Origin of the sequence: Cuniculiplasma thermophilum (assembly GCF_052315355.1) — an archaeon.
In the GTDB taxonomy this organism is placed as follows: domain Archaea; phylum Thermoplasmatota; class Thermoplasmata; order Thermoplasmatales; family Thermoplasmataceae; genus Cuniculiplasma.
In genome coordinates this window covers 1-83094 of record NZ_JBLSDF010000001.1, presented here as the reverse complement: position 1 = coordinate 83094, position 83094 = coordinate 1, and the positions used below count along the sequence as shown (strand labels likewise).

Annotated in this window: 88 protein-coding genes, 1 tRNA gene and 1 pseudogene; 53 read left to right on the top strand and 37 right to left on the bottom strand. The window is 36.7% G+C overall.

All coding sequences use genetic code 11. The features are described 5' to 3' along the window. Window positions 1-127: pseudogene (locus ACNF42_RS00450) on the top strand (IS256-like element ISFac8 family transposase); the annotation flags it as partial. Window positions 128-252: 125 nt separating this feature from the next. Here ACNF42_RS00450 and ACNF42_RS00445 read toward each other — a convergent pair. From ACNF42_RS00445 to ACNF42_RS00435, 3 genes are read right to left on the bottom strand one after another with little or no spacing between them, the layout of a single operon-like run. After that, on the bottom strand, window positions 253-1290 hold the full coding sequence (locus ACNF42_RS00445; RefSeq protein ID WP_443337680.1) for a methionine synthase: 1038 nt from the start codon (window positions 1288-1290) through the stop codon (window positions 253-255). A gap of 2 nt (window positions 1291-1292) precedes the next feature. Beyond that, the gene (locus ACNF42_RS00440; protein ID WP_443337678.1) at window positions 1293-2189 is read right to left on the bottom strand and encodes a uroporphyrinogen decarboxylase/cobalamine-independent methonine synthase family protein; all 897 of its coding nucleotides are present in this window, start codon (window positions 2187-2189) and stop codon (window positions 1293-1295) included. Further along, window positions 2190-3005, bottom strand: a complete 816-nt coding sequence (locus tag ACNF42_RS00435; protein WP_443337676.1) for a methylenetetrahydrofolate reductase — start codon at window positions 3003-3005, stop codon at window positions 2190-2192. A 249-nt stretch (window positions 3006-3254) separates the two neighbouring features. On the opposite strand from ACNF42_RS00435, the gene ACNF42_RS00430 reads away from it, so the two are divergent. The 4 genes from ACNF42_RS00430 to ACNF42_RS00415 all read left to right on the top strand — a co-directional run bounded on the left by ACNF42_RS00430 (window position 3255) and on the right by ACNF42_RS00415 (window position 7862). Next, window positions 3255-4403: an acyl-CoA dehydrogenase family protein gene (locus ACNF42_RS00430; protein WP_443337674.1), complete on the top strand. Its 1149-nt coding sequence runs from the start codon at window positions 3255-3257 to the stop codon at window positions 4401-4403. Between the two features lie 3 nt (window positions 4404-4406). Further along, window positions 4407-5420, top strand: a complete 1014-nt coding sequence (locus tag ACNF42_RS00425; RefSeq protein ID WP_443337672.1) for an NMD3-related protein — start codon at window positions 4407-4409, stop codon at window positions 5418-5420. After that, on the top strand, window positions 5421-6674 hold the full coding sequence (locus ACNF42_RS00420; RefSeq protein ID WP_443337669.1) for an arginine deiminase family protein: 1254 nt from the start codon (window positions 5421-5423) through the stop codon (window positions 6672-6674). It begins immediately after the preceding gene. 252 nt (window positions 6675-6926) lie between these two features. Then, window positions 6927-7862, top strand: coding sequence for a bifunctional phosphoglucose/phosphomannose isomerase (locus ACNF42_RS00415; RefSeq protein ID WP_443337666.1), 936 nt, complete (start codon window positions 6927-6929; stop codon window positions 7860-7862). Here ACNF42_RS00415 and rqcH read toward each other — a convergent pair. Continuing rightward, entirely contained in the window at window positions 7852-9669 is a 1818-nt protein-coding gene (gene rqcH / locus ACNF42_RS00410) for a ribosome rescue protein RqcH (RefSeq protein WP_443337664.1), read from the bottom strand. The genes ACNF42_RS00415 and rqcH overlap by 11 nt on opposite strands. 147 nt (window positions 9670-9816) lie before the next feature. Here rqcH and ACNF42_RS00405 point away from each other — a divergent pair, with 147 nt between their 5' ends. The 5 genes from ACNF42_RS00405 to ACNF42_RS00385 are packed head-to-tail and all read left to right on the top strand — an operon-like array spanning window position 9817 to window position 11709. Continuing rightward, window positions 9817-10572, top strand: a complete 756-nt coding sequence (locus ACNF42_RS00405) for a DNA-directed RNA polymerase (RefSeq protein ID WP_443337662.1) — start codon at window positions 9817-9819, stop codon at window positions 10570-10572. After that, window positions 10569-10778, top strand: coding sequence for a transcription elongation factor subunit Spt4 (gene spt4 / locus ACNF42_RS00400; protein ID WP_443337660.1), 210 nt, complete (start codon window positions 10569-10571; stop codon window positions 10776-10778). Before ACNF42_RS00405 ends, spt4 begins: the two co-directional genes overlap by 4 nt. Continuing rightward, the gene (locus ACNF42_RS00395; protein WP_443337658.1) at window positions 10756-11265 is read left to right on the top strand and encodes a GTP-dependent dephospho-CoA kinase family protein; all 510 of its coding nucleotides are present in this window, start codon (window positions 10756-10758) and stop codon (window positions 11263-11265) included. Before spt4 ends, ACNF42_RS00395 begins: the two co-directional genes overlap by 23 nt. Further along, complete coding sequence (locus ACNF42_RS00390; RefSeq protein ID WP_443337655.1) at window positions 11255-11554, top strand: 30S ribosomal protein S24e; 300 nt, start codon at window positions 11255-11257, stop codon at window positions 11552-11554. The genes ACNF42_RS00395 and ACNF42_RS00390 overlap by 11 nt, the downstream gene beginning before the upstream one ends. Further along, the gene (locus ACNF42_RS00385) at window positions 11554-11709 is read left to right on the top strand and encodes a 30S ribosomal protein S27ae (protein ID WP_443337653.1); all 156 of its coding nucleotides are present in this window, start codon (window positions 11554-11556) and stop codon (window positions 11707-11709) included. The genes ACNF42_RS00390 and ACNF42_RS00385 overlap by 1 nt, the downstream gene beginning before the upstream one ends. Before the next feature lie 186 nt (window positions 11710-11895). On the opposite strand, the gene ACNF42_RS00380 is transcribed toward ACNF42_RS00385, so the two are convergent. After that, on the bottom strand, window positions 11896-12198 hold the full coding sequence (locus ACNF42_RS00380) for a DUF2175 family protein (RefSeq protein WP_443337650.1): 303 nt from the start codon (window positions 12196-12198) through the stop codon (window positions 11896-11898). A gap of 92 nt (window positions 12199-12290) precedes the next feature. Between ACNF42_RS00380 and ACNF42_RS00375 the strand changes: the two genes are divergently transcribed. From ACNF42_RS00375 to ACNF42_RS00360, 4 genes are all read left to right on the top strand, one after another. Further along, window positions 12291-13382: a DUF763 domain-containing protein gene (locus ACNF42_RS00375; protein WP_443337647.1), complete on the top strand. Its 1092-nt coding sequence runs from the start codon at window positions 12291-12293 to the stop codon at window positions 13380-13382. A gap of 91 nt (window positions 13383-13473) precedes the next feature. Beyond that, window positions 13474-18576, top strand: a complete 5103-nt coding sequence (locus ACNF42_RS00370; RefSeq protein WP_443337645.1) for an ATP-dependent helicase — start codon at window positions 13474-13476, stop codon at window positions 18574-18576. A 30-nt stretch (window positions 18577-18606) separates the two neighbouring features. Beyond that, window positions 18607-18873 (top strand): hypothetical protein, encoded by a 267-nt coding sequence (locus ACNF42_RS00365; protein ID WP_443337643.1) that lies wholly within the window; start codon window positions 18607-18609, stop codon window positions 18871-18873. A 2-nt stretch (window positions 18874-18875) separates the two neighbouring features. Then, a complete protein-coding gene (locus tag ACNF42_RS00360; protein ID WP_443337641.1) occupies window positions 18876-19376 on the top strand; it encodes a winged helix-turn-helix transcriptional regulator in 501 nt (166 codons plus the stop codon). Here ACNF42_RS00360 and ACNF42_RS00355 read toward each other — a convergent pair. From ACNF42_RS00355 to ACNF42_RS00345, 3 genes are all read right to left on the bottom strand, one after another. Beyond that, window positions 19373-20305, bottom strand: coding sequence for a hypothetical protein (locus ACNF42_RS00355; protein WP_443337639.1), 933 nt, complete (start codon window positions 20303-20305; stop codon window positions 19373-19375). The two genes, ACNF42_RS00360 and ACNF42_RS00355, sit on opposite strands and share 4 nt — an antisense overlap. Before the next feature lie 47 nt (window positions 20306-20352). Continuing rightward, entirely contained in the window at window positions 20353-20529 is a 177-nt protein-coding gene (locus tag ACNF42_RS00350) for a hypothetical protein (RefSeq protein WP_443337637.1), read from the bottom strand. Between the two features lie 86 nt (window positions 20530-20615). Beyond that, a complete protein-coding gene (locus ACNF42_RS00345; protein ID WP_443337635.1) occupies window positions 20616-21629 on the bottom strand; it encodes a zinc-binding dehydrogenase in 1014 nt (337 codons plus the stop codon). Window positions 21630-21674: 45 nt separating this feature from the next. On the opposite strand from ACNF42_RS00345, the gene ACNF42_RS00340 reads away from it, so the two are divergent. Together ACNF42_RS00340 and ACNF42_RS00335 are read left to right on the top strand one after the other, a co-directional pair. After that, on the top strand, window positions 21675-22391 hold the full coding sequence (locus ACNF42_RS00340; protein ID WP_443337633.1) for a HesA/MoeB/ThiF family protein: 717 nt from the start codon (window positions 21675-21677) through the stop codon (window positions 22389-22391). Further along, window positions 22388-23002 carry an HAD family hydrolase gene (locus ACNF42_RS00335; protein WP_443337631.1) on the top strand — a complete coding sequence of 205 codons (615 nt, stop codon included), beginning with the start codon at window positions 22388-22390 and terminating at the stop codon, window positions 23000-23002. The genes ACNF42_RS00340 and ACNF42_RS00335 overlap by 4 nt, the downstream gene beginning before the upstream one ends. Here ACNF42_RS00335 and ACNF42_RS00330 read toward each other — a convergent pair. Next, a complete protein-coding gene (locus tag ACNF42_RS00330) occupies window positions 22994-23674 on the bottom strand; it encodes a hypothetical protein (RefSeq protein ID WP_443337628.1) in 681 nt (226 codons plus the stop codon). The two genes, ACNF42_RS00335 and ACNF42_RS00330, sit on opposite strands and share 9 nt — an antisense overlap. Window positions 23675-23986: 312 nt before the next feature. On the opposite strand from ACNF42_RS00330, the gene ACNF42_RS00325 reads away from it, so the two are divergent. From ACNF42_RS00325 to ACNF42_RS00300, 6 genes are all read left to right on the top strand, one after another. Beyond that, window positions 23987-24985 carry a hypothetical protein gene (locus ACNF42_RS00325; protein WP_443337626.1) on the top strand — a complete coding sequence of 333 codons (999 nt, stop codon included), beginning with the start codon at window positions 23987-23989 and terminating at the stop codon, window positions 24983-24985. Window positions 24986-25116: 131 nt separating this feature from the next. Continuing rightward, window positions 25117-25416 (top strand): hypothetical protein, encoded by a 300-nt coding sequence (locus ACNF42_RS00320; protein WP_443337625.1) that lies wholly within the window; start codon window positions 25117-25119, stop codon window positions 25414-25416. After that, complete coding sequence (locus ACNF42_RS00315; protein ID WP_443337623.1) at window positions 25417-26136, top strand: hypothetical protein; 720 nt, start codon at window positions 25417-25419, stop codon at window positions 26134-26136. It abuts the gene before it with no gap. 269 nt (window positions 26137-26405) lie between these two features. Continuing rightward, entirely contained in the window at window positions 26406-26801 is a 396-nt protein-coding gene (locus ACNF42_RS00310) for a PadR family transcriptional regulator (RefSeq protein WP_443337621.1), read from the top strand. After that, complete coding sequence (locus ACNF42_RS00305) at window positions 26794-27792, top strand: ATP-binding cassette domain-containing protein (protein WP_443337619.1); 999 nt, start codon at window positions 26794-26796, stop codon at window positions 27790-27792. Before ACNF42_RS00310 ends, ACNF42_RS00305 begins: the two co-directional genes overlap by 8 nt. Beyond that, on the top strand, window positions 27789-28607 hold the full coding sequence (locus tag ACNF42_RS00300) for an ABC transporter permease (RefSeq protein WP_443337617.1): 819 nt from the start codon (window positions 27789-27791) through the stop codon (window positions 28605-28607). The genes ACNF42_RS00305 and ACNF42_RS00300 overlap by 4 nt, the downstream gene beginning before the upstream one ends. A 17-nt stretch (window positions 28608-28624) precedes the next feature. Here the strand turns inward: ACNF42_RS00300 and ACNF42_RS00295 are convergent, their stop codons facing one another. The 9 genes from ACNF42_RS00295 to ACNF42_RS00255 all read right to left on the bottom strand — a co-directional run bounded on the left by ACNF42_RS00295 (window position 28625) and on the right by ACNF42_RS00255 (window position 36576). Continuing rightward, the gene (locus ACNF42_RS00295) at window positions 28625-29290 is read right to left on the bottom strand and encodes a hypothetical protein (protein WP_443337615.1); all 666 of its coding nucleotides are present in this window, start codon (window positions 29288-29290) and stop codon (window positions 28625-28627) included. 64 nt (window positions 29291-29354) lie between these two features. Beyond that, on the bottom strand, window positions 29355-29903 hold the full coding sequence (locus ACNF42_RS00290) for a histidine phosphatase family protein (RefSeq protein ID WP_443337613.1): 549 nt from the start codon (window positions 29901-29903) through the stop codon (window positions 29355-29357). 39 nt (window positions 29904-29942) lie between these two features. Beyond that, a complete protein-coding gene (locus ACNF42_RS00285; RefSeq protein WP_443337611.1) occupies window positions 29943-30638 on the bottom strand; it encodes an iron-containing redox enzyme family protein in 696 nt (231 codons plus the stop codon). Window positions 30639-30754: 116 nt separating this feature from the next. After that, the gene (locus tag ACNF42_RS00280) at window positions 30755-32626 is read right to left on the bottom strand and encodes an ATP-binding protein (RefSeq protein WP_443337609.1); all 1872 of its coding nucleotides are present in this window, start codon (window positions 32624-32626) and stop codon (window positions 30755-30757) included. 3 nt (window positions 32627-32629) lie between these two features. After that, complete coding sequence (locus ACNF42_RS00275) at window positions 32630-33502, bottom strand: hypothetical protein (RefSeq protein WP_443337606.1); 873 nt, start codon at window positions 33500-33502, stop codon at window positions 32630-32632. Next, window positions 33495-34319 (bottom strand): fumarylacetoacetate hydrolase family protein, encoded by an 825-nt coding sequence (locus ACNF42_RS00270; protein WP_443337603.1) that lies wholly within the window; start codon window positions 34317-34319, stop codon window positions 33495-33497. Before ACNF42_RS00270 ends, ACNF42_RS00275 begins: the two co-directional genes overlap by 8 nt. Before the next feature lie 12 nt (window positions 34320-34331). Further along, entirely contained in the window at window positions 34332-35777 is a 1446-nt protein-coding gene (locus ACNF42_RS00265; RefSeq protein ID WP_443337601.1) for a hypothetical protein, read from the bottom strand. After that, the gene (locus ACNF42_RS00260) at window positions 35774-36295 is read right to left on the bottom strand and encodes a hypothetical protein (protein ID WP_443337598.1); all 522 of its coding nucleotides are present in this window, start codon (window positions 36293-36295) and stop codon (window positions 35774-35776) included. Before ACNF42_RS00260 ends, ACNF42_RS00265 begins: the two co-directional genes overlap by 4 nt. After that, window positions 36292-36576 carry a DUF211 domain-containing protein gene (locus ACNF42_RS00255; RefSeq protein WP_443337596.1) on the bottom strand — a complete coding sequence of 95 codons (285 nt, stop codon included), beginning with the start codon at window positions 36574-36576 and terminating at the stop codon, window positions 36292-36294. Before ACNF42_RS00255 ends, ACNF42_RS00260 begins: the two co-directional genes overlap by 4 nt. Window positions 36577-36917: 341 nt before the next feature. On the opposite strand from ACNF42_RS00255, the gene ACNF42_RS00250 reads away from it, so the two are divergent. Both ACNF42_RS00250 and ACNF42_RS00245 read left to right on the top strand, forming a co-directional pair. Further along, a complete protein-coding gene (locus ACNF42_RS00250; RefSeq protein ID WP_443337594.1) occupies window positions 36918-37694 on the top strand; it encodes a molybdopterin-binding protein in 777 nt (258 codons plus the stop codon). 117 nt (window positions 37695-37811) lie between these two features. Next, window positions 37812-37982, top strand: a complete 171-nt coding sequence (locus ACNF42_RS00245; protein WP_443337592.1) for a hypothetical protein — start codon at window positions 37812-37814, stop codon at window positions 37980-37982. Here the strand turns inward: ACNF42_RS00245 and ACNF42_RS00240 are convergent. Further along, complete coding sequence (locus ACNF42_RS00240; RefSeq protein ID WP_443337590.1) at window positions 37976-39004, bottom strand: SIS domain-containing protein; 1029 nt, start codon at window positions 39002-39004, stop codon at window positions 37976-37978. The two genes, ACNF42_RS00245 and ACNF42_RS00240, sit on opposite strands and share 7 nt — an antisense overlap. Before the next feature lie 225 nt (window positions 39005-39229). Here ACNF42_RS00240 and ACNF42_RS00235 point away from each other — a divergent pair, with 225 nt between their 5' ends. The 8 genes from ACNF42_RS00235 (at window position 39230) to ACNF42_RS00200 (ending at window position 46059) form a co-directional block, all read left to right on the top strand. Beyond that, window positions 39230-40990 carry an AAA family ATPase gene (locus ACNF42_RS00235; RefSeq protein ID WP_443337587.1) on the top strand — a complete coding sequence of 587 codons (1761 nt, stop codon included), beginning with the start codon at window positions 39230-39232 and terminating at the stop codon, window positions 40988-40990. Between the two features lie 14 nt (window positions 40991-41004). Next, window positions 41005-41517, top strand: coding sequence for a hypothetical protein (locus tag ACNF42_RS00230; RefSeq protein ID WP_443337584.1), 513 nt, complete (start codon window positions 41005-41007; stop codon window positions 41515-41517). A 206-nt stretch (window positions 41518-41723) separates the two neighbouring features. Then, window positions 41724-42071: a hypothetical protein gene (locus ACNF42_RS00225; protein WP_443337582.1), complete on the top strand. Its 348-nt coding sequence runs from the start codon at window positions 41724-41726 to the stop codon at window positions 42069-42071. Window positions 42072-42148: 77 nt separating this feature from the next. Further along, complete coding sequence (locus tag ACNF42_RS00220) at window positions 42149-42712, top strand: hypothetical protein (protein ID WP_443337580.1); 564 nt, start codon at window positions 42149-42151, stop codon at window positions 42710-42712. Then, window positions 42696-43784, top strand: a complete 1089-nt coding sequence (locus tag ACNF42_RS00215) for a glycosyltransferase family 2 protein (protein WP_443337579.1) — start codon at window positions 42696-42698, stop codon at window positions 43782-43784. The genes ACNF42_RS00220 and ACNF42_RS00215 overlap by 17 nt, the downstream gene beginning before the upstream one ends. A gap of 134 nt (window positions 43785-43918) precedes the next feature. Further along, window positions 43919-44245, top strand: coding sequence for a hypothetical protein (locus ACNF42_RS00210; protein WP_443337578.1), 327 nt, complete (start codon window positions 43919-43921; stop codon window positions 44243-44245). Between the two features lie 273 nt (window positions 44246-44518). Continuing rightward, on the top strand, window positions 44519-45340 hold the full coding sequence (locus ACNF42_RS00205) for a vWA domain-containing protein (RefSeq protein ID WP_443337576.1): 822 nt from the start codon (window positions 44519-44521) through the stop codon (window positions 45338-45340). Further along, a complete protein-coding gene (locus ACNF42_RS00200) occupies window positions 45340-46059 on the top strand; it encodes a hypothetical protein (protein ID WP_443337574.1) in 720 nt (239 codons plus the stop codon). Before ACNF42_RS00205 ends, ACNF42_RS00200 begins: the two co-directional genes overlap by 1 nt. On the opposite strand, the gene ACNF42_RS00195 is transcribed toward ACNF42_RS00200, so the two are convergent. Next, window positions 46043-47392 (bottom strand): protein kinase domain-containing protein, encoded by a 1350-nt coding sequence (locus ACNF42_RS00195; RefSeq protein ID WP_443337572.1) that lies wholly within the window; start codon window positions 47390-47392, stop codon window positions 46043-46045. The two genes, ACNF42_RS00200 and ACNF42_RS00195, sit on opposite strands and share 17 nt — an antisense overlap. Window positions 47393-47499: 107 nt before the next feature. On the opposite strand from ACNF42_RS00195, the gene ACNF42_RS00190 reads away from it, so the two are divergent. Both ACNF42_RS00190 and ACNF42_RS00185 read left to right on the top strand, forming a co-directional pair. Beyond that, window positions 47500-50220, top strand: a complete 2721-nt coding sequence (locus ACNF42_RS00190; RefSeq protein WP_443337570.1) for a UvrD-helicase domain-containing protein — start codon at window positions 47500-47502, stop codon at window positions 50218-50220. Next, window positions 50217-50912 carry a lycopene cyclase domain-containing protein gene (locus ACNF42_RS00185; RefSeq protein WP_443337569.1) on the top strand — a complete coding sequence of 232 codons (696 nt, stop codon included), beginning with the start codon at window positions 50217-50219 and terminating at the stop codon, window positions 50910-50912. Before ACNF42_RS00190 ends, ACNF42_RS00185 begins: the two co-directional genes overlap by 4 nt. Window positions 50913-50915: 3 nt before the next feature. Here ACNF42_RS00185 and ACNF42_RS00180 read toward each other — a convergent pair whose 3' ends face one another. The 8 genes from ACNF42_RS00180 to ACNF42_RS00145 all read right to left on the bottom strand — a co-directional run bounded on the left by ACNF42_RS00180 (window position 50916) and on the right by ACNF42_RS00145 (window position 59058). Then, a complete protein-coding gene (locus ACNF42_RS00180; protein ID WP_443337568.1) occupies window positions 50916-51836 on the bottom strand; it encodes a phytoene/squalene synthase family protein in 921 nt (306 codons plus the stop codon). Then, a complete protein-coding gene (locus ACNF42_RS00175; RefSeq protein WP_443337567.1) occupies window positions 51811-53352 on the bottom strand; it encodes a phytoene desaturase family protein in 1542 nt (513 codons plus the stop codon). Before ACNF42_RS00175 ends, ACNF42_RS00180 begins: the two co-directional genes overlap by 26 nt. Then, the gene (locus ACNF42_RS00170; protein WP_443337566.1) at window positions 53352-53882 is read right to left on the bottom strand and encodes a sterol desaturase family protein; all 531 of its coding nucleotides are present in this window, start codon (window positions 53880-53882) and stop codon (window positions 53352-53354) included. Before ACNF42_RS00170 ends, ACNF42_RS00175 begins: the two co-directional genes overlap by 1 nt. Before the next feature lie 70 nt (window positions 53883-53952). After that, window positions 53953-54564, bottom strand: coding sequence for a hypothetical protein (locus ACNF42_RS00165; RefSeq protein WP_443337564.1), 612 nt, complete (start codon window positions 54562-54564; stop codon window positions 53953-53955). After that, entirely contained in the window at window positions 54554-55843 is a 1290-nt protein-coding gene (locus tag ACNF42_RS00160) for a DUF58 domain-containing protein (protein WP_443337563.1), read from the bottom strand. The genes ACNF42_RS00165 and ACNF42_RS00160 overlap by 11 nt, the downstream gene beginning before the upstream one ends. Before the next feature lie 6 nt (window positions 55844-55849). Further along, complete coding sequence (locus ACNF42_RS00155) at window positions 55850-56809, bottom strand: AAA family ATPase (RefSeq protein WP_443337562.1); 960 nt, start codon at window positions 56807-56809, stop codon at window positions 55850-55852. Further along, entirely contained in the window at window positions 56799-57899 is a 1101-nt protein-coding gene (locus ACNF42_RS00150) for a hypothetical protein (protein WP_443337560.1), read from the bottom strand. The genes ACNF42_RS00155 and ACNF42_RS00150 overlap by 11 nt, the downstream gene beginning before the upstream one ends. Continuing rightward, window positions 57889-59058 carry a hypothetical protein gene (locus ACNF42_RS00145; protein WP_443337559.1) on the bottom strand — a complete coding sequence of 390 codons (1170 nt, stop codon included), beginning with the start codon at window positions 59056-59058 and terminating at the stop codon, window positions 57889-57891. Before ACNF42_RS00145 ends, ACNF42_RS00150 begins: the two co-directional genes overlap by 11 nt. Window positions 59059-59132: 74 nt before the next feature. Between ACNF42_RS00145 and ACNF42_RS00140 the strand changes: the two genes are divergently transcribed. The 14 genes from ACNF42_RS00140 to ACNF42_RS00075 all read left to right on the top strand — a co-directional run bounded on the left by ACNF42_RS00140 (window position 59133) and on the right by ACNF42_RS00075 (window position 69804). After that, the gene (locus tag ACNF42_RS00140) at window positions 59133-59765 is read left to right on the top strand and encodes a zinc ribbon domain-containing protein (RefSeq protein WP_443337558.1); all 633 of its coding nucleotides are present in this window, start codon (window positions 59133-59135) and stop codon (window positions 59763-59765) included. A 60-nt stretch (window positions 59766-59825) separates the two neighbouring features. After that, a complete protein-coding gene (gene lonB, locus ACNF42_RS00135; RefSeq protein WP_443337557.1) occupies window positions 59826-61781 on the top strand; it encodes an ATP-dependent protease LonB in 1956 nt (651 codons plus the stop codon). Window positions 61782-61851: 70 nt separating this feature from the next. Continuing rightward, on the top strand, window positions 61852-62187 hold the full coding sequence (locus ACNF42_RS00130) for a hypothetical protein (protein ID WP_443337556.1): 336 nt from the start codon (window positions 61852-61854) through the stop codon (window positions 62185-62187). Next, window positions 62180-63094: a PfkB family carbohydrate kinase gene (locus ACNF42_RS00125; protein ID WP_443337685.1), complete on the top strand. Its 915-nt coding sequence runs from the start codon at window positions 62180-62182 to the stop codon at window positions 63092-63094. The genes ACNF42_RS00130 and ACNF42_RS00125 overlap by 8 nt, the downstream gene beginning before the upstream one ends. Continuing rightward, entirely contained in the window at window positions 63081-63605 is a 525-nt protein-coding gene (locus ACNF42_RS00120) for a gamma carbonic anhydrase family protein (protein WP_443337555.1), read from the top strand. The genes ACNF42_RS00125 and ACNF42_RS00120 overlap by 14 nt, the downstream gene beginning before the upstream one ends. Before the next feature lie 23 nt (window positions 63606-63628). Further along, complete coding sequence (gene eno, locus ACNF42_RS00115) at window positions 63629-64843, top strand: phosphopyruvate hydratase (RefSeq protein ID WP_443337554.1); 1215 nt, start codon at window positions 63629-63631, stop codon at window positions 64841-64843. Continuing rightward, window positions 64840-65619: a diphthine synthase gene (dph5, locus tag ACNF42_RS00110; protein WP_443337553.1), complete on the top strand. Its 780-nt coding sequence runs from the start codon at window positions 64840-64842 to the stop codon at window positions 65617-65619. Before eno ends, dph5 begins: the two co-directional genes overlap by 4 nt. A gap of 27 nt (window positions 65620-65646) precedes the next feature. Beyond that, the gene (locus ACNF42_RS00105) at window positions 65647-66855 is read left to right on the top strand and encodes an MFS transporter (RefSeq protein ID WP_443337552.1); all 1209 of its coding nucleotides are present in this window, start codon (window positions 65647-65649) and stop codon (window positions 66853-66855) included. Window positions 66856-66886: 31 nt separating this feature from the next. Continuing rightward, window positions 66887-67351 (top strand): YbhB/YbcL family Raf kinase inhibitor-like protein, encoded by a 465-nt coding sequence (locus ACNF42_RS00100; protein ID WP_443337551.1) that lies wholly within the window; start codon window positions 66887-66889, stop codon window positions 67349-67351. Then, window positions 67338-67889 (top strand): NTP transferase domain-containing protein, encoded by a 552-nt coding sequence (locus tag ACNF42_RS00095; RefSeq protein ID WP_443337550.1) that lies wholly within the window; start codon window positions 67338-67340, stop codon window positions 67887-67889. The genes ACNF42_RS00100 and ACNF42_RS00095 overlap by 14 nt, the downstream gene beginning before the upstream one ends. A 4-nt stretch (window positions 67890-67893) precedes the next feature. Next, complete coding sequence (locus ACNF42_RS00090) at window positions 67894-68295, top strand: DUF6114 domain-containing protein (RefSeq protein WP_443337549.1); 402 nt, start codon at window positions 67894-67896, stop codon at window positions 68293-68295. A gap of 177 nt (window positions 68296-68472) precedes the next feature. After that, window positions 68473-68784: an NfeD family protein gene (locus ACNF42_RS00085; RefSeq protein ID WP_443337548.1), complete on the top strand. Its 312-nt coding sequence runs from the start codon at window positions 68473-68475 to the stop codon at window positions 68782-68784. Beyond that, complete coding sequence (locus ACNF42_RS00080; protein WP_443337546.1) at window positions 68774-68971, top strand: hypothetical protein; 198 nt, start codon at window positions 68774-68776, stop codon at window positions 68969-68971. The genes ACNF42_RS00085 and ACNF42_RS00080 overlap by 11 nt, the downstream gene beginning before the upstream one ends. Next, window positions 68968-69804, top strand: coding sequence for an aldose 1-epimerase (locus ACNF42_RS00075; RefSeq protein ID WP_443337544.1), 837 nt, complete (start codon window positions 68968-68970; stop codon window positions 69802-69804). The genes ACNF42_RS00080 and ACNF42_RS00075 overlap by 4 nt, the downstream gene beginning before the upstream one ends. Here the strand turns inward: ACNF42_RS00075 and ACNF42_RS00070 are convergent. Continuing rightward, window positions 69782-70279, bottom strand: a complete 498-nt coding sequence (locus ACNF42_RS00070) for a hypothetical protein (protein WP_443337543.1) — start codon at window positions 70277-70279, stop codon at window positions 69782-69784. The two genes, ACNF42_RS00075 and ACNF42_RS00070, sit on opposite strands and share 23 nt — an antisense overlap. A gap of 145 nt (window positions 70280-70424) precedes the next feature. Here ACNF42_RS00070 and ACNF42_RS00065 point away from each other — a divergent pair, with 145 nt between their 5' ends. The 3 genes from ACNF42_RS00065 to ACNF42_RS00055 are packed head-to-tail and all read left to right on the top strand — an operon-like array spanning window position 70425 to window position 73067. After that, entirely contained in the window at window positions 70425-70943 is a 519-nt protein-coding gene (locus ACNF42_RS00065) for an archaellin/type IV pilin N-terminal domain-containing protein (RefSeq protein ID WP_443337542.1), read from the top strand. 55 nt (window positions 70944-70998) lie between these two features. Then, window positions 70999-71634, top strand: coding sequence for a chlorite dismutase family protein (locus tag ACNF42_RS00060; RefSeq protein ID WP_443337541.1), 636 nt, complete (start codon window positions 70999-71001; stop codon window positions 71632-71634). 2 nt (window positions 71635-71636) lie between these two features. Next, window positions 71637-73067, top strand: a complete 1431-nt coding sequence (locus ACNF42_RS00055) for a tRNA sulfurtransferase (RefSeq protein ID WP_443337540.1) — start codon at window positions 71637-71639, stop codon at window positions 73065-73067. On the opposite strand, the gene ACNF42_RS00050 is transcribed toward ACNF42_RS00055, so the two are convergent. Further along, window positions 73048-73569 carry a TIGR00725 family protein gene (locus tag ACNF42_RS00050; RefSeq protein ID WP_443337539.1) on the bottom strand — a complete coding sequence of 174 codons (522 nt, stop codon included), beginning with the start codon at window positions 73567-73569 and terminating at the stop codon, window positions 73048-73050. The genes ACNF42_RS00055 and ACNF42_RS00050 overlap by 20 nt on opposite strands. A 103-nt stretch (window positions 73570-73672) precedes the next feature. Continuing rightward, complete coding sequence (locus ACNF42_RS00045; RefSeq protein WP_443337537.1) at window positions 73673-75487, bottom strand: DUF2079 domain-containing protein; 1815 nt, start codon at window positions 75485-75487, stop codon at window positions 73673-73675. A 549-nt stretch (window positions 75488-76036) separates the two neighbouring features. Here ACNF42_RS00045 and ACNF42_RS00040 point away from each other — a divergent pair. Continuing rightward, a tRNA-Asp gene (locus ACNF42_RS00040) sits at window positions 76037-76109 on the top strand. A gap of 625 nt (window positions 76110-76734) precedes the next feature. On the opposite strand, the gene ACNF42_RS00035 is transcribed toward ACNF42_RS00040, so the two are convergent. Beyond that, window positions 76735-76887, bottom strand: a complete 153-nt coding sequence (locus ACNF42_RS00035) for a hypothetical protein (RefSeq protein WP_443337536.1) — start codon at window positions 76885-76887, stop codon at window positions 76735-76737. Window positions 76888-77006: 119 nt separating this feature from the next. Here ACNF42_RS00035 and ACNF42_RS00030 point away from each other — a divergent pair, with 119 nt between their 5' ends. Next, a complete protein-coding gene (locus ACNF42_RS00030) occupies window positions 77007-77348 on the top strand; it encodes a transposase (protein ID WP_443337683.1) in 342 nt (113 codons plus the stop codon). An 83-nt stretch (window positions 77349-77431) separates the two neighbouring features. On the opposite strand, the gene ACNF42_RS00025 is transcribed toward ACNF42_RS00030, so the two are convergent. The 5 genes from ACNF42_RS00025 to ACNF42_RS00005 form a co-directional block, all read right to left on the bottom strand. Then, window positions 77432-78685: an MFS transporter gene (locus ACNF42_RS00025; protein WP_443337535.1), complete on the bottom strand. Its 1254-nt coding sequence runs from the start codon at window positions 78683-78685 to the stop codon at window positions 77432-77434. Between the two features lie 103 nt (window positions 78686-78788). After that, window positions 78789-79430, bottom strand: a complete 642-nt coding sequence (locus ACNF42_RS00020) for an early set domain-containing protein (protein WP_443337534.1) — start codon at window positions 79428-79430, stop codon at window positions 78789-78791. 62 nt (window positions 79431-79492) lie between these two features. Beyond that, the gene (locus tag ACNF42_RS00015; RefSeq protein WP_443337532.1) at window positions 79493-81373 is read right to left on the bottom strand and encodes a TIM-barrel domain-containing protein; all 1881 of its coding nucleotides are present in this window, start codon (window positions 81371-81373) and stop codon (window positions 79493-79495) included. A gap of 193 nt (window positions 81374-81566) precedes the next feature. Continuing rightward, window positions 81567-82574, bottom strand: a complete 1008-nt coding sequence (locus ACNF42_RS00010; RefSeq protein ID WP_443337531.1) for a TrmB family transcriptional regulator — start codon at window positions 82572-82574, stop codon at window positions 81567-81569. Between the two features lie 75 nt (window positions 82575-82649). Further along, window positions 82650-82859 (bottom strand): ACR/YggU family protein, encoded by a 210-nt coding sequence (locus ACNF42_RS00005; protein ID WP_443337530.1) that lies wholly within the window; start codon window positions 82857-82859, stop codon window positions 82650-82652. Between the last annotated feature and the right edge of the window lie 235 nt (window positions 82860-83094).

Genomic DNA, 83094 nt, shown 5'->3' with positions numbered 1-83094 from the left:
TGCAATGAAGATCATTTATCTGAGGGCAGCAGAGATAAATGACAAATGGTCTATGAGATCATTGAGAGGATATTATAAATGCATTGATGAGATTAAGGAAATGTTCCAAAGGAGGTATCCTTTATAAATACACAACATTTTGGACACTATGTATAAAATGACTTATTATTTAATTATTTTTTTTCACGGTTACAAAGTTTATATTAATAATTCTACCTAGAACTCTAAAAAAATAGAAAGTTAAATGCGTTTTCATTGCGGTTTTATTTGACCAACTGCCAAATTCATATTGTGCAGTTTTTCATAACCGATCTGAATACTTCTTGTTCTTAAGCCACAGTCAGGATTTATTCTCAGCTGGCGGTCGTCATCCATAATTTCCCTTGCTGTGTTAATTCTGTCTGATATTAATTCAACACTCTCAACTGTGTCTATATGTACATCAGTTACTCCTAACCCAAGGAACTTTCTATTTGATCCAGTTTCACAGTATTCTTTGAACCTTTTTACATCTACATATCCTGGTCGTTTATCTAATCCCACTCCCAAATTAAGTGTATCTCTATTTGCAAACTCAAGATTATAGCCATCTATATTCAAGTCTGGCATTATCTTAAAAAGGTCTCCGTAATCCTTACTGTAACATACATGTATGGAGGTTTCAATGCCTTGAATTCCTTCAACAGCTCTATTGACAGAATCCAATACTATATTCATTTCAGATGGATGAGTTGTTGCCGCTGGTTCATCAATTTGTATCTCCATTTTTTCCTCATTCCTATATTTTTTCCATATGGATCTCAATTCATTTATCTCTTCATTAATGATCTCTCCAAAGGATATTGCAAGATCATAACGACTTGCATAATATTCGTTAAATGACCAATCCATCATAGTGTATGGGCCTGTTATTGGTATTTTGAGTTTTTCTTTTGTATTGTTTAATAAAAACTCAAGTTCATTTCCGTGCAGACTTTCCCTTCTTCTTATTGGGCCGGTTACGCTACCTTTTTTATAGTATCTATTATCAAATGATCTAACCATTCCGTAGAACTCTAGATTCTGTACTCTTGTAGCGAAATGCTCATACATTTCCCACCTGAACATTTCACCAGCAACACCCACATTTTCCAAACCTGAATTTTCGAATATTTTTAATGTTTCCAGAGTTGCCCTGGATGCTCTTTCAAAAAATTCCGAAGATTCACCTAATTTATGGAAATTTTTGCTTAAATAATCAGGTTTTCTAAAACTTCCAATTTCCTGTGTAATTAAATTAAGTTCACCCATTATCATTCACCGATCCTTCTTAATATTTGCACCTTCTTTTCAGCAATCTTATTTGGAAGGAAATCCAAATAATCATTTGTTCCAACTATTATACGATCTAAATTCAGTTCCTCAATAGATTTTTTTATCTTTTCTTCGTTCTCCAGTCTGGTATTATGAGCATCGATAAGTTTGACACCAGGTATATGGGAATACTTACTGGAAATCTCAACTTGTTTTCTGTCCATATCTGTAATGATCGATTTGAATTTTTCATTCTCAATTGAGAAGTTTGTTTCCTTTATTTGTCCTGAAGTAAAGAGGTATATTCTTCTTAGGTCGATGAACCTTCTTATTAAGCTTGAATAACCTTCTGTCAAGGGGACCCTCTCCATTAAAAAAATATCCGTACTTCTGTCATAAAATCCAAATAAGGATGAGTAGAACTTCGTTATATTTTCCAGGAAAACTTCATCATTTGTGGAATTTTGTATTTTTGAGAATCTTAACAATGTTAGAGGTCCAGGGGCAAAGAGCAAGGATTTTTTCGAACCCTTATAAACAGGCAATGGTAAACTATCCCTTATTTCGTGAAAACTTAAAGGAGATATCCCAATTTCATATTGGCCATCGAATTCGGGAATTCTGTAAAATGTATTAGTCTCTTCAAATCTAGTTAATGGGCCTAAATTGACTCCTTTCATAAGTGAAACTATGGGTCTGAATATATCATACCAGTTGTACAATGGTTCAGTATGCTTTATTCCTTCTGCCAGGAGATCAAACTCCTCCGTCTTCCTAACTATATTATTTTCAAGTTCTGTGGAATTTATGAGTCCCCTTTCCCATCTACCTATAAGCACTCTCAATTCTTCTGGTTTGGGAAATATCCCTCCAATTAAACCTTCAATCTTTGTCAATTAAACACTCTCCAGGATTTCCTTTGCAATTTTATAATCTCCCATCGGCATCACATGAATACCCATTACACTTCCCTTAATCTCGTCATACGTATTCAAGAACATACGTCTCGATGTACTTGCTATATCGTCTGATTCCCTTAGTTTTTCAATTTCTGCTTTACTCATATTTACACCTATTTTTTTTAGAAAAGTAATTGTGCCCTTTCTTGTAATCGGTATGAAACCAGGAATAATTTTTAATTTATTCCTTGCAATAATCTCTGGGTTAAGATGTTCAGTTGAATATATGGGCTGTGTTATAAAAAAATCTGCCCCTGCATCAGCTTTTTTCAAGGATATGGAAACTTCTTGATCTCTATACGGGTTATAAGCTGAACCAATGTTTATTGAAATCTTCTCAGCATACTGTTCATTTTGAATTCTCCTGATCTCTCTCATTATTCCAAGGGCATCAATCTCCCTGACCTCAAGTTTGCTGAATTTTGGATCTACTGGATCACCACCGATTACGAAGAAATTCCTTATTTCGTTTTTTATTGCACTGACTATTTGAGAAATAATATATACCCTGTTTTTGTCTCTTGAGGTTATATGTGGAACAGCTATTGCCCCAATTTTCATGGATACTATCTTTGTTGTAAGAAAAGGATCAACTCCAGGCCTTCCACCAGGATTTTCAGGCGCTGTAATTACATTTGCAGCTCCATCGAGATTCCTGGCTGCAATATCTAGATCCTGATTGTTAAGGTTTTTTTCAGGCAGAATCTCAACAGATTTTACTATCTTCAGTTCAGTTATCACTTTTTCTCCCATTACTCTGTTTGGATGGGGATTATCATTAAATAATTTCTTTTATAAAATATTACTAAAGGTAATTATAGGTGTTATTCGCAATCCCAATGATCTAAATCTTTTAAGGCAAGTAAGGAAAGAAGTTGTTTACAATGTAAATCTTCTGAAAGCCAAAAATTAGGTTGGACGGTTTCTTATAATTTTACTAAAACTTAATCATGGGTTTATTAATACCGTGAAAATTATTTAATAAGTTTCATGTAAGGGGTTATGAACTTTAACGAAGAAATTCTTAACGAACTAAGAAAAAATGTTAGGGAATTTGTAACCAGAGAGATTGAACCCATATCTCTGAAAATTGATCAGGATGATTACTTCCCACTTGACGTTTTCAAAAAAATGGGAAAAATGGGCTATCTTGGAATTACAGTTCCAGAAGAATATGGTGGTTCCGCCTTTGGGTATGTTGGACAGGCCATCATAGAAGAGGAAATAGGGTATTCTTCCCCATCATTGGCTCTTTCCTATGGAGCACACAGCAATCTTACCTTGGATAATCTCTTCAGAAACGCAAACTCAGCCCAGAGAGAGAAGTATATACCCGACCTTTGCACAGGTCAAAAAATAGGTTCACTGGGATTAACTGAGCCATCATCAGGTTCAGATGCACTGGCTATGAAAACAAGGGCCACCCGATCTGGAGACCATTATATTCTGAACGGATCAAAAACTTACATCACTAATGCTCCGTACTCCGATATATTTCTTGTTTATGCTAGGACGGGAAATGATTTTACTGCATTTATCGTGGAGAGTAGTGACGAAGGCTTTACCAGGGGTAAAAAGTTCAATAAGATGGGCATGAGAGGTTCTCCCACTGGGGAGATATTTTTTGATAATATTAAATTAAAAAAGGATAGAATTTTAGGAGGAGAAAATTCAGGCAAAGATATAATTCTTAGTGGACTAAACTCTGAGCGGGCAATTCTTTCATTCATATTTGTTGGCCTGGCAAGAAGAGCTCTGGAAGAGGCGACACGATATTCAATTGAAAGGAAGCAGTTTGGTAAATCTCTATACGAGTTTGAGATGATACAGGACAAACTGGCAATGATGTATACGGAATATCGAGCGTCCAAATTGCTTGCATATGATGCACTCTCTTCCGTTGAAAATAACAACATGGATCTAAAAAGTGCGGCATCATCAATTCTCTATTCAGCAATAGTCGCAGAAAGGATCAGTCGAGAAGCCATACAGATAATGGGAGGAAATGGATATATGAAGGACACAGGTGTTGAAAGACTACTTAGAGATGCTATACTGGGGCAGATAGGAGCTGGAACAACAGAAATAAGGAAAAAACTTATTGCCAACTCACTGATAAAGGATTTCCAAAAGGGTAGAGGAATAGAATAAGGGATGAAATGTATTAAGTGTGGGAAGCACGAAGCGGTGGAAAAGGGATTATGTGAATCCTGTCTTTGGGATTCTTTAAATATAGAAGCACCCGGTTCAATAATTGAAAAGACCTGTCCGAAGTGTGGAGCTTACTTCGTTGGAAAGGGATGGGTTTACAAGGATGGGCAAGGGAAGTGGGAGAAAAAAGTGATTGAAAATTTCACAGTGAATGAGCCGTTTAAGATAGTGAAGGGAGAAATAATTGGAAAGAACAAATTGGAAAATTCCGTTACAATTAAAATAGAGGTTGAACGAAATCCCAATGATATAAGAGATGAAACTTTTCAAATTCCATTCATCAAGGAGAGTATAAGCTGTCCCACATGTAATAAGGTAACAGGTTCATATTATGAGGCAAAAGTTCAGATAAGGGGAGTGACAGGCAACATAACAGGCGAAATGGAGCGGTTAGCAAAAATTCTGGTTTCCATGGTCGAAAGAAACCATAAAGATGATCCTGAATCCTTTATTTCTAAGATAGAGTATGTAAAAGATGGATTTGACGTATATCTTGGAAAAAGAAAGGATGGAGATACATTTGCAAAGGATATGAAGACTAGGGAAATTTGTGACATCATAGTATCCAAAACACTGGCAGGAGTAAGGGATGGAAAGCAATTTTTTAGATTTACTTACCTGATTCGCGTTCTTGACTTTGAACCGGGTGCGGTCATTTATATCAATGGAAAAAGATATCTCTATCAGGGAAAAAGCTCTTATGGCATATATGTAAACGACCTTGATAATGGAAAAGAGATTCAAATAAATAAGAAAACTGTCAATTTTGAAAAAACACTTATCACAGGGGAATTTGCAACCAGGAGAACTTTCATGGTTATAAGTCGTGAAAAGGAGGAGTGTACGCTTATGGATAAGGAAAATTTTACTCAAATTACCATTAAGGGTGAATGTAAGGATAACGAAATCTCAATTTTTGTATTGGGTGATGAATTTTATAGAGTTAGGGGTGAATAGATGTTCGTAAGAAAAGAATGGGAGAAACTAAGAAGTGTGATAATCCATAGACCTGGAATAGAGATAGACTATGCAATGCTTGCACCAAGGGCATTTCTATTTGAAAGACCTTTTAACAAACAAAGGGCAATTTCTGAACATGTTGAATTAGAACAGAAACTAAGGGAAAACGGAGTAAAGGTTACCTTACTTAGGGAGATGTTCAATTCAAGGGCAAAGTCAGATACACAATTCAGGGATGCAATGGAGAAAAAGGTAATGGAAAGGGTGGTATTTTACGGCGATATTGATGATTCCAAACGATTAATGGAAGAGTTCTCAAAGAATATAGGTTATCTGGATGCAGATACCCTGTTCAACCTTATGATTCTTGAACCAGCAATAGATGTTAGAATGGACGAATCAAATAATATGCAGTACCCTAAGATTTTTTCAAATATTCCATTGGCAAATCTTTACTTTATGAGAGATCAGCAGGCAACTGGAGCCAACGGTATAGTATCTGGCAGAATGAGACTCCCTCAAAGGAGATCTGAACCCTCAATTACAGGTTTTATAATGGAAAACGTAATTGGAAAGAATCACGTAAAGAAGATTGGCGAGGAATCTTTTTTTGAGGGTGGGGATTACATACCATGTGGGGATTTTGGTCTAATAGGCACAGGTCCAAGGACGGACCTGAATGGTGCAATGGATGCGTTGAATTCAGGGATGTTTTCCCATGACGAAGTTTTGATTTTGGAAAATCCAAAGTATGACTTCATGGTTGATGATCTTTTGAACAACATGCATCTTGATACATATTTTAATATTCCGTCAGGCGAAGTAGCCATATGTTCCGCCAGACTTGCTAAAAAGGCAAAGGGACAGGTATATGAAAAAAATGGGGAGGGATATACACCCGGCAGGAAAATCAATCTTTACGACTACATGGTAGAAAAGGGTTTCAACATACTTGATCTCAGTATAGTGGAACAGCTTTCATATTCCTCAAATTTTCTTACAATCTCCGATGGAAAGATCCTTTGTGTAGATTCATCAAAAGTATTCAGGAGACTTCTAAAGAACAACATACTTAACGAAGATATTGCAAGGAAATCATCATTTGAACTACCAGATCCAGAAGATGAGATGTTTCCAATCCCAAAGAAGATGGCAGAATTTGGCATAGATTATATTACAATTGATCTAGAGGAGCTTACTGGAGGTTATGGCGGAGCCCACTGTATGACCATGGCAATGGAACGCTCTTAATTTTAGCCTCATCCCTATTTTTGTATCCATATTTTATACTATGAATTTCACTAAAGAATTTATTTTCTCAACAGATAAGGGCCATAGAAAGCCCTTCAATCATTGATGGTCAAATGAAAAGTTTAATTAAAAAAATATGATATGGTCAATATGTCTGTGAACTATAAAATATACATTTTAATTACACTAGCAGGTCTTTTGCCAGCAATCTGGGGTTTTCTGATGGTAATAGTTCCACTTTAAGATGATAATATGAATTTTGAAAATCCCTTTTTTAAACAGGTAATGGATTTAGAAAATCAGGTAAAATTGAAAGACAAGTTCAAATTAGAATCTCACTCATCAGTCACAATTGCGGGGATGGGTGGATCTGGTGTATCAGGAAGAATATTTTCGGCTCTTTATCAAAAGGAGATAGTTAATATTGTTGATGGCTACAACTTACCTGAGTTTGTCAATAAAGATACCTTTTTTATTGCAGTGAGTTACAGTGGCAATACGGAGGAAACAATCTCTGTTGTAAACCAGGCAAGGGAGAGGGGAATAAAAGTACATGCAATTACCTCCGGTGGAAAACTTTCACAAATAAGTGACGATGTCATTATTATTCCAAAGGGTCTCCAGCCGAGGGAATCCCTTGGGTATTTGCTCATGCCTCTTTTGAACACCTTCATGAGCAAGATGGTGTACCAGTCGGATCTTGGAGATGCCATAAATAAGGCAAGATCAAAGTCAAAGGAGATAGAAAAACTGGCTCAGAAAATCGTGGATTCAGATAAAATACCCTATATCATATCATGGGAGCCATTCACTGCATTGAGCTATAGATTTAAAACGCAGTTTAATGAAAATTCCAAAATGTTTGCTTTGAATCATATTTTATCGGAGCAAAATCACAATGAATTGGTTCCAATGGCTCTAAATGAAAATATGAGGAATAGGTTTTTTTATTTATGTATAGAAGGGGACCCGGATTCAAGAAATGCCCGGAGAATGGATATGGTTGAATCGATTTCCAAAGTTTCATTTTCAAGAATTTCATCTGAAGGCAAAACAACACTCGAGAAGCTTTTTTATCTTATCCATTACATAGATATCCTGACTGTTCAGGTTGCAATATTAAGAAATTACGATCCGGAGGATGTAAAAGTGCTGGAAAATCTGAAGGGGGACCTCTCTAAGATTTAACGATTTCTGAGTTCCCCGTTGGTAATATTTGCATTATTTCGTCAATTTCAAAATCCAGTTTTTCCGCAATTTCCCTGGCAATTCTATCCTTTTTTCTGCTTCCAGGGACAATTTTTATGCTATTTTCATCCTTTTTATAAGGTGAGATCATTGGAATTCTTATTTCCTTGTATTCTATTGGAGTGATATACAGTTCAAGTGGGAGCTGGAATAAGTAAGTTCTTTTCCCTCTCACTATCCATGATCCTTTCCTCACATATTGTCCTGATTCTGGTGTCTTGCTTACCTGTTGTGGAGATACCCAATAGGCAGATCCTGACGCCAGGCCATTCTGCCATGCTCTTGAGAAGGACACGGCAAAAATGGCTGCTTCCCTTATGTCCTCCTCATCAATTGGTTTATCACTCTCACCTTTCCTGATAACGGTGCTTGGGGCTCCGTACATATCTGCATGGACATATATGTCATCTTCTTCCAGGTATTTTTTCACCACCTTTTCATTGGTGTCAGTATTTTTACCAGAAAGTACAAGTTTTTCATTTTTTGTAAAAAACCAGTGGTATGTTTCAAACCAGAACTTTTGTCTGGTTTTTCTTTTCATTTCCTGTTCCTTTACAATATTGCCAAGTGAATTCTCCATCGCGATTTTAGCCCCATTTATCTTCTCTTTGAATTCTTTTGACTGGTTGAAAAGCCTTTCCATGTTTTCGCCTGGGGTCTTTTCGTATTCTATCTCTATGGTCAGGTCTCCATATTTTATGGTGGCAATCCTGTTGGCCAGATCTTTTTTTAATACTTCTAACTTTAAGTCTCCAAGATTCAAAAGGTCACCGGAATTGGCACTTCCCTTAAGTAGATTTATTGTTTTGGCAATTCCCTGGAAGTGAGCAGCAATAAAATTCCCAGCTTCCTTATATTCTTCAACTTTTTTCTCATACTCTTTGATCGCCCTTTCCTGGTTCTCAACAATTCTTTTTATCTTCTCATTAACAGGATTCAGTTCATTTTCCCTTTGCATTATCCTCATCAAGGCTTCATTGAATGTTTCAGTAGTCTCATATTCTTCATTTAACCTTGATCTCATTAAAATTGGAGATGCAGTTTGATCCTTGTAAATATAGCCCTTGTTCTCTTTTGCCTCCTTTAAAACCATCCGGGTTGTGTTCATCAATTTCTCAATGAGACTGGGATTTACCTCTGGCTTTGAATCCTTATCTATTTCGCTGCGAAAAAGCACCTCCTCGGATAGGTCGCCACCAAAATTCATTCTTGTGGCTAATGTTTGAACAATAGATGCTTTACTTTTTTCAATTATTTCCTTTATTTGCGAATATTCAAGATTTAATGGATCAGATAATGTGGGTGGTATATACTTTTCTCCTTTCAGTATCTTCCTATTCTTCCATTCTCTCGGGAATAGGGCATAATCAATTACATCATCCTGCAGCACTATAAGATTCCCATCCCTAAACAGTTCTATAACGAGGGAAGATCCTCCATAAGTGTCAATTCTTATTACTCTGTCAAAATTTATCTGAGTTATATTACTGATTTTCCGATCCATGAATATCTTACGAAGGTACATAGCTGTCTGGCCAGCATCCTGTCCCCTTGTGGAATCCATGAAGCATACTCCCCTTTTGACATCAATATATAGAGGAACTGTTTTCAATGTACTACTGTGTATTTGAAATATGAATTTTTTCTGGCCGATCTCATATACTTTCTTAAAGAATGCATCTTTAATATTTTCCCTGTTTATTTCAATAAATGCATATATATCCAGGGAGCTTTCCTTATCTTTCATTTTAACTCAAAGGATAATGACATTTTTTGCTTTAATCTTGTGCAGCAGAAATGGGCTCCATCCCATAATTAAGAAAAATCATTATATTTATAAATGAATGTAACATACTGTTTTACTTTGTATCTCGAGGTATATAGGTGATTCTGATTGTACGCAATTATTGAAGATGATTATTTGGCAAGGGTTCCCCCCACTATGTTAGGTGAAGATTATGAAAGAGCAGTTGAGGAGGTAACTCGCAAGGAACTTCAAGGTTCAATCGTTGATTATGTTCCAGATAATAATTCCAGAGTTGATATGCAAAAATGTTATATTGTGACTATATTGGAAATTACAAAGAACGGTGATGGTATAATAGTTCACGGGGATGGAGGAGTTTACCAAAATATAACTTACAAGGCGCTTGCGTTCATCCCAAAAATGAATGAGATAGTTGAAGCTGTGGTTGTTTCTGTAGTTCCAAAAATTGGGGCATTTTTACGTTTCGGTCCTTTTGAAGGTCTATTGCACGTGGGTCAGATAATGGACGACAGAATAGAAATTGATGAAGGGAATAAGAGATTAATTGGAAAGGATACAAACCGCGAAATAAGAGCAGGGGATAAGCTCAGGGTGAGGGTTGTTATGTTAAATATATCTTCTTCCTCGCCAAACGACAGGAGGATAGGATTTACAATGAAGCAACCGGGCCTTGGTAAACTGCAATGGTTAAAAAACGATCCATCTGAAGGAGTTAAACCTGATATAACGGGAGAATCCAAACCAAAGAAAAGTGCTAGGAAGAGAGAAAGGACAAAGCATCAGGAAGGCGACAGCAATCTGGTATCCGACTCACCAATTCCAGAAGAGGATGCTGAAGAAGAGAGTCTGGGTGAAGAGGAGGATCTAGGTGAGGAGCTATGACAGTCAAATCAACAAAGAAAAAATATATGGCATGCAAGATCTGCAAGAGGATCTATCTTGATGCACCGTGCCCTGATCACGGAGATTCTCACATGACAGATGACTGGTATGGTTTTTTGATAATAGTTGATCCCAGACACTCGCAGATTGCCAATAGAGCAGGAATTACAGAAGAAGGCACCTATGCAATTAAGGTTAGACAGTGATTATTTAATAAACGATGAGACCAAAGGTCTCATACAGTCCAATAACGGAGAAATTATAAATCCAGAATCTTTAATAAGTTCTGACTCCAGTAAACTGTTCGCTGTTGGTGACTATACGTGCAAAGTTTTAGACGATTTGGGGATCATTCCCAAGATAAGGGTATATGATCTGAAAACTCAAAGAGGAAAGGAAGTTTTCAGGGAAAGATCTAATTCAATAAAGATAAGAAATGATCAGGGTGTTGTATCCTCCGATTTAATAGAAGAGATAAAAAAGGGGATCGAAGGAGTATCTGCAGTAAATATTCAAGTTGAAGGCGAAGAAGACTTAGCTGTGTTACCAATAATTTTTTATGCCCCAATTAACTCACTGGTAGTTTACGGTATCCCGGGTCGTGGGATGGCAGTAATTAAGGTTGACCAAAATAGCAAGAAATTGGTTGAAAAAATATTCAGCAGGATGGATGTGAAGAAGCATGAACTTTAAAGTAGTAGAATCAAAGGAGAACAAAATACTCAGGCGAAAGGAAATTAAATACACTCTAGAGTATGAAAACAGCCCTACCCCTTCAAGGGAGGTTATAAAGGAGATAATAGCGAGAAACACCAACAGTAATAAGGATCTTGTCATAGTTGACAGAAACATTCAGAAAACCGGTCTTCACTTGCTTGAGGGTTACAGCAAAATTTACTCAAAGAAAGAGGATGCCATGTTGTACGAGCCTGACTATGAGCTTTTCAGGAATGGACTAAAGGTAAAGGAGGAGAAGAAGTAATGCAGAAAAGAGAGTTTTACAAGATTGAAAATAACAAACTTGTCAGGCAGAAGAGAAACTGTCCAAGGTGCGGAGTAGGAGTATACCTTGCTGAGCACGAAGACAGATTTACCTGTGGAAAATGCGGATACACAGAATTTAAAAGAAAGAAGTAATTTTTACCATAAAACGCTGGTGTCTGATAAAAAGATATTCTTCTTTTTTAACTTACAAGTGAACGAATTTGTTTTAACTGTGGAAAAGAAAGAGTGCTAATTATTCTGTCATAGTTTTTCCAGAAAGTAAATAAAATAAGAAACAAATATTTGCTATCCAAAAATTAAGTTATATTAAATAAAGGCCTAGAGTTCTACTATCTTTTTTGTTGTTTCTCCAGCGCTCTTTTCAATCTCCTTGTACTTCTGGTTATGATATATTTTTTCATCATCCCCTTTGGGTTCAATCCTGAGAAGGTTCAGTAGATGAGTAAGCTCTGAATCTAGTATTAGGGAATATGTTCTAAGGTGCTCCTCCTTTGATGGATCAATGCTTCTCCTCTTAGCCGATATAAAGCAGTCAAAATGAACAGCACCCATCTTTGTAAAGGTAAACTTTTCGCCGGTTCTTACCTCCTTTTTACATTCGTAGCAGTTAAATTGCGCCATGGGGACTTATTATGTACTAATACTAAATCTTTGTCAGAAATTACTTTGGTTAAAAAGTGCACTATTTATTAAGGCGATTTAATTATTCCCATATGGAGCGCAGAGGTGTATCATATTTACCTCTTCATTACGGAAAACCTCCAGAAAATCTGTACAGGAAGATGATAATCCTTATAGGGGAAATATGTACACTTATCAGTCAGATATACTCACCCAAGGAACTGGTTAAAAGATTTTCCGATCCAATATGGTTTCAGTCCTTAAGTTTAGTTACGGGTTTTGACTGGAACTCAAGCGGCACGACCACTACGACTATTCACGCACTGAAAGAATATACGGAAACGAAAGATTCAGATTTTTTTGTGTCAGGTGGTAAGGGAAAGAGCATGAAACTTAAATCAAAGGAGATAAGAGAACGATCACAAATTATGAATTCAGATTCAATTGCCCAGAATCTGATTAAAGAAACTGATTATATTGCCAGAATTGATAGTAACTTATTGCAGGATGGCTACGATCTCTATATTCACAGCGTTATTTCAGACTATAAGGGAAATTACAGCGTTATTCAACAGGGTTTAAATTCTGATCAAAGAATGGCAAGACGCTATCACTGGAGTAATCTGGAAAAGATGGAACCATTGGAGGAGCAAAGAAATGGTATTAGTTCTCAGGCCATGGGTGAAAAAAGCCTTGATCTTACATCATCCTTAAACAGACGAATAAGGGAAAATATGCTTAGGGTGATAAGGGAAAAACCAAATATTGTAAGAGATAACCAATATACTCTCGACAATTTCTCAGGTTCCCCAGTTTTGAATTTGAGTATGAAGGTTCCATTTGACAAGTTAAGAGAAATATATGAATATGAGCCATCCAGTGTCATGGATCTTATATCGTTCCCAGGTGTGGGTAAGAGCACTGTCAGGGCCATAGCATATATTTCAGAAGTGATAACCGGGGAAAAAATAAGCATGGAAGATCCAATAAGATATTCATATGCCCTTGGAGGAAAAGATGGAATTCCAAAACCAGTAGACCACAGGGACTATGATATGGTTATAGAGTTTTTTAAAGAGGTTTTAAGGACCTATGGAATGAACAGGACTCTTATGGAAGAAAAAATAATGAAACTTTCAAGATTTTCCTCAGACCAGACAGAACTCACAATAAGGCGTAATTAAAAAGGGAAGGATACAATATATAGAAAACTCTGACAAACCTTTTATACCGTTTAAAACTGAAGCAAGGATTAACACGGAAAATAAGGAAAGTGTGAAAAAGGGAATAGAATATGAACTTCCATTTCTGGATGATCTCATTGTAAAGTGGTTTAATCAAAAGTATACTTCATTAACTGTTCCCCAGAGAATGGTTATTCCTCTCGTGCACGAAGGAAAAAATGTTCTTGTATCTAGTCCGACAGGAACTGGGAAAACACTGACAGGATTCCTGGCTATTATTAACGAATTGTTTCTGAAGGCCAGAGCCAATAAACTGGAGGATGAGATATTTTGTGTTTACATATCTCCCTTGAAAGCCCTGGCAAATGACATAAACAAAAATCTAAACTCACCTCTGGATGAAATTTATCAGATAGCAAGAGAAAATGGATTGGATTTACCCCCCATAAGGGTTTCTGTTAGGAGTGGTGATACAAGCCAGAATGAGAGACAGAAGATGCTGAGAAAGCCACCTCACATCCTAATAACAACTCCCGAATCATTTTCCCTGGCCCTGACCGCTCCAAAGTTTAAGGAAAAATTCAAGACTGTAAAGTATGTAATTATTGATGAAATTCATGAAATTTCATCATCAAAGAGGGGTACTCTTCTTTCACTCAATATGGAACGCCTTGAGGAGGTAGTTCCCGGATATGTAAGGATAGGACTCTCGGCCACCCAGGCCCCTCTTTCCACAATTGCGCAGTTTTTATGCGGTTTTAAAGATGGAAAGCCAAGACCATGCGAGATAGTGGATGTTGATATCAAAAGAGGACTGGATCTTGAAACTCTCACTCCTGTGAAGGATCTTACAAGTGCCGGGTTTGAAGTTGCAAACGAAAGAATGTATGATATTTTGGCAAAGCTCGTTGAAGAACATAAAACCACGCTCATATTTACAAACACAAGAAGTGCAACTGAACATGTTGCAATAAGACTTAAGGCCAGAGGCATAGAAAGTCTGGAAGCACATCACTCATCACTGGGCAAAGAGACAAGAATAAGTGTAGAAGAAAAATTAAAGAAAGGTGAATTGAGGTGTGTAATATCATCCACTTCTCTGGAACTTGGAATAGATATAGGAAGTATTGACCTTGTGGTCCAGATTGGAAGTCCAAAATCCGTCTCCAAGGGTTTGCAGAGAATAGGAAGGGCTGGACATTCGATTAATGAACTCACAAAGGGCAGGTTCGTAGTCTTTAATCTTGACGATCTGGTGGAATGCTCGGTCCTGACAAGGGCGGCATACGAAAGAAATATCGATAGAGTCAGCATACCCGAGGGCGCACTTGACGTTCTTTCGCAGGCAATAGTCGGCATGACTCTTGAAAAAACATGGAACACAGATGAATGCTACAACCTTATACGAAGATCATTTCCGTACAGGAATCTCTCAAGGGAAGAATATATGTCAGTAATATTTTACCTTGCAGGAAAACTGGAAAATAACAGTGTTTATTCTAAAATATGGTACGACGAGAAGGAGAACACAATAGGGAAGAAAAAGAGCACAAGAATGATCTATTTCATGAATGTGGGGACAATACCTGATGATTCTGATTATAAGGTAATAGATATAAACGGAAGAAACCTGGGGCAATTGAGTGATAAATTTGTGGAAAGAATGGTTCCAGGGGATATCTTTGTTCTGGGAGCAAGAACATATTCCTTTATAAAGACCAGAGGAAATAGAGTAATAGTAAGGGATGCGACCGGGCTCAAGCCGACTATCCCCTCATGGACAGGGGAGATGCTTCCAAGGTCCTATGATCTTGGCAAAATGATCGGTCAGTTTCGGGCAAGTATTTCAAAGGATCTGGAGGACAGGGATAGGGAAGAAATAGAGAAATGGCTTATTGAAAACTACCACATAGACAAAAATGGTGCCAGAAGTATAATATCTTACGTGAAGGCGCAAAAAAATTTTGGCATTCCAACCGATGATCATCTATTGTTGGAGGGATACATAGACGATAACCTGTACAGTGCAATTTTTCTCATTCCCCTCGGAAGAAGAGTTAATGATGCACTTTCAAGGGCCTATGCACAGGCAATATCAAATCAATACGAGATAAACACAAGAGTTAGTGTAACAGATGACGGCTTTATGCTAACCTTTGAAAGAAAGATCGATCTAAAAGATCTTGTGAAATTGATAAATGGGTCAAATTTCGTAGAATATGTGAAAAAGTCCATATTCAATACAACCGTATTTAAGGAAAGATTCAGACAATGTGCCACACGTTCCCTCATGGTATTAAGGAGATATAAGGGACACGAGGTCTCTGTGGTTATGCAGCAGCTTCGAAGTGATAAGGTTTTGAAGGCTCTTGAACATATTCCAAATTTTCCTGTAATTACAGAAACTTACAGGGAAATAATGAATGATATGATGGATGTCCCATCTGCTCTTGAGTATGTGAAATCTGTAATAGATCGAAATTCCGTAAAAATAAGAGATTACAGCAATGAAACATGCCCATTTTCACTGTCTCTTGTGCTTTCAGGTGTTTCTGATGTTGTATTAATGGAGGATAGAGCCAAACTTTTAAGGGAACTTCAAAGCAGAATAGTCGATAAAACATACGGTTCAGAATTCACCGATTTTAAAATAAGGGAACCATCAAAGGTCGATGCATTCTACGCTGCCAAGGTTGAGCGAATAAAAAATGAAGGGGACCTGATGTCATTATTTGAACATTTCCCATTTGCAGATATTACAAGATCCAGATTCAATTCGCCATTCCCATATGCAGATATAGATGTAACTGAAATGTGCAGGAATTTAGCCAACAAGGGATCAATAGTAAGTGTCTACATGAGAGGGATTTACTGGATTCTGCCGGAAAGAGAATTCCTGTTCAAGTCTCTTTTCAAAAGGAAAAGGGAAATGTCATCGGAAGATCAAAAGGTTCTGAACGCATGCAATATGAAGACCATGGGTGAAATTGTAAAAGAAACCGATCTACCGGAAGACACAGTCAAAAATTCACTTCTCAATTTGGAATCAATGTATCTTGTGCATAGAAGGTTCCGTGGGGATAAGATTATTTATTACAAGGCAGATGAGCCAAAGCAGTCTTCCTACAGTGCTGAAAATCTTGTTTATGATACATTGAAATCCATGGGTCCAATGACATTTGATGAATTATCCATAAAACTTCCAATGGAGAGGGAAATACTGGAAGAATCAGTTTCCAATCTGAAAAATGACGGGATGATTCTGGAAGATTATATAACTCCCGTTTTTGCAAAGCAGTATATAATAAAGGGAGACCTGGAAGCAATAATGGGCATGGAAAGCGTGGAACCATCAGAGATCAGGCTTGGAAGATTTATGAGGAGGTTTTCTTCTCCTGAGGAATATTTCAATTCCATTGGATTTTACACCAATCGAGATTCCATGTTATTGAGAATGAGGGAATCCGGGGAGTGGAAGGACCCAGAAGAGGTAATAAGGGGGAGGTTTTTCAGGCATCGACCAACCGCTATGAACAGAAATATGGCTATGTGTCTTCAAAAATTAAGGCAGGAGGAACTGAATGAACAGGAGAAACAGGTTCTGGACTTCCTAAAGTATGGTAGAGCAACATTGGAGGCAATATCCCGTGGAACATCAATACTCCTGAGGGAATTAAAACAGGTCATAAAGTCCCTTGAATTCAGGGTTCTTATTGATTTCAATGGAAATACATATGGAAAATTAGGAGATTCAAAGATGGATAGAAATGAGGCAATGAAAACACTCCTATCTTTTACGGGACCTGCCACGCAGAATGAAATAATGAGAAACTTCTGGTTCAATATAAAGAAGGAAGATCTGGTGGGAATAACCAGTATGAGAGGTAAGAGCGGAATATACTACGGTGAAATGCAAAAGGACAAGATGGAAGATATAATCCTCCCTGTTTCAGATCCTGTCATAATTTTTATGGGGAAACTCGTTACAGAAAATAGCGGTTTTACGCACGCTTTTTACAGTAAGGGCAAGATGATTACCATCATGAATCTTACCATAATGCCGGAGGCATTATGGATAGACCAGATTGAATTCGAAGAACCTGAGGGTCAGGATAAATTTTGCCAATACCTTGAGATGCAATACATTTCGAAGGGAATGAGTGTAATGGTTACAGATCCTATGGAAAAGGTGAGAAATGGATTTGTAGAACACGGGTACAGGGAATCCAATGGCATTCTAATGAAAGGCTCTGAGAATTTTAATGCACTCTATATGGATTCCCTTTTCAAATATTCCATAAGACATTATGGGCGCTCATTGGTGAAGTCCGGAAGGGCGATAGAAAATATACACAGTGCCTATCTTGGGATAAGGGATAATAGCGAAGCAACAGTATGGGGCATACGTGCTGTTGATATTGAAAGTTATTTTTCTTCTGAAATTATTTTTTCCTTTAATGGACCCCTTGGAATAACTTCAAAGGGAACAATGGAAACCATTTCCTTATACAGGACACTGAGAAAGGTAAATTTGAATGATACTGATCATAAGGTTCTGAAATTCATAATGGAATATCCTGCCAGTGAGGATGAAATTATTGGAAATCTGTCGATTCAATATGATAACGTGAGGGAATCCATTCAAAAACTATGGGAAGGTGCCGTTATTTGCAAGGATGTGAGGTCCAAATACAGGTTTGTAGTGGAGAAGTTTACCGATGAGGAGGCTGCCAATGTAGTTATTGAAAAAATAATCTCAGTAATTGGTTTCATAAATTATGACATGTTCAACAAAATAACGATGTGTGATGACAAAAATCTCTATGATAAAGCCATCGCAAAGATTAGCAAGAGGAATAAAATGAAAAGCATTTTCATTCTGGACGCAAAAATGTTTGTGCTCGCAAAGGAGGATTTCTTAAGTGAGAAAACCGGAAAAGGCCATGGTATCATTCTGAGCCCACGGGACCTCATTCATAATGTATTCAAAGGGGTTGTTAAGGCCAATTTCGGTGGAATAAGAAAATTCATATATTTTGTTGATGGATCTCCCGTCCTGTCCTTGGAAACTCACAGGACAAAAAATGATCTGACAATAGAGCATTTTGATGGGGATCTATCTAAGAAAAGGGAATGTATCAAAACCCTTTCAGAGTTTGGTTTTTCAGTAAAGTTCCAGGGTGATATTAATTAAGTTTATAACTGCATAAATATATGAGTTCCAATGCTTAATTATCTTCTGTTAATAACGGGAATAAATGCTGTAATATCCGCATTTTTAATGATTGTTTCATGGAAAGCCTTAAGAAAGGGTATTTCCATTGTTAAGTACATATTTCTTTACTTCACTCTCATACTGATATCTTCCCTTGTAATTTCTCTTCAGTATTTTGGGATTCAGATCTTTGAACCATACACGCAGGCAATATTACAAATAATTGACCTTATTATGCTCATTCTTGTATATCTGGGAATAATGAGGGGAAAGTAAATTTGAGTAATGAAAATTCCTCCAGAGAACTAATCCTAAAGATGATCAAGGATAATCCCGGCATACATTTCAGGGCAATCCAGAGAGAGAGCGGATTGGCTATAGGCCAGGTGGAATACCATTTATACAGGTTAGAAAAGGAGGAAGTGATAACAGTCAGAAAGGATGGCAAGTATAAGCGATACTTCCCATATTCCACAGGCGAATCACTTAAGAAATCACTTGGTTATCATCTGAGAAATAAGGCCAGCAGAACAATAATTTTTATTCTTCTCAATAAGGGAACGGTAGCGGAAGGAAAGCTTAAGGAGCGAATAGGCAGCAGCTGGGAAGATTCCATAAAGTCGCTGACGGAAGAAAATATTGTAGTAAAGGATGGCCAACAGTTCAGATTAAAAGATCCAGAAAATATAAGAGAATTTATAAAACGCTCAAGGAAGAGCTTCATTGAAGAACTGGCAGATAGCCTTATAGATCTTTTTGACGAATGGAAGGAAGATTAGTATGATTTCTTCCTGTAAGATATGTAACCGGCACCAATAAGTAAACTGCCAAGTATTATACCTCCACCAAAGGCATAAAGGTTGCTTTCAATTTCTCCTATTGCCTGTGTAATTGGAGTAGAAATATCAACAGTTTTCAGGGGGAATGAACTGGGTAATGTTACATAGGGATCATAGCTAATGTTGTTGTATTTTCCTGAGTAGGGTATAATAAGATAGTAAACATAGAATCTATAAACATGATAGAATATAATGGTCGCATTCATCTCCTGCCCGTTATCAACATAATGAGAGTTCAATGAGAATATGATCGTCTGCCTTGTTTGGTTAAAAGGCATCACCAGTCCATTAAAATTCATTTTCATTCTTTTTTCATCGAATCTCTCTCTCATACCTGGCTTAAATCCCTTTCCCTGATAGATTGCAATTGGTATTACTAAGTCACCAGAAAGGTTTCTTGTATCGTGTATACTGAACTGGTATGAAACTGAAAGACTATTTGTATCGTTTATTGTCAATGTGGTATTATTTGTACCATTCATTTCCAGAATCTTCGAAACCTTGGTTATATTTACCGTTATATTTTGATATTCCAGAGCGATTTTAAAAAAGTTGTTTCTTGAATTCGGAGATATTCCAGTTAATCCTATTCTCCCACTCACATTTGTGTGGTAACTGTAATTTAGTTTACCTTTTGAGGTCATATGCCAGTGAAGATGGGGGTAAACATTTTTAAATCCCTCATTTGAATAGAACCTCAGAAAATTAGGGCCGAAGAAATTCATAGTAGTGTTCCCACCATTCATGGAAATATTCATTCCTGGGGAGGGCCCAAAGGACATATGTGCCCCATCTGGGCTATGATTGTATGGAACCGCAACAGGTACCATCATAAGGGATACAACCAGAATGATTAGTAATGCTTTCAACATAAAAGTATATTTTGGACTATTAAACGTTTTTTGGTACAATCATTTTAAGAGAACTCTTCTTCAAGTTCTATTATAACCTGGTTAAGAACATCTTCAAATGTTACACCAGAGTATTCTCTTAACCCTCCCATTTCAGTTCTAAGCTTGGCGATGTAATTTTCACCATTTTCTTTTTCCTCGTCTTCCTTAGATAATTCAATGTTGCATATCATCTCCTGCATAAAAACACCTGATTCCGTATGAATACTCCATTATTTAACGATTACTTTAAACAATAGTGAGAAAATATAGATTTTACATAAAGTGTTTAAAATTTAATAAACACCTTACCAAGATTTTTCTTGTTTTTTATATCCTCAAAGGCTTTGTTTACCTCATCTATAGTTATTGTACTTGAAACAACTGCCTTGATCTTACCTTTTGCAGACATTTCAAGAGCCCTTTCAAGATCATACCTTGTGGATGAGATGCTTCCTTGAACACTGTTTCCCTTCAGAATAAGTATCCCCAGAGGGATTTTTGGTGCCCCTGGTGTTAAATTTCCAACCACCACCATTTTTCCTCCAAATGCCAGAGATCTAAAGGAATCAGTGAATGTGGCATCCCCCGTATTTTCAAGGGATATGTGCGAGCCCTCAGGCCATATCTCCTTTACCTTCTTGCTAAATCCTTCACCAGCACTTATTACATGATCAGCACCAAGTTTATAGAGTTCCTCTTTCTTCCATTCTGAGCTTGTTACAGCCATTACTTCTGCACCGTAGGCCTTGGCTATCTGTATTGAATGGGAACCTACTCCACCACCTGCACCAGTAATAAGGACACGTTTTCCTTCGCTTATGCCACCGACAGTATCAAGGGCGTGTATTACCATTCCTGTAACGCATGCGGCAATAGTTGAAAGTTCCTCTGGAACAGACTGGGGAACCTTAACAAGGCTTCTTTGGTCTATCTTAACAAATTTTGAGTAGGCCCCATCTATGTTTTCTCCCAGGGTTTTCTTGTACTGGCATAAGTTTTCTTTCCCAGATATACAATTTTCGCAATGACCACATGGGACATATATTAGACTTGATACTCTGTCGCCCTTCTTAAAGTAATCTGCTCCATCACCCACTTCCCTTATAATCCCTGAAACCTCATGGCCTGGAACAATGGGAAGGTTCAGTCTTGGGAAAAAACCATCCCTTGTAAGTATGTCTCTGTAACATATCCCCGTGAATTTTTGCTCTATAATGACATCGTTTACTCCTGGTTCAGGTATATTCCTTTCCTCAATTTCCATGCTTTTTCCTATTTCCTTTATAACTGTTGTTTTCACATTTAGACAAGGGTTTATTCCTATTTATGAATTGCCAGTTTTGATATGGGTTCAGATCGAAGGGATAAGATAATAGCAATTATTGGGTGTGGAGGAAACGGACAGATTGCCTCCCAGATTTTATCATCATTAGGTTATTCCATTATTCTCACAGACGGAGACTCAGTTGCCAGGTCAGATCTGCCAAGGCAAAGTCTTTTCTCTGAAAAGGATGTAGGTAAAAACAAGTCAAAGGTGTGTGCAGAAAAGATAGGGTGCCTGAGCAATAATGAGAACATAAGGTATGAGCCAGTATATCTGGATTCTTATAACATTGAAGATATATTAAAGGATGTAGATTTAATAATTGATGCAACGGACTCTTTTATTACAAGAAAATTGATGAATGAATTTGCTGTGAAGCATAAAATACCCTTAATATTCAGCTCGAGTTTCGGAAGCTTTGGGCAGATCAAATGCGTGATTCCTCACGAAACTTCATGCCTGCAATGTCTCTTCGGAGAGGGTGAAATGTCACCCCTGAACTGCCATTACGATCGCGTACTTCCCTATGTTCCACAAAACATATCCGCATATATAGTAAGATTTGCAGAAAATATACTTACGAATGGGCAGCGCGATGGAAGTTTGTACTTTTTCGATTTCAACAACGTAAAAATTGAAAAATTTACGGTTAACATTAGGGACAACTGCAGTGTGTGCAGATCTGGGAAATATAAATATCTAGAGGAAAGGAAAATACAAGGGAGGCAGATAATATGAAGAATGAGATAAAAGGTGTCATATTTGATCTAGATGGAACTCTTCTGGATTCGTTCTCTGTGAGAGTGGATTCATGGCATCGGGCACTTTATATGAATGGCCATGATATAGAGAAATCAAAAATAGAACCTTTGATTGGTCTTCCTGGTACATCACTCGCTTCCATCTTTTCTTCAAGTCCTGAAAAGGTTGAAACCGATGAAGAGAAAATATTCAGGGAAAGATTGAATGAAGTTGGATTCTTTCCGGACGTCCCATCCACTCTGGGAAGATTAGACGAACTTAACATCAAATGGTTGGTTGTAACCTCTGCCAGAAGGTCATTTGTGGACCTTATTCCGATCCTTCCTGAAAAGGTGATAACAATAGACGACGTTACCCTTGGGAAGCCTGATGTAGAGCCATATGGAAAGGCCGCGAACTTGATGAATTTGGAACCAAAGAATATTTTAGTTGTTGGGGATTCCATCAATGATATTATTCCTGCAAAGAAATTGGGAATGCTGTCAGTTCTTGTAACCCACGGAATGAAAAAGGACATACAGATTCAGGATTTAACCGTGGAGGAAATTTCCCATATATTGAAAATCATAACAGATTTATCAAAATGAAGGAAGGCTCCATGTATTTCCAAGGAACCGGAATGAAAGATTTCCTGGATCAGATCCCAATTGGGAGCTGGTTATGTTTCCTATTAAACTCACGGTACCCGAGAAGAAGTTTCCATTTCCAGTGGATGTAAGGTTTCCAAGAAACTTATTCCCAGCATAAAGGGAGACTTCGAGGAAAGTTGCAACTATGGGAATAACCCCATTCAAGACTAATTTTGTTGTATTATTATTTGTTTTCAAAAGATATGCATTCGTAAATAGAGGTGGTATTAAGGTCGATATGTTTTGTCTATCTGTGCTCAAGTTCATTCCCGATAAAAATTCCGAAACCACTGCAAGAAAAACATATTCAATGGAGTGAAAGGACCAGCCATCAATCCTCATTTTTGTTGTGTTTAATGGAAGTGACAGGTTTGTACTTATTGAATTATCGGGGTTTATGGTAAGGACATTCTTCATAAGGTAAACGCGGGAAGGTAAGAAACCTGAATTGGATGTGTTCAAACGAGTCTGAACATACACCTTTCCCTTCTCTATTTCTAAATCTTTGAACGTCATCTGTAGACTCTTAAGATCATTTTCCGTTGTGATATAGATTGATGAGGCTGAAATTATGAGGAATGAAGCCAAAATGGCAAAGGCTATCAAACTTACCATCTTGCTTATTTTCATGTGCACAAATATAGATATAAATTAAATTAAATAAAGTTTTCACACTTTGAGGTTTCAATAATTCATACTTCTCCAATTAATGAAAATCTAATTTGGTAAAATGCTGATTTATACTTTTTTCAATAATGGGGAAGAGAAAAGTTAGTGAATATGACAAGATTCTAAATTTTCCGGCTATGTGTGAAATCCTTAGGATTTTCTATTTGTACATTTCCCCCAAAACTTTTTAGCTTTAAACAAAATAATTATAAAACGCATAACAATCAGACATGATTATTTCTGCTCAAAAATTGGCTAAATAGGAATAAACGCATGATTTACATACTAACATCTTACAATTTGGGAAAGGCATTTATATTTCTAACTATTTTCTATATGTACGGTTACGGTTTTTTGAATGGGATAAACCACTGGGACAGCACTTATTATATAGCTATAGCAAGATATGGTTATCTCTCTCTGCAATCCCAGGCCTTTAGCCCAGTATTTCCATTTCTGATCAGATCTGTCGACTATGTGTTTCCAAGAGGATACGACTGGTTTGTGATTTCAGCAATCCTGATCGTGAATATTTTTGGAGAGGCCTTTGTTATTTATCTTTACAGGAAAAGAGGTTACAAAATCTCCGTGCTGGTTGCAATATTTCCAGTTTTTCTGCTTTTTTCAACTATTCCATATTCAGATGACATATCTCTTTTCTTCATATGCCTGTTCATTGAAAGTACAGATGCTGCAGCTATTGGTGCTTTCTCATTTGCAATGGCCACATTTTTAAATCTTGCCTATGCAATTCCATCCCTGATAATCAAGCTTAAAAGATGGTGGCTGTTTCCATTACCGGCCATTGTGGGAGTTGTAGCAGTTCTGGCATTCTGGCACTATGACGGATCACCATTCATTTACTTCACAATAGAGAGAAAATACTGGGGTGTGTTTTTTGGAACACCCATTATACAAGGAGGAAGTATAATGTCCTCATATCTTCATTATGGAATCCCATCAATAGTCTATTTAATGAGAAATTACATCTTTTTTGCAATTTTCCTTTTTGGTTCATATTTACTGGCAAAATCAAAGACAAGAAAAAACATATTCCTTTCAGTTTATACATTTTCCATAGAGATTCCTCTACTATTTGTGGTAGGCGTTCCTGAATTTTCCATCCCAAGGCTTTTGCTTCCTGCTTTCCCGGCCCTCTTTCCATATGCAGATTACGTCAAAACCAATCGTTTTATATTTTTTTATGTTATAATAGGAATTCTGCTTGGCGTAATATTTACTGTGTGGCAATATAAATCATTTTTCTCATAAGATCATGAATATTTTCTATTTTTCCATATAAAATTTCTCCTTAACTACATACCGGTCATCTTTAATCCTTGTTGCGCATTTGTAATGTAAAGTAATGTAAACGTTTTTGTAAAATAAATTAATATTGGAATATGGGAAAAATCGGACTTAAAATCGAATCAAGTACATATGAGAAGTTGAAGTTTTTAAAAACCAGATTTGACTTTGTCTATGAATACAACCTTTCCTGGGATGAATTTTTTCAAGCCATTGTAAGAGACAGCATATTCATTCTGGCACAAGATATATTAAATTCAAAGAATGGCGAACTTAAATTGGATGAAATATTCGATTTATTAGTAGGCAAGGACCAGGAATTAAGGGAATATGTAAAGTCTCATATGAATATCAACAAAATACATAGAAATGGAAAACAGAAGGAGGTTGAGTAAGTGGTAAAATCCAGTTCTGAACCTGAGGTAAGGGTAGTATTCCATAATTCTGGAAAGAGAAAAGGTCATCGGACCAATATTGTCAGAAAGGAGAGATTGCTGGCTTCCATGAAATATGCCATACTGAGTCTGTTCTTCATTCTTTTGTGGTTTACCTCACTCCCCTTTATAAGGAACCATATTGGATTGGATATTGCACTATACCTGACGATTTCAATATTGGCATTTTTAGCCTTACTGTTTTACATTGTTTTTATGAATAAAAAGAATCATATAAAAGATCAGAGTCTAACTCCCATACTATTCCTGTCCCTGACTTCACTTGAATCATTAATTCTCTATCTAATTCTTATCTTTACTCCGAAATTTATAATCGAGATGAATTTTATTTCAGTCATCATACCAGAACTATTCGCCATATTCTTCTTTTCTGTAATTACATCTGGATATTCCTTCAACAAAAGATTCACAAAAGTATCCTTCGAAACCTCCATAAAAATCAGTGGAGATAAGGAGGGAAATGTCAAAAGCATAGAAAGAAGCGATCTGATAGATGATAACATTGCATCCACCATTCAGGATAGAATTAGTGGAAGGATTACTGATGAAGAATTCCAGAATCGCTTAAATCAGCTGGACAATCAGAGACAGCTCATAGCTAGAAAAATTGTTGAGGCTATAGAGAAAAAATACGAAGGGAGAAAGGGGGATAAATCCTGATGTGAAAAGTCCTTTCCTTTTGCATTATTGGTCTTAGGAAATCAATTCCTTTCTGGAATTACTTATATTTTAATTTTCCATAAAAACATACTGAATTCAATTTCACATGCAGAATTTCTTCAATACAAATTGGATTTAACATCTTCTTGAAAGGAAAACTGAAAAAACAGGGGCCTTTCATATTATCCATCCTTTTATGGTTAAATTTAACAAATTATTTTTAACAAAGTTTATTATCGAAATTCGATTTATCGGGCATGCGAGGTGGAATGCTAAAGTACTGGATTCTGAAACTTCTGAGTAATAAACCGATGAACGGAGCTGAAATTATAAAGGAGGTTAATACTAGAAGTGGAGGGCACTGGAAACCCAGTCCTGGGAGTATTTATCCAGCTCTATCTTCCCTTGAGAGGAATGGACTTATAAAGAAGAATGAGGAGGGTCGATATTTAATAACCAAAAAGGGTGAAGAGACCAAAAACGGAATGACAGATATCCTGGAAAACTTCAACGACAGGGAAGAAGAGGATGACATAATAGAGGGAACGGTTGCCAATCTCCGGTATATTAGAGAGGGAATTGAGGACAGGAGCATTCAAAGGAGTAAAATGAATGTTTTAGTGGAGGAATGTAAAAATCTATTGGAGGCAATTAAAAATGAGTGATGAAATAATAGTAGAAACAAAGGATCTAGTTAAGATATACCCAGGCGGAATAAGGGCGGTTCAGGGAATAAACCTGGAAATCAAAAAGGGTGAAATTTATGGTTTTCTGGGTCCCAATGGGGCTGGAAAGAGCACGACCATAAAGATGCTTTCAACGTCTATAAAACCAACATCGGGAAGTGCCCGGATAATGGGTTACGACATTGTTAGGGATTCCATGAAGGTTAGACGAGCCATAGGCGTGGTACCTCAGGATCTCACAACCGATGAAGACCTTAAAGGTATAGAGAATATTGAGATGGTGGCAAGATTTTATGATATACCTTCAAGAGAGGCCAGAGAAAAAGCCAAAGAATTATTGAGCCTTGTTGATCTTTCAGATTTTGGGGAAAAATATGTTAGTTCATATTCAGGAGGTATGAGAAAAAGACTGGAACTTGTGGTTGGACTGGTACACAACCCACAGGTACTTTTCCTGGATGAGCCAACTCTTGGTTTGGATGTTCAAACCAGATCAAAGATGTGGGATTACATCAGGAAAATAAGAGAAGAACTGGGAGTTACAATTATCCTAACCTCACACTATCTTGAGGAGGTTGACGAACTGGCAGACAGAATCTCCATAATTGATCACGGAAAGATAATTGTTACCGGAACCTCTGATGAATTGAAAAGCAATCTTAAGGGAGATATCATTCAGGTTGAATTTTCTTCTGAGGAGGATGCTAACAAATTTGCCGCGTATGAAAATAAGATTGAATCTTCTTTTCCCCAACCTAAAGAGGTTAGAATGAAAGTTAAGGATGCAGATAGTGAACTTCCCGATATAATGAAGTATCTTGTAAATAACGGCATAAAACCCTTGAAACTTAGTGTTCACAGACCTTCTCTTGACCAGGTATTCCTTGAATACACCGGAAGAGAGATCAGGGAGGAAGAAGGTGGAGATGTAAGAAAGATGGCAATGAACATGAGGAGGTTGAGAAGATGAGTGGACTAATTCCATTAACAGTAAGAGAATTGAGAAAGTGGTATAGAAATCCAGTGTTTTTCATAGTAGGTCTATTACAGCCTATTTTCTGGATTGCTTTATTTGGGAGTGCTTTTGATATAACAAAGATATTTTCAGGGCTTCCCCCCAGTTTAAGTTCCCTGAATCCCTTTGGGGATGCACCTAATTATATCACATTCATAGTAGGAGGTATACTTACCACAACCAGTCTTTTCACTGCTATGTTTTCCGGTACAAGTCTTATATTCGATAGAAGGCTTGGTAATCTTGCGAGATTCCTGGTTTCGCCAATCAGAAGAAGTTCCATAGTATTTTCAAAGATTCTTTCAACAACAATTCGAATACTTGTGCAGGCCGTAATACTTGTAATTGCTGCTCTTATAATACCCAATGGCTTGATTCTGAAACATGGGATCACGGTACTGGACATTCTAATAATAACTGCTGCCCTAATCATGATAGCCTTTTCGTTTTCATCCCTGTTTAGTATAATAGCCATCAGGCTGAGAAAGCAGGAAACTATATTTGGAATTATTAACCTTATAAATCTGCCCTTACTCTTTGCAAGTTATGCTCTATTCCCAGCAGGTCTTATGGCTTCATGGCTTGCAAACGTTGCAAACTACAATCCGGTCTCCTGGTCAGCAGTGGCCATAAGGACTGTTTTACTCAACGGATCAATGAATGGGGCACAATTTCATTCAGTGATGCTGGACCTATTATATCTGTTCCTTTTGAGCATGGCTATGATAATTTTAACGACATTTCTATCTGAAAAGGAGATCAGAGATTGAAAAAAATTTATTATTTTTTAATTTCCAGAAATTAATTTTATTACAAGGCCACCGTATATTATTGATACAAAAAGGTCAATTATTTCAAGGAAAGAATTAGGAACTATGAAGACAAGTATAAGAACGAAGAGGAATAGGCCTGTTGTGGGCTCCTTTTTATAGTATTCTGTCAATGTGTTTGGCATCTCTATGATGTTCTGAATAAATCCTTTCTTGTTGAAAATTGAAATTATAATGGAGAAAAGTGAAACTATTGTAAATAGGGAATCTACAATACCCCCAACCACTGGAATGTATGAGAGCAGTGTGGAAACAATGGATATGAATAATGCAATTCCTAAGACAGAACCATAGGAAGCAAGTGAATCTGACAAAGAATTTCTTATGGAAAAATCCCCTGAATCCACAAGGTCCATGGCAGAAAAGGACTGCCAGAAAATGGCCAATACTATGAAGTAGTAAAGGAATAAACCTTCTATCCCGTGAATAACCAGAATATATAATTCAAAAAGATTTGCATTGGATGGAGATAAAGAGCCTAAGGCCAGATAGGATATTATGGCGGCTGCAATTGTATAAATAACGCCTGCAATTATCAGGCCGAAAATGAATGGAAAGATAATCTCTGGTCTTTTTTTAAGTAGTTCAAAGGCTGAAGTCATAGATTTTGATTCGTCAGACATTATGAGCTGATTTTTCTATAAGATATATATATTTCTAAAAATCCACATAATGGTATGATTTCTCCTAATACAAATCAGTTTTTACTTTAATTATTTCACAATTATCAATTTTTCTGTATCGAAAATCTTCATCTGTTAGAATATTTATCATTATACCTATCATAACACCATGTGAAACAATTAATACAGACTGGAATTTTCCCTTAATACTGTTTAAAAATTCCTCTGCCCTCCTGAACTGATCTTCTACCGACTCAAGATTATTTATTGGGAGGTTGCTTCCAACAATGTCAACAATATTTACTTCATTGCCCACCATAATACCTATTTCATTTGTAGTCTTACCTTCCATGTCCCCCAAATTTCTCTCCCTGAGCCGCTTATCGACTAAAATCTCATCTTTGCCTATAATTTCCCCAACGATTTTCGCGGTTTCATAGGCTCTTTTCAAATCACTGGAAAATATGGTATCAATTCTTTCTTCTTTTAAAAGTTCAGCTGCCTTTTTCGCCTGATATCTGCCCTCTTCACTTAAAGGAACATCAGTATGGCCCTGCCATCTTCCACTGGCGTTCCAAACGGTTTTGCCATGCCTCAAAAATATGATGTCCATCGTGAAACTTAATAAATAAATGGGTTAAAAAAATTCCGATTATCTTGTGGAAAGCCCCATCCAGAATTTTTCTTCAAGATCCAGTATGCCCTTGGCCCCTCTTAAGAATTTCTCCCTTGCCTCAGGATCTGATTTATGTGTGCCCAGTACATCCTCCATTGCTTCTTCATGATGAGACTCCAACTCCCTGTGGAAGGTAAAATATTCTATGTCCGCCTTTGAAAATTCCCTGTGAGTGGGTAGAAAATTTTTAAATCCTTCCAGAATCTTATCCCACATGGGTATGGCCATATTCTCCAAGCCAAACTCAGCTCCAAGGGCCTCAAAATAGTCTCCAGAGAAGTAGTTTCTCATTCCATCTAGCCATGCCTTGGTTGTCGGCAGCTGTGGATTTTTAACAAGCGCTACAGGGTCCATTCCTATAGACCTTAGGTATTTCCTGTAAAGCAATTCGTGCCTCTTGGAAGGATCCATGTCACCAAGTTCAGAGACCAGAATTGTAGTCAAATTGGCCGCATCCTCCTCGTATGGTGTATTTACAAGCAGCGTTCCAAGGATTGCAGGCCACTCTCTTGTAAAGTGGTAAAATTCCACTGAAAACCTTTTAAATTCTTCCTCCGAGATATCCCCTTTGGCAAACCTATCCAAAAAGGGATTATTCGTCGCATTATGCTTCTTCACATAGCTGTAAGTCCTGTCATAAAAATTACTTTCATTTAATCCTTCTGACATCATAGTTATAATCATGTTAAAGGTATTATAAATATGTTCTCTTCTTAATATAGTAGAACCAAAATCTCCTATGCAAATGAAATGGCCTTCTATGATATGGAGTAACTCACTGACTGATATTAATTGTATAATTCAGTGAGGTATACTTCGCCTGCCAGAATCTTGTTACTGGATTTCATATCCATGGTCTGTTGGGGGTTAAATGAAACATGAAATTTTCTTTCTGCCTCCATTTTTCTCAAAAGGGCAAGACATGAAAAATCTGAATTCTCATAATCCAGGGAGAATGCTTTTGTGTTGCCAATCCATGATTTTTCCACTGCCCATCGCTTCAAATTCCCTCTCTGAACGTAGTAATACCTACCTGCTCGTTCTTCAAGAATCGTAATCTTCTCCGGGTTGAAGAAAGTGAATTGTCCAGATTCCTCGATCCTCTGGAGTATTCTCTTTACCCTATCCTTATCCCTGAAAAGTTCAAAGAGTTTAAGGCCATTTTCTGGTGGACAAAGAAATATTATTTCACTCTTTGAATAAGTGCATGCTTTCTTCACTATCCTTTCAAACCTTAAAAGATCTGATACTTCAACTTCCACAATTACGGGGTTTCCATTTATGAAATAAATGAGATCCGGTCTTGGACCGTTTAGATTCTCCTCCTCAATTATCCTTATGGACTTCTTTTCCAGATATTCCCTGAAATTCTTTATTAATGTTTTGTGTAAATCAATGTAATCAGATAAACTCTCATTCTTTTCTTCATTGATTCTTCTTCCAAATTTCCTCAGACTACCTGTAATAGCATTATTCAATAGTTCATAATCAAGGGGGCTTTCAATAAGAGGGGGATAGAATTCATTTACTTCTATACCACCTTTTGAAAGAAGGTCTATTGCAGTTACCTTGTGAATTTGACCAAGCATTATGGATTTAATGGCATTCTGTCTCAGTTTTCTGTCGGATACCAGGGAGCATATATCCGTTGCATCTTCCTCTGACATATTGAAGCAGTATATATTCCCGCAATTTGATATAATGGAATCCCTCAATGTTCTGTCATATTGAGAAAGAAACTGGGATGCAAGTGTCAAATAGAGATTGAATTTTCTACCCTCACTTAGTATTTCAGACATAAGGGAAGAATTGAGATTTTGAGCTTCATCAACTATTATCATGGTCTCCTTGCTATTGCCATTTTTTAATATATCACTCCACATTTTATTCAGAATCATGGAAGATATGATCCGACCCTGCTGTATTGACATTTTAGTTTTAGCCACATCTATCACAATCAGTTTCGATCCTTCAGAAAGTTCGTAGGTAAGATTTATGGACTCTTCTTTAGAAGAGATAAAGTTGGCAATTTCCTCATCGGAAACTATGGGAAACAGCTTATTTACTGTACTCATTGAATATTCAATCCAGGAATCCCATTTCTTGATGAGATTTGAAATGACAGGTTTTGTTTCTTCTGAAGAATTTTCCCTTAATTCCTGCATCCTTTCCTTAATTATGAGGGTATTGAGAAAATCCTTAAGGGTAGATTCATTATTCTGCCTTACTATTTCCCGAAGCACTGCCGTAAATATGGTCTGCAGTCTTGGCCCCCATGTTCCCCCGGAAAGAGAATTTTCACTTGAAAATATCTGAGAAATAAGATACATGGAAATTGGAGAGGTCGAAGCACCTGAGAGCACATTCATTCTGATTCCAAATCCATCAACACTTTTTGTCGAAAGATAGATCAATTCCTCATCTCTGCAAAGATCTATGACCTGGGCGGAAAGTGTTCCATGGAAATCCACCAGAATAAAGTTAGTGTCATCTTTTTCCTTTAGGTGCAATATCAAATTTTTTATCAAATTGGATTTTCCAGTACCGGTTCTTCCCAATATAAGAGAATGGAACAGGGGACGACTCTGAGGGATTGTACTACCCTTATCATATGAATCGACGTCTCTGCTTTTTGAACCTATGGAATATCTAAATGGCAAGTATCAAGGAAATTTATTTATTAAATTTAATTTTTCTATAATATCCATATATTTCCACACATCTCCAAATTCAATATATGGAAGTGTCACTGTAACAACAATTTTATCATTCTCATATCTCAGAATTGCAGGGCCAAATTCTGAAACTAAATAGACTTTCCAGTCGTTAATTGAAGTTACCTCCGAGAAAAGATTTCCACTATCCTCAAACTTATAATAGAGATTTTTGAAACCTGTACCTTTGATTGCCATATCCAACCATAAATAGTCGCCATTTACATTCCTGTATATCTCAATTTTGTGAATGTTATTGAAATCACCTTTGGAATCCCCATAATAATCTCCGATTCTGGTATTATTCAATTCACTCCAATTCATCCTGCCCATTCTTTCCTCCTCAAACCATCGCCAGGCCTTTGTATTAATATAATGTGACAGCTGGTAAAATCTTCTATTGACTGATACGGGATTAAAGTCAAGGAACAGTTCCCTGACTGTCTCAGAAAAATCTTCATCGGATCTTATTTCCAGAGAGAGACCATGGGAAAATAGGGAGGCTGCAAATCGATCCCTGTAATCTTCTCCGTAAAACAATGGATATTTCTTTCCGTCAATCATAATATGAGTTCTCCATATATTGGAATAGGTTTCAGAAGACGTTTTCATTAAATTCTTTGGGAATCCTGAATAGTACCAGTCCATTAAAAACTCCTTGACAGAAAAGTTCAGATTGCCGTAGTTAAAATCCTGAACCAATGTAACATGATTTTCCTCACCATGCCTTAATAATAATTTACTATCCTTGTAGGGAAAAATATATGGCACAAATGGTAGATTGTAATTTTTCAGATTATCCCTATGAACCTCCTCAATCACTGTCCTTCACCCTATTGGATATATATCCGATTTCTTTTGATTCAATCCTCACAATATCCCCGTTCTTTAAGAATGGGAATTTTCCTGAATTTGCAACTCCAGAGGGTGTTCCACTCAGTATCATGTCTCCCGGAATTAGAGTGACAAATTTACTTATATAACTTATCATCTCAGGAAATGAAAATATCATATCTTCTGTATTTCCATTCTGTCTTATCTCCCCATTTACTGAGGTTATGATGTCGAATGAGTTAATGTCCCCAAAATATACAGAGGCCGAAATAGGGAGAAAGGTATCGGATGCTTTGCCCATTATCCAGTTCTTCCCTAAGCCCTCCGAATATTGATTCTGGATGTCTCTGGCGCTAACATCGTTTACAACTGCATATGCAGCAACTGATTCCGATGATTGCTTCAAACTGGCATCCCTCAATCTCCTCCCTATAACGGCAGCTATTTCTCCTTCATAGTCCAGTTTTAGTACGGACCTGGGTTTGATTATATCCGAATCAAATGAAGTTAAGGACGTAATAAACTTTGGGAAAAAATAGGGAAAATTCGGAGTTTTTTGGTTTGTTTCCCCCGAGTGTGATCTAAAATTCAAGGCAGGACAAAGTATTTTGGAGGGATTAACAGGTAAAACAGTTTCTCCAGTTTGTTCAATCCATTCGCCTTCCTTTTCTATCATTTCTGTGTATTTCTTTATGTCCGAATAAAACTGATTAATAGATATATCCATTTTTAAATATTTTTTTCCATTACCCTGGCATACACATGGAGACAATTTTCCATTATTTTTAAGAAATTCAATTTGCATGAATATGTATTATTAGGCATTATATACATTTTCATAATTTCTCGTATATTGGCTGTAAATGGAATAGTTTGTGGCAAACCACATGAATGGTAGTGATATTCCCAGAAGTACTAGTGAAAATATCTCCTGAGTTGCAAGACTGTATATGGGCCAGATTACGCTTTCAGTTACTATGGAATAATAAAGTGCAATAACAAATAGAACAGGAAACATTCCAGCTACATATTCTGAAGCTATGATCCTTCTGCCCTTATCCAAACCTGAAAGGATTATTGAGAACATGAAGCCATTTAGGATTGATATAATCCCCATTAGGGAAAATAAGACTCCATTATGTATTGTGTCCTCCAAAATCAATGGCCAGTACCAGATTATCATAAGAATAAGAATCGCAAATGAAAGAAGACTCATTATTTTGACTCCGACATGTATTCTTATTTTTAAAAATTTGAAAACGTTGAAGAAAATGTAAGTTGAAATAACAAAAACCCCAATACTCGTCCCAAAATAAAAGAACAGGTTTGACTGGAGATTGTAAAATGAACCTAGGGTAACAAATATTGGTATGAACAGGATAGCAATTATGGACAGAACTATTTCCCTGAGGTTGGTTTCATTGGATTTCCATATAATTTCAAAAAATGAGTTATTCCCATGCTTTTCAAGATAATGTATCAGAATAAAGGTCATCAGTGATAATATGAGGCTTTCCATTATAACCGGAACAGATATGATACCAAGAATTTCTGCTCCGATTGCCGGTATAATAGAAGTGGTTGTTTCGCACTGGCATGAAAGAACTGAAAATGACATAGAGGTGAGTCCAAAAGCCTCCGCACCCTTGCTTTGATTGCTCCCTGCGATCTCTATTATTTTTCTTGAATTCTCCAATAATAAAAAACCCAATAGAAGGATAATTACTGTGAACTGAATGCTGATGCTAAAAATAAAGAAGCGCTGTGAAAATATTACTATCCCGTTCTGAAAAAATATGGGTATCCCCGAAAGTTTGACATCGTCAGAGATATTTGCTACCAGTATATTACCAATTTTTTCTATGGGGTCATATCTTAGCAATGAGGCAATGAACATCATTATGAGTCCATACAGGATATATGCAAATCTGTATAGCCTTTCTTTGATGTTTTCTATAATATACCGGATACCTAAAATAAAGGAAAGAATCTGCAAAATCATCACAATAAAGACAGAAAAATCCAGAAAAAGAGTGATCAGATCTGAAATAAGAAAAATGGAAATGAAGTAACCCCACAATATTTTGGGCATTCTTTCAGAAAAAGCCTCAAAAAGTGGCATTAAAATTATTACAGAAAGAAATAGAATAGTCATATCCCTTGTGCCGTGTGAGAAAATTGTTACACCTGCATTTATCAGGTACAATATGGATAATATATATAACGCATCAGATAGAATCAGTAGTGACCTTCTCCTGCTCACGAGATCACCTGAACATAGTAACCGAGTATTGTCATTAATATCCCCAGGAGTATGAGGGATCCTGCCCATGAGCTTATTTTTCCACCTGATTTTTTGCCCAAAATAATCCCAAGTGCAATTAAGGTTATGTATGAAACGATTATGGATATATAAGGGGTTCTGTTTAGAATTGAGTATGAGAGCAAAGGTATGGATGCTCCCACAAAGCCCATAAGCATTGATACACCTCCACCCTTAAACGCATCTAAGAACAGTTCCATGTTTACTTCATTCCTAACCCTTCTTGATCCCTGTGGTCTAAGATGCTTATAAACTAGACTATCTTCAGCACGCAATTTTCCATATTCCGCAACAAGATAACTGGCAGCTCCAACCACCGATGAACCTACAGCTATTCTAACTGCAAGGGATAATGGCATTTCTATATCACTAAGTATTGCCCTACTAGCTATCATAAGTGCCGTAATTATTCCATCTATGGTCCCAATCGTGAATGCAAATTCCAGGTCGGAATTCACTGATAACGCCTTATATTCTCTACCAGTCTGCTTCCAGCTGCAATTTCGTCAACAGAATGAACAACTGCACCTGTGGCATCGATCTTTCGTACAATCTCGTCAAAGTTCATGTTGTTGCCTTCTATTGTTATATTTGTACCCATGGTTTCCATATCTATTTCGGTGACGCTTATATTCACACCTTCAACACCCTTAACCGAACTAATGGCCTCTGAAAGTTCAACAAGTGTTGGCCTATTCAAACCTTTACCTACGTCCAGAATGAGCCTCCTTATATTCATAAGTTTATTCCTCTAAACTACACTTAACCTTATTATGGATATTAAATAAATGTTATGAAAACATTTCTATAATCCTTGAGAGACAATTATATACTTTCCTCTCGTTTTTAATTTTACCTATATCCCTATTGAACATAATGAAGTTTAATAAGAAATAGGAAAAATGTTTACAAGTACCGTTAGGATATTTCTACTGGTAAATTAAGGAAATATTTTTTATTTACTTAATGATAGCAATACATGGAAGATAGAAGGAAAGAGATGATAATCGTTATGCTCTTAGTGGTTATGATGTCTGCAATAATGTTTTATGTATCCTATCTTAATACGTCTGCATAATTATGAAATTTGGAATCCTGACAGTTGGAAATGAAGTTGTTAAGGGTAGGACTGTGAATACTAATGCCTCAGAAATATCCAGATCCTTGATAGAAAACGGTCATGAAGTGGTTTATGTAGTTACGTGCAGGGATGAACCTGGGGATATATGTAAATCTTTAAAATTTCTGATGGAAAATTGCGATTCAATTGTTAGTAGCGGCGGATTAGGTCCAACAATAGATGATATTACGATTCAGTCAATTGCTAAGTGCTTGAATTTAAAAATGGAAGTAAATGAGGAGGCAATAAAAATTCTGGCGGATAAATACTCATCCCTAAATTTAACTATGACCGAGGAAAGAAAGAAAATGGCAATGATGCCTGAAGGCGCATCTATAATTAAAAATGATGTGGGAACAGCACCTGGTATGGTTTTAAATTATGAGGGGAAGTTCGTATTCTCAATACCTGGCGTTCCCAAAGAAATGAGACAGATGTTAAAGGAAATCAACAAAATAACAGGAAGGGGTAAATTAAATTATATTTCACGAGAAATAAAGATTGAGGGAATAATGGAGAGCAGTTTTGCTCCATATATTAGGAAAATATCAGAGGAAACAGGAAAAGGGGTGTTTGTGAAATCCCATCCAGAGTCAATGGAATTTTCAAATCCAATTCTAATCATAGAGGTATACGGTTATTCAGAAAATGAGAAGGAACTGGAGGAAACTGTAAATAGGTGCTTGAAAGAGATAAATAATTACGCAATAAAGTTAAACGGAAGGATAAAAGAATAAATAATCTGGCAGATTTTCTGAAGAAAAATCAGATTTCAATCTGAAAGAGAATTGATGCGTTGAGCGATAAGGATGATAAATATTTTTATTCTCTAAACCATTCATTTACCGATCTTCATGAGAGAGCTGGAAAAATTTGAAATAAATGCATTGGAACTTTGCAAAGATGAGGCTTTTAAGGAAAAGATGAAAATCAAACTTCAGAAAAAATCAAAGCCAATTGATCCATATGAATTAAAGAAATTGGAAAATAAGATTGAAAAAATCAATAAAAAGTATAATCAGTGATGTCCGGGAGGAAATACAGACATATCAAAATCATAGTATCTCTTATCGTCAAATCTCAGTATATCCGGATTTACATTCAATTTTACGGCTAAGTGATAGGAGAGAAAATAAGTGTATGCTATGGCCTGTATTGGAAATTCAAAATTATTCCTGGTGTCGAACTTTATTTCAAAATCTCCCGTACCATTTATAGTAACAGATTTAGCATTTACGTGTCTGATCCCAGAAACTATTTGAGATGTTCTTTCCCTGTCATTATGTCCGGAAATTATTATGAGCAATGTGTTATTATCTGTCACAGAGGTACATCCATGATTATACTCCTCTAACTCTATTCCTTCGGAATGTATGTGAGTAGCTTCCTTTAACTTTTGCGCTGTCTCTCTGGCAGCTATGAAATTATAGCCAGCTCCCAAAACAAAAATATTTCCAATGTTTTCGAGTTCATCAACAATGCTCTTTGTTTCAAGATCAGCATCTTGAAGAGTATTGTCCATAATTCGAATAAACTCATTGAAATCGTATTCTTCATCTATCGTCTTTCTGGCTATAATGGCGCTTGCAAGAACATTGTCGAAAAATGCCTTTGTATTACATAAGGACTTATCCTTTTCCCGAATAATTACTGGGATATCGCTTTCCTTCGCAAGGGGCGATTCCTGGTCATGAGTAATACCTATAACATTGGCCTCCGGATGATTCCTAATTGCTGCCATAGTTGAATAAGTCTTGCCTGTATGTGACAGTGCAAGTATGTTAGGCAAAGGACTGTAGTAATTGGCAAGTTCGTAACCCATATAGGAATTCCATGTTCCATTCTCATTCCCTGCAAACTGGAATCCGAGAACTCCGGCGTGATAGGATGTTCCATTTCCGGTAACGGTTATCCCTTTTCTTTTCAATTTTAACTCCACCGATTCTGTATTTTCTTTCGTAGTTTTAAGTGCTTTAGGTGTCTCTTTCAACATCTCATACATAAGATAGGGATGTTCATTTCTTACCTCTGGCAATTCGTCAGTCATAAGTCATTAATTTGTAATAGCATAAAACCATTTGGTAAAATATTTTTCACAAAATTAAGTGTATTGGCCACACTCTACATCTTTCAGTAAAAATGAAAACTTGTGTTATCAAATAATAAGAAGATAAAACGAGTAAAAGAGTCAAAACACATTCTTTCAAACGGGTCAGGAAAAATAAAAATTATTTTAATCTAATTTATGATATCATAACGGTAATTGGGTAAAATGAGAAATCAAGAGTTGGTGTTTGCATTCAAAAATATAGGTCCAATAAAAAAGAATGGAAAAATTAAGAACTCAGATATAACTTTGATATATGGATATCCAAATTCAGGGAAATCTTTCATTCTAAGGGCACTTTACAGCGCCTTATCTGTAATTGATAAAGAAATGGAAGATTCAATTAAGAATTTTTTGGAAGAAAATTTATCCATATTAATCCTAAAATCTCTTGGTAACAGCCTAAGTAAAATAATAGAAACATTTATGGAAGTAATAGATACAACTCTTCATTTTTATGATTTAACTCCAAGAAATCTAGTAAATTCAGTTCCAGAAGATGAACTCAACAAGGTCCTATTAAGTATAATCAAAGAAAATGTTCATCATATTGAATTTGAATCATCAGAAAATGGAATTTTATACACATTTAAAGATCAGGTTACGATTCCTATTTACATTGACTCTATAAACAAAAATTTGAAAAATTCATTTTTTAGATTTCTTTCAAATATTATAGGAGGTGGATCTATCAAAACCTTAAAAATAAATGGAGAAAGGTTCGATAATCTTTTAGAATCTGAAATTAGAAATTTATCCTATAACTCTGTGAATGGAAATTTCGCTCCTCGTGCTGAACATTTAATTGGTTCCATCGATAGAACCCGAATTGTTTATGAATTTAAAACCAACCTAATCTATTCAATTCCTGAAATTTCTACTAAATCTTGCATAATAAATATTGATGCACAAATATTAATAAAAAAGATTAATAATGTACATAAAAACATTAAAAGTAACATTGACAATAATGAAAAAATAGACCAAGAAGCACTCAGAAATCAAGTAATTTCAAAGATAAAAAGCAATAAAAGACAAGGGTTTTACATCTTTTCATTAAGAGAGATTCCAGAAGGACTGTCTAAAAGTATATCTAAAACAATAGTGGAATATTTTATTATTCACATTCATTCCTTAGTTAAAACATATTCTAAAATAAATGAGGTAAGGTTTATACCATTTGGAAGAACACCTCTTATTAATTATTCGTTTCTTAAAAACGATCAAAACAAGAGTAGGGAAGATTTGCAAAACGATTCAATGCAAAATATATATAATACATTTATCAAATGGATAAAGTATACTGAGACAAAAATTATAACAGAAAATAAACCATTTCTAAAATCTCCGATCGTAATGCAAGGGGATATATCTTATGATAAAATTACAAATCGCTTATTTTATACTGACAGAAACAATTTTACTGTTGACATAAGGTATGCCTCAGCCATGGCTAATGAAGTCGCAGGAATAGTGCTGATATCTCTCTCAATGGAAGAAGGTTTAATTATTATTGAAGAACCTGAATCGCAGCTCCATCCCTCATCTCAAATAATAATGGCACTGACATTAATTGATATGGCGTCATCCGGAAAGAGAATAGTTTTTTCGACTCACAGTAACATATTAGGTCAGATTTTTTATCTACTTCACAAATACAAACCCAGTCCAAGGCAAATACAAAATTTGATAGATGATGTGATAAATACTGAATATGAAAGTAAAAATGAAGAAGCAATAAGCGATTTGGCATTTAGTGTTTCCAAGGCTTTAGATTATGTTGAGTTCGACTCTTACTATGTAGATAAAGTTAACGCGGTAAGAGAAATTAATTTGGAAAAATTCGGCAATGGAATACCAGGGATAACAGATGAAGTTCTAATGAAGTTGTTGAACTGGACAGGAAAAATATCAGAGGATGAATAAAGAGGATAAAAATCATGAGCGGTACACTTAATGATGGTAATGAAATATATTCTACAAATTTCAAAGATAGTAATTGCAGTGTTACGATTAAGAAAGTTGATGAGTTTGTGGCTCTAATTAATATTGAGGAAACTTCTATTGGAAAAAGTACTCCCCACGCAGATTTAGCTTTAATTTTTAAAAAAGGCAAAAGGAAAATAATTATTTTCGAGTTAAAGGGTGTTGATTCATTAAAAGAAAAGGAAAAATACGAAATTCTTATGAAAAGAATAAAGAACAAACTGATTCCAACTGTTAATTTATTTTTGGAAGATACAGGTAAAGGTGGTAAACGGGAATCGAATAAAGTTGCTCAATTAAATGGGCATTCAGTTTTTGAATACGTAATTGTTGTTAAAAATGAATCTATAAGACAGCAATTTGTCGGCATTTTAATTGAGAAAAAAATAAATTTAAATTTGTCAGGGAAACAATTTGGTGTTCCCATAAATTTTCATTTAGAGAAAGAAGATTATTATCCCTCATAAAAAATTTTGTTATGGTCACATAAGATGAGGTGAATTAAGTTCACACAAGTGACAAACGTCTTTAAATTAATGATTTCCCTAAAAATTTTCTTAAAATGGGAACTGAAGACCTTTCATATACATTTTGGATTTTAAAATAACGCAGTTAATTTGTAAAATTCTTCCTTAATCAATCAATATATACTCTTAATTAATTACAATTAAGAATGGCAGCAGTAAGAATTGAGGGGGACTACTCCAACATAACAACATATTTCGGCCAAATGCTTTCAATTAAAAAACTAAGGGAGTTTGATCTTCACACTTTTCATCTCTATTTTGAAGGCTATCAGGGAATAATAGACGCAGACAGAGGGTTAACTGGCTTCTCAAAGGACTTCCCCGATTCCAAAAATGTCGGCAGGATAGTTTACATAGAATTCACAGCGAGTACAGGTTCTAAAAGTTTTTCCTTTAAAATCGGATGGGATTACGCTGAATTTGAGGGTATAGATGAAAAGTCATCCCAGAGTTTCATGGACCTTTTGGATCAATCCACATTTAGATTTTTTTAAAATGCATTTAAGAAAAATAATATTAACGAAAATGACAATACAAAAACATTAATTTATAATATTGTATGAGGTAGATAATGGCACAGATTAAACTTAGGGGTAGGTTGGATACTTTTTACAAGGTTAGGGTTGTATTTATTGTTTCATTTGTAGTTTCCTTTATGCTTACGACCAAAATTGGACAAAATTATATACCAAATTCCTCACTGGTTACAAACAATATTGTAAGTTTCTACAGTAACTCAAACATTCTTAATTTTTACGGTACCATTATGGGACTTTTAATGGCTGCTTATACAGTACTGATCTCAATGATACCTATATTCCATCCAGACAGTTTAAAGCAGCCAATATTTGGACAGATCAATCGTCTATTTGTTTTTACGATTATGATTGGTCTAGCATCAATGCTTCTCAATTTTGCAAGTTTTATAGTGAATAAGTCTTCTCAATATTTTCTGTTTATTGAAGTATTTTTGTTTATAGCCTTAATAACTGGCATTATCTTCTCTGTGCTTTCGCTGTCGGATATATTCAACATATTGAGAGGTAAGAAAATATCAAGAGAACTTCCAAGGGAAACTGGGAAAAGGGGTTCACGTATAAATCAAGAGAGCGAAAAAGATGGTTCAGCTAGATAAATGGATTATATTTTTTTGGTCTCTATTTATCTTAATATTAACAATATTCTCATTTCTTAGACTTTACCTTATTCGATGGTGGGAGAAGCATGAAGAAGTAATCGATCCTTCTTTTAATCCAAAAGTCCATGTTATAGTACCGTGTAAAGGCATTGATCTAAATATGGAAGACAATCTAAAGTCTATTTTGTCTCAGTCATACAAAAATTTCAGTCTTGTTGCTGTCGTAGATTCAGAAAATGATCCATCATTTGATTTACTCAAAAAATTGCACATAGATACCTTGAAGACAGATATGAGCTACAGTGGGAGTGGAAAGGTCAGGGCTATAAGTACAGCTCTTAAAGACATACCTGATGAAGATATCGTAATTCTTGTAGATTCGGATACTATGGTGAGTGAGAATTGGATTCTTTATCTTATTAATCCACTCAAGAAGCCTAGCACTGGTGCTGTAAGCACCTATCCTTTCTATATACCAGTTGACAATAAAAATTTCTGGGGCATGGTAAAAAAAATATGGGGCTACCTTGGAATAAATATGATGGAATTCAGACCTGCCAGATTTGTGTGGGGCGGCTCTGTAGCATTTAGAAGATCACTGATCGGGGAGAACGATTTCAAATCATTCAGTCAGGCAGTATCTGATGATGCGACCATTACTGCCATATGCAAGAGAAAAAATCTTGCAATTGAATATTCAAAAAAGGCAACACCAAAGGTATTGGTGAAAGAAGACAAATATTCCTTTATGGAATGGTCAAATAGGCAGATGGCAATCAGTCTTTCCTATGCAAAGTCGGCCTTCCATGTGGGCATTCTGATGTACGGACTTGTGATAATGTATATTATTACTCTTATACCTTTAACTTTGTTTGTCTGGTGGGGGTTTATTTTGGGCTATATACCATATCTTTTTAGCATAGGAGTCAATGTAAATAGGGATAGAAAACACATTGCGAGAACAGTGATAATTACCATAATAATGCCGTTCATATTTATTCTTAATATGATAAATGGTAACAAGATGAGCCATATAGAGTGGAGAGGAGAAAAATATGCACTTAGATGATAACTCCTCTTACAGATGATTGCACCTTTGCTTTTAGTAAACATAAACGTGCGGAAAAAATTTGCTGAGAAGATGATCTAATCCTATCCTTTTCGATCATTATCGTATTTATAGATAATCAGCATATAGACAATATGGCTTCACTAAAGCTTTATTATAAATTAGGAGTAATTGGATCATTGATTGTAATATTAATTGGAGTTGCAGTAATATTTCTTCACCAATTGACTTCGTATATTTCATTTTTCGGGACAGTTTCTATGGGTGCTGATGTTGTTACAAACATGGTTTTCGGTGTGGTTGCATTACTGGGTACTGAAATAAGCAGGAGAAAAAGAGACGTTGGATTGACAGCCATGACTGTAATCTCTTTTGCAGGAATACTCGCATATCCAGGTATTTTTACAATTGGTTACATAGTAGTTCTTATTGCAGTTTTGATAGCATTCATTAAAAAATAACCCAATACTTTATAATTTAGACCATTTTTTGAGGAAATTTTGGAACTAATACTGCACAATGCTCCATTATTCCTTAATCTGCCTAATTGTCTCCCCATTGGAGCATTCAAGCCATGTCATATGAGCCATTCCACAAGTGTCATTAAATAGAGTGATATTCCTATGTAATATTGATTCTTTTGAAAGGTGTTGATAAGAATCATTAAAGGGATTTATTTCAATTTTATGACCACGATATAACAAAATATTAATAGAAATCAATGATCAACCCTTATGGCATACGAGGCTGAAATTAGCAGAAGAAGACCTGGTTTATTCATTTTTTTGGTTGACCAGTCAAGATCAATGAGCAGAAAGATATCTGGTGGAAGTCAATCAAAGGCTCAGGAAGCGGCTGACGCAATTAATAAGCAATTAAATGAAATAATAAGCAGATGTACGAAGTCTGACGGAGTTAGACCCTATTTTGAGGTAGGTGTCATAGGTTATGGTTACAAGAGTGGTGAAGCAACCGGCTTAATTTCTGATGCGCCTATACCAATAAATGAACTTGAATCACACATTTTGAGAATGGAAAAGAAAAAGCAAAATATAGATGGCGAGGAGATAGAGATCGAATTTCCAGTATGGTTTGATCCTGTCGCATCCTTCGATACACCTATGGTCAAGGGCTTGACTATAGCAAAACAGTGGATTGAAGACTGGGTACAGAGAAATCCAGAGTCATTCCCGCCAGTTTTAATTAACATCAGTGATGGGGGGGCCACGGATGGTGATCCTGTTCCAGTAGCTGAGAATATTATGAGCATTGAGACCTCGGATGGGAAGACTCTTATTTGGAACTGCCATATTTCCGAAAAGGGAGAGAAGAGCGTAAGTTTTCCAACAGATGAGAGCCAGATTCCTGATGAGAAACACTCCAAGGAAATGTTTGAGATGAGCAGCGTTATACCGGATTCAATGCTTGCTATTGCCAAGGAGGAATATGCTAACGTTGATACTGGTGCAAGGGCTTACGTATATAATGCCAATTTAGAGGATCTCATAAGACTTCTGGATATAGGTACAAGGGTTGTTTATAACAAGGTCAAGTAATGACCATAAAATCTTTCAATTTTTCTAAGGTGGGAAACCGCCAGGAGGAGTCCGAGGACAGCTTTGCCTTAAACTCTCAAAAGGGGAGATATGCTATATGCGATGGCGCAAGTGATTCTATCTTTTCAGGTTTATGGGCAAAATGCTTAGCTGACAGCTTTGTTTCAGAGCCATACAATCTGGACAGTGAGGAAGAATATTTTCTCATGCTTACTGATGCAAGAAAAAAATGGTTTTCAAGCATTAACTGGGCTCGTTTACCGTGGAATGTGAAGAACAAATCCATAAGAGGTTCATACTGCACATTTCTGGGCGTATCAATTGTGAGTGATGATGCCATCTATTGCGATGCCTGGGCAGTTGGAGATTCCTGTCTTTTTATTTTCGAGGATAATAATTTTTCAAGCTTCCCGTTGACAAAACCGGAAGACTTTGGCGTTCATCCGGATCTTGTATGGAGCGGTTATGGTCACCCGATGAATGAAAGGAAGGAATATAGACCAGATTACAAAGTTAAGAAGTTATCTATTGAGATTCCAGAAGGCAGCAAAATAGTAATTGCGACAGATGCCCTTTCTAAATATCTGATGGAAGGGGGAGAAGAATCATTGAATAATGTTTTACAGAATATGCATTCAAGGGATTTCTTCGATGAAAGGCGTAGTGATGGCTCAATAAAGAATGACGATTTGTCAGCAGTTATTATTTCATTTTCATGATCTTTGGAAGATCAACACCATCCCAGTCTGGATCATGAGTTATGTATTCCTTCAATATTTTGGCCAATCTTAAGGATTTACCTCCAAGTTTATCTAGCTTTAAAAAAACCTCAGACTTTTCTGGAGAATTAAAATCATTTATGTCAAAGAGGAGTTTATCAGGATCGTTCTGGTTATGTACCCAGAGATCTGGAGATTTTGAAAGTGCATAAAGAGAAAGATAGATGACAAGTGCTGAAAAATTATCCAGTCTGGGTCCGTAATATTTCCCTCTTTTTGGGTGCTGAAAAGACTCGTGGCCAAGTTCTTCTGAACCTAAATTACTCAGGGCTTTTACAAACATTCCATCATAATCAATTATTTTGATCTGCAATTTGTCTGTAATCAAAATGTTATCCCCTGAGAGGTCACCGTGGGCTATGGACTGTGACTGCATATCTATGACACATTGTAAAAATGATTTTGCTATTGCACTCATTTTTGCAGAGTCCTTGTAATTTTCATTTACATAATTAAACAGAGTCTGACCCTCAATCCATTCCATGGTTATGACCGGGAAATATTCTGAGGGCTTGGAAGGTGTTCTTACAGCATCTGCATAATATCTGAAATCAATTAAAAATGGGAGTCTGGCGCTCTCAATTTTTTTACTTATTTCGTAATATCTGATGTCTATATATTGGCTCGCCCTTGTGAAACATTTCATAGCATAGAAATTCTCCTTCATTTGAAATTTGAATACAACACCAAAATTTCCAGCCCCATGAATTAACGACTTGTATTTTACATTGGAATTTGGGATGAATTTTGATGAGCGCAGGTCATCATATTTTTTTGATATACTAAAATCCACGTTTTGCAGTGCCTGTGCGTATGATGAAGAATTCGGCCAGCTTCTTTTGGTCCTCTGGGGAGGTGGAGATGATGGGCTCTCCTCCTCCTTGATCTCCTGACTTGACTTGTTGAATTCACTTATTCTTTCCACATCATCCTTAAAATCACTTAGCTCCTTCTCTATTCTTGCAAATTTTCCATCCTTTCCAAGTACATAAAAGGAGAGATGATATTGTCTTTCTATGTCTATCCTTAAATTTATTCTGAATGATCCATCTCTCTTTCTTAATTTTTTAACAAAGTCTCTCCCTTTGTAATCCCTTATTGTAACCTCGACCATTCTTAGGTATTTGTTATTTTCTGGAACAACCCTTATGAGCATTCTTTTTTTCTTCTCGTCATAACTGATTCCCTCAGCCCTAGCATTGGGTAGCACTTCCCTGTATTTTTTATAGAGAATTTTTTTTATCCCCTTCAATTCAGACTGTTCAGATTCCATTACCTTCCTCTGATAGACGCATTATGCTTAATAATATTAAAATCTATGCCCCTTCCACCTAACATGTGGAAAATATATAATCGATTGTCCATTGAGGTTTAAGAATTATGTCAAATAAGGAAAATATCATTATTTCTGCAAATCCTGGATCAGGAAAAACAGAGAGAATTGCTGAAGAAGTTGTATCGAAGATAAGGAATGGTATAAACCCACAGGACATTCTATGCATAACATTTACAAAGAAGGCTATGGGCGAAATGAGGGAAAGAATATGGAATAAGATGGTTGAAAAGGAATCGAAGGCAAATCCACCAAGAGTAGAGACATTTCATTCATTTTCCCTATCCCTTTTGATGGATCATGGATTGTATTCAGGAACAGTCTCAGAAAGATTCATGCGATATTCTATAATTCAGAGCATGTCCAGAAGAAATCTGATGAATTACGGAATTGAGACTTTGATGAAGGATTATCCCTATATGATTAACGTGGGAAAATTAGTAAATGCAATAAAATTTCTCAAAAGCTACGGTATATACCCAAATTCTATAAACAAGGACAAACTTATAAAGGATATTGAGCACATATATGAAACCGAAGGTGGTGTAAAGGGTTACACATATGAAGAGATGAAAATACTGGGTGAAAAATTCATTCAGATTTTTACCGACTATGAAATGTCAAAGAAAACCGGATTTCTTGATTATAATGATTATTTGATTAAGGCCATAGAATATATGGAGCAGGGCTATCCAAAATACAAATATGTATTTGTTGACGAGGTACAGGATATAAGTGAGATTGAATCAAAAATAATTTCACTTTCGGCCCATAGGTATTTTCTTGTAGGTGATCAGAAGCAGGCAATTTTTGGCTTTCAAGGTGGGAATACAAAATCCTTTGAACGATATCTAAACAACCCCAATTTCTACCAGGATGGTATTGACGGAACCAGAAGACTTCCTGAAAACATAAAAAATTACTGCGTAAATTTTTATTTAAAGTCGGAACCGGGATACGCTGGAAAGGAATTTGACACCTTTCGATCTCACCTTAAGGAATGGGAAGGCACCGTTGACCTCATAGTTCCTGAGGATGAAAAATCAATAGTTGAGCTATTAACTCAGATATCTGAAAAAATTATTAAATCTGCTGATAAAAAGGAAACTATTGGCATAATTACGCGTACTAATTCTCAGGCTGCTGAGATATCGTCAAGCCTCACATCTCATAACATAGAACACCAAAAAATATATGGAGAAGGGGTGGACGAGGAAGCAAGCAGGGACATATATCTATTCCTAAGGGGGATTTTCAGCGACAGGGTTGAGGATATGATCGCAATGCTCTATTCTCCATATTCAGGATTGTCTCTTAAGAAAGCGATGGAATATGCAGATAAAATAAAATTTTCTGAAAATCCCCAGGTTCTACTTCCTGAGGAGATAAAATTTCTTAGGAAGGAATATGTAAATGATAAAAAAAGCCTTAAGAAACTATTTACTGACTATATAATTCCGTACAGTCTGAATCTAGGGCCGGAATATTTTTTCACTGCGAAAGATATATATGGAACACTGGACGAGTATTTCGATTACATAGGAATGGAGAACTTCACAACCCTATCGGATTTCCTCCTGTTCCTTATGCAGAGCAATGCCGGTGATGAAGATATACCAGAATACTCAAGGATAAGTGTTTTAACAGTGCATAAGGCCAAAGGTCTTCAATTTGACCACGTCATCTATCTACCGAAATATGTAAGAGGAAAGGACAGGTCACCTGTGGATACTGTGGTTGAACTTGTACTGAAACAGTTTGGTCACAGCTATGGCTTTGAGGAGCGGGAGAGGGAGGAGAATAGAATAGATTTTGTGGCCATATCAAGAGCCAGAAAATCCCTGTATATTCTGACAGGAAAGAAAAATGCTGATAGATATAATGTGGAACCATGTTCCATGAAATACGGAAGGATAGAGAACAAAATTGAAAATGAATTTGTAACGCTAAAATCACTTATGGAAAATAAGAAAAAGGAGAAAGGCGATCCCTGGATCGTTAGTTATATTGAAAAGAAAATGAAAAGCTTCCAGAACCTTAGTTTTACCATGATGTCCAATCTAAAAAAGGGGAGACTTGAGGATTTTGTAATAACATACATTCTTGGAATCAGAGAAAGTTCATCAGCGGCAGATTTCGGTACAAAAATACATTCCTATATTGAGAATTATATCAACACAAAGGAGAAGCCTCAAAATCTCATGGATCCAAATGAGCTGGAGGCGTGGAAGAATTTTGCAGAATATGACAGAGTTATTACACAGAATTATAAGGGCAATTGGATCGAATCGGAATTAAAAATAAAGAAAAACGTAAAGGAAATTATAGGAAATACAGAGGATTCCGTTAATATTGATGGAAGGATCGATGGTGTATATACATACATGGATGGGAATATTGAAAAATATGTGGTTGTTGATTTCAAAACATCAAAGAAACCCAATCCAGAATATGCCCAGCAATTGTCCCTGTACGCATATCTGTTTTCAATTGAAAGGTCCATTAACCTTGAGAGCATAGAATCGGAAATAGCCTACATATCCCTAAGGGAGGAAAAGATCAACACAGGTCGAATGCAATGGAAGAATGAACGAATACCCTATGAAATAGAGATGAGAAGCTTTGAGGAGGTAAAGGAATATATAGAAAAATTCCTAACGTACAGAAGATCCACGGAAGCATTTATAAGGGATGTAATGGAAGAAAGGGGAAATTCTAAATTGTTCAGGCAATTTCAGGAGGAACTAAAAGGAGAACGTGACCTATGATATCATTGCCTGTGTATCTTATGATAGACATATTTACCTTCGGCGGTCCCCTCTTCATATCAATTGTGGGTAGGGTAAAATTTCTGGAACATTATAAGGCGACAGTTACTTCAATAGTAACAGTGGCAATTCCCTATATCATATGGGATATGCTTGTAACTGGAGTAGACTGGCATTTTAACCCCAAATATGTTCTTCCCATAAGAATAGTCGATCTTCCCATTGAGGAGATTCTGTTCTTTTTTGTGGTTCCCTTTGCGATGTTATTTGTGTTTGAATATATCAGGGAATATTCAAGGGAGAGAACAGTAGAGGGATCATCGGTGCTTTATGTGTCATCAATAGCATTTGTAATTATAATAATTCTTACGTTTTTGTCTTACAGTATTCAGTACCTTTTCCTTGCATTGATCTCCCTGGATGTGCTCTTTGTGTCGCAATTCCTCTCCAATTTCAATCTTTTCCGAAGCAAGAATTATTGGTTATACATGCTGACTGGAGTAATCGCATTTCTCATAGTGAATTACATTCTAACTTCACTGCCCGTGGTTGAATATTACACTTCAAGGATTCTAACCACATCTTCATGGAATGGACGTATAACAACCATACCAATGGAGGATTTTATATACAATTTTTCCTTGCTATCTTTCTATCTCTTCTTCTATAAAATGTATGAAAAATATCTTTGAAAATTAGAGGTTTAGTTCTTTCCTCGCATTTTCAAATTCACTCTCCATTAGGGTATTTCCCAAATTTTCCTTACTTATGATCCTACAAGGGTGATGGGTTCTTGAAGAAATGAAGGCATTTAGGATTATTCTCATCTTCGAGGGTTTGATCTTTTTTGAATAAACAACGAATGGATTCTTGTATATCTTTTTGGCAGTCCACAGATACATATCAGTTGCAACTTTCACCGGAATGAGGTTTTTCTGGTCTATGAATGCAAAGCCCTCCTGCCCCAGTTCATTCCACTTTCGGAATCTTTCAATTTCGTATCTCATAAGGGAGATGAACTGTTTCTTCTTTTGAACTGTTTCACTGTATTCCAGAGTTTCAAGGCCAAATTTATGTAAATCCTCCTGTGGTAAATACTGTCTTCCAAGGGACAGATCCTCCGAAACATCCCTTATGAAGTTTATAAACTGCATTGTTCTTCCAAGCATTCTCGCATTGAAAAGCGCCTGATAGGGCAAATCAAGTATTCTTGACATCATTAATCCTATAACCTCAGCCGATCCATACATGTAGTCAATTGTCTCATCTATGGTTTGATATTTTTTATGGTGAAGGTCCATTTCCATGCTGTCCAGAAATGCCATTATCCAATCAGAGTTGAAATCTCTTCTCCTGGATAGATCAACCATATCCCTTATGATTTCATCTTCGCACTCCTTTCCCTTAAGGCACTCTTCGGTTTCTCTCCTGAACTTTAGAAAATCGTTTGTTTTCTGAGGTATACTGTCAACCAGATTATCGGCTACTCGCACGAAGGAGTAGAGTGTGGTGACATCCTTCCTTATACCCTCAGAAAAGAATCTGGAACTATTGTAATAGGTCCGGCTCCCCTCTTTGAATATCTTTTTCTTAGTGGTTTTCAATCTTTCTCCCATTTAACTCCCCCTCCTTAACAAAGTCGACGCCGTTGTGAATCTCCTTGAGAGATTCTGTTGCAACTGAGGCCGAAATTATAACCATGGGCATACCTATGCCAGGATTTGTGTACTGACCAGCATAAAATAGATTTGACACCCTCCTGCTTATGTTCTTTGGACGGAACATGGCTGTCTGGGAAAGTGTGTGAGCCAGTCCAAAGGCAGATCCTTTCAGGGAATTGTACTGGCTTGCAAAATTCTGCGGGCCAAAGAATCTCTTCACAACAATCCTGTCTTTCAATTCTTCCCCGGTCTGTTTTCCTATGATCTCAAGCACCTGATCTAGATATCTGTTGTATATTTCCTCGGTGGCAGTCAGGCCGGCTGAAACTGGAATCAGAACCACAATATTCTCATGATCCGGTGGTGCCACTGTACTGTCTGTTTTGCTCGTCATGGAGACATAAAAGGAAAATTTCTCCGGCCACGTATGATTACTGTATATTGATGAGAAGTGTTCTTCCCAGTCATCCATAAGGAACAAGTTATGATGTTCCAACCCCTTGATTCTCCCTTCAATTCCAAGGTACATCATTATTACAGATGGAGCAAGTACTCTGGAATTCCAGTAAGTATCATCATGCTCCCTCGATTGCTCTGGAAGAAGTTTATTTTCAGTAAAGGAGTATGGACAGGCAGATATGACATAATCTGTTTTTATATATCTGCTGTCAGTCATAATTCCATCAACGGTATTTCCAGTTGTGTCCAGATACCTGGCGCTTTCACCGAATATAAAATCCACTCCTTCCTGCTTTGCTATATCATACAGGGATTCCACAATCTTTCCTATGCCTCCCATGGGATACCATATCCCTGCATCGAAATCTACCGAAACCATCAAATCGTATATTGATGGTACATTGAATGGAGATCCTCCAAGGAAAACTGTTGTAAATTCCAGAATCTTCTGCAGTTCCTCATTTTTGAAATATTTTTTAACATGGCTATGGTAAGATTGGAACAATCTTATCCTGCTCTTTGAAGCAGCAAGGAGCATTTTGAATGTATCCATCCTGTTTTTGTAATTGCTCCACAGGAAGTTTTCCATTGAGACCTTATATTTCTTTCTGGAGCTGGATATAAATTTATCCAGCTTCTTTCCTCCATTCTCCTCCATCCCATCGAACAGATTCCTTATTCTTTCATAGCCGTCAGGTATGCTTATTGCGTGGCCATTCTGGAAGAACAACTTGTAGTGAGGGTCAAGCTTTACCAGGTTGAGCTCCTCATCAATATTTCTTCCTATCTTTTCATAAAACCACCTGAATACCTCTGGCATCATTACCCAGGAGGGCCCCATGTCAAAGGTAAATCCATCGGCCCTCAGAACTGATGCCACTCCTCCCGGTTTTTGGTTCTTCTCCACCACTGTAACAACATAATTCTTTCTTCTCAGAAGTATTGCTGAAGCAAGTCCGCTTAAACCTGCGCCAATAACAACGACCTTCTTAGCCTCTGGAAGTTCCATCATCAATTGGAACCACCCCTTTTTGTCTGTTCCTTATCCTTGATATATTTTGGAAAATCCTTAACTATGTTTGGTCTGGAGTAAAATTTGGGCGCATATAGAAAACCAAAGCTGTATCCTTTCTTTCCACTACTGTATCTGTGATGTATTTCATGGGCTGCTATGATTCTGTTAAGATATTTTGAAAACTGTGGCCTCTTTACCTTTATTCTCTGATGGAATATTATATCATGAAAAATAGCGTAACCTGCACCGTAAAGAGTCATACCTACCCCAATCCAAAAATAGGGCATTGATAGATTTCTGAATCCAAAGTATATGAGTATTATGGCAATTATGGCAAACCCTATTGAGTATGCATCATTCTTTTCCAGTATGCCTTTTTTAGTTCCGGGTGGTCTGTGATGACTCTCATGAAGAAACCATCCAACACCATGCATCACATATTTGTGAAGTGCCCATGCAACACCTTCCATGAGGATTGCACTGGCAATCATTATTCCTACACCAGTAAGTATTACGGTATAATCCATAAGTATGTAGAGTTTAAAATAAAATCAATCCATGTAAAATAAATTTTGACAACTGATATTCCATAATTATCTAGTTTTTTCTTATAAGATTACCTATGACCAATGCGTAAACCACTATGAATACTATCACTGCAGGTATGATTCCAACATTTACCTCGGGCGCAAATACCAGAAGAAAGATGAATCCAAAGGATACTATAAGAACACCACCTCCTATTTCTGAGACATGGGTGGAAAAACTATTGAGTTCTCTCCTCACTTCAGCCGGGTCGTATCCTGATCTTACCATAGCCTTCCATAATTTTCCTGAGGTTTCCTGCGATATCAATAAGATAATGGAGAATTCAAGTATTAGGAGCAAAAGGGAAAGAAATCCTGCGGACTTGGGATTTATGGCGGAAAGGGATGGTGCAAAGGATGAAACGTAACCTGTTGAAAAAATTATGGCAAGGATTGGGAACAGGAATGTGAAAAATTTGATTTTGGAGAAGCCATTCAGGTTAATCTGTTCACCCTTATTTCTCGATGGCAACATTACCGAAATCAGGAAGAAGAACAGATACAGGGATGCCAGAACATATCCTACGTTACTATCGGCACTCAGTAAAAAAGCAAGGAAAAATATTAACCCTCCTGAGAGAGATAGCAGGAATGAAATGTCCATTTTCATTTTACCACCCATTGAGTCTCCCCAGGTTAAGGGCAGCATGTCCCAGACTTTCACTAACTGGGTCCCATATTACGTCACCAAGATAGGAATCTTTATTTTTTATGGATGCCCTTGGAACAAAGAGACCCTGGATTCTTTCATCTATTTTTCTGGCTACTATACCTTCTGGTCTTATATTCACCACTGTAACGAGACCACCGATTGAAATAAGTTTTCTTCTCAATTCATCTATGAGAAATCTGTTCCTCTCATCTATTGAAGTAATAACAGCTATCCTTGCCTTCGTCTCAAGGACAAGTCTTGCCATTGTTTTATCTATAGGATATGAAGATGTGATTACCCTCGACGATTCTACTCTGAGAAGTATCTTTTTGATCTGATTAAATGTGTCTGTTCCTGAGGAAGGGACCACAAAGTCCTGTCTTCTTACCATCCTTGATGATATAGGCCAATAACCAACATTGTAACCTCTTGATATGAGGTAGTTTGATCCTGAAAGAATAAGTGATATGGCGTATTCCAATGGGTTCTCATATTCTGTCCCACGCCTCATGAGCATGGAGGTGTCCAGATAGAATATGTATGTTTTCATTCCTTCTCTTTCATACTGATTTACCATCAATCCTTTCTGAAATTGAACTCGTGCAGAAGCCTTCCAGTTTATGGATTTAAACGGATCGCCAGGCGCATATTCCCTTATGCTCTCAAAATCAGTTGTTGGTGGTCCAAGTCTTGTCATGGAATTTCTTGGCTTTGGTTTCCTCGTTTTTAATATAAACTGGCTTTTCTTAAGCATTTTTATTTCAGGGTCTATCTGAATATTCTTTCCAACATTAACATCAAACTTCCTTGTCTTACCAGCTCCAATCAATGGGTTAAAATCGATCATCAGATTGGTCCATGAAAAGATGCCCCTTCTCATGGCTTTTCCTCTGTATGTAAAAGTTTCCCTCCTTTCCCAGAAACCTTTGTAAAATACGTGGACGTTTGTGCCATCAACAATCTCCATCTCGTCATAGGTTGGCATTGAAATATTGACAAGCCCGTAGCCACCCCTAATGCTTATTTCTACGGAAACTTCAAATTCATCACCAACCCTTATTCGATCAGGGATTTCATATGAATAATCGAGATGGACATCCATTTCTGCATATACAAGCATTGCAAGGAATATCAGTGGGAACACAAATACTGCAATCATTATTTTCTGAGTCGCAACCAATCCACCAAAGGCTATTCCGCCGGAAATTATTGTAAATAATATAACCTGCTTATTCCACGTGCCAATCAAATTTCATCACTTTGGCACTTCTAATTTTTCCAGAAATTCATTTACGACGTCTTCCTGCTTCACCTCATCCATGACCTGCTCTGGTTTAAGAACAAGACGATGAGCTATGCAATTAACAGCCATGGCCTTAACATCATCAGGGATCACAAAATCTCTCCCCTTTACCATGGCATATGATCTGGATACACGAAGCAGTGAAATGATGGCTCTTGGGCTTGGCCCAGCCATTACTCTCCTGTCATTTCGCAACTCTCTAAAGGACGAAATATATTTCATTATCTCATCATCCACCGAAATATTCTCACTGATTTCCTGTAGTTTTAATAGAGACGTTTGATCGAGAATTTTTATTGCCTTAGATGAAGGATCATCTGTTTTCCATTCCTTTCTTCTTCTCAATATTTCCAGATCGTCCTCGGGATATCCAAAGGAAAGTTGTATCATAAATCGATCCATCTGAGCCTCGGGGAGTGGATAAGTCCCCTCAAATTCAATGGGATTCTGTGTTGCTATGACCAGAAATGGGGATGGCAGAGATATGGTCTCGCCTTCAATTGTAACCTGTTTTTCCTCCATGGATTCCAGAAGTGCAGCCTGGGTTTTTGGTGGTGCCCTGTTGATCTCATCTGCAAGAATTAGATTGGAGAATATGGGTCCCTTCATGGTTTCAAATTGGCCAGTAGAAGCCCTCCAAATTCTTGTTCCTGTTATGTCGCTTGGTAGAAGATCAGGCGTAAACTGAATTCTCTTGAAGGAGAGACCAAGAACGGAAGACATAAGCTTTGCCACGAATGTCTTGCCTATACCAGGGTTATCCTCAAGTAGAATATGGCCAGATGAAATTATTGCAGATACCATCTTTGATAGATTTTCCCTATCACCTACGAAATATTTAGAAATCTCATTTACTATACCCGTTGTTCTGTTTAGACTCTCTTTAATGTCATCTTCAAAATTACTTTTCATACAATTTTTCACTCCTTTCTATATTTCTCAGGATACCGTCCATTATTTTTCGTCTTTTCTCTATTTCTCTCCTTATTCTCTGCCTGCTACTTTCAATATCCAGTGAAAATTTTATTGGCAATTTATATTCAACTATGGGTTTTAAAAATCTCTCCACATCATCATTACTGAAACCTGTTTCTGAAAGATAAGTAGATAAATTAATTAAAATCTTTTCTTTTCGTCCATTTGCTTCAAAGTCCTTAATTGATTCCGCAACTTTTGATATCTTCCCTATTTCAGTCACACTCTCTTTCTTGTTGAACTTCGCATAAACCTGAAATGAATTCCTTTGGGTCATTGAAGACAGTGAATTATATCCTTGAAACAGTATTCTTATAACTACTCCTACACCAATTATGAATATTATTACTAGCAGAGAGTCCTTGTAAGTATTTATGGTATTTTGTAAATATAATCCATAGAGAAAACCTACAAGCGCAAAGGAGACCAGATAAAAATCTCTGTTAGAAACCATAAAGCCAGCAAGCTTTGAAATCTCCTCCTTTGGATTTTCAAGATAGTAATAGAATGGTGATGTCAGAACCATTACAACGGCTGCAAAGGAGAAAGCGTAAGTAAGATCGACGAGCGATGGTTGCGTTGAACTAAAAAGTGCCAGTATGAAAGGGAAGAATGATATGGAAAATTTTTTTGTTGCGTTTGTGACAGCCTCATCAACATGATACCTTTCGCTGTGTGCGTAAAGATAAATTGATGAAAAGATAAAAGTTAAAATGAGAAAACTATAAATCAAAGCATCCTCCAGACTTATTAAATCTCTGGCGGAAGAAAACAGAATGGAGAATACAATAACATATACAATAAAAGAAGATATGAGTGGCGCAATAATTATTTTTGCATATGAAGATAGTAGAAATCTCTTCCTATTTTCCAGGAACACTGAGATCTGTCGTCCTATCAAATATATGGATATTGAGAGGAGAAAAAGACCTATGACGGGAGGGAGTAAAGATAAAATGAAAACGATCATTAACAATAAACCTGCAATACCCTCTAATGGGTATTTTCTATTGGTTCTATTGCCCAAAATTCTCACTTCTCCATATTATAAGTGGGTTTTTCATTGATCTCTTTAGATCTCTTAGAAATTCTTCATATTCCATTCTGGAAATATTCTTTTTACCATAGAATATCCTTTCGAAAGTGTGAATCATATTTAATGCCCTGCTCTGATCGGCAATCCTCTCTTCAATGGTATTGTTTCCAAGGATTTCTCTCAAGGTTTTTGTCATTTCTCTCTCGAGAATTTCCTCTCCAAGATTAGCTCTCACTGTATCCACAACATCCTGTTCATAAATATTTCCCATTATGTCCAATTTTTCAATTTTTTCTTTGTCAATTATTTCAATTGTATTTATTCCTTCATTTATTGAAAGTTCTCCCCTATTAAATTCTTTTGATACAGGTTCTGAATTGAGAGACATTGAAATGCCATTCTTAATTTCGTACTGCAATTTATCTTTGAAATTCCATAGAGGTGGAAGATCTTTTCCAATAGGTAAAACTAAACCATCAATAGGAGGTATTGTAAAGTAAGGAATAGCGGTCTTTATCATAATAGGACTATTCCCAGCTTTATTCTCGTTTCCGTCCATTACCAGAGGTATCTCGGAAACTTCCTTTTCATCTTTTTTATCCTTTCTTTGCTTTGAAATTGCTCTTGCGGCAGGCTTTCCTCTCCTTATTACCATTACTACCACAAGGATCGCTGTCAGGACAATTACAATGGCAATTAGTATAAGCGGGTTTATGATTATTCTAAATACATTGTTTTGAACATTTGTTATTTGGGTTGTTTTGCCAGCTCCTGTACTTCCGCCACCCCCCGGAGTGCTGGGTTTGCCTCCTCCCACCAGGCTTAAATTGAGAGGTGGGAACTTGAAGTGAAATGGATCAGGGAACGAGAAGTTAATTATGGGTATGTTGAAAGGATTCTTCAAGTTAATACCGGGAAGATGAAAATTTATTGGAAAATTTGGTAAATTCAATCCAAGACCCGAACCAGCACCATTTCCAAAACCATTCCCCCCACCAGAGCCACCTCCTGAACCTCCTCCAGATCCTATGGAGCCTCCACCGGATCCACCTCCTCCTTGAACTGGTTGAATCACAGTAATTGCTGATATGAGCAACCATGTAACAACAAGAATAGCAATTATGGAAACTATGGCACTGCGCCAGTTCATAATATATGAAATAATTTGATTTATTATAATGTTATGTTTGAATCTTTGATGATGGTAATAGATATATATGCGAAATGGCTATTTCCTATGTTATGATAGTTCTTGATCCTGACGAAAATGAGATTTTACAGGAAAAAAGTGTGATGATTCAAAATGGTGCAAAGGTTGAAAATGGTGTAATCCACGTTACAAATAAGAGGATTCTCTATGAAAAGCAGGGTGAAAGAAAATTAAGGAGAGCTGAGGCTTCTAAAATATTTCTTGAAATACCCATGTATGAAATAGTGAATGTCGCTTCAGCGGTGCCCAAAATGAGTCTGATGACAAAGAAAAAACTAAGTGTTGAATACAGGGACAATGGAGAAATGAAAATTGTTGAATTTGAAATAAAGCACCCTGAATCTCTTGTGGACACGATCAAAAACTGGGCAACAACATCAAAAAGAGAACATGAAGAGAAAATGAAAAGTGAAGATCAGGAAAGATTTAGAAGAGAAGTAGAACTGGCAAAGGCTAAGGCAGCAAAAAGTAATGTAAATATGATAAATCTGGGAAATGGGAACCAAAGAAGAGATGTACCTGCTGATAGCGGAAAGAGCAATATGCCAAGGAAAGTTGATACAATAGAGGTATGCCCTGAGTGCGGAGAAGTAGTTCCTGAAAATAGTAAATTTTGTCCTCACTGTGGATATAAGATTCACGACTGACTATTCATTTTTTAAAAATATTTAGGCAAAATCTTAATAATTGTTTATTAATTAACAATCGTGGACACAAATTTAGAATCCGTTGAAAACTGGGTAAAAGCCCAGAATATAAAATCAACCAAGGACATTGAAGTCCCAAAGATTCTCTTTGATCAGGTTATTGGTCAAGAAGAGGCAAGGGAGGTAGTTAAGAAAGCCGCCCTTCAGAAAAGACATGTCCTTTTGATTGGTGAGCCCGGTACTGGTAAGTCTATGCTGGCCCAATCAATGGTCGATTTCTTACCCAAGGAAGAACTTGAAGATATTGTTGTTTTCCACAATCCCGAGGATAATAACAGACCAAAGATAAAGACATTTCCGGCAGGAAAAGGGAAAGAGATTGTAAGACAATACCAGATTAGGGCCGAGCAGGAGAGAAGAGACAAATCAAGAATGTTTGTGACTCTTGTATTCTCAATAATACTTGTAGGTTTGATTATTTCAGTCTTAACAACCGATTATTACATAGTTTTCGTTGCCATAATGGCAGCAGCCATGGTTTACTTTATATCGGCCGTGAATCCAGCAATGAGAATTGAAAAGGCCATGGTGCCGAAAGTTCTGGTTTCCCATTCTCCAAATGATAAGCCACCATTCATCGATTCTACTGGGGCCCATTCCGGTGCACTTCTTGGGGATGTCAGACATGATCCATTCCAATCAGGAGGTCTTGAGACGCCTTCCCACGAAAGGGTCGAGGCAGGAAACATTCACAAGGCACATAAGGGAGTCTTGTTTATAGACGAAATAAACCTTCTGAGGCCTGAGAGCCAGCAGTCACTTCTTACTGCAATGCAGGAGAAAAAGTTCTCAATATCCGGGCAGAGCGAAAGAAGTACCGGAGCACTTGTTCAAACTGAACCCGTGCCCTGTGATTTTGTTCTTGTGGCTGCAGGAAACCTTGATGCAATACAGGGAATGCATCCAGCTCTGAGATCAAGAATAAGAGGATACGGATATGAGGTATATGTGAGAGATTCAATGGAAGATAATGACGAAAACAGGAAAAAATTGGTTCAATTCATTGCACAGGAAATCGTTAAGGATAAAAAGATACCTCACTTCGACGAAGGAGCTATCATTGAAATCATAAAGGAAGCACAGAAGAGATCAGGAAGAAGAGGAAAACTTACACTGAGGTTGAGGGAACTTGGAGGTCTCATAAGGGCTGCAGGAGATGTAGCCATATCTGAAAAGGCATCAATCGTTACAGCTGATCACGTTACCAGAGCAAAGGAGTTCAGCAAGCCCTTGGAACAGCAGATTGCAGATCGTGCTCTGGAGGTAAAACGTTTATACAAAACCTTCAACAATCAGGGGACCTCAATAGGCACAGTGAACGGCCTTGCAGTAATGGGTGGAAATAACGGTATGGCAGAATATACTGGTATAGTGATGCCAATAGTGGCAGAAGTAACTCCATCCCAGACAAAGGGTCATGGAAATGTGATTGCAACCGGAAAACTAGGGGAAATAGCCAAAGAAGCGGTTCAGAATGTAACTGCTGTATTCAAGAAGATAAGTGGAAAGGATCTTTCAGATATGGATATACACATACAGTTTATAGGCACTTACGAAGGAGTTGAAGGTGATAGTGCCAGCGTTTCTATTGCAACTGCCGTAATATCTGCCATAGAGGAGATACCCGTCAATCAGAATATTGCCATGACTGGTTCCCTGAGCGTCAGGGGTTATGTTCTTCCAGTGGGAGGGGTTACAGCTAAGGTTGAGGCCGCTATCGAAGCAGGTCTTGAGAAGGTTATTGTGCCCGCCTCAAATTACGGAGATATAATCCTAGATCAGAATCACAAGGATAAAATACAGATAGTTCCTGTAAACACAATCGAAGAGGTTCTTGAGAATGCACTGGAAAAGACTCCAGAGAGACAGAACCTTCTTGACAGAATAACAGGAATATTAAAATCGGGAACAAACATAACTCCCAAGGGTAGTCGTGCAGGACCAAACGTCGCTTAAAATATATAGAATTGATTCAGATGGGAAAATTTCCGATCTGCATTCTTTTTTTTCCAATCAGGATCATTTTGTGGTTTTTTTAAGGCAGTCATTTAATGAGCCGGTTGAATTTATCACAGAGGCTTACAAAAGATCAAGAAATTATAAAAAAACCAGATTCAAAGAACAGGCTTCATACTTTATGTGTCTAATTGCTGGGGAAACAAAACTTGAAAAGGCAATATCTGCCGCAGGCTTCCTACCAGATGACAGATCTTCAATTATAATCACTGACTCTGATGATGTAATAAGGGATATCCTAAATAAAGGTCTTTCTCTGAGTGAGTATATTACGGACAGAAATGATGAAAAGAAATTATACGGAGAAATGACTCTCGTAGAATTGGAGCTGATTAAATCTGACTGAACATAAGTTTTTAGCATATGGTGGTCATCTAAACATTGACGTTTTGATATACGTTAATAGGATCACAGACGACATTACACTTCCCGTAAATAATGTAGAAGAGGAATTCGGAGGCACAGCTGGAAATTTTACAAGAATTGCAGCAAAATTGGGATTACCATTTAGGCTATATTCAATAGTATCAGAAAACAGCCATAAGGGCTATATAAAATTTTTGAAGGATTTATCAGTTGATACAGAGGGGATAGTTGTAACCAGAGAAGATTATGGTCCCGTATGTTACGCAGTTAATGATGGCAATGACCAGAGATATTTCATGGCAGAGGGTCCAATGAAGAGGCTTCCCTACAAGATTCTTGACGAGTTTTATGAATATATGCACCTCGGAACAGGAAATCCTGAGCTCAATTATCAGTTAATGAACGAATGCAGATATGATAAACTTGTATTTGATCCATCGCAGGAAATTTTTTATAAATACAACAGCAAACAGATTGACGACTTTCTAGATAGAGCAGATATTATCATGGGAAATAAAAAGGAGATAGACTTCATGCTTGATAAGACCAATCAAAGTATGAGTGATCTGAGGGCGAAGAAAAAAACAGTTGTTATGACAGTCGGTTCTGAGGGATGTCAGGTATATTCAGAAAAATCTTTTCAGATTCCTTCTTACGGGACTGTTGTTAATGGAAATACCCTGGGGGCAGGCGATACATTCAGGGCAGGATTTTATCTTGGTTTATACAATGGAATGGATCTTGAAGAATCAGTTGCGTGTGGAAATGTTGTCTCCTACAATATAGTGAAGGATGGTCTCAGAAAGTTTGACATACCAAAGGAAACTATATTAAGTGAGGGAAAAAAATTAAGTGAAAAAGTGATCAGGTTCAATGGGAATTTATAGTTTCGAAGGTAGAGTTCCGCAGATTTCCGATGAGGCCTATGTTTTTCCTACTGCATCCATAATAGGGGATGTCAGGATAAAGGGTAAGGTCTGGGTCGGTCCCGGTGCTGTCATTCGAGGTGATTACGGCACTGTCATTATAGATGATGGAACGGCAGTTGAAGATAATGTGGTTATTCACGCAAGACCAGGAAAGGAAACGAAAATTGGAAAAAATGTGACTCTGGGACATTCCTGTGTGATTCATACTGCAACCATTGGTGATAATGCAGTCATTGGTATGCATTCTACGGTGACTGATTTTGCAGAAGTAAAGGAATGGGCAGTTGTGGCAGAACATGCCCTGGTCAAAACAAGACAGATCATAGATGCAGAAACGGTTGTGGGTGGTGTACCTGCAAAGCCCATAAGATCGGTGGATGAAGAGTACAAAAGATTGTGGGCAGATTACAAGCACAACTATACGTCATTCTGTGAAAGATACAAAAAGAATCTTGATGAAAAAGTATAAAATAATTCATTATCTTATGTATTATGGAAAAAGATTTTGAGATTTCAGGAGCAAAGCTGAGGGCCATTCTTGATTCAAGAGGAAACAAGACAGTAGAAGCAGAGATTAGATTATCATCAGGAGCAATAGGAATTTCTTCAGCACCAGCAGGAGCAAGTACTGGTGAGACCGAGGTTATCCCATTTCATAATGGAAAAGTTGAAGAGAGTATATCCATATTTCAGAAGAAGGTAAGAAGTGCCATAATGGGCTTTAATGCCTTGAATCAGTCAGGTTTTGACAATCTTTTAAAATCACTGGATGGCACTGAAAATTTTTCAGAAATAGGAGGTAATGTATCCACAGCACTCTCTATAGCAGTTGCGAAGGCAGTGGCAAATCATCTTGGCATACCTCTTTACAGGTACGCCGGTGGAAATTTCCGGGGAGTACTACCAAAGCCCATTGGTAACGTGATAGGCGGAGGCAAACATGCAATAAATGGTACAACAATCCAGGAGTTCCTAGTTACAAACGATTCAGAAAGTTTTCTGGAAGCAATTGAGATAAATGCAAGAGTTCATAAGAGGATAGGGGAGATTGCCAAGGGAATATTCAAGGATGTGAGCATAGGCGTGGGAGATGAAAGAGCCTGGGTACTTTCACTGGATGACGTTAAGGCAATGGAGATTTTAAAGCAGGCCGCTGATGAAATTTCAAAGGAAAGAAAAATCAAAATATATCTTGGTATGGATGCAGCTGCATCAACATACTTCCAGGATGGTAAGTATATTTATAAGGATCAAAAGCTGACAAGGGATCAGCAGATTGACTACATGATCAAGGCTCACAAGGACTTCGGATTCAAATATATTGAAGATCCGATGGATGAAAGAGATTTTGAAGGCCACGGTGAAATTACCAAGGCTATTGGAAAAGACTGCCTGATAGTAGGTGATGATCTGTATACTACAAATGTGAAGAGAATAAGGGAAGGCATATCTAAAAAGGCCACAAATGGGGTTCTCATAAAGGTAAATCAAATAGGAACCTTAAGTGATACATGGGATTCTGTCAAGGCTGCAACAGAGGCATCCATGAAAAATGTTATATCTCACAGGAGCGGCGAAACAACTGATGATTTCATCGCTCATCTCTCAATTGCATTTGGATCAGAATATATTAAAAGCGGAACCATAGGTGGGGAGAGACTCGCCAAACTGAATGAACTGGTGAGAATTCAGGAAGATCTTCAATGAACCTCAATCTTATAGGGTCAGGCTTAAGAGGCATAAGAAGCATAACCCTTGAGGAAATGGAGATCCTAAGGGAGAGCGATGTTATCTATATTGATTCATACACATCCATTTTTGAAGATAATTTCCGGAATGATCTTGAAAGTTTGACAGGAAAGAAATCCATCAGTCTTAGCAGGGAAGAAGTTGAAAGTTTTTCCTTTCTGAATAATAAGTTTGAAAATATATCCTTCGTAGTTTCTGGAGATCCATTTACTTCCACGACACATTATGCTATCATCAATGAATGCAGGAAAAAAGGTATAAATTACAGGATTTACGAAAACTCATCCATTACCGGTGCAATTGCAGGAAGAACCGGTCTTTCGCCATACAGAATAGGAATAGTAGTCTCAATACCAAGGATATACCATAATTATATCCCTGTTAGTCCCATAAAGAAAATAATGTCAAATATTGATTACGGTCTCCATACCACACTTCTTATGGATCTGGAAAGTGGCAAAAACATGGAACCTTCCATGGTTCTGAAAACTTTAGAAAAAATGGAAGAAAGGACCGGCGTACAGTTCATAAGGGGAAGACCGGCCATATCCCTTGAAAGACTGGGATGGAAAGATGAAAGGATCGATCTTGATTTTCTGGATAAAATTCTGGAAAATGACCTCATGAGTCCATATACAATAGTCATACCGTCAAGGCCTGATGCCAATGAAAGAGAGAATATGATTGGCATTTTCGGCAAAGATACTGTAGATAAAATATTTGGAACAGTTTAATACTTATTGAGAAATCATCCCTATTAAATGGACAGGAAGGTATTTTATCTAAGTGTTGCACGTTTTATAAGGGTCGTTGGGAGGATGTCAACTTTCATATTCCTTCCCATTATCTTCGTAAATTCATACGGACTTAGCCTTCTTGAAACGGGAATAATAACAGCCGCAGCCACTGCGGTAATGGCTGTCATTCAATATTTTTCAGGTCCCTGGTCTGACAGATTCGGTAGAAAGTTCTTTCTTGAAGTCATACCATTCTTCACTGCGATCGCATATGTTGCCCTATTTTGGGCTGTTGGGTATTCAAACAGCATTGTCTATATGATAACATTCTGGTTATCCACAATGTTTCTGGCCTCCCTCCAGTTTCCCGCAATTCAGGCCTCTGTCGCAGATCTCACCGCTGCAAGTGACAGATTGGCTGGATACACATACGTAAGGGTATTTGCCAACCTCGGAGCTGCTATAGGTCCGATGATAGGTGCCTTTCTTGCCGTCTACGGGTTCCAGTGGATATTCCTTATTGCCGGAATAACAAGTGCCATTGAGGGAATACTTCTTTATATCGCCGTTGGGGAAACATTCACTGGTGTGAAGGTAAAAAAGAGTAAGAAAAAAGACGACAGTGCAAGGTTTTCAAAGAATCCTTTTCTCGTTGTATTCACTCTGGCGGGAATTCTCTTTGGCTTTGTAATAAGACAAACAGGACCAGCTTTTACACTGTATATTTTTGATGTGAGAAATATTCAGATAATTACCGTAGGAATAATATACAGTTTAAATGGCCTTCTTGTTGTGCTGCTTCAGGTGCCAATATTTCGGCTCATGAATAAGAAGAGCAACGTCATGGTGTGGAGGGCCTTTGGAACCTTGATATACGGAACTTCATTTCTCCTTCTGGTAATATTTACTGGTGAATTTGCATTTCTCTTTATAATGGGTCTCATAACCATAGGAGAGGATTTCTCATCACCCACAACCCAGACAATTCTTATGGAAGTTGCCCCTGAATCCCAGAGGGGTGATTATGTGGGAAAATATTCCTTCATCACAAGCTTTGGAAGGATTGCAGGAACCATTGTTGGTCTTGGACTCCTCCAGTACTTCTATAGGGAGGCATCCATATTCTGGCTCATAATATCTGTACTCACATTCATATCTTCCATCTGGTTCTTTTCAATGAGTCCTTCATTTCTAAAAAGTGCACATAAGTTAACTGTTCCATCAGAATCCTAAAGAATATTAAGCCTTGATATAATTCACATCCATGACCTTCGAACTACAGGTTGATTCAATTAAGTACGGGGAAAGAATTCCGGACAAATATACATGCAAAGGGGAAAATGTGTCTCCGGAAATAAAATGGAAGGATGCACCATCCTCATCCAAGGAACTTGTCCTGTTTCTCGACGATCCCGATGCACCAAGGGGAAATTTCGTTCACTGGGTAATAACCGGAATCTCACCATCCGCAGGCTCTCTCCATGAAAATGTGGAGAAATCCGAAAAGACTCCGGAGGGATGGATACAGTTAAAAAATGACTTTGGGAAGATTGGTTATGACGGACCCTGTCCTCCTGGTTCCCAGGTTCATAATTATGTATTCACTCTTTATGCTCTTGTTTCCCCACTCACTGATGATGATAGAAAGGAAAGGGGGCAATTGAGAAAGCTGTGTGAAATGAGAATGGTTAAAAAGGTAACATGGATATTCCCCTATGGAAGAAAGTGAACCACTGTTCCGAATACTGGTAATGGCAGGTGGAACAGGTTCAAGGATGGATTTCCCGGATAAGGGCATTCTGCTTGTTCAGGGGCAGACTCTTATAGAGAGGAACCTGCAGTTGCTTTCAAGGTATTCTGATGACATATACATAGCGGTTTCTCCAAAAACAATTATTACAAAAAAGGTCTTTGAGAAAAAATACAAGATTATAGAGACTGAAGGCAATGGCTATTCGGAAGATCTTAGCTATTCTCTGAAGAAGATAGGAAAATATCCTGTATTAACTATTGCCGCAGATCTCTTCATACAGACCCATGACGTTGTTATGGATTTCCTTGGCTTCGCCTTTTCCAAGGGCAATGGGATAATAACAATGTTAGCCGACGGTCTCTTCTGCGGGTTGAGTTACTTCTATTCTGATCCGGAGGAAATAGGCGAAGACATGTTCTATACTCTGGATGTCAAGGGAAAGCAGGTTAGAAACATAAACACAACCATAGATTTTTTTGCCCTTATAAACAGGTTGAACAAGATAAGCAAGTGATATAATGGTAGACAGGGAAAAATTAAGAAAGTTCTTTTCATATTTTTCTATATTCAACAGGAATCGTGATGCAGCTGTCATAACCATAATTGGTGGAATAATAACAATGGCTGTTGCCTTAATAATACTGGATCTTATCATATCAAGTGGAAATGTATCCGAGGACGATATTGCACTTCTTATGATAGGTGGCATAATACCCGCTCTTATGGAAATTCTTGGCGGATTATCAATGTGGTTCAGGGAAAGTCTGAGTAAAATTGCAGGGGTAATTGTTATATTTGGATCCCTTCTATCTCTACTGGATACAGAAGGGGGTTTGGCCATAGGTTTCTTTCTTGCAATTTTTGGTGGTATAATGAGTTTAATGTACCATCCCAATAAGAGTAGATTCACAGACAATTAGAGGTAAAAAAGGGTGTATAGGTATAAACTGTTGAAATAGTGATTTGAAATGTAACTTTTTTATCGGAAACTTTTGATTTTTCACATGATATTTTCAGTATTAATCTGTTTCAATCCTAGTGTAAAATACGGAAAATATACCTGATAGGATTTAATAACAAACAACAATTCTCATGTCATGAACAACACGACTGCATATCTTCTTTTCGTTTTAATTGCCATAGTTTTCTTCTTTCTTGGTGCGTGGTTTTACAGATTCGTTCTCTGGTATCCGAGGGGAAGAAAATCTGTTACAGGGGCCAAAAGCCTCGTTGGAAAGGATGCCACCGTGGTCAGAGACAATGGTACTGTCTTAGTAGTGCGTGTTGATGGAGTCAACTGGAATGCAAAATACAATGGAACAAACAGACCCCAGGTTGGTAGCGTTCTGAAAATCAAGGATGTAAGTGGCCTTTATCTCATTCTGGAGGAGAACGGCAGTGGGAATTGATTGTTCAGATCTAGGAAGGGCACTCCTCATAATGCGGGATGGTTCCCGAAAGTTGCTTACCCTTGAAGAGACCATAAGGATCTGTAATGAATCCCTTGAATCAGGAAAGGAGTTTCATGAAATAGTAAAGAGAACAGAGCCATCAGTTAAAGTAATAAGATTCATTCAGGACTGGGAAGAAGAATGAAAATTGTTTCCGAAGACCTTTCATGTGAAGTCAATCAAAATGGTGGATTTGTAGAGGCGATAAAATTCAATGAAAATGATATTATAAAAAGAACAAAGGACCATCACAAAACTCATGGAGGAATAGCCCCGTTATTTCCATATGCAAACAGAATTAATGGAGGGACTTACGTATTCAATGGGAAGAAATATATTTTTGAAAGGGGTAATGATGGGAATTCCATCCATGGATATGCCAAGGAAATGGACTGGAATATAGTAGAAGAGAATGAAGATTCGGTAACACTTGAGACCAGCCTTTTCAGAGAAGAGGGATATCCTTTCAAAGTAAAATGTACAGTTCATATTTGCGTTTCAGGATCAAGATTCTGTGAAGTTGCCCATTTTCATAATCAAGGAGAGAATTCTGCACCAATCTCCCCTGGATTTCATCCATACTTTATGGTGGGAAAGGAATGGAATCTTTCTCTTGAAAGAAGGGCCCTGAAATCAATTAAAAAGGACGAATATTTTCCATCGGGAAATTACATAGAATTTTTCAAAAACATAAAAAAGAAAAAGACAGGATATTTTGATGATCTTTTCAAATACATTGGACCGATGAATCTATATGGAGAAAAATATTCCTATAATATTGAATCCACAAACGCAAAATACTTTATGATATACGATGGTGAGTTTGCCGAAAATACATCTGTAGCCATTGAGCCAATGTCATCACCTGTTAACTCTTTTCAGACTGGAGATGATCTGAAGATTTTGAATACCAATGAGATATGGCCCTTTGGCTTTTCATTCAGTGTTGAAGAGATCACTTCGAGCGAAAGTGCTTGAATATTATTCCAATACTTTCTCCAAGTAGGATACCTGCAAGGAATGTGAATACAACTGTGATAACTGGATCAAAAAAGGACGGCATAGACGGATCATAAAGGTAATAATACCATTTTACAAGGAAAAGGATCGACCAGGCCAGTGCAACAGATCCTGAGGATTGATAAATTTCTCTCCCTTTTCTGTCTTTAAATTCAGACAGGTCACCAATGATGAATCCAGATATAAAGCCAAAAACATATATGGACATTGAAATCTCAAATTGTATAAGCGTCAGGGTTATGGATGAATACAGGGTCATAAGCATATACACAAGTGGATACAAAATTATTTTCTTAGAGTAAGTTTTGCCAACTTTTGCTCTCAAAACCCTAACGACAATAAGAATAAGAAATATTAATAGGAAGACATAGAACTGTATCTTAAACGTTCGAAGGAACTCAATCAAAGTTTGCTCGCTGATTATGCCTGTCAATTAATTAGCCAATGCATATGATATTAATAAATTTACACCTAATAACAAATCGATTAAAAATAAATACATTTTGAATTGTGATAGTTAATATGTGAGAAATAAATTTTAAATATAAGTATTACCTAATCTATCCAAGGGAAAAAATATGAAACAGGTAATAAATAAGGAAGATAAGGCAGTCTCACCTATAATTGCTACCATTCTTCTGATAGCAATAACGGTGGTTCTGGCTGCAACTCTTGTAACCATATTGGGTGGTTTCACACACGGAGCAGGTAACACAGTAGAATCGGCCGGTGTTACTACTTCTACTAGCTCTAATGGAAGTGCAATAATTGTATCCGTAAGTAGTTCTTCACAAGCTCTTTCAGGGTCACAGATTCAATTTACCTTGACAGTGACCGATGCAAATGGAACATTCACTTTCACAGGAAATCTTAATCAAAGTTCAGCTATTGTTGCATCATCTGTAAAAGGTGACATTAACATTACTGAAATTTCACACACGTCTACCTCATTCACTGGTGGAACTACATACACCTTCGCGGTGGGATATGAAAGCGTCCACCACCCAACGTTTGTCGGATCAGTTATTTCGAGTTATTCGCTGAGCCTTGTCTATAAGGGGACACAGTTTTACAGCTCTGGGGCACAAACAGTATAATTCTTATTTTTTTTTAAAATACTAACTTTTTAATTTTTGATTGTACTATTCGTTTATGGATAAGCGAATTACAGAGTTATATATGTATATTTTTTCTATCAAGGAATTTGATCATGAAGTGGTTAAAGGCAATTTAGGCAATAATCGGGGTGAGTTAATTTGGAGGTCTAATTTAAAGCATCTTAACCTATACGAATCTTTGAGAGGAGATTGTGACATTATTGGATGGGCATCAGCTGACGACCCATCAAATATATTATCACTATTGAAGGAATTGAAGAGTTCAATTAGAGGAAAGGGCGAGATTGTCCATTCGTTTCTTTCAATATATCAGAGATCTCCCTATCTAAAAAACTCTCTAAACATTGAAAAACAGATAAATGAGAGCAGAAAGAAGTACATAATTGCCTACCCGATGTCAAAATCAAATGATTGGTATTTACTTCCATATGATCAAAGGAAAAGAATAATGGACGAACATATAAGGACAGCAATGACAGATCCAAACAATAAGGATATCCTCTCATACACAACCTATTCATTCGGAATTGGAGACCAAGAATTTGTTGTGATTTACGAAACCGATAGCCTGTATTCTTGGATGAAGGTAACTGAAAAGCTCCGTGAAGTTGAGGCAAGAAAATGGATTATTAAGGAGACACCCATACTCACCGGTATAAGGATTGAATGAAAATGAGTATTTTTCTTGTTAGATATTCTGAAATAGGTTTAAAAGGCCCAAAGGCAAGAAACGATATGGAGAAGCGATTAGTGAGAAATATTAAAATTTCTCATAAAATGATGAATAAGGAGGTCAAAATAAGAACAGAGAGAGGAAGAATATTCGTATACAGTGAAGACTCTGAAACGTCATCTAGATGTATATCCCGTGTTATGGGAGTCAAATCGCTTTCAGAGGTTATGCCCATCGATTTCAAAGATATAGAAGATATTGTCAAGGTAGTTCAGAATATTTATGTAGAAAAGGTAAAAGGAAGGACTTTTGCCGTAACGACGAGAAGAACAGGGAAGCAGAATTTCACATCTGTAGACGTGAGTAAAATAGTCGCAGATAGTTTATACAGTGAATCAAAAGGTGTTGATCTTAAAAACCCAGAAGTTCAAATATCTATCGAGATAAGAGAAAACAAAGCATATTTAATTACGGATACAGTAAGCGGTCCAGGAGGCCTTCCAATCGGAAGCGAGGCAAGAATGACAGCACTGATCTCAGGGGGCATTGATTCGCCAGTAGCGGCATGGATGCTTCTCAAAAGAGGATCTCCTGTTGATATGGTTTTTCTGTCCATGGCATATCCTCTTGATGCAGTTCAATTTCTTAATAACGCAAAATCACTGTATGAAAATTGGTATTTTGGATATGATCCCAAAATCTATATCGTGGATGTTGGAAGATTGGTGGATCAGTATCTGTCTAGGGGAAAAATGAAATTTGCAAATGTGAGCTTCAAGAAGATTATGTATAAAATAGCTGAAAGGATAGGAATGGAAAATGGTTCCTATGGGATTATCACAGGAGAATCCTCGGGGCAGGTCTCATCCCAGACTCCTGAAAACTTAAGGGAACTTAGCAGAGGCATGGAACTTCCTGTACATCGTCCCCTACTGGGTTTTGATAAGGACGAAATAATTCAGTTATCAAGAAAAATCGGCACATTCGGTAACGATAGATTTGGAGAGTTTTGTTCTTTGTTTGGCGATGTTCCTATTACTCACATTACACAAGAGGAATTGCAAAGTGATATGGATAAGTTAATAGATTATTTTCCATCGAACAAGGAGATTCATATAATAAGAGGTTCAGAAATCAGTTCATTTATGAAACTGATTGATAGGGATTATGAAACAAGTGTGATCGGTGATGATGATATTGTAATCGATCTGAGGGACAGGTTGTCATATAAACAGTGGCACTTTCCTAATGCAATCAATCTTACCATGGATAAAGTGATCGACAAAGTAAAGGATATGGAAGGTGAAAGAAAAATTGTGTTATATTGCCAAAAGGGACTCCAAAGTGCCCATATTGCATCACGACTTAGGGAAATGGGATATAACGCATTTTACGCCAATATTGAAAATGTCAAGAATCAAATTCTGTGAAATATTCACGGGCATTATTTACATGTTCTTCAGCTGAGAGTATTGCCTTTTCAACAGCTTCCTTTGGCGTTTCCACAGGATAGAAATTTCCTTCCTTATTCCTAGTTTTCCTTAAGGGCATACTCCCCAAACTAATTATGTCCTTACCTTCACTTATACCAAAGGACTCCTCAGAGATTGTTCCGTTTGAGCCATCAATTGCTATCAAGGCATCTGATGCTCTGGTAATGAGAAAATTCCTTGCATAACCAATCCCAGAAGGTATTGAATAAGTTAAAAATTCATTTTGCATTTTTCTTGTAAATCCAGGGAGTATTCCAATTACAATTCCACCCTCTTCTCGTGCTCCTCTTGCTACCTCTCTCATAACTCCATTCAAACCTCCACAAACAATAATACATTTTGATTTTGCAAGTAACTGGCCAACCTCAAAGGCCATCTTGAGATACTTCTCTTCCGGATTTGCTCCACCAATAACGCCAATGTAAAGTCTGGAAACCATTTTAACCGATTATATCTAAGTATTTTTAAGTTCTTGAATTCTTTGGCTTACAAAGAATTCCGTCTGGATTTTGATTTGAATCCTTGTGGAATCAACCTAATAATCAATTTTTATATCTTTTTTCACCATTCAGATCATATCCTACTTTAAAATTCTCCTTAAAATTTGAAAAGAATACATCAATATTTCCCTGACCATAGAAGTACTTCAGCGTAAATGTTAGTGTAAGATTGTGATTATTGTACACCGAAGTGAAATTTAAATTATCATAAGAAGTTTCTAATCCTCTGATTCCCATACCCAGAGTACCCAGTGCACTCATATTGATGCTGTATGGAAATGAAAAAGTAATATTATAAATACCAGGGATAATCATTGAATATGGGATAATAAGTTCTCTATTGCCTGAGTTATTAAATAATGTTCCATTTCCTTGCAGATTTAAGGGAATGTAATATCTTGGGGCTGCATTGTAATTTCTTGTTAAAAGAACAATTCCTGATTCATATGCCTCAATTCCGTAATCGCCCTTTGAAACGAGGTAATTCATTGCTTCACACATAGTAACACCAGAGCTACTTGAAAAACCATCATAATAACCAATGGCATAATCTACACGATTCGTTGTTGACAAATTTTGAAGTATGTAGGTATCATTTGGACCATAGCCGTAAACTGTGTCAAATGCTTCCAAGCATGATAAATCATAGTCGTGTACATCAACATAGGGTAATTGATATTGATATATCACATATGGATCGTTTCTAGGTATTAGATTTACGACATTTACATAATCGTTATACTGCTGCAAATTCGGGTGAAAAATATTCATGTTAAACGGATCTGATGAATATGCATTAATAGGAGAATATGGCTGAAAAACAATAGCAAAAAGAAATACCACAGCCAAGACAGTAATGGGTTCTTTTCTCTTTTTCATTTCTATTATTAAATGTTTCATTCTGTGTCTTGTTTTATCGTTAATTATTTTTTCTTCCTGTTCCGAATAGTGATCATGAATTCTTGCACCTTCTATCAATGCTATATAGATGAATGGAACCACTGTTACAGTGTATTGTGTATGGTAAAAATATGGATAGGTATAGATAACCGCGAGATTAAACATAGAAAGGGATGCAAATGGAATTAAGAACAAAAGCCACTTTGGTGACCTGAAAGGAATGAATAGGAGAGGTGAAAATATTAGAACCACATTTATTACTTTGTTGTCAACATTTGTAAATAAAGTTGATACAAAATTTGTTGATGAAATATGAAAGTAACCGGAAAAATATCTCTCCTGGTAAAGATAATATGGAGAACGGAAAATTACCAAGGCAGAAATGATTAACATCAATGAAAAAATTAGAAAGTTGGCCAAAATATACTTCATTTTTAAATTATGGTCCTTTTGACGGTTTCTTCGCCTTAAAATCTCTTCAATCATTATAAAAACTATAAACAAATAGGGAAAGAAAAAATATGGAAATCTGACGGAACCTGATAGAAAGAAGAATACAGATGAAAGCAAATATCTTTCCTTTAAATACATATAATAACCTAGCAAAAAGAAGAACATGAAAAAAGCCTGAAAATGATAATCAAAATAATTTACTCCTGCCAATGGAAAATAGATAAGATAGGAAATTGCAAAGAGAAGTGAAGAGGTTCTATCTCCAGTTTTCAGGATGCCAATCTTGTACAATATTAAGGCAGGAGTGCCAAGAAAAAATTCCTGAATTATTAGCATCCCCGGAATGCCATAAATTAGAATCAAAGGGCTAAAAAGAATTCTAAGCAATGAAAAACCAAACATATATTCTAAATAAGCCCATGAATGGTTAAATAAAATGGAATTAAGCGTCAAGGAAATTATTCCCGCATCAAAGACACCATCAATCATACTGTACATTCTCATAATATCGATGTAGCTCCAGGCAATTATGTATATGAGGACAGCGAGAAGGATTATTGACCCTTGAATGGATGATTTTTTTGAAATTATATCCTTAATATTTTGAAATCGGATGGTATCTTTTAGGAAGCGCATTTAATTAGTCTCATAAACAGAAAATACATTAAGATTTCTAACATTATAAATTTACAATAGATCAATTATTCACATTCAACCCATTATGGATACATAACAGAATTATTTTCAATATTGTGAACATTAGAAAACGGGTATATTCAAAGTGATGAGAATTTTAGTTCTTATGGTTTTACCAAAATTTGTCATTCCAGTCAGCACCTTTGATTAAGGGTGTGAATCTAGAATTGATTCGGTTATGAAACCTCACAATTAAAAATCAATGTTGGATGCATTATATTCAAAAATAACGTTGAATTAATGAACAAGATGCTTTAAATTTTTTAAAAAATTGATTGAAAAGGTATTTTTTATAAGATAAGGGATTTGATGCATTAGGAATAAATTTTATAACCATTTGATCATTATCCCAGTACTGCCCTGGTAGTGTAGTGGCCTATCATACAGGCCTGTCGAGCCTGTGACTCGGGTTCAAATCCCGGCCAGGGCGTCAAGATAAAATGGAATCTTCAAAATCAAAAATCATACCAGTCCAGGAAATTTATTGATTTGGTTAGGATCATTTTAGTTTGGTATGGGGGTAATTTCATACATTTAAATGAGGGCTACTACCCTTAATTCAATTAAAAGATCATAAATGTTGAATGAATTTATCATTATCGTTTTGAAAATATATAAAGACGTTTTGGAACTTAGTGAATCGAATTGGTTGCAAATTGTCTCTTAAGTTATGAATAAATTATTCCCATTGTTCATATAGTCTATAAAACCTATTTAGGGTGCATCTTCTTTCCAACGGCTTTTGTAAAGAATAAAAATATCTTTAAAAATTCAACTTCTTCCTTAACGTTAGAAAGTATATATTTTAATTATTTTCACTGTAATTCTAGATTAAAATCCCTTTACGTTTCAATCAGTTAATGTAATAACTAAATCCGATCAGGCCAAAACACAAATATATTTTTGCTAAAAAACTAAAAGTTGAAATTTATGTTACATCATAAACTCTCATATTGACATTCAAAATTTTTTGGAAAAGATTCATATAAAAATGAAGTTTTAATTTTCATATTTTTTTGTTTATTACGACAATCAGAAACTTGCATATTTTTAATTTATTCCTCGTCTTCGTCTTCACCGTCTTCCCGATCTGCTGGAGTTGGACTAGGGCCAATGTTAATAATGGCGTTAAATGTTTCCAATTCACTCCAAGTGCAGGTGTCAAATTCTGGCAGTTTATCTCCAAGAACCATATTAATACTACCCAATATAAGAATCGTTGGTGGTATTTATTCTTTTCTAAACTTAGGTCATAAGCAATAATTATAACTCTTTAGAACTATTTGTAGTATCCCGTATTTTGTGTAGCAGCTAATGGAATGACTCCATCAACAAGGAATGGTATTGCAAAAGGGATCCTGGGACAGTATACGGAAAGATAAATGATCCGAGAATTCCAAGGGATCGAAATAACAAATTCCAGACAGCTCTGTTTAAGAAATACCAGCGCAATGTTGGTATTGACGATCCTGCTGTATCCATGCATTCAAAGGGAATACCAACAAGGAAGATGGCTGAAATACTTGAAGAACTGATCCATAACGAAGATATCAAGTCGATAATATGGAGAATAACGGAAATAAGGATCAAAAGGAATAACATATGGAGATCAAGGCACCTGATAATAGATACTGTTGAAAAGGAATGTGACATATTTGCAATGGCATAGGGAATGGATAAATTTAGTTCAGGACATTAATATTAATTCAATGGTGATGCTTTCCTTGATCCTTGTCATTTCTTCACTTAGCCTTAAGATCTATCCTTGATGTAAAGGTGTTCTGTCAGAAATAATATTGTGGAGAGTGTCACTAAAACCAATGAAACTAAAAATATGAACACAATATGATTAGGTGCAAAATCGAAAATTATATTTCCCAATATTGGACCTGACGCTGAGGCAAGTGACTGGGAGAGATTGTACATAGATACTGATGTTATTCTTGAACTGGTTGATCTACCTATCATTTCATTAAAGAGAGTTAGACCTAAGCCGGATTGTGTGACTCCAATCACTATTGAAGGAGATATGATTTCTAAAAGATTTTTTGAGTCAATTATCAGTAAGATTAAAAGGAGTGTTAGGAATAAGTTGATTATTATAGTCCTTCGAAGTCCGTATTTGTCTGCTATCCTTCCCCAGTAGAGTTGAGACGTTATTGCGGAAATAGAGATTATTATAAAAATTATGGTGTAAGTATACGTACTTAGATTCAAATAGGAAGAGGAAAGTATGTAAAGCTGGAAATATGGCATTAACAGTGAACTTCCCAGATAAAATATGATAATAAAAATTATAAATGACTTGAATTTAATATCCGTTTTCCTATGTTCTCTTCTCTCCTCAACTGGTAAGGCAAATGAAGGCATCTGGGTCATTATTGCCAGTGAGATTGTAGAGAAGAGAAGTACCCCAACTAAAAAAACTGTTAGCATTGCAACAGTGTAATTTCTGATACCTGCAAATATGAAAAGTGCAATAAAATACCCTACAAGCGAAAATATTTTCATAATAAAGTTTCTCTGAGAGAAATATTTGTTCCTAACAGAAGTAGGAATTATTGTGGGAACCCATAATGTCCATGTTGTGCTGGAAGCGGAAGCAAAAAAAGTTCTAAGGGAAAGTAGCAAAACCATAAGTAGAAGCCTTTCAGTCTCATCTGGGATGAATATTAATAAAATTACAGGAATCCATAGCAATCTGTCAAGGAAAGTAATAAACACTGTCAGTTTTTTTAGATTTTCTGATCTTTTAGTGAATCTTACCGCATAAAATTGGGCAAGAGGCACTAAAAATACTGGAATTCCAGTGATGTAACCAATAGGTGCATTCTTACCGAAAAAAGGAATTGAGAGTGGTACAAGAAAAGGTGTAGTCATGCTACTATAAATAGCCCAAAACGATCCATCAGATATGGATAGTTTCTCAGTAGATTTCGTGACATCATCACTTGAAATAAAGAACGAAAGAATGTAACTTTTTAATGTACCAATCTGTACACCCATATTCAAATCTCCAAATTTGATCCTCAAGGAGTGCTGGAAGCAAATTGTAACCTCCCGAGTCAATATGATATAAAAATTTTGACATGATATTGTTGCCATTTAATTACTCTTTTACCTTTTTTAAGAAAAAACTGTCCGTGATCACTACTGATAATAGTATATTAGCGTAAAGTTTATGAATAACTGTTTGAATATCTTTTTGGTATCTATGAGTAAAGATAGAATTTCTGGTATCAAATCTCTTCGGGTACTTCTGTCCATCAGATTCGAACGTGTATCCTACAGGTTCCGAAAGGACAAAAATGAAGAGTTTCATAAAACCGTATGAATGTTCCCTGAAAGGCTCTATTTTTTTCCCTTCTGATGTTACCAGTTTTAATTCCTTTGTGGTAACAGGGGATACCACCTTTACCATATACCTTCCACCGAGTTTTGAATAGAAAAGACTGGAATTCTGGTCGTGGAATAAGGATTTCTGGGGCAGAGTTAATTTCAAAGGGGTTTTTCTCTTCTTTCTATTCTCGTCACACTTAAAATACTGATCAATCTCCACATAATAGGAATATTCACCGGGTTGAAGGTAAATCTCACCAGTCCATTTTCCGTCATTCCTTTCAAGGGATATTGATCCGTCTCCATTGCAGTTAAAATTCCCTGAAATATAACAGGACTGATCATAGTCTTCAGATGGGATCGAAAATATTACTTTATAATGGAAACCGTCAGTATTCTCAATTATGGGCATTATACATAGTAATCCCGTAAATCGTATAAATCATTTTTCAGGATTATTTAAATAGGATGAATTCAGATTAAAAGATTGACCTTAAAAGGTTCCACCTTTTCTCCCTTCTTCAGTTTCCCATTTTCAACCTCAAATTCATATTCTTTGTCATTCAGATATATGTTGAATATCCCATCACCATAAAGATACAAATTACCATCAAATATAACCGATGTTCCTTTCTTAATAAAAATAGGATATTCCTCACTTGTCTCTATGGAAACATTTCCTTCCATTCTTTCCTGGGTCCAAAAATTGTACCAGATACCTTCCGGAATATAGACCTGCCTTGTCTTGGTTTTTTCAAATATCTGTGGAGCATAAAGGATGCCTTCACCTAAAATATATTCGTCATCGCAGTAGAAAGACTCAGGGTTATGATACAAGTAAGCAAGAGGATAAACTGCCGGTTTGTAATTTTTGGAGGAAAAATAGAGGGCGCTGTAAATCTGGTCAATGAACTTGTATCTAAGATCAATACTTTTTAAAATGGAACCCTTTGCCTGGCCTGGAAGAAGAAATATTTGCTGATCGTTTCCGTCTATTGTCTTATGATTCCTGTACAGTGGAAAGAACAGTGCCATTCGATAATAGGCTGCAATTAATTCTGGGGAGCTGTCCCCAAAAAATCCACCAAGATCACAACCTACAACTGTAACTCCGCTTATGGAAAGACTGGTAACCATGGATATCTGAAGTAATACATCATCCCAGGATGATTTTGTATCTCCCGTCCATACGGCAGCATATTTCTGAATCCCGGCAAATCCAGACCTCGTTAAAACAAAGGGCTTCTCTACACTTTCACTCAGTGCCTCAAAGGTAGCCTTTACCTCAAGATAGGAATAGGCATTTCTGACATTCCTGTGCTTTATCTTCTTGCCATTATCGAGCAAATGGATGGCATCAAGATCAAACATGTGATCCTCGGTCAGAATCGTTGGCTCATTCATATCCAGCCATATACCGTCTATGCCCTGTTTAGCCCACTGTTTAATTTCCGATTTCCAGAAATTTCTACCCTTACTATTCAGGAAATCGGGGAAAACAGAATTACCTGGCCACATGTTGGCAAAATATATGTCACCGTTTGATTTGAATACATAAGAACCCATGCCTCTTATGAAAACATCGTAATTCTGGTCCGCCTTGATACTTGGATCCACAATTGTTACCACCTTTATGCCCATTTCATGCATTTCTCTGAGAAATTCAGAACCATCTCTGAATCTCTCCTTGTCCCATTTAAAGATTCTGTATCCGTCCATGTAATGTATGTCCATATACATGGCATCCACCTTTGTGATCTGTTTGTATCTTCTGGCAATATTCAGTGCCTCCTTTTCGGGATAATAAGAATATCTTGAAATTGTATGGCCGATTGCCCATTTTGGTGGCATAAATGGCTTTCCGGTTAATCTTATGAAAGAATCAACTATTTCCCTTACCTCCAATCCTCTAAACATAAAAATCTGAAGGCTCGGAGAAAAAGCTTCTATTCGAATTCTGTCATAATTCTCAACTCCTGTATCGAACTTAATCTCCCCGGTAAAATTTATAAAAAGGCCTATGGAAGAATCAGGATCATTTTTTATTATGAAGGGTATTGGAAAATATATGGGATCTTTCCCTCTTTCGTAACCACCAGGATCAGAGTTCAGGGACGATAACTTGAGTCTTTTCCTGTCTATTCTGAAGGCTCTTTCTCCTAAACCAAGTATGTGGGAGTCAATGTTTATGGGCATTGTTATTGTAATGTGCTCGTCCTTTTCATCCAGTTCAAATTCATGAACAGATTCATTTTCGCTCATTTTTTCCGTTCCTTTGGCGAATTCAATTATGGGTTCAGGGTTATTCACATTGATAATTTTATAGTAATCTCCATTCATTATTTCTATTTGCATTGATGCAGATTGAACTCAGGCATATACCTTTTTTGCATGGAAAAATAAAGTGAAAAATTTTCTTAATATAAAGTGTTTAAATATTTATATTCACAATTTCATTGTTACCAAATAAGTAAAATTAACATTTATTGTATGAGTATAATTTATATTGACTTTGAGATAAACATGAATTCACAACTCATGGTAGTAGTTATTTTACCTTTACACGGCATGAATACATTGCAACGTCTTCCATTCTGGCGGATCTGCCCCCAACCCAAAGTTTTCTGTTTCTATTTCTAATCTGAAAACTATGTCTGAAACCGTCCTCAATTACAACATCCATTACGGATCCTGCTATTTTTGTGTCAATTCCTCTTATTTTTCCATCAACTTCGGCCTGTATCTTGTGGCCATCACTCATTGCCTCCTGTATATACCAGCATGCCAGCCAGCCAGTGGAAAAGCTTCTGTCACTGAATTTAATTCCGCTTCCAACCATAGTGGATGGTTTCCATATTGTGTGATAGAAATAATAACTGGACATGTGGACAATTTCATTTTCATCTGCATATATGGCATAATTTAGCTCCTTTTTGCCCCTGTCGATTCTCAGCATTACAGACTTTCTATCTGTTATAAGGGCTTCAGTTGCAGGACCATTTCTCTTTCTTACTATGGCGTTTTCCAAAAAGGAGAGGTCGTGTTCGTTTGAATCAGGGAACAGTACCACAACAACTGTAACTCCCCGTTTTATGGCATCTCGCATAGGGTCAAAGAGAAATTTCAATTCATCATAGGATGCTGAAATCATTATTTCCTCGTTTGCCTCATCAATATTTTTCCTCATCTCGTTTCGTATCTTTCTTTCCGATTGTATTATCCACAGATAGGGATCAGTAGTTCCAGACCTCTTCCTGGCAAGTTCTATCTGTTTAGAAATCTCAGTAATACTTCTTTCCATAAGATCAATTTCATTCCTAAAACTATCCTCCACGCTTCTTGCCTTATAGACTCTTTTCTTTCCTGGGCTAAATTCAATGAGATTTCTTGCAAGCAACCTAGATATCACATCATAAACTCTTGGTTGTGGTATTCCTGAATACTGCACAGCCTCAGTGGAAGTTAGTGGCCCTTTCAACGCAATTGCTTTGTATACCTTTATTTCGTATGTGGTTAGTCCAAACTTCTTCAGATTCTCGAAGGGGTCTTCACTCATATCTATATAAACCATAATTGAATAATAAGTTTTCCGGGGAACTCTCATTTTGTTAAAAAATTCAGAAATATCAAACTAAAGTATTTTCAGAGTTTTTCTTTTTGACTTCAGTCCACTGATAATTTTAACCTGATCTCTTTTGACGTGGTAATATTCTGAAACCTGTTTAATTATGTCTCTGTTGGCCATGTTATTCTGTGGAAGAACATTAGTCTGTACGACCAAATAGTCTTCCATTTCAACGATCCTGGCCTCTCCTCTCTTAACAATTACTTTTACAATCACTATGATTGTAATTGAAAGAAGGTATAAAACTGATATATCCAAGGTATATTCTGACTCAGAGAAGGAAAGGAGGTTTCAGTTTCTTAAAATTCTGCATAGCGTCCCAAATGTTGTGTATTTATAAAGGATACCTCCTTTGGAACATTTCCTTAATCTCATCAATGCATTTATAATATCCTCTCAATGATCTCATAGACCATTTGTCATTTATCTCTGCTGCCCTCAGATAAATGAT

Bases quoted from the DNA above. Each gene is read 5' to 3' on its own strand.
- ACNF42_RS00445 (WP_443337680.1), bottom strand. From the start codon at position 1,290: ATGGGTGAACTTAATTTAATTACACAGGAAATTGGAAGTTTTAGAAAA.
- ACNF42_RS00435 (WP_443337676.1), bottom strand. From the start codon at position 3,005: ATGGGAGAAAAAGTGATAACTGAACTGAAGATAGTAAAATCTGTTGAG.
- ACNF42_RS00430 (WP_443337674.1), top strand. From the start codon at position 3,255: ATGAACTTTAACGAAGAAATTCTTAACGAACTAAGAAAAAATGTTAGG.
- ACNF42_RS00425 (WP_443337672.1), top strand. From the start codon at position 4,407: ATGAAATGTATTAAGTGTGGGAAGCACGAAGCGGTGGAAAAGGGATTA.
- ACNF42_RS00420 (WP_443337669.1), top strand. From the start codon at position 5,421: ATGTTCGTAAGAAAAGAATGGGAGAAACTAAGAAGTGTGATAATCCAT.
- ACNF42_RS00415 (WP_443337666.1), top strand. From the start codon at position 6,927: ATGAATTTTGAAAATCCCTTTTTTAAACAGGTAATGGATTTAGAAAAT.
- rqcH (WP_443337664.1), bottom strand. From the start codon at position 9,669: ATGAAAGATAAGGAAAGCTCCCTGGATATATATGCATTTATTGAAATA.
- spt4 (WP_443337660.1), top strand. From the start codon at position 10,569: ATGACAGTCAAATCAACAAAGAAAAAATATATGGCATGCAAGATCTGC.
- ACNF42_RS00395 (WP_443337658.1), top strand. From the start codon at position 10,756: ATGCAATTAAGGTTAGACAGTGATTATTTAATAAACGATGAGACCAAA.
- ACNF42_RS00390 (WP_443337655.1), top strand. From the start codon at position 11,255: ATGAACTTTAAAGTAGTAGAATCAAAGGAGAACAAAATACTCAGGCGA.
- ACNF42_RS00385 (WP_443337653.1), top strand. From the start codon at position 11,554: ATGCAGAAAAGAGAGTTTTACAAGATTGAAAATAACAAACTTGTCAGG.
- ACNF42_RS00380 (WP_443337650.1), bottom strand. From the start codon at position 12,198: ATGGCGCAATTTAACTGCTACGAATGTAAAAAGGAGGTAAGAACCGGC.
- ACNF42_RS00375 (WP_443337647.1), top strand. From the start codon at position 12,291: ATGGAGCGCAGAGGTGTATCATATTTACCTCTTCATTACGGAAAACCT.
- ACNF42_RS00365 (WP_443337643.1), top strand. From the start codon at position 18,607: ATGCTTAATTATCTTCTGTTAATAACGGGAATAAATGCTGTAATATCC.
- ACNF42_RS00350 (WP_443337637.1), bottom strand. From the start codon at position 20,529: ATGCAGGAGATGATATGCAACATTGAATTATCTAAGGAAGACGAGGAA.
- ACNF42_RS00340 (WP_443337633.1), top strand. From the start codon at position 21,675: ATGGGTTCAGATCGAAGGGATAAGATAATAGCAATTATTGGGTGTGGA.
- ACNF42_RS00335 (WP_443337631.1), top strand. From the start codon at position 22,388: ATGAAGAATGAGATAAAAGGTGTCATATTTGATCTAGATGGAACTCTT.
- ACNF42_RS00330 (WP_443337628.1), bottom strand. From the start codon at position 23,674: ATGAAAATAAGCAAGATGGTAAGTTTGATAGCCTTTGCCATTTTGGCT.
- ACNF42_RS00325 (WP_443337626.1), top strand. From the start codon at position 23,987: ATGATTTACATACTAACATCTTACAATTTGGGAAAGGCATTTATATTT.
- ACNF42_RS00320 (WP_443337625.1), top strand. From the start codon at position 25,117: ATGGGAAAAATCGGACTTAAAATCGAATCAAGTACATATGAGAAGTTG.
- ACNF42_RS00310 (WP_443337621.1), top strand. From the start codon at position 26,406: ATGCTAAAGTACTGGATTCTGAAACTTCTGAGTAATAAACCGATGAAC.
- ACNF42_RS00305 (WP_443337619.1), top strand. From the start codon at position 26,794: ATGAGTGATGAAATAATAGTAGAAACAAAGGATCTAGTTAAGATATAC.
- ACNF42_RS00300 (WP_443337617.1), top strand. From the start codon at position 27,789: ATGAGTGGACTAATTCCATTAACAGTAAGAGAATTGAGAAAGTGGTAT.
- ACNF42_RS00295 (WP_443337615.1), bottom strand. From the start codon at position 29,290: ATGTCTGACGAATCAAAATCTATGACTTCAGCCTTTGAACTACTTAAA.
- ACNF42_RS00290 (WP_443337613.1), bottom strand. From the start codon at position 29,903: ATGGACATCATATTTTTGAGGCATGGCAAAACCGTTTGGAACGCCAGT.
- ACNF42_RS00285 (WP_443337611.1), bottom strand. From the start codon at position 30,638: ATGATGTCAGAAGGATTAAATGAAAGTAATTTTTATGACAGGACTTAC.
- ACNF42_RS00270 (WP_443337603.1), bottom strand. From the start codon at position 34,319: ATGCAAATTGAATTTCTTAAAAATAATGGAAAATTGTCTCCATGTGTA.
- ACNF42_RS00255 (WP_443337596.1), bottom strand. From the start codon at position 36,576: ATGAATATAAGGAGGCTCATTCTGGACGTAGGTAAAGGTTTGAATAGG.
- ACNF42_RS00250 (WP_443337594.1), top strand. From the start codon at position 36,918: ATGAAATTTGGAATCCTGACAGTTGGAAATGAAGTTGTTAAGGGTAGG.
- ACNF42_RS00245 (WP_443337592.1), top strand. From the start codon at position 37,812: ATGAGAGAGCTGGAAAAATTTGAAATAAATGCATTGGAACTTTGCAAA.
- ACNF42_RS00240 (WP_443337590.1), bottom strand. From the start codon at position 39,004: ATGACTGACGAATTGCCAGAGGTAAGAAATGAACATCCCTATCTTATG.
- ACNF42_RS00235 (WP_443337587.1), top strand. From the start codon at position 39,230: ATGAGAAATCAAGAGTTGGTGTTTGCATTCAAAAATATAGGTCCAATA.
- ACNF42_RS00230 (WP_443337584.1), top strand. From the start codon at position 41,005: ATGAGCGGTACACTTAATGATGGTAATGAAATATATTCTACAAATTTC.
- ACNF42_RS00225 (WP_443337582.1), top strand. From the start codon at position 41,724: ATGGCAGCAGTAAGAATTGAGGGGGACTACTCCAACATAACAACATAT.
- ACNF42_RS00220 (WP_443337580.1), top strand. From the start codon at position 42,149: ATGGCACAGATTAAACTTAGGGGTAGGTTGGATACTTTTTACAAGGTT.
- ACNF42_RS00215 (WP_443337579.1), top strand. From the start codon at position 42,696: ATGGTTCAGCTAGATAAATGGATTATATTTTTTTGGTCTCTATTTATC.
- ACNF42_RS00210 (WP_443337578.1), top strand. From the start codon at position 43,919: ATGGCTTCACTAAAGCTTTATTATAAATTAGGAGTAATTGGATCATTG.
- ACNF42_RS00205 (WP_443337576.1), top strand. From the start codon at position 44,519: ATGGCATACGAGGCTGAAATTAGCAGAAGAAGACCTGGTTTATTCATT.
- ACNF42_RS00200 (WP_443337574.1), top strand. From the start codon at position 45,340: ATGACCATAAAATCTTTCAATTTTTCTAAGGTGGGAAACCGCCAGGAG.
- ACNF42_RS00195 (WP_443337572.1), bottom strand. From the start codon at position 47,392: ATGGAATCTGAACAGTCTGAATTGAAGGGGATAAAAAAAATTCTCTAT.
- ACNF42_RS00190 (WP_443337570.1), top strand. From the start codon at position 47,500: ATGTCAAATAAGGAAAATATCATTATTTCTGCAAATCCTGGATCAGGA.
- ACNF42_RS00185 (WP_443337569.1), top strand. From the start codon at position 50,217: ATGATATCATTGCCTGTGTATCTTATGATAGACATATTTACCTTCGGC.
- ACNF42_RS00180 (WP_443337568.1), bottom strand. From the start codon at position 51,836: ATGGGAGAAAGATTGAAAACCACTAAGAAAAAGATATTCAAAGAGGGG.
- ACNF42_RS00175 (WP_443337567.1), bottom strand. From the start codon at position 53,352: ATGATGGAACTTCCAGAGGCTAAGAAGGTCGTTGTTATTGGCGCAGGT.
- ACNF42_RS00170 (WP_443337566.1), bottom strand. From the start codon at position 53,882: ATGGATTATACCGTAATACTTACTGGTGTAGGAATAATGATTGCCAGT.
- ACNF42_RS00165 (WP_443337564.1), bottom strand. From the start codon at position 54,564: ATGGGTGGTAAAATGAAAATGGACATTTCATTCCTGCTATCTCTCTCA.
- ACNF42_RS00155 (WP_443337562.1), bottom strand. From the start codon at position 56,809: ATGAAAAGTAATTTTGAAGATGACATTAAAGAGAGTCTAAACAGAACA.
- ACNF42_RS00145 (WP_443337559.1), bottom strand. From the start codon at position 59,058: ATGAACTGGCGCAGTGCCATAGTTTCCATAATTGCTATTCTTGTTGTT.
- ACNF42_RS00140 (WP_443337558.1), top strand. From the start codon at position 59,133: ATGGCTATTTCCTATGTTATGATAGTTCTTGATCCTGACGAAAATGAG.
- ACNF42_RS00120 (WP_443337555.1), top strand. From the start codon at position 63,081: ATGGGAATTTATAGTTTCGAAGGTAGAGTTCCGCAGATTTCCGATGAG.
- eno (WP_443337554.1), top strand. From the start codon at position 63,629: ATGGAAAAAGATTTTGAGATTTCAGGAGCAAAGCTGAGGGCCATTCTT.
- dph5 (WP_443337553.1), top strand. From the start codon at position 64,840: ATGAACCTCAATCTTATAGGGTCAGGCTTAAGAGGCATAAGAAGCATA.
- ACNF42_RS00105 (WP_443337552.1), top strand. From the start codon at position 65,647: ATGGACAGGAAGGTATTTTATCTAAGTGTTGCACGTTTTATAAGGGTC.
- ACNF42_RS00100 (WP_443337551.1), top strand. From the start codon at position 66,887: ATGACCTTCGAACTACAGGTTGATTCAATTAAGTACGGGGAAAGAATT.
- ACNF42_RS00095 (WP_443337550.1), top strand. From the start codon at position 67,338: ATGGAAGAAAGTGAACCACTGTTCCGAATACTGGTAATGGCAGGTGGA.
- ACNF42_RS00090 (WP_443337549.1), top strand. From the start codon at position 67,894: ATGGTAGACAGGGAAAAATTAAGAAAGTTCTTTTCATATTTTTCTATA.
- ACNF42_RS00085 (WP_443337548.1), top strand. From the start codon at position 68,473: ATGAACAACACGACTGCATATCTTCTTTTCGTTTTAATTGCCATAGTT.
- ACNF42_RS00075 (WP_443337544.1), top strand. From the start codon at position 68,968: ATGAAAATTGTTTCCGAAGACCTTTCATGTGAAGTCAATCAAAATGGT.
- ACNF42_RS00065 (WP_443337542.1), top strand. From the start codon at position 70,425: ATGAAACAGGTAATAAATAAGGAAGATAAGGCAGTCTCACCTATAATT.
- ACNF42_RS00060 (WP_443337541.1), top strand. From the start codon at position 70,999: ATGGATAAGCGAATTACAGAGTTATATATGTATATTTTTTCTATCAAG.
- ACNF42_RS00055 (WP_443337540.1), top strand. From the start codon at position 71,637: ATGAGTATTTTTCTTGTTAGATATTCTGAAATAGGTTTAAAAGGCCCA.
- ACNF42_RS00050 (WP_443337539.1), bottom strand. From the start codon at position 73,569: ATGGTTTCCAGACTTTACATTGGCGTTATTGGTGGAGCAAATCCGGAA.
- ACNF42_RS00045 (WP_443337537.1), bottom strand. From the start codon at position 75,487: ATGAGAATGTACAGTATGATTGATGGTGTCTTTGATGCGGGAATAATT.
- ACNF42_RS00025 (WP_443337535.1), bottom strand. From the start codon at position 78,685: ATGGGTGTACAGATTGGTACATTAAAAAGTTACATTCTTTCGTTCTTT.
- ACNF42_RS00020 (WP_443337534.1), bottom strand. From the start codon at position 79,430: ATGCCCATAATTGAGAATACTGACGGTTTCCATTATAAAGTAATATTT.
- ACNF42_RS00015 (WP_443337532.1), bottom strand. From the start codon at position 81,373: ATGCAAATAGAAATAATGAATGGAGATTACTATAAAATTATCAATGTG.
- ACNF42_RS00010 (WP_443337531.1), bottom strand. From the start codon at position 82,574: ATGAGTGAAGACCCCTTCGAGAATCTGAAGAAGTTTGGACTAACCACA.